Here is a 115343-nt window from a genome sequence, read left to right as displayed (position 1 = left end):
AAATATCGAATCAGCCACATTTGTTTATACAATTCAACTAATCTTTCATCCGTTATAAATGCTGGAAGTGCATGATTACTCATTTCTTCCACCTCTCCTTTACATTTGTTCTTTATAGTTACTTTTGTAATAAATATAGAGTTTTTTCCGAAAATAGTCAAGGAATATCTATATAAGCTTATTTATTGGAGTCTTTCAAAATAGTGGAAGTACTCAAGCTTCTTTCTTTTGTTTGGTAAACTAAAGATAATCGAGGGGCTGCAACCATGTTTTATGCAAAAAAAATGGCTGCCAATTTGTAGTTATGGCAGCTCAGCTCTTTTAGACAAAATAGAAAACATACGAAATCAAGCAGAGAAAAACGGTTTATTGTTTTTTACTTGATTTATTTTGGGACTTATCAAACACCATCTTACACATATGATTAATTTTTTTAGGTCAAAGCATTTCCGCTGTTTTTTCATCTGTAATTAACACATTTATTAACTTCCCTTTTAAAACGGCTTTGATCGCATCGACTTTTTCCAGTCCTGCTGCCACTCCAATCACAAACGGAATTTCTTTTAATTTTTCAATATTAAAAGAAATGATTTTATCATTCCAAATATTTGAAGGGGCGCTTCCGTTTTCATCGATAAACTTATAGCAAATATCGCCAACAGCATCGAGTTCATTAAAATATTGTCTATATTTTTTTCCCAGCTCTGATCTCGTAATGGTTGAGTGTTTAGGTGAACCGCCGATTCCTACAAGGATGATATCCGCTTTTTCGGCAAGGTTAAAAATGCTTTGTATAGATGTTTGGGTCATAAACAATTCCTTATCTTTTTTGCTGTCAGCCATCACAGGGGCATGGAGAAGCTTATAATTTGCCTTCAATTTTTCAGCAAACATCGAAACAAGAACATTGGCATGTATATCTACCCGTTCATCCCCCATTCCTCCTACAATCGGAACAAAGGTCGTGGAGGAATAATTAAGGTTAGCTGGCATCTGCTTCGCAACAGAAAGCAATGTCGTGCCAGAAGAAACCCCGACAATTTGTCCGTCTTTCAATATCCTTAATAAATATTTGCTCGCATATTCCCCGATATTTTCCAAATCCGGTCCGTTTCCTAGATTCGGAACGCAAATGACTTCCCGAAGTCCATATTTTTTTTCAATTCTTGCTTCTATATTCATGAGAGGATGATGGGAGCCGTCATGAATTTTAATTTCAACAATTCCCAATTCTCTTGCTTTTGATAAATATTTTGAGATCAGCGACCGGCTTACACCGAACACTTTTGCGATTTCTGATTGTGTAGCTCCTTCCGCATAATACATATGAGAAATTTTCACAAGCAGCCTTCTATCTTCCAATAATTCCCCACTTCTTTCTATAAAATCTAGGTTCGTATTAAATTATAATGGTAACAGAAAGAAAATTGTTATTTTTCAAAGCGAATTTCTTTTCCAACTTCGATATGTGGGAATGTAAAAGGCTCGACAAAAACAGCTCCTGGAAGCACATGTTCATTTGGTTTGGAAAAATAGATCGAAATATGGCCTAATTCCTTTAAATTTTTGTTTGCTGCCGAGCCGACTGCTGTGATGAAATATTCTTGATCGCCCCATATAATTTTTCCGCCCTCAACAAGCGGCTCATCCGACACATCGCCTTCAAATTCATGAATAACAGATACTTCTCTAAGCTCTTGAGGAGCATTAGGCCCAAAGAGAATTAAAACTTTTTCTTCTTCAAATGATGGGACTAGAGTACCGATTTCACGAATAATCGTTTTCGACATCTTATGATCCTCCTTGAAATCCTATTCATTATTGATACATGCCGATGCTTGCGGCATATGCGATTAAAACTGCAAGAACTCCTGTGATTAAACGGCTGTACAATACAGCTGGCACACCGTATTGAATCGTTTCTGGCTTCGCTTCTCCAAGAGACAAACCGACAGGGACAAAATCCGCACCCACTTGGCCATTAATGGCAAATAGAGCCGGCAAAGCAAATTGAGGCGGAATGTTGCCCGCTGCAATTTGGCTTCCAATTAATACCCCAATGACTTGCGCAATAACAGCTCCAGGACCTAACACCGGTGACAGAATCGGGATTGTACATACGATAACGATGACGATCAATCCCCATAAAGAACTGGCAAGAGGAGAAAGAGTATTAGCGATCAAATCACCGATTCCCGTATAATTAATTATACCTATTAACATACTAACAAAAGCCATAAATGGAATAATATTTTTAATCAGCATATCAACAGAATCGCGTCCCGCCTGATAAAAAGTACCAGTTACTTTTCCTATTCCTCTTGAAAACTTCATTAATATATTTTCATTGTTTTCACGGTGTTCCTTTTTTACTTGTTCGTATTGAGCTTTAAATGCTTCCTTATCATTCACATTGAATTTTGGACTGTCTTCTTTCTGCTCCGTTTCCGAAGCATCCGTCTGAATGTTTTGTTCTTCTGCTTCGTCCGCAAGATAAATATCCTTCACAGTAACACCCGATACAAAAATATCTTCAGTAATGTGTTTCGCCAATGGACCAGAAGGTGAAGAAGGAAGAATATCAACGGTCGGGATTCTTTTCATTGGATACAAACCAATTCTGGCTGTTCCGCCGCAGTCAATCACGACACACATCATTTCATCTTCCGGAACTGAATTTTTAAAACCATCTACAGCTTCAGTGCCTGTTAATTCTGCTATTCTCGCTGCTACAGGATGGATGCCGCCGCCTGTAATGGATACAACTTTTTGTTTCTTTCCTTTCGGTTCAATGCGCAAGCCTTTTCCCCAGCCGCCAGAACCTTTTGCAACAAAAACAGCTCGTTTTGACATATGTTCTCCTCCTCTTTAAAATTTGAACTCGCTTTCATCTTTGTCCAAAATTTAAGATTTCGCTTCCATTCTGCGCGCCAAAAATTTTGTTATATATTCCGTAATAATTCCCCGCATTAAAATAACTACGATCCCTACGAGAAAATAACGAACAGCAAGCTCTGACATAGAATAGCCCGCTTCTTTTATTCCGTTGGCAATTCCTAAATAGACAAATAATTCTCCTGCGTTTGCATACGGAAACAACGCCGTCACCGGATGAACAAACGATACAGCTGAATCATAAAACGCCGGCTTTTGTTTTTCTGGCAAAAAGCGTCCGAACGTATAACACATCGGGTTTGTTAACAGCAATACTGATAATATCGGCATGACAGTATATCGTAACAGCATATACTTCGAAGCAAATTGTATCGCTCTATTGACCCGCTCTTCACCAATAAATTTAATAACTGCATAAGTAAATGTAAGCAAAACAACCAAAGTCGGGATAATGCCTGTAAACATACCCATAAACGTTTCTCCGCCAGCCTGGAACATTCCGATAAAATGTTCACCAATCCATTTCAACCATTCCATCTTTCACTTCTCCTTTCAGCACATTTTATATTGAAAGCTTTTTCTTTGAAATGGAAACGATAGCATTTTCGGCCGCCATCGATAAAGCCGCCAAAAATGAAGGGATTTGCCTCTTTTTTCCTGCAGCATTTTCTGTGAATTCATGGTGATCATCCAAAATTTTGGCTACATGATGGCCAATGTATTTTTCATATTTTTTAAACTTTGAGAAAACTGAAATACCTTTTAGAATATAGCAATCTTCTATAACATAATCCTTGTTCACTACAATCATTGCCATAGCGCCGGAACTAAATTTTCGCCGATTCATGCCTGAGTACAAAAAATACCCTTCTTTACCCTTGTAATGGCTTACAATTTTGTCGACATATTTTTTATAATGTCTGACTTGTATAATTGTCGCCACATATTGAACTAGCAAAATCATGGTTAAAATGATAGCAAGCTTCAAAAAGAATCACCCCCTTTGCTCTGCACAAATGCATTTTTTAGTTAGAAAATAGATGATCTTGAAGAGATCTTAATTTCCAAACGGTTGTGGATGGATCTAGCTCAACATCATCTAATGTTAAAAATTGACCTTGTTTAATGGAACGTTTTGCAACAATGTTTCCACTGATTAAACCGATTGGGATGTGTGAATTTTTCTTCATCTCTTGATGAGTTTCAAGCACGCCTCTTACTGAGTAGCCGCCGATGCCATCAATGGCTTCTCCTGCTTGAATATCGCGCTTGGCAACAGCGACTGTTTCTGAAACTGGCGCCCCTAATGGATGAATCGATGTATCGTGTTGCAATACTGCTTTTGCAATCGTAATAGGAGTTTCTAAACTTGCTAGATGATAAGGCCGGTAAAGAACGTAATGAGGGCCTTTGCCAACTTTCAAATATCTTAATTCTGCATCTACAGGTTCTAATTCGCTTTTCACAATGACAAACACGCCCGGTGCTAATCCGTTTACATATTCAACTACTCCGAATTGACTTAAAACACCGCCGTTTTCTTGTAAATTCAACTTGTCGGCAACCGTTTCCAAATTTGCTTCCACGCCGTGCATACCAACTTTATCTGGAATGAGACCTGTAGCGTTGCTTAATAAATTCATTTCAGCCATTGTTTTTGTGCCGTCTTGGAACGCTGCAAGCATATGGGCGCTCATATGTTTTTGAGCAGCTTCTTCCTTGCATGTATCCGGATTGGCGTTTGGTATGAACGGGTTGTTTTTCCCTTTCCCAGCAACAAGCACTTCAAGACCCATTGTCTTCGCAAACTCATACAGTTCAAGCGTTGCTGCCGGTTCATCTCCCGCAGATCCTGTATAAACTAATCCGGCTGATGTAAACAAATTGTGCATAATTGATCCGATTGTAATATCTACTTCAACGTTAAGCAGCACTAAATGTTTTCTAGATCTTAATGCTTCCAGTGAAATGTTTGCACCAACTTCAGGAACCCCTGTAGCATCTACAATGACTTCTACTTCATCAGATTGAATCACTTTTCGGTAATCACTGCTGACAAGAACAGGATGTTTTTTCGTTAATTTCGATTGATAATAGCTGCTGGCTCTTTCTGCCGCTTCAATATTGACATCACAAATCCCTCTGACTTCCATGCCAGGTATGCGTGAGATTTGGGAAATCAGGCCGAATCCCATTTGCCCTGCACCAACAACACCTACTTTAATTGGCTGGCCGTCACGTTCCCGTGAAAGCAACTCTTGATAAATAGACATGTTTCCAGCTCCTTCTAGGCAATTTTTTGTCGTATGTGCATGTACCCTGTAACATTTGTTACGGCTTATAACATTTGTTAATCGTTTGTAATCCTTATTATATTCCAGATGTTTAAAAAGTCAATAAATTCTTGAAAGTATTTTTCAAACTTTTTATACTTTGAAATACATATTAAAATTTGGTTATAATGATTTAAATCGTTGAGATGTTTTATCAATTGTTGGCGTTAGAAACATTTTTATAGAAGGAAATGAATGCAGCTTTGAATAATATACTTAGTGTAGAGAAGGATTTTGGAGAATTCATCCTTCATAAAAAGAGGTGAAGAACGTGGAAATTAAAGAAATGGAAGCAACGTTATTTTGTATTCATTGCAATGAGGAACAAGATCACATCATTACTTACATTAACGATAAAATTTCAAGGATTGAATGTGCAAACTGCCATCACACAGTTGAAATAAAAATTGATTTATTAAACGAATTTTACCATGAGGTGTATGAAAAAATTGTTCATAAACCGGCTGAGATTACAGAGGAATACCGGAATGACCTCAGTAAATTTTTGCTTTCCCTTCCGATCCGGATCATAAAAAAGCCTTACAGCATTTATAAATATATGAAGCAGACACGAGATGTTTTCAAAACATTTAAAGAGAAGCAAAAACGGAAGAAATAGTTGAAGCTTCTGGAGATTTTGTTAATAATATCAAAATGAAAGCTGCGATTCTGACGGGTGAACATAAAATGAAAGTGATGAAACAAGTGTCATATAGCATTCGCAGCTTCCATCATCTCAGAAATAAAGTGTTATTGCTCACTGATCCAACTTTTATACATATAAAAAACAGGGGCACTTCGCATCAAGTGCACCCCAATTAAAAATAGGCCGAAATAAGAAAGTAATTTTTTTAATGTTTGTTGTGCCTTCATCATTCGTGTGATTGATTATGTTACCTTACTTTATTAAGGAATGATTATTAATGAAGCATATTTTTTATGTGAGACTAGTTTTTTTGTAACAGGAAGTTTTATGTTATTTATGCATCGATTAATGGCTGAAGCAGTGAGATTTAGTCTAGGTATTGAGGAAACTCTTCATTTTAATCTTACACTATATATTCCGTCTATAGTATTTATAATTTTTGGAATAGTCATGATGATTAGTGTTATGATAACAGATCTATATAAAGAAAGAAATATGACCCGTTAAACACCAATAAATGACATAGAGCCTTAAATAAAAGGGGGCCCCAGATATTTGGACACCCTTTGTTTGAGCTGCTTCCTCTCACTTCTATATGACCATAAATTCTATGGATGTGACACAATTGCTTCCAGCATTCCTTCGATCGTAAAATCTCCCGTTCCACTCGGCATAATCAAATGATCGCCTTTTTTGATTTTATATGTTTCTTCGCCTACTGTCAGCTTTCCATCCCCTTGTATAATACTAATCAATAAAAATTGTTTATCGTGTGTAAAGTCCGTTTTCTCTTTAATTTCCCATTTATAAACCGTAAAATATTTTCCTTTAACAAAGGTTGTGATCGTACCCCCTTCCCTCTTTTCAATTACTGGCTCACAAGAAGAGCTTTTATGGGGAACAGCTATGACGTCAATCGCTTTGTCTACATGCAATTCTCTTGTATTTCCGTTTTGATCTTTTCGATCATAATCGTATAGTCGATACGTTGTATCAGAGCTTTGCTGTGTTTCTAAAACAATCGTCCCTTCGCATAACGCATGAATTGTTCCGCTCGGCACATAAAAAAAGTCGCCGGGCTTTACAGGGATGCGCTTTAATAGACGGTTCCACTCTCCGTTTTCAATGAGTGAAACGAGCTCTTCTTTCGTTTTCGCATGATGACCGAAAACAATCTCTGCATTTTCTTTACAATCAAGGATATACCAGCATTCCGTTTTGCCGAGTTCCCCGTTTTCATATTGATTTGCGTATTCATCATCAGGATGGACTTGCACCGATAAATCGGCATTTGCATCGAGAATTTTGGTGAGAAGCGGAAAAACAGGGGAAGGATGATTTCCGAATAGTTCACGGTGTTGTTCCCATAGCTCCCCAACGTTTTTTCCTCGAAATGGACCGTTTTTCACAACACTCTGGCCGTTAGGATGGCCGGAAATCGCCCAGCATTCACCAGTATGTTTAGATGGAATATCATAGCCAAACAAATCTTTTAAAGCAGTCCCGCCCCAAATGCGTTCTTGAAAGACAGGCTGTAGAAATAACGGTTGGTTCATAAGGCCCCCCTTTACTAAACTTTATGTTTCTTTTTCCTAACGCTTTGCAGCAAATTAAGAGCTGGCATCAACGCGGCTGCCACAACCCTGAATTATTTATTCTTCCTGACGCTTTGCAGCAATTAAGACCTCTTCTAATATTCGCCTTCATCTGGGAAAGAACGAATTATCAGTTAGTTACAATAAATTTTTCTCGAGTTTACCAAAAGTCTCATCACTTGTTCAGCTGTTACTTCCAGCTGCTTCGTTGTGATCTCTTCAAGCATGGCTTCATCAAGTGTCCGGCACTGTGTTTGAATGGAAAAAACAGCATCGAGATGTTCATTTATCCTTTCTAACTCTGTGTCGATACGGCCAGCCAGACCAATAACAGCTTTCCGATGATGCTTAGCATATTTCGCGACTGTAACAGGAACCTTTCCTAATAATGATTGTTGGTCTATACTGCCTTCACCGGTTATCACAAGATCTGCCCATTGAATTTTGTCCTTTAATCCTGTTAACTCCATGATGATTTCAGCACCTGACGCCATTTTTGCGTTCAGACATGCTGCCATGGCACCGCCAAGTCCGCCTGCTGCTCCTGCACCTGGGATTTCTTGAACATCAATCCCCGTTTCTTTATATAAAATCCTGGCAAACCTCTCTAAACCTTTGTCCAGTTCAACAATCTCAGCATCACTTGCTCCCTTTTGCCTCGCAAATATATGTGCAGCACCAGACGGTCCATAAAAAGGATTTAATACATCATTCGCAATGGTAAATTTACATTCTGCAATTTCCGATAATACTTTTTGTGTTGACATAGCTGCAGTGTTTAAAAGAGGGTTGGCCTCTTTTCCGATTAAGTTGCCATTTTCGTCGAAAAACTGCCAACCCAGCGCCTGTAGCATTCCGATTCCGCCATCATTGGTCGCACTTCCTCCCAATGAAAGGATAAAATGACGATATCCACGTTTAATTGCATCTTTGATCTGCTCTCCTAAACCGAATGTATTCGTCTTCATTGGGGTCCGTCTCTCTTCTGGAATCAGTGTCAATCCGCAGCTTGAGGCGCTTTCGATAAACACATGATCTGTCCCATTGTAAGGGAAAATAACATATTCAGCTGATACAGAATCCATTAAAGGACCTTTCACATTTACATGTACTTTTTTTCCGCCTAGTGTATAAAGAATGGCTTCTGCTGATCCCTCCCCTCCGTCTGCCATTGGGGAGACCACGACCTCTCTATCCGGGCAAACTCGAAGAATGCCATTTTTGATTGCTTCTCCTGCCTGAAGTGAACTTACTGAACCTTTAAAGGAATCAACTGCTATGACGATTTTGATACGCGACACTCCAATCTTCTGATCCTTTTTCTTATCAGATAAACTCATACGGAAACTCTTTTTATCGTTCAATAGATTTCGAGTATTCCACTGTCATTTAAAAAGCACCGTTATTACTTGATTCGGCTTTATTTTTGTTTCAATCTTGCGGCTGTCTGCTACTTCTAATAATTCCAGCGGTTTTTCATTTAAATTCGCTTTATAAGCTTCTTTCAAAATGCCATTTATTTCAAATGAAGCCGTTTTTGGTTTGTCTGTCGGATTATAGAATCGCAAAACAAGCTGGTCATCTTTTTCAGCTTTTTTCAAAGTACTTAACACAACTTCTGGAGACGATTCTTTTAGCAAACTGAATTTTACAGGTGTTTTAATATCCGCTTTATTTAGTTTCATGGCGTCATACGGAATTTTGTTATACACATGAATCGGTGTTAAGTATTCCTTAGCCATACGTCCGACATTCACTTCTAAAGCAGATCCCTGATGGGTCGTAATAGCAAAATCTAAAGTAAGCTTTCCGATCATTTGAGAATCAGGGGTAGGCAGCTTGATTCCTGAAGGCCTGCCTGGTCTTCTAAGCAATTCTTCTTTACCAAGTAAGCCAACACTTCTAAATAAAGTAATCGCAATCGTGTCGTAGTTTTTGCCAACAATTTCATATTCTCTTGTACTGTTTGTTAAAACGCTCATTCCATATTCTTCATTTGATAATCCAACAAAGCTCAGCATCGGATAAATCGGGTCTGGACGCTCGTCCCAATTTTCCTTTTCCCAAACATCCATTGCCTGATCATATACAGCACGTTTAATAAATCCAAATTGATTGTCAGAAATTGAAAATAGAGATGCGATACCCGTTGGAATAAGAACTCTCAATCGATGATCTCTCGCATGGTTATCAATTTCAAACTTTACTTCAATTATTGGTTTATGATTAGGAATAGTTAACTCAATATGGATATCTACAAAACTATCTGCATTTTTTTCTTTTCTCTTCTCTAAATTTTCAGGAACAGCCAATCTATATTGAATGTCAATTTTACCTGCAAATTGGTTTTGAGTTATATTAATTGCTGCATCAACATGATCGCTATAGATCAGCTCTTCATTCGGCAATGGTGAATAATCGTATTCATCACCATCGTCTCCTCCGTTTTCAAGTAAAAGTACATTATGGAACGTTTTATTTAAATGCTTATCGTAAATATTTATCGTACCGTTTGGATTCACACTTATTTCGTAAAAGTCCGTACAAATACGATCTTGAGCGCGAAATGAATTACTTAATTCCTTATTATCTTCTACGACAAAATAAGTTTTATAACCTAACGAAGGTATTCGATCTCTTAATTGGACAGTATATTTTATAAATGGTTCGTAGTTTCCGTAATGGACAATTTGACGATCAATTAAACCAGGATCCATTATTTCACTATTTAAAACTTCAAACTCGATTTCTTTTGCATCTTCACTAATTAACTTAAAAGACTTATATTTAGTAATTACGCTTGCTGTAATCACTTCATCACGGTCATAAGGAAGTAAATTGAATGCAGTTAGTCGATCGAAATTCCAGTCAGTATCCATTGAATCAACAATTTTTCGTTTATAAAACTGGATCAATTGATCGATTTTTTCTTCCGCAATGAAGAAACGGCTGCAAATTTCTTGATGAACCTTATCAGAGCAGCAACAGCCAATACTGTCATGAGCGTGATTTTTCATGATTTCCTTCCATATGAGTTCAATTAACCCATGATGGTATTCAAAGCCTAAGCTGTAGGCAAGAGATGCGAGCGGTTCTAAAATGTTTGTTAATTTATTTTCAATTCTTGTATTAGCTGACTTAATATCCATGCGAGTAGAATAAATACTTCGGTGAACACGCATATACTTCCCGTCTAAAAATTCACCTTTTAAAGTCGGCAAATCACTGTTTTTTTCTAATTCTGCAAAAACATTCTCATATTTACTTAAGAAAAACTCACGATCTGGATATAACCTTCTAAGCTTTTCGATAATAGTAAAAATGTTTTTTTGAATCGGCATTTGATCATGTCCGTTCGGAAGAATAATATGCTCTGTCGTTGCTCCCTTATCCAACACGGCAAAATATTTATTGATCCGTTCTTGAAGCTTCTGTTCATCCTCAGGTAAATATTTACCGATCGCATACCCTAAAGGAAATAACTGGACAAGTACTTTAGAACCTTCATCAGATTCCCAATAAAACTCTGTCTTGTCTGTTCCATGCCGTTCAGAAGCACCGCGCCAGAAAATAGAATATTTAATATCAAATCCTCTTAAGATTTTCGGGATTTGCGAAGATTGTCCAAATGAATCTGGAAGATAACCAATTTTCATATAATCCCCAAATTCTTCACAATCCTTAATTCCATATAATAAATTCCGTACAATGGATTCTCCGCCAACAACCATTTCATCTGTTTGTGTATACCAAGGGCCTATAATCAGTTTCCCTTCTTGCACAAGCTTTTTGATTCTCTCTTTATTCTCCGGTTTAACTGCAAAATAGTCTTCCAAAACAGCTGTTTGCCCATCCAGAACATAGTAGGGGTACTCTGGATGATTCTCTAGCATATCTAAAATTTCTTCCATATTATTAACTAATAAGATTCTCGATTCTTCAGTTGAAAAGTACCATTCTCTGTCCCAATGCATATGTGGAACGATATGAACTTTTTTCATGATGTCCTCCGATCAATTAATATTTTGTAGTAGAACTCGTTGCTTCCACGCCTTAAGCGGCTTATGCAGCTTGCGGTGAATGTTGATTATGCTTTTCTTTTTTTAATTTGTTTTTACGCGTGACTATTAATAAACACATCGATACAAACGCACCAAGAAGTGCAGCTCCTAACCATATACCTGCTCCTATCAACAACGGTTTTCCTTGCAGCAACGCAAGCGAGAAGATTCCAGCATCAGGTACATTGAGTCCAATTTGATAAAAGGAAACAATCGCACCAGTAATAGCTGATCCAACCATAAGGGATGGAATCACGCGAAGCGGGTCTTTCATTGCAAACGGAATCGCTCCTTCAGTAATACCTGCAAGCACTAATAGCCATGTTTGCTTTCCGACTTCTTTTTCTTCTTTATCAAAATATTTTTTAGCAACAATCGTCGCAGCTGTTATTGAAAAACCAGAAACCATTTTCACAGATGCAAAGGCAGCATATGGAACAAAGTTGCCGCTGGCCATAGCTCCAATACAGAATGTATAGGCAGCTTTATTGACTGGGCCGCCGAGATCGAAAGATACCATTGCCCCCAGAATAGCTCCTAAAAGAATGGCGTTTGTACCCGACATACCCTCTAACCAGCTGATTAAGCCCTGATTTAAAAATGCTAGTGGTTTTCCAACAACAAACAGCATAATTGAACCGACAACAAGTGTTCCAACTACCGGATACAGCCAGAAGCTGATAAACCCGGCAAATGTTCCTCTAGGTTTAACAGTTTCTTTTAAATATTTAAGGAAATAACCGGCTAAAATACCTCCGAGCATACCGCCCAGAAAACCGCTGCCAATTAAATTTGCAGCTACGCCTGCCGCAAACCCCGGCCCCAATGCCGGCTTATCCGCAATCGAGTAGGCCATATATGCCGCAAGAATTGGAACCATTAAAGTCCCTAATAATGTTCCGCCCAACTGTCTTAACAGCCAAAGCCATGACCCTTCTGTATCATAAACTTCCTGAAGACCAAAAGCCTGGGAGATCAATACAGCAGCTGCCAGAGTCATACCTCCAGCGACAATAACCGGAATGATGTAAGAAATTCCTGTTAAGATGGAATCCTTTATTTCAGTTTTAAAGCTTTTTTTCTCGTTTTCTTCTGTCCCATGTGAAGAGTTAACCGAACCAGCATATTCCTTTTTCTCGACATTTTCAGATTTCTCTAATGCTTGCGTGATAATCGCTTTTGCATTTTTCAGCGGTGCGGCCACAGAGGTTTTCACTTTGGGAAGATGACTGTATCTTTCTTCATTTTTTACCGCCACATCAGCCGCAAAAATAACAGCATCGGCTTTTCTTAATAACTGTGTAGTATGGCGGTCTTCAATGCCGTTCGCTCCTTGCTTTTCAACGAAAATATCAACTCCAAGCTCTTTACCTGCATTTACTAACGCCTCTGCCGCCATATAAGTATGGGCAATGCCAGCCGGACAAGCGGTAACTGCTAAAATTGTTTTATTCATTTTATTGGCTGCTTCAGCATTTTCTTCTTGAAATTGATGATCTAAATGATAAAATAACTCATAATTGGTTTTCGATTTCAATAAACGGTTTTTGTACTCTTCATTTGATAACCTTTTCACAAGTTCTGATAATAACGACAGGTGTGTTGAACCGCTTTCATTTTCAGGAATAGCAAGCAATACAACCAAAGTCACTTCATTATTTGGATCAATGCTTTCCCAGTTAATGATCGGTTTTTTTAGAGTTGCAACGGCAAATGCTGCTTCTTTTACTGCTGCCGACTTACCATGCGGAATCGCCAGTCCGCCTTCAAAGCCTGTCGGGGATAAACTCTCTCTTTCCATGACAGCCTGGTAAAAATCTTTTTCCGAATACAGCTTCCCTGCTTCATATAATTTTTTAATTAAAAAATTGATAACTTCATCTTTCGAAGCAAAGGATTGATTCGTACTAATTAAATCAGGTGATGTCGCAGATACTAATTGCATAAAATCAATCTCCTTTACTTATCAATTGCTGTAACTTTAGCCTTATCGTAGCATAAAAAAAAAGAAGAAGAGATTTCTTCTTATTTTTACACAGTTATTCTTTAATAGAGCGCTTTCATGTGTATTTATACACATCCGCACGTTTCTTTCCAGAAGTATTCTGACAAAGTACGCAAAACAATCATTGGAGATGTTTTATCAGTGACATTGTAGCCGTTCAGCAATTTCTTAGGAGCATGACAATATAGATTGACATCTGCTAATTTCTGAAGAGAATTACGATAAAAATGAGTAAGCGATATGACACAAATTGATTTCATCTTGCCTAGCTCTGCCATTTCCAACACTTGAGGAGTTTCTCCTGATAAACTAATAAGGAAAAGAATATCTCCACTTTTAAGCCGGTTGATCCCATGCCTGATTTCGTGAGGATGAATAGAATAATCGGATTGTTTTCCGGCAACCTTCAAGTTTTTGACCATCATTTCACAAAAAATCACTGAATCTCCTACACCAAAAAATAAAATATTTTTTGCTTCACGTAACAACCTTGTTACAAGTTTAATCTTATCCATATCCATTAAATCAAACGTTTTTTGTACAGTTGTATATAAGCTGTTTTCTACCATATCCTGTCCTTTTAGCTCTGTATGCAATTCTTCCTTAAGACTGTTTTTAAGATGTGAATACCCATCATATCCTAGTTTTTTGCAGAGTCTTGTAATGGTATTTGGAACTGTATATAAAGACGCAGCAAGTGATTGAATAGACATCGTAACAACAAGCTTTTTATTATTCACAATATATTCGATGATTTGATCATCTGTATCATTCAACTTATATTCAAATTTTTGAGCACGCTCTTCTAAGAACATTCTGAAAATCACCTCTACAAATCTTTGCTGACACAGATCCGATTGCTCTAATTATATCAAATTTGAAGTCGATAAAAGCGTATACAATTGCTGCAAGCTATATGTTTTTTCCTAAATGAACACAAACTTTCTCATCTCTACAAAAAAATAGTAGCACAAACCATGGCCGTGGTCTGCACTACTATTGTTAGTATGTTTTTTCAACCCTTTTGTTTATGGACTGCCGTTATCCGTTGATTGCTTTTCAGATTGTGATTTTCCGTTCGGATTGGTTGTGCCGGCTCCTTTTCCTGGACCATTATTACTGCTTGATCCGCTGCCATTCCCGTTGCTATTCGAGCCGCCGTTTCCGTTATTATTTGATCCGTCAGTTCCGTTATTTCCTCCTGATGGTTTTTGGCCGTTTCCTTGGTCGCTGCCGTTGTTAGCTGGCGGTTGTGGCTGCGGCTGTTCATTGGCAGGAGGCTGATTTGGCTGCTCTATTTCTTTATTATCTTCAGGCTGCTCTTTGTTGTCCTCAGAATTTTCTTGCTGCTCTTTATCCATGTCATTTTGATTGTTCTCTTCTTTTGGCTCCTGATTTTCCTCTTCTTGTTTTTGCTCCTGTTCATTATCTTTTACTTGATCCTGTTTTTGATCCTCTTTTTTATCCTCTTTTTTATCCTTTTCTTTTTGTTTTGGAATTGCTGGGATTGGAGTTCCCCTTACAAATAATTCAGTTCGGCCGCCAACCACTCTTTCGACGACACTGTCCGGTTTTTCAAAATCAGGTGTTTCTATTTTTTCAGAAACGTGAGACATGATTTCTTTAAAAATAAGTCTTGAAATCTTCGCCTTCTCGTTTGTCACATACGTTTCCTGAGTCGTCTGGTCGTATCCCGTCCAAACCGCAGCCGCATAACGAGTCGTGTAGCCGACAAACCAGGCATCAGATGTTCCATCTCCTCGTATATTTTCCGGCAAGTTGGTTGTTCCTGTTTTTCCTGCTAGTGGAAGTCCTGGGATGTTCGCCAGTCGTCCTGTTCCTTCTTTCACGACGGTTTTCAACATATCGGTCATCATGTAGGCGGTATAGTCGCTCATCGCCTTCACCGGTTTGGAAGAAAGATCGATTTCTTTACCGTTTGGATAGACGACTTTCCTTACCGTAAAAGGCTTATGATAAACGCCCTCATTTCCAAAAGCGGCATACGCCCCAGCCAATTGAAGCGGGGACACACCTTTATTAAAGCCTCCGATCGCATATGAAGGATAGATCTGATCGAGCGGGATTCCGAGTTTTTCCGCAAATTCTTTTGCCCGGTCTTCCCCTACCTCCAAAAATGCTTTTACAGCCGGTATATTGTAAGACCATTGTAACGCTTTTCGCATCGATATACTGCCGCGATATTGACCGTCCCAGTTTTTGATTTCTTTGCCATGGATGGTGAGCGGCTCGTCAATGAACTGTTTATATGTAGACCATTTGAAATGTTCGATTCCCGGGCCGTAATCCAAGATCGGCTTAATCGTCGAACCTGGCTGTCTTTTCGTTTGTGTTGCGTAGTTAAAACCTCTTTGTACTTCTTGATCTGAGTTGCGGTTTCCGCCAATTGCCCTGACGGCGCCAGTCTGTGTATCAAGTAGCACGACTCCTGCCCGGAACTGATCGTCTGGATAATAAATGTATTGATCAGTTGTCAGCACTTTTTCTGTAAATTTTTGAGCATCCGGATCAAGGGTTGTATAAATTTTTAAACCGCCCGTATAGATATCCTTTTCCGATATTCCGGCATCAACTATATCTTTGATGACTTGATCGATAAACGCTTGATATTTCGGCCCTTCTTTTTTCTTCTTTAATAATTTCTCAACCGGGATCGCTTTCGCATCTTGCTCTTCTTTTTCGGTAATAAAGCCATACTTCCTCATTAACGACAATACTATATTTCTTCTTTTTTCAGCTAAATCCGGATTTTTAAATGGATCGTATTCGCTCGGTCTTTGCGGCAGCCCCGCCAACAGCGCAGCTTCACTAATCGTCAGCTTTTTCACGGATTTGTTAAAATATGTTTCTGCCGCTGTCGCAACCCCGTATGCTCCTTGACCGAAATACACTTTATTTAAATACATTTCAAGAATTTCTTCTTTTGAGTAGCGTCGTTCCAACTGAACAGCCAAGTAAGCTTCTTGTATTTTTCGCTTGAGCGTTTTTTCAGGCGTTAAGAATGAATTTTTGACTACCTGCTGGGTAATCGTACTTCCGCCTTCAGCGCCGAATCCTTCTTTTACATTCGCAACGGTTGCACCTGCGATTCGTTTAAAATCGATTCCATTATGCTCAAAAAACCGCACATCTTCTGTTGCGATAAACGCATTTTGTACATTTTTCGGTATATTTTCGATTTTGATGATTTTCCGATGTTCGCTTCCTGAAATATCTCGCACTTTTTCATTATACATATCATAAACGGTTGAGGATAACGGATCTTTCAGTAATTTCGGGTCTAGTGCAGGGGCGCTTATAATGTAAGACAATACCACGATACCGCCCGCAGTCATCATTACGATAATCGCAAGCATAAAGGCTGTCATGATTTTTATGAGCGGAGATTTTTTAGAAGCTGATTTCTTTTTTTGACGTTTCTCCATACGCGTCTGATATTGATCTCCCATTTCCGTCTCCTCCTAACCTGTATAGAAGGTAATCTATAAATAATACACGATTAAGATTATACGGATGACGAGAAGATTTTTGTGGTGGAATTTGTCGGCAACAGACAATTTTTTTTACAAAAAAATTATAACACTTATTTGAACTACTCTTAAAATAAAACACTTTTTAGAATAGTACCCCTGTTTTGAAAAAGATTTGCGAACCTTCATAACATTCCTCTTCATTTAGGAAGTGTTTTATCGAACAGATCGTAATAAGTTCCTACTAAATAGAGGAAGAATTGACCTTATCTTTGCTCCGTAAATATCTTCGAAGTTCAAGAGTATTGCTATTTACCATAAATTGTAACAGTTTTATAGCAATGAGTTTTTTCATTATTCTTTGATGAATCGAAAGAATATTATATACTAGAAACATATTTATTTTTTTACTTAAACGCAGAAAAGCGTAAAACCTGAAAAGCGATTAAGTAAAAAAGTATGCTGCCAGTTATTCTAGTATATTTTTCATAATGGACAGAAAGGCATGAACACCATGGAAAAAGATCAAACATTAAAAAAAGGGTTATTACCTCGACATGTTCAGTTTATTGCGCTAGCAGGCATGATTGGAACAGGAATTTTTAAAGGGAGCTCAGATACATTAAATATTGCCGGCCCAAGTGTTGTAATAGCTTACTTATTAGGAGGCCTTTTATTATTTATTGTCATGACGGCACTGGCTGAGATGGCGATTGTTTATCCGAACTTAAACGTTCAGCATCTTGTTTATAAAGCTTTTGGCTTCCATATATCCTTTATTGTAGGATGGCTTTATTGGATCAATTGGATTGTTGTCACCGTTGTTGAAATTTTAGCAGCAGGAAGCTTTCTGAAATATTGGTTTCCAACCGTACCGTTATGGCTTTTAAGTCTCCTTTGTATGGTTTTAATCATTGGAATGAATTTGTTTCAAGTAAAGTACTATGGTGAAATTGAGTTTTGGTTTGCAGGAATTAAAATTTTCGCATTAATCGCTTTCATTTTATTAGGCTTTGGCATTTTGTTTGGAATTATTCCGAGCAATATTGATGATCCTTTTTCTAACTATACGGCACACGGCGGGTTCTTTCCTTATGGAATTGGAGGAATGTTAAGCGCCTTTTTAGTCGTCATGTTTTCATACGGCGGGGCTGAGTTAATCGGTGTTGCGGTCACAGAAACAAAAGATGCAGAAAAGGTTTTGCCAAAAGTCATTAAAGGAACGATGTGGAGAGTTATTCTCTTTTATATGCTTCCTATTCTTATTATTTGTGGTTTAATGCCGTGGAATCAAGTGACAGGGGAAGACAGTCCATTTGTCCAAGTATTGAGCATCACAGGGCTTCCTGGAGCCGCTCATATTATGAATTTTGTCCTTATTACTGCTGTTTTATCAGCGGCGAACTCAGGGATTTACGCAACTTCCAGAACATTATATTCCATGGCTCAAAGCGGTGAAGCGCCAAAAAGATTTTTAAAGATTTCCAAACAAGGAATACCGATCAACTGTATTACCGTTACGGCTATCTGTATTTTATTTGGGGTATTTTTAGCTTATATGACTCCAGACCGAGTCATCAGCTATTTAATGACGATACCTGGTTTTACGATTATTTTATTATGGACAAGCATCTGTCTGGCTCAGCTAAAGCTTCGTTCTCAGTATAAGGAGAAACCATATTTCCAAGTAAAATGGTTCCCATACACAACGATAGTAGCCACCGTTTCATTATTGGTCATCTTTTTCTCTTTTATCTTTAATAAGAAAAATATGATCGGTTCTACTGTTTGCCTTGTCATCTTAGCACTGCTCACCATTTTTTCTTTTATGAATAAAAACAGAAAAGAAAAAAGCGATAAAAATAACAAGGATATGGTAGAAAGTCCGTAAAATAAGGACATTAAAAGACTCATTCGTAACTCTGTCAAAAAAATGCAGTGTCTTGAAAAATGCACATGATAACAAATTTTAGGGGGGAAACCTTCCCCTGTCAGACAGTCGATTATAAACGGCTTTAGCCCTTTAGAACACAGGGCTAAAGCCGTTTTTATGATAGTTTTCCCACCGGAAGACGGGAATTGGAAACATTATGATAGGTCAAGATAACAGATTATTTTTTCAACTTCTCGGAAACAAGATATGCTACGAGCACGTATCGTTCCGGCGCGGAGCCGATAAAATGAAACGGATAACATGTACTGACAGTTAACGTAGCCCTCGGTTTCGGAACGATCACGGTCCGGTCGTCTTTATCAACGATCCGAACCTTATAGATTTTATAAGTAAATTCTCCAGCTGAAGTTGTGACGATTAACTCGTCTCCTTTTCCTACTTCCCCTAGCCTACGAAACACGGTGTCGCGATGACCGGAAAGAACCGAATTGTCTGCCTCTCCTGGCAATACGCTTCCTGCAAAATGACCGACCCCTTTTTCAAGCTCTTCTTCGTTCGTTCCATGGTATATCGGAAGTACTGCATTTAGTTTTGGAATAAACAGCTCTCCTATTTGCTCCCCAATTTTAGGTCGTGTCGGATATAAAACCTTTTCTGCCTTCGTATTTTTTTCTGGGGCCGGCTGTGCAGCTTCCGCCTTCTGTTTCATTTCAGAATGGGTCTCAGGCAGTAGCATTCCTTTGAAAAGTTTATAGCTGTTTGCGGCTGAAAACCATAGGCCGGCTAATATAATCATTGATGCAAAGAAAAGAAGAAACAACCGCTTGTTTCGGCTGCTTCTTTTTGTAGTTTCCAGCATATTAAACCTTCCTTGCTTGCCTAAAAATTAAAAATCCCGCTAAAACAATGAACAATCCTACAATAGCATTCACGCCATAGCCGGAATCTGTTTTCGGCAATTTTGCACCTTTTACTGTTTTATGCTCATTGTCCTTTACAGCTTTTAGCTTTTTTTCTATTTTTTGCGAAACGTTTTTCTCTTGTTTCACACTTTTGGCTTCTTGAGCGCCGTGACGAATCGTTTGCCCAGTTCGATGTAACGTATCTGAATCAACGATTTCTCCGGTAATGAGGAGATCAGCCAAAAATTCTCCACTTTCACTGTATATGTTGATTTTCAATTTTGCATTGATCAATTCTTTCAAGTTAAATAGATCAAACAGCGAAAGCTCCTTTTCAGACCCATCTTTTACAAAGGAAAATGTAACTTTAATTTTAAAAATACGTTGAAAATCTTTAAAAATCGAAATTAACTCCTCGATTTGGCTCTTTGTAAGCTCTGTCGCTTCATCAAACCCTTCAAAAGCCATCATCCGATCCGCCAAGTCCAACAAAGCTATAATTGTCTCTTCTTTCATAAGATGCTCTTCAATTGATCGCAAATGGTTCTTTAACCGCTCGATTTCTTCTTTTGTCAATCCGTATTCCTGCTCAAAAACCGTTAATAAATCGTAAAGGAGCTCGTCTTCTACACCAGCATCCCATTCTTCACTTAAAAATGTTATAACATCCTCTTCCAAATCATCTAGAAAAACGTAATCCTCCAATTTTTTTCCGTGTTCTTGAAGCAGCTGGCGCAACTCCTTTTCATTTAAATCATATTCATCATAAATATAGGATAAATTGCTTAAATCCTTTTTAATAACTTCTCCTAAAAATCTTTCTAAACTTTTAACGGTTTTAAAGTCTTCCAGTTTTCTCTCATATAAAGTCAAAGATCTATTAATATGGTCAATCGTCACAGGAAATCCTCTAATACTACTAATTTTCGCCAAATAGTCTTGCAAATTTTTATCAAAATTTGGATCACGCTCTATGTAAAGCATGACGGCATCATACAAATTTTCTACAAACACATACTCATCTAGATCTTCACCGTGTTCTTGAAGCAGCTGGCGCAAACTGGCTTCATTTAAATTAAATTCGTCAAATATTTCGGTTAAATTGCTTAAATCTTTTTGAATAACCTCTCCTAAAAAATCACGAAGTTCTTCAACAGAATCAAAATTTTCGATCTTTTCTTCATATTGAGCTAACGAAAATTCGATATGTTCTCTTGTAACTTTGAAACCTCTTTGTTTACTTACTTCCGCTAAATATTGATTCAGTTCTTTCTCAAAAGATGCTTGTTGTGCAGCTGATGACGGCTTTGGCATCACTCCTATCCACAAAATAAAAGCTAGTAATATGAATCCCCATTTTTTCATCATAATCCTCTTTTCCTCTTTTTTTATATCTCTTGAGAAAATTATAAATAGGAATAACGAATCAATCAACAAAATTTTTACAATTTTTACAAAAATTTTTACATGCACAAAAAAAGCGACTTCTAAATTAGAAGTCGTTTAATGTTAGAAGTCGTTTTCTTCATTTTCTTCATTCAAATTTTGCAATTGCTGCAATTCTATGATTCGACTTTTATCTTTTTCAAAAAATTGAATCAGATCCCCTATTCGGTCAATAGCATCCCAGCTCAAATGGTGCTCAATTCCTTCCACGTCGCGATAGATGTTTTCTTCTTTGACGCCAATAATCCGCAAAAATTGCTCTAACAGATCATGTCGGTAGACGAGGCGTTTTCCGATTTTTTTTCCTTTCGGCGTTAAGACGAACCCTCTATATTTTTCGTAAACTAAGTAGTCATCCTTGTCGAGCTTCTGCACCATTTTTGTAACGGAAGAAGGGTGTACAGATAACGCTTCTGCTATATCCGACACTCTCGCATAGCCTTTATTTTCAATTAGCAAATATATTTGTTCAATATAGTCTTCCATACTCGGGGTTGGCATTGGTTATCCTCCATTAATATCTTCATCATACAAAGTTTACTATATAAAAGCACCATAAGACAAGCGTATGGAGGAGATCAACCGTTATGAAAGACAATTTAATAGCCGATTTTCATCCTGTCTTTTTTACAGTTTTATGCAATCGCAAATATCTCGCAATCCATCCATGTTTCGGAGAAAACAAAAAGCTTATGAAAAACACTAATCCTGTGGCAAATGCCATTGAGCCAGAAATAGAAGTGTCGACCCAAGCTGCTATATAATAGCCCGCTACAGCAGATATTACGCCAAATAATCCGCTTAATACTAGCATAATAGAAAGTCTATCTGTCCAAAGATAAGCCGAGGCAGCTGGAGTAATTAACATCGCAACGACCATAATTGCGCCGACCGCATCAAAAGAAGCAACTGTCGTGATCGATACTAAGCATAAGAATACATAATGCATGAGTAAAACAGGAATCCCTAAGCTGGCAGCAAGCGCAGGATCAAATGAAGTGATTTTCCATTCTTTATAAAAAGCGACAAGAACAAATAAAACAACAAACAAAACGAGAGCCAGCAATGCTGTAGCCTTCGGAACCTCGCCAATTAGAGGAAGTGAAATTTTATTCCAAGGTATAAAGGTGATTTCCCCCATTAAAGCATGTTGAACATCTAAATGTGCATTTCCTACAGAAGTCGCTATTAAAATAACGCCAATAGCAAACATCGTCGTAAACACAATTCCTATTGCTGCATCTTGCTGAACGTCTAAAGAATGAAGCCACTGCACTAAAAAAGCTGTCAATAGTCCTGCAAATATAGCACCAATGAGCATATGAGTTCCGCTTAATTCACGTGTAATAATAAAAGCGATGACAATTCCTAACAGAACCGTATGACTAATTGCATCAGCCATCATCGCCATTTTCCTGAGTATCAGAAATACACCTATTAAGCCGCAGGACAGCCCTACTAAAGAAGCAGTTACGATAATCCACATAGCATGATAAGTCATGGTTATTCTACCCCTTTTGTTCTTAAGGCCTTACTGGTATGAATATTCACTAATCTTTTTTGCATTTTCAATTGTAAATACTTGACCAGAATCCCTTTCTCTTTGCCAAAGAAAAGCGATAAGAAAAACAGCGCGGACGCCACAATGACGATAAAAGGTCCTGTAGGCCATCCTCTTCCCAATGCACTGATGAATGTTCCTAATGCTCCAGCCACTCCCCCAAACAGAGCTGATATGATAATCATCCGTTGAAAAGACTGTGTCCAATAGCGGGCACTTACTGACGGGATAATCAGCAGGGCGGCAATTAAAATAACTCCTACAGCTTGAATCCCGATGACAATCGTTGTGACAAGAATCGTTGTATATAATCCGTTCATCCATTTAAGTGACAGTCCTAATCCTTTTGCAAATTCCGGATCGAAAAGATATATTTTCCATTCTTTAAATGCAATGAATACAATCAAAATAACCGCCAAAGCTAGGATTAACATTGTAGTGACATCTGATCTGACCATCGAGGCGGCCTGACCGAAAATAAAACTGTCCAAACCGCTCTGATTTCCGCCTGACGTCCGATTCACAACTGTCAGGAGCATGATTCCTAAGCCAAAAAAAATAGACAGCACCATTCCCATCGCCGTATCTGCCGAAATTCTAGTTGATGAACGTATCCATTGGATAAATGATGCTCCAATCAAAGCGCTGATGGATGCTCCAATGATCATGACAAATAAGTTTTTTTCTCCAAGTAGAAGAAAGGCGATCACAACACCGGGCAATGCTGCATGAGCTAAGGCATCGCTCATTAAGCTTTGCCGCTTCCAATAGGCTAAACAGCCCATTGTTCCAGCAGCAATCCCAAAAATCATCGTGCTAAATAACACCCATTGTGTGTTGCTATTTAATAGGATTGTGAACATGAAGACTCTCCTCTCTCAACCAGCGCAAGTCTCCTCCATAAGTTCGCGAAATATTTTCTCTAGTAAAAATTTGCTTCGTTTTTCCGTACTGAATGACGGTGCGATTTAATAAAAGAACATGGTCAAAATAATCTTCTACTGTTTGCAAATCATGGTGCACGACCATGACCGTTTTTCCTAAAGCTTTTAATTCTTTCAGCAATGTCATAATAGCGCGTTCTGTTGCTGCATCAACACCAGCCAGCGGTTCGTCCATAAAATACAAGTCGGCATTTTGCACTAATGCGCGTGCTAAAAACACACGCTGCTGTTGACCGCCAGAAAGCTGGCTTATCTGACGGTCAGCGTAATCAGCCATCCCTAATTTTTCCAAGGCCTCGAATGCTTTTTGTTTATGCAATCGGGATGGCCGCTTCAGCCATCCGATTTGCCCATATAGTCCCATAGTGACAACATCCAATGCGTTTGTTGGAAAGTCCCAATCAACCGAACCTCGCTGTGGTACATAACCGATCCTTTTTTGGACCTTGTTGAATGGCAATCCGAAAAATTTCACTGATCCCGTTAAGGAAGGGTGAAGATTTAATATTGTTTTTAAAAGCGTCGACTTTCCAGCACCGTTCGGACCGACGATTCCCACTAGCGAACCAGCCTGCACTACAAAATTCACATCGAAGAGCACTGTATTTTTTCGATAGGAAGCGGACAGATTCTCTACTTGAAGCACTGCTTCAGCCATGCTATTTTCCTCCTTCGCTTAATGCTTCATAAATCGTATTGATATTATGGCGATACATTCCTATATAAGTTCCTTCTTCTGTTCCTTCCTCACCCATTGCATCAGAGTAAAGCTCCCCGCCTAATGTAACGTTAATTCCTTCACTTTTCGCTCCTTCTATGACAGCCTTGATCGATTTTTCATTAATACTTGATTCGATAAATACGGCAGGAACTTTATACTTTTTAATAATGTCAATCGTATCTTGAATATCTGTAATACCGATTTCGGAATCAGTGCTAAGTCCTTGAAGACCAACTACTTTAATGCCGTGCATTCGTCCGAAATATCCGAAAGCATCATGCGCTGTGACAAGAACTCTTTGACTTTCTGGAATGTCCGCAAGCTTTTCGGCTTCTTTTTTCAAATCAGCTAATCTAGCAAAATATTTCTTTTTATTTTCTTCAAAATAATCTGCGTCTTCCGGAGAGAATTCTTTTAATTGTTCAACCGCAGCATCCAATGCCTGCTGCCAAAGGTCCAGATCAAACCAAATATGAGGATCAACTACCCCTTTTTCATCCTTTAAAAGAGATTCTTCAGGAATGGTTTCACCGACTGCAAGAACAGGTTTTGATTCAGAGATCTTTTCAAATATTTCAACCATGTTCGCTTCCAAATGCAACCCGTTGTAAAAAATGATATCTGCTTCTTCAAGAGTTTCCATATCACTTTGAGTAGCCTTATACAAATGAGGGTCTACTGACGGCCCCATTAAACTTTTGACATTTAAACGATCGCCGCCGATTACAGACAACGGCTCGCCAATTTGTGCAATCGTTGTGACGACATTAATTTTTCCATCTTTTGATCGTTTGGATGCTTCTTGTCCAGAACTACATGCGCTTAACACCAGCAAGGCACTAATTAAGAATAAGCACCCCATTTTTTTCATAACATTTTTCATTTTTTCGCACTCTCCTTTTATTTTTATAAATTGATTTGATTTTTAAGTCAGCCCATCTCTCTAGTTTATTGGTGAACGATTTCTATTTAATATCGACAACCATTCTGGCAAATTGTGAATTCAGGAATCAAACATTGTCCGTTTTTTATAGAAAACTCCTATATGTAACCTCAATTTGTTTTTATTCCTGAGAAGAAACAAAACTGAAAAAACGCAATCAATGAATAAATGCCAAAACACTTACAGACATGAATTTCATTTCGCTAGTTGATTTGTTTCAGCTTCGCCATTCAGCTTACCGTTTGGCTTAATACTTTACAGAAAGTTGCCGGCTTCATGTTGCACAAATAGGAAATTTTTCCATTCCTTCACCTACTTTTTTACCATAGTTATAAATATTGCCTAAGGGCAAACTTTATGTTAAAAAAAATTCCTTCACACATATTTATTTTATTGAGTTTAAATTTTGTTGTTATTGCATATATTTTTCCTTAATGCAAATTTAATACCATTTTTGAGAAACTGTCAAGTATAAACTATCTGAATAAACGGGAGAAATTAAAACGAAATGGAAGAACCGCATTCGTACTCAGCGGTGCAAAGAGATGAGGAACACTCGCACAAGTATCCTAATGAATGATGATCAAGGAAGGATTTGCTTGTTATTTCTAATACCGGATAACTAAGATACAATTTTCTCAACAATCATAAAGAGCCTTATTAAGATACGAATTATATATAGATCCCATCAGGGCTGTTTGTTTATCGATTTCAATATGGGACTCCTGCAATAAATTTTCTAAAGTCTCGGTCAATCTTGTTGAACCGGGAAATTTTTGATTGAATAAAACCACGCACTTCTTCAAGTACAACGACCGTTACACAAATTTAAAAAGGGACAACAATGAATCTATTGTTATCCCTATTTTTGTTAAATATATTTTGGCGCAATCCTTTTTAGTTTGAGCAGATCCTCTGTGGTGTCAATATCAAATCCCCATTCTGAATTTTCAAACGGTACAGCCATTAAGCTGGAATAATGTTTTTGGACAATTGATTTTCCTCCCTCATCACCTTGAATTTGCTCAAATTCATCAAATAATTCAGCATCAAACAATACAGGGTGTCCAAGCACATTATTATACTTAGGGCGGAAAATGCGGACACCTTCTTTTCGATATTGATCATAAGATTCTAGTAATTTAGTTATAACTATTGGAGGTACAAAGGGCTGGTCTGCCAAAAATACGAAGACTGCATCCGTTCGTCCCTTTAAAGCCTGAATCCCTGCTTTAAGAGAGGAAGCCATGCCGGATTCATAATCCCGATTCTCAATGATTTCTATTTCGGTTAAATCAGATGTGTGTTTGCGCAGCTCTTCGATATGTTTGCCGCCGACCAATACAATTGGTTTTAAGCCAGCTGCGGTAGCGGTGTTCACAGAGTAGCGAAATAATGGCTTCCCACCTAGAGATAATAACAGCTTTGGTTTTCCCATCCGTTTTGACATTCCGGCTGCTAAAATAATTGCTCCAACCTTTTTCAAACCATCTCTCCCCCAGACTCATTGTCACTGTCTCAATTCCTCAACCGCACCCAGCAAATACACTTCCGCTTTCTCACCTGCATTAAATCCTTTTCCCCCAGGCACTTTAACGAGACAATTGCTTTCCAGAAAGCTGGACAGAACATTAGAAGCTTGTTTCTTTGATATTTTCACTCTTAGTTCACCGGTTGGGGAAACGTACGTTAATCCTCGTAAAAACCGGGTGTGAAGCATTTGCTTCCCTTCAATTGCCTCGTCACATACAACCGTTACCCGTTTCGGCAGCGGATCCTTAGAACCGCTCATATAGCGTATAGCAGGCAGCACATAAAGATGTGCATTGACGTAAGACGAAGCTGGATTTCCTGCCAAAGCAAAAATCGGCTTATCCTGCCATACTCCGCACAAAACTGGCATTCCAGGGCGAGCTAATGTTTTCCAGAATATCACTTTCGCATTAATTTTTTCAAATACCTTTCCAAGGAAGTCATATTCGCCCATGGACACGCCTCCGCTTGTTACTAAAATGTCCACCTGCTGTAGAATCTCTAGCATCTTTTTTTCTAGCTCTTCTACTTTGTCCGGGGCAATCCCGAAATAAACCGGTTCACCTCCTGCTTGACTCACTTGACCGGCCAGCATTACGCCGTTACTGTCACGAAGCTTTCCAGGGACGATCGGCTCGTCTACGTTCAATAATTCACTTCCCGTTGAAAGAATACCAACCTTAGGCTTCGCATAAACCGGAACAGATGCAATCCCGAATGTAGCGAGCAGACCCAGTTCAATTGGTCCTAAAAGCGTCCCTTGTGTGAGGACGTCCTTCCCTTCTTCAACATCTTGTCCCTTTTTGGCAATAGCATCGCCAATTTTAACCGATTGATAAACCAAAACGCTTTCGCTATCTTCCGCTGCATTCTCAGTTTTCTCTACCATAACGACTGCGTTTGCACCTTCGGGGATAGGTGCTCCCGTCATAATGCGGCTGGCCGTACCTTGGGTAATTTTTTGTTGAGGTAAATATCCAGCGGGAATCTCTTCCAAAACCTTCAGCTTTACCGGGTTAGAAGCGCTGGCATTGATCACATCCTCCGCACGCAGAGCGTAACCGTCTACAGTGGAACGGTCAAACATAGGAACATCGTGATCTGCCCTTACCGTTTCCGCTAAATAGTACCCAAGAGCTTCAGACAGAGGTATGGTAATAACCGGAAGGGGACGTATCGCAGAAAGAATAAGACGTTGTGCTTCTTCAAATGGAATAGGGGAAGAATTCGGGATATATAACATGCAATCACCACCTGTATATTTTGAAATGATCCTGCGCCTTTCATTAGTTGAAAATTACGTTCTTTTGTCCCTTCAGTCGACCGACAATTTCGTTGTTATCATAGCGATTAGCTGAAATATATGTTCTTTTCTCCACCGCTCTGTTTTATCCTCCAATATAATACATCTCTATCTTCTTTTTGTTCGGAATCGTTGTATTGTTAAATCTTTCTTCAGAGTAACGATCAGCTCGACGGTTCCAAACATCCTGAATGAGATTCCTAATTTCTTCATCCTTTGCCCCGCTGCGGAGCTGCGCCCGCAAATCTGTCCCTTGCGAGGCAAATAGACAGGTGTAAAGATTGCCGTCTGCTGAGAGGCGAGCTCTTGTGCACGTGGAACAAAAAGAGTCCGTTACGGAAGAAATAATGCCTATTTCCTCATTTGTGCCGCGATAGCGATAACGAGAGGCTACTTCTCCAAAATAATTGGACGGGATCGGTTCTAACGGCATTTCAGCGTTCACACGTTCGAAAATTTCTTGCTTGGAAACCACTTGTGTAAGATTCCAGCCGTTGCTATTTCCTACATCCATAAATTCAATAAAGCGTAAAACATGTCCGGTTCCGCGGAAGTAACGCGCCATGGGCACAATGTCCTGATCATTGATCCCCTTTTGTACAACCATATTCACTTTCACCTTCATACCTGCCTTTGCGGCCGCTTCAATCCCTTCAAGAACTGTTTTGACATCACAGCGGCCGCCGTTCATTTGGCGAAAAACTTTATCATCTAAGCTGTCCAAACTAACGTTGACACGGTGAAGACCAGCGTCTTTTAACGCTTTCGCATGTTTGGCAAGAAGAGAACCGTTCGTAGTCAAAGCAATGTCAGAAATACCCTCTATAGAACCGAGCATTTCAATTAACTTCGGCAGCTCTTTGCGCAGCAACGGCTCTCCCCCTGATAGGCGAATTTTCTCGACGCCAAGTGAGGCAAAAATGCGAGCCAGTCGAGTTATTTCCTCAAAACTGAGCAACTGATCATTTTTGAGAAATTGAAAATAAGGACCAAAAATCTCCGCTGGCATACAATAGCGGCAGCGAAAATTACACCGATCAGTAACTGAAATGCGCAAATCACGGAGAGGACGCTGAAGGGTATCGGTTATTTTGTTCATATTGCCCATTTTTACACTCTCCTATCATGCTAACATTATTTTGGAGAAAAAGCTTCTCATGAAAATTTCAAGTTGTTCCGAATTTTTGAAACTTTTTGATACAGGCGTTGATGAATCAGTTCTCACTTGTTTTTTAGTTACCGCCTAAAAATATAAATGGCGGAGGATGGAGAAGACTCCATCTAAAACTCCGTCATTTGTTTCAATTTTTCAAGCAAGCTTATTTTCAAAAACGAGTGATACTCTGGTACTGCCTCCGGTACTGCTTATAAAACCTGCTGACCTTGGTTTATAAAAAGGAGATGGTCGGAAATCCTATTATATGTTTCTATCAAGTTGAAAATTATGTCTAGTCATTCTAAATCTTCAGACAATATTTTCGATGTGCACCAGCTCCTGCTCCTCAGATCAGAGTCAAAGATAGCTTGATTAAAAGCTTTGCTTAATGTCCTTCTCAGAAAAATTGTTTTAATGTTCGAATGCTCATCATGGCAACTTCCTAATGATTTCATTATTTTACTGTTGAAAAGATATTCCATTGACCTGATTGCAACTGATCACATAATTGAGCGAGAAATCTTCCACCGTAGGCGCCATCAATTGTACGATGATCAAATGAAGCATTTAATGTGATCATCGGCTTTATCAAAGTTTCATGACGATTCGTTAAAACAGGCTGTTCTATTATATTTCCAACTGCTAAGATGCCGGTTTCAGGAGGATTTACGATTGCCACAAACTCGTCAACTCCAACTGAGCCAAGATTGGAGATTGTGAAAGTTCCTCCACGCATTTCTTCAGGCTTCAATAAGCCTTTTCTCGCTTTTTCAACCAATTCTGTTCTTTTTTCTGCAATCTCGATTAAGGACAATTGATCTGCCTGATGGATGACGGGAACAACTAGACCGTCATCAATAGCAACCGCTAGACCAATATTAATATCTTCATGCTCCAAAATATAAGGATCTCCTTCAGAATCTATGAATGAGGCATTTACCCTCGGGAATTTCTTCAATGTTAAAGCCACCGCCTGTATGAGAAAATCATTAAATGATAAACGAACGCCTGCCGAATGTTCAATGCTTGAAACTACTGCCTGCCGCAATTGTACAATGGATGATACATCGACTCTTTTCTTGATTTGGAATTGAGGAACATTCATAAAGCTTGCGGTCATTCGCTGCGCAATCGTTTTTCTCATACTTGTAAGGTTAACCCTTTTTCCTTTAGCATGTATCGATGCTATGACTTTATTTTCTATTTTAACACTTTGATTCACTACATTTGCAGCAGCTTCCGCCACATCTTTCAGAATCACTCTTCCCCTTGGTCCCGAACCTTTAATTTTGGTTAGATCTACTCCGCGTTGCTTTGCAAGTCTTCTAGCTGCTGGAGAAACTCGGATTCTTTCAGTCTTTCCTAGTGAGATGTTCTCTTCTTTTACAGGATTATGATCGGAACTGCCTTTTTGATCGGTGGAATGCTTACCACTCGATACATATGCAAGAACAGTTCCTACTGGTACAGTTTCACCCTCATCCACAACAATTTCTTCTAACGTTCCCTCTACTTCCGATTCAACCTCAAGACTGGATTTTTCAGTTTCTACAATTAAAATTGGGTCATCTATTTTAATGGTATCACCAATTTTGACCTCCCATGAAACTATACGAGCCTCTTCCATTGATGAATCCAATTTAGGAAGTACAATTTCCTGCCGCACCTTTTTTCCTCCTTCGTCATAACACATAGATAGCATCTTTTTGTGTTTATAAATTGCAATTATTTATCAAAATGCTTTCAAATAATTGTTGTACTGTGCCATTACACTGTTTCCAATTGTAAATACAAAGATTTTTTTACTCCTTGAATGATATCTTTCGTTTGCGGGAGCATTTCTTTTTCTAAATTTAAGTTATATGGAACAGGAACATCTTCCGCCCCCACTCGTTGTACCGGTGCATCCAGATCATCAAAAGCCTCCTCTTGAATTCTGGCAGCAATTTCAGCTCCCCAGCCGTAAGAACGAGTCGCTTCATGCACAACAACTACTCGGTTCGTCTTTTTTACTGACTCCTTAACTGTTTCTATATCTAGAGGAACAAGTGTACGCAAATCAATTACTTCAGCATCGATTCCTTCTTTTTCTAGTTCTTTTGCAGCTTCAAGCGAAAACTGTACCATTCTTGACAGCGTAACAATCGTAACATCCTTTCCAGACCTTTTAATATCTGCCTTTCCTAAAGGAATCGTGTATTCCTCTTCCGGAACTTCTCCTTTTTGAGAGTAAAGCATTTTATGTTCAATAAATATGACCGGACTTCCTTCCCGGATGGATGATTTCAATAATCCTTTCGCATCATAAGGGGTAGAAGGTGCAACGACTTTGAGCCCCGGAATATGTGCAAATAATGTTTCAAGGCTTTGCGAATGCTGGGCGCCATTTCCTCTTCCCCCGCCGCCTTGTGTACGTATCACCATCGGAACGCTCGTTTGTCCTCCAGACATATAGGCCATTTTCGCTGCCTGATTAATAATTTGATCCATCGCTACTAGCGAAAAATCAATCCACATAATCTCAATGACCGGCTTTAACCCCGTCATCGCTGCCCCAACTCCTGCTCCGATAAATCCGGTTTCAGAGATAGGTGTATCGATGACTCGTTCTTTTCCGAATTCATCAAACAAACCTTTTGTCACCTTAAAAACGCCGCCATATGAACCAATATCTTCCCCTAAAAGGATTACTCTATCATCTAATGCCATTTCTTCTTTAAGAGCTTCATTGATTGCTTGGGCATAACTGATGATTCTATTAGTAGACATCATTAAAGATCTCCTCCATTTCAGGTTCTTCAGATTTCATCGCACGTTCATATGCAATGTCAATTTCTTGTATGACTTGCTGTTGTATTTCATCTAATTCTTTTTCGTTCAATACATTTTGTTTTAAGCATACGTCCCGAAAATATCTGATCGGTTCTTTTTGTCTCCATTCCTCCACTTCTTCTTTTGTTCGGTACGTCTCCGCATCACCAATCATATGTCCTAACAATCTATAAGTTTTGGCTTCTATAAAGGTAGGCCCTTCACCTGAACGCGCCCGTTCCACAGCTTGTTTTGCAACCTCGTATACAGCTCGCACATCATTTCCATTCACGATGATCGACGGAATGCGATAGGCCAGTCCTCTTTCTGCTAAATGCTCATTTAATACAGCATTTTTAATTGGCGTCATTTCTGAATATAGATTGTTTTCGCAAACGAAAACGACCGGTAGTTTATAGATCGCAGCCAAATTTAGAGCTTCATGAAATGCTCCCTGGTTTGTCGCCCCATCTCCGAAAAACGCAACAGAAACTTGATTCTTTTTCAACGTTTTGATGGATAAACCTGCTCCGACAGCAATTGGAATACCTGCACCGACGATGCCATTCGCTACTAATATTCCAAGCTCTTGAGATGTAATATGCATGGGGCCCCCTTTTCCTTTGCAATAGCCTGTCTTCTTTCCTAAAATTTCGGAAAATAATTGAAAAGGATCGGCCCCTTTTGCTAATGCTTGACCACGCCCCCGATACGTAATGGAAATATAATCGTCTTTTTTCAAATTCATACAAACTCCAGCTGCTACAGCTTCTTGGCCAATAGATGAGTGAAGTGATCCACCCATGAGTCCTTTTTTGTAAATTTGAATGCTTTTTTCTTCAAATACACGTATCGTGTTCATAATCCGCCATGCTTGTATGAACCGGTTTTTATCCCAATTGAACTTGTTTTCATTTAAGTGGTATGTTTGAAGCAGCTCTTGCATTTCCATAAACCTCCTTTATTCCATCACCATACAGATATGCTTTTGCTAGAATCTTGATTTTATTATGGTTAAAGTCAATTACGAACATAGATAGTCTTTAAGAATGAGTCACAATCTCATCTAAAGCAGAAGCGATTTTCCTAGTCGTTTGAAAAACTACGGGGCTGTCTAAAAAGTCAGGGTTAACTGACTTTTTGGAGCCCCTTCATTTTAGGAACTTATCAGGCAGCCCCTGATTATTTATTTAACCAGCCAATTCCGATTGTTTTAATTTTTCTGCAGCTGCTTTTACCGATTTAATAATTCCTTGATATCCTGTACAACGGCACAAATTACCGGACAACGCTTCACGAATTTCTTCATCGGATGGATCTGGATTTTCTTTTAAAAATTCGTAAACAGATATCACAAATCCTGGAGTACAGAACCCGCACTGCAAACCATGATTTTCCCAAAAAGCCTCCTGAATCGGATGAAGGTGATCAGGCGTTCCTATTCCTTCAATGGTGGTAATAGAGCGATTATCTGCTTGAACTGCTAACAGCAAACAGGAACGGACTGCCTGACCGTCCACCAATATCGTACAAGCGCCGCACACCCCCTGTTCACAACCAACATGTGTTCCCGTTAAACCTAATTCTCTTCGGAGAAAGTCACTTAGTAATGTCCGAACATTCACTTCACGCTCATATACCGTTCCATTGACAGTGACCGTGATTTTTTTGCGAGTAGTTTTATCTATCATGTAAATTCCTCCCCCTACTTTTCATTATTTATTTGTTGTTTCCTCACATTTTCTTTAAAACTTTTCAAACCCCGCACAAATGCTATATATTGAAGAAATATGGGTAAAGGGATGTTTTCTTATCTATGAGGAAGTGAAACATCCCGTTATAACCCCCTTGAATTTACATTTGTCTCATGGTCGCTTCTATTGGGACCATTCGGTGTAACCGCGAGTGAAGGCGAACATGTTCTCCGTACACTTACAAAAATTCGTCTGTATTCCGAATTAAAGCCGCAGCGATCGGTGGTGACAGCATTCGTAAAAAGAAGACCGCCGGCTCTCGGTATGATCAAGCCTTTTATAGCGGTCATTTTGTCTGATTCAACACCTACAAATGACCTTTCTTCAATGGTTCAAAGTCAATGATTGAATTTTCGAAAATGAAACGAGCAGCGATCATCTCGAGCTCTTTTCGGAAAAGATGAATGCAGGTAATGACTGTTACTAGTGTCATTTGCTTAATTTTTTCATCGAGTTATAATACAAGTGAGTCCTCTTTGGTTTTTTCGTTAGGGAAACGGCCTCAAACCCTTATCAAAACCAAGGGGACTTTTTATTTTTCTTCATTACTGAAATGTTCCTTTAATTTGTTGGTATGCCTTTTGTAAAGCCCGAATACTCAATACGGATGACGCTTCTTTTCGATACTCAGCACTGGAAATTTCAGAAACACGGCGTCCCATGATTCTCGAAAGCTGCAATGTATAGCCAGCTTTTGCATCTGCTTCAGGATCTGGATTGACTTCATTCTTTATATCGTTTGCTAATTGATCAAGAATTTCCTGAGTAAATGGTTTCCCAATCAATTGTGAAACAGATTGCACTTTGTAAGGGACACCTTGAGGGCTGACATTCCCTAAAGCTACCTGAGCATCTTTCACCGTGTCATCTTCATTTAACTGAAGAGTCGCCGCTGCTGAAACAATGGGAATATGTCCATGTCTTCTTGTTACTTCCAAAAATCCATATCCCGTCTCTTTTGTTAATTTTGGGAATATGATTTCGACAATGATTTCATTTTGTTTCACTGCTGTTTTAAAGTGGCTGACGAAAAACTCTTCTCCGGAAAGTACGCGTTTGCCATCAGGACCGGCAATGACAAACTGAGCATTTAACACACGAGCAACGACTCCGTATTCAGCGCCTGGCGGATTTTGTCTCAGGCTTCCTCCTATCGTACCTCGATTGCGGATCTGGAAATGCGCAATATGAGTAACGGCTTCCTGAAGCAAAGGACAATTTCGTTTTACAATTTCAGACTTTTCAACGGTGCGGTGTCTTGTTAATGCCCCGATTTTAATGGCATCACCCGTTTCTTCAATATAATCAAGATCTGTGATCCCATTTATATCAACCAAACATGAAGGACGAGCCTGCCTTAAATTCATTTCCTGCATCAGACTTTGTCCTCCAGCGATGATGACTGTATTGTCTCCGTACTTTTCGAGTGCGGTTATCGCTTCATTTACACTTTTAACAGCCACATATTCAAATGGAACTGGTTTCATTCATTCTTCCCCCTAACCTATCATTTTCCGGAAGATAACGCTTTCAAAGAATCATTACCTTCGTAAGATACAAATACAATTCGAAAATCTCCAATTTTCGCAATCATATGTTCCATTTCTCCCACTGTAAAGTGCGCGAGAATCTCACCTCCAGCTTCCAAAACAGCAGGATGAACGTCTTGTATGTTCTCCACACGAAGGTGAAAGCTTCTCAATGATTCTTTCTCTAAATCTGTCTCTTCTAAAAGTTCAATTCCTAGCGGAGAAAAAGCCACTTTTATCACGGAATCGTTTATTTGCACATTTTGCCGCTGAAAAGTTGTTCCGAAGAGCCTCGAAAAAAATTTGATCGATTGATCGATGTCTTTTACCTGCAATGCCACTCGTTCAATTCCTTTAATTTTCATGAACTGACGTCCCTTCTTTTAGTCCGTTCCTATATTTTTTTACTACTTCATAATCATGACTAGGAAGAACAATATCAGCCTCATTCTTAATTCGAATCATCGCTCGATAGGTAGCCTCTAAATCGTAAATTAATCCAGGTGGAATTTCTTGATTAATATTTAATTCAACATTTCTGGCAATGTCTCCAAGAATAACTGCGGTGCCGAATTCAGTTTGGACATATACTGCTTGGCTGCCTGGCGTATGAGTGTTTTGGAATAAGACACATTTCACCCCAGGAGCTATTTCTGTATCCCCTTCGATCAAATGAACTTGAGGCCACAATGGGTCAATTAATTCTGCAATGTCTTTTCTGTCATAAAATAACGCCCCTCCCCCGATTTTCAGCTGCGAAGATACCATTGGTGCCGCAGCAGCCTGCAATTCAGTGCGTTGGACGATGAATTTTGCATTCGGAAATTCGGCGCATCCTCCTGCATGATCATAATGGAGGTGAGTTAGAATTACCTTTTTTATCTCTTCAGCTGTAAAGCCATGGTTCTTCAATTGGGTGCGAAGGCTCCATTCAGGTTTTGTCCGATGAGGACCTAAGCCATGAACGGTCTGGCAGCGTTCAGCATCTCGAAAACCGGTGTCCACTAAAATTGGCTCTTCATTAAATGTCGGAACTAAAAGCCAAGCTAAAATCGGCACCGTTACCATCGATTTGTCGCCGCTCAGCGACCAAAATGTATCTAATACCTTTGATACATCTGCTTCTCCAAGCACCAAAGGGTATATTTCCCAATTATGATTTGACATTTTGCATTTCCCCTTGCTTAATCCATTCTAAAACTCGTTCAGGAGTAATTGGTAAATCTTTTACAATTACACCAAAAGGTGATAAAGCGTCTTCTACCGCATTCGCTACTGCTGCTGGAGACGGAATCGTTCCGCCTTCTCCCATTCCTTTTGTACCAAGCGGTGTAAAAGGTGATGGGGATTGCATGTGAATGGTTTCGATGTCTGATACATCCATTGCAGTTGGACATAAGTAATGCTGAAAATCAGGGTTTGTCATTAATCCGTTGCTGTCATATGCAAGGTCTTCTAACAGCACGCCACCAATTCCATGTGCGATGCCGCCGGCAATTTGTCCATCTGCAATCATAGGATTGATAATTGTGCCGCAATCATGGGAAACAACGAATTTGTCTACTTTCACAAGCCCGGTTTTAATGTCAACCTCTACTAGAGCAACAAAGACTCCTGTCGGATGTGTCGTATAAAGATTGACTCGCCCGTGTTCATCAGGCTCCCACTTCACTACTTTACTCGTCCATGTATAGGTTGCTTCTAAATTGCAATCTATTCCTTCCGGCACTGTCGCATAAGGTCCCGGCCATAGATAAACTTTATTGCCGATTTCTTTTAAACTGATGGCTGCTTCCGGATTTGTCGTCCCTTTAACCCTTACTGTTCCATTTGCCATTTCAAGATTTTCCGGATCTTCCTTAAGCAGATAACCGGCAATTTTTAAAAGCTTCTCCTTTAACATCTTGGCAGCTTCATATACGGCAGAAACAGTATACGTTGCACCTCTGGAAGAAAATGGACCTAATCCGTACGGCGTAATATCCGTATCTCCATAAACAAATCGAATATCGTCTATATCTACATCCATAACTTGTGAAACAACTTGTGGAATCGTTGTTTCAACCCCTTGACCTATGTTCTGATGGCTGGTTAATACTTGGAAATGTCCCTCAGGCGTCATTCGTACAGTTGCTGCCTGATAACCATTAAATATGCCATTAAAGACAGCAGCGCCAGACGGCTCAAGCATAGCGGCGATTCCAAGTCCAATGTACTTGCCTTGTTTACGAAGCTCTAATTGTTTCTTTTTAAAGTTTTGATAATCGATTTTATCCATTACGAGATCCATAAGTTTATCAAAATCTCCGCTATCATAAAGCGGCCCAGAAATTTGTTGATAAGGAAATTCGTCTTTCTTTATAAAGTTGCGACGTCTTAATTCTTCTGGTGATATACCAAGTTTTCGAGCTGCTATATCCATCATCCGCTCAATAGGATAATTGGCAATATCCTTTCCATATCCGCGGTGCGCACCATAAGGCGCTTTATTTGAAACGACCCCAATGATTTCTACGTCATAAACAGGCACTTTATATGGACCTGGAAAATAAGCACCTGCTACCGATAAAGCAGGGGTTCCCGGTGCATGGCAAGTTCCATCAACCCCAATATTTCCAATCAGCTTCGCTTGAAGTCCTGTGATGCGAAAATCTTTGTCGAACCCAATTTTCACCGTGCAAGTATAGTCTCTAGAATGAACTCCAGTTAGAATATTCTCTACTCTGTCTTCCGTCCATTTAACCGGCTTGCCAAGCATGCGCGCCATGATACAAGCAATGATTTCTGCATTTGCCTGCAACTTTGTGCCATAACCGCCGCCAACATCCGGGGCAATAACTCGTATATTATGCTCAGGCATTTGCAATGTCTGGGCAATCAGCGTGCGTACTTGAGAAGGTGCCTGTGTCGAGCATGTAACTGTCATCTTTTTAGATCCAGGATTATATTCGGCAATACATACACGAGACTCCATCGGAGTTCCGGTGTAGCGGTTGTGTGTAATGGTTTCTTCAAAGACATATTCCGAATTGGCAAATGCATCGTCTATATCGCCGATAGTGGTTCTCGATTCTAATTGTTTATTATCTCCCCATTCTTCATAAAGAAGCGCCTTTGGCTCCAGTGCATCTTCAATCGTCACAACAGCTGGTAAAACCTCATATTCTACTTCAATAAGATCGACTGCATCTTCAGCAATATATCGGTCTTCGGCAGCAATAACGGCCACTGGCTCACCGACATAGCGAACCTTTTTATAGGCAATCGCATACACTTCTGGTACTTTGTTAAATATATTGATCGTCGGTGCAAGTGGTCCTGAATATTGAAGTGCCTCTTCTCCCGTTAGAACAGCTACTACTCCAGGCAGTTTTTTCGCTTTGCTTGCATCAATATTTACAATACGTGCATGAGCATGAGGACTCCGTACAATGGCCAAATGTAACATGCCTGGTTTTTCAATATCATCGGTAAATTGTCCATTACCAGTCAAAAGTCTTATGTCTTCTTTACGCTTCAAACTTACACCTAAACCTTTTTTTACAGTAACCATTTTTTCGCCTCCTCTGTTTTTTTATTTCTTAATTAATATAAAGTTTTTACTAAGTATTTTTTTATATTGTTGAAGATAATGAAATTTTGTGGATATTGTGCGTTTATGCCTTATAAGGTTAATTTTATTATTTGAATATTTAGGTTATTTTTAGTTAGTGCTTACTTTATTATTTGGCGATATCAAAAAGTGCTAATTCAAACGAGAAAATAAAGATTTAAAAAATTGGATAGATTAAGCGCTTGCAAATGATTACTATATGCATCAAGAAGACGTCTTCTATATTCAAAATAAAGAATGAGAAAGGGGATGTTGGATGAGCGAGGTGTTTATCACTTTATTTTTTCTAGTATTTGCTATTGTTATGTTTGTATGGGAAATAATCCCTTTATCTATCACGGCAATGATCGTTGCAGTTGGTCTTACGGTTTCCGGGGTTCTTGAGCCTGCTGATGCTTTTGCTGGGTTCGTTAATGAAAATGTTCTTCTTTTCATGGCGATGTTTATCGTTGGTGCTGCTTTTTTTGAAACGGGTATGGCACAAAAAGTCGGAGAGGTTGTTACTAAATTTGCTAAAACAGAAAAACAGTTAATCATAGCTGTGATGATAGTTACTGGATTAATGTCTGGATTTCTTTCTAATACTGGAACAGCAGCAGTTTTAATACCGTGTGTCATAGGTATTGCAGCGAAATCCGGTTTTTCGCGTTCCAGATTATTGTTACCTCTTGTGTTGGCTGCTGCAATGGGAGGGAACTTAAGTTTAATTGGTGCGCCTGGAAATATGATTGCTCAGTCAGCGCTTCAAGATATTGGATTAGAATTCGGCTTTTTTGAGTATGCCAAAGCAGGTTTACCAATTCTAATTGTAGGTATTTTGTACTTCAGTTTATTTGGTCATAAGCTTTTACCAAAGGGTGAAGATACTCTTTTAGATTCAGATTCCATTTACAATAAACAAATCGATTATTCAAGCATACCGAAATGGAAACAGCATATGTCCTTCATTGTGCTCGTATTAACTATTTTGGCGATGGTATTTGAAAAACAAATTGGAATAAAGCTTTATGTGTCAGCGTGGATAGGAGCATTAATATTAGTAGCGATGCGGATTATTTCTAAAAGTAATGCGATGAAGTCAATAGATATGGATACGATCATGTTATTTGTCGGTTCTCTCGCACTAGCTAAAGCTATAGATGTAACTGGAACAGGGGCGGTCATAGCCGATTCAATTATTGGTGCTGTAGGAAACACTCCATCTCCTTACGTTCTGTTGTTCGTTATTTTAATACTTTCGGCGATGATGACAAACTTTATGTCGAATACGTCGACAACTGCATTGCTCGTTCCTATAAGTCTTTCCATTGCTAGTGCTATGGGTGCAGATCCAAGGGCCGTTTTAATGGCGACAGTAATTGGTGGTTCCATGGCTTATGCGACACCTATTGGAATGCCGGCAAACACAATGGTCTATGGTATAGGAGGGTATAAGTTTAAAGATTATGTAAAAGCTGGCGCACCGTTAATTATTATTTCAATTATTGTATCGATGATTTTGTTACCGATTTTCTTTCCTTTCTATAGGTAAAATGGTGGTTAAGCGCTTTATTTTAGCTTATAAACAAAAGTACCATTGTTCAAACTCATACTTAAAAGTTGAATCGACTTAAAAATTATCTTATTAGAAAGTGAGGTTGAGATTTTGATGGATAAAAAACAGCAAAAAGAAAAAATGATTGAACTGATGTCGAATTTTATTTCACTCGTTAGCTATAAGCTTCCAGATGATGTGGAAAGTAAATTGAGAGAACTGAGTGAAGAGGAAAGCAACCAGCTTGCTAAAACCATATACAAAACGATGTTTGAAAATCAAAAGATAGCTTATAAGTTAAAGAGACCTTCCTGTCAAGATACGGGTGTACTACAGTTTTTTGTGAAATGCGGCGAAGACTTTCCTTTAATTGGACAGTTAGAAAGTATTTTAAGAGAGAGTACCTATAAAGCAACAAAAGAAACTCCATTACGTCATAATTCGGTTGAAACATTTGATGAATTTAATACTGGAAAGAATATCGGCAGCGGTACACCGAGCATTTTTTGGGAGGTAGTAGAAGGTAGTGACAAAGCAGAAATTTATACTTATATGGCAGGCGGGGGGTGTACACTTCCGGGAGTGGCAACGGTTCTATGATGCTAGTATAGTTTCATGGACACCCTTTAGTGAAATATAATATTAACGAAGGGATGTGTCCTGATATGGGTAACACAAGCGAAAAACGTAAAAGTTATCATGCTGAATTTAAGGAAATGGTGGTTGAGCTTTATCAAACTGGAACACCAGTAAAACAGATCTGCAGCGAATATGGCCTGTCTGAAACGACAATCTACAAATGGATCAGAAAACAAAAACCGGTTAAGCTGGATGACGGGGGCTCTTTTACCCCGGAAGAATTTCTGAACCTGCAAAAAGAATTGCACCGGCTGAAAGAGGAAAACGAAATCTTAAAAAAAGCTATGGCCATATTCGCAAAGAAGTAGATCAAACCACTGTTATATCCATGATTGACGAGATAAGAGCCAAACACCATTATGACCTTAAAACCATGTGTACGGTCCTTGGCGTGCCGAGAAGTACCTACTATCAATCCAAACAAAAAACAGAGTCAAAAACAAAACGGGAAAACCGGGAGCTGACAGACAGAATACGAAAAATCCATACGGAAAGCAAGCAGAGATACGGAGCACCGAAGATCCACCATATGCTTGAAAAAGAAGGGCTCAAAGTCAGCCTGAAACGGGTTCAGCGTTTGATGAAGGCTGCAGGCATTTATTCCATTATCAGAAAAAAGTACCGCCCCCATTCCAATAAGGGCAAGATGGAAGAACACGATAACCTGCTGAACCAGGACTTCTCAACGACAACCATCAACGAGAAATGGGTTACGGATATTACGTACATTCATACTTTGAGAGACGGTTGGTGCTACCTGGCTTCCGTAATGGATTTACATTCCAGAAAGATTGTCGGTTACGCTTTTGACCGCCACATGACGACTGAACTGGCTTTAAAGGCAGTAGAAAACGCTTATCAGGCACAACGTCCAGGTCCGGGATTGATCTTGCATTCTGATTTGGGATCCCAGTATACAAGCGAGAAATTTGCAGAATACATGGAAAAGAAGCAGTTCAAACACTCCTTCAGTAAAAAAGGTTGCCCATACGATAACGCCTGCATTGAGTCTTTCCATGCAATTCTGAAAAAGGAAGAGATCTACAGAGTCAACTATTTGAACTTTCAAGCTGCCAGAAGAGCCTTATTCGAATTTATAGAAGGCTGGTACAATCGGAAACGGATTCATAGCTGCCTGGGCTATATGACGCCACAAGAAACAGAAGACAGTATCAAAGGGGCAGCGTAGTGCTCTTCACAATTTTACAAGCATCCGCTTTACATGGAGTGGCGGGGCGTGGTAGGCTTGTTTGCCATGCGAAAGAAATCATTGCCCCTTTCGCCCTTCGCATAACACCACGCCCGCAGAGGCTCCATGTCAAGCGACCAGCGATGTCATGAAAAATATGGCATGAGATCAAAATTAAATTTCACTTATTGGTGTCCAAAATATTGACTTAAATCCACTAATGCCGAGTGAGGGATATGAAGGGGTTGTCAAGTTTGTGCTTGATCGTATGACAAGCTACGGAATTAATGCATGTCCTCCTCTTCTCGTCGGAGTAGGTATCGGTACATCAGTTGAAACAGCAGCTTTAAATTCAAAGCTGGCACTTATGAGGCCTGTCGGTAGTCGAAATGAAAATGAAAACGCTGCTAAATTAGAGAAACTTCTCGAAGATGGAATAAATGCGATCGGTCTTGGTCCTCAAGGATTAAAAGGTTCGAAGTCTGTCATGGGAGTTAACGTCGTGAACTCAGCAAGACATCCTTCTACTATCGGAGTAGCTGTTAATACAGGCTGTTGGTCGCATAGAAGAGGCAAAATCACTTTTGATAGAAATTTGAACTATGAAATTCACACACACAAGGGGGTAAAGTTGTGAATAAGAAAATATTAACTACTCCAATAACAGATGAAGATCTAAAGAATATAAGAATAGGAGATATTATTTACTTAAACGGAACGTTAGTTACTTGCAGAGATGTCGCTCATAGAAGAGTGGTTGAAGGAGGAATTCCGTTACCGATTGACCTTAAAGGAAAAGCGATTTTCCATGCGGGTCCCATCGTGAGAGAAACTGAAGATAAAAAGTATGAGATTGTTTCTATCGGCCCTACTACAAGTATGAGAATGGAAAAATTCGAAAAACAATTTATTGAAAAAACTGGCGTTAAACTGATTATCGGAAAAGGTGGAATGGGGAAAAGGACAGAAGAAGGGTGTAAAACTTATAAAGCTCTTCATCTCGTCTTTCCCGCTGGTAATGCAGTTTATGCTGCAACAAAAGTTGAACGGATTAAGGACGTTTATTGGACAGACTTAGGAATGCCGGAGTCACTTTGGGTATGTGAAGTGAAGGAATTTGGTCCTTTAATTGTTTCCATTGATGCAGAAGGTAACAATCTATTCGAACAAAATAAAGCGGAGTTTAATAGAAAAAAAGAAGAGCAATATGAGTACATTAGCAAGCAGGTAGGATTTATTAAGTAGTCGAGGGAGTTTTGTGAATCATGCGAATAATGACCAAGACCCAAACGATAATTCGGTATCAACGATATGAAGGCAATATTTTCTATGGCGTTTTAGAAGGAGATGAAATTTTACAACTGTCTAGTGATTTTAAGGACATTGTCCACAATGAATTAAAATACGATGGTGAAAAAGTAAAATATAGTGATGTGCAGATTTTAGAACCGATAGTACCATCAAAGATTATTAATTTCGGCTGGACATATGCTGAACATGCTGTTGAAACGGGAGGGAAGGTTGGTCTCCAAGAACCATTTTTGTTTTTAAAGCCGCCGTCTTGCTTGATTCCGGATCAAGGGGATATTATCATTCCGCCAAGTGATTTAACTAACCAGGTGGAGATGGAAGGAGAAGTAGCGCTTATTGTTGGAAAACAAGGAAAAAATATAAAAGAAGAACATGCATTAGATTATATTTTCGGCTGTACGATATTTAATGATGTGACCGCGAGGGATCTTACAAAAACGGATCCGCAATTTACTAGAGGTAAAGGATTTGATACTTTTGGTCCTATTGGTCCGTATATTGTAACGGGTATTGATCCAACTAATTTACGAATCGTTACGACTTTAAATGGGAAAGTTGTGCAAGAAGGTAATACGAATCAGATGTTATTTTCGATCCCTTATCTCATAAGTTGGGTTTCGAGAATTATGACGTTAGAGCCCGGCGATGTTTTAGCTACAGGATCTCCTTCCGGCAGTTGTGCGATGAAGCGAGGAGATACTGTAGTCGTCGAAGTAGAAGGTATGGGTAAGCTTTGTAATTATGTGAAGTAAAAGCAATTAGTCTTTACCCGTGGTGCTAGTTGAGCGTTAACACTTAACTAGCACCACGGGTATTTTGATTGTTTGTGCGGATTATTTCCAATCCCGGATACGGTTTGAGAAAATGTGGAAGAAGGGAGATTAGGACTCACTATCCTATAGAAGGACGTGAAAAAGTTCACTCTGAGAGAGGGGATGATAGGGCTTGTGTCGAAAAAAGTAAAAGAATGTTGTCGGGCTGTTTACAAATATAAAAAAAGTCGGGGGGATTTAATGAGTATCGTATACTATGAATGGAAGAATGATAAAAAAGATATAGATGTAAAGCAGTACGTGTATTATATCAAGCATTATCATTACAACTGGCATGAATCATTAGAGTTCATCATCGTTCTTCAAGGCGAGGTTGAAATGAGCGTAAACGGGAATATATATATTTTGCAAGAAGACGATATTATGCTCGTTAACTCTAATGTTGGGCATGCTACTCTTGCGAAAAAGATAAATTCAATAGCTATGGTTATTCATCTTAATCCGATATATTTTCGCTCTTATTACAAAGACTATCATTTACTTCAGTTTTCATGTAGATCTAACTTTAAAACTAGAAATAATGAGAGTTTTAGCCGATTAAGAAATATAGCGCTCGAAATGGTTAAATATATAAAAGGTGAACATCCTGAAGAAAAAATTTACTTCGAGAGCCTTCTTAATCAGCTAATAGCCAATTTGATCAGAGATTTTCCTCCGAAAATGATGTCCTCAAAAGAGTTAGTTAGAAATAAAAAGAGAAAAGAAGATGTAGACAATATTGTTGCGTATATTGAAAAAAACTATAAAAATAAAATTAGTCTTGAAGAACTTTCATCATTTTCAGGATATCATGAAAGTTATATTTCTCAAATTGTAAAGCAACAGCTCGGTATTAATTATTACGAATATCTCACAAGAATTAGACTTCGTGAAGCTACGTATGACTTAACGGATTTAAAAAGAAAAATTTCTGATATCGCTTTGTCACACGGTTTTTCTGATGTCAAGGCTTTTAATATTGCATTTAAGAAAAACTTTGGAAAAACGCCTTCAGAGTACAGGAAGCAGCTCCTCAAAGAAAAGATGCACGAGACTGAGTTGCGGGAAAAAAGATATTTAGAGGAGCATGAGTTTAATACGTTGCTTATGGGCAGGGAAGAAATGAAAAATAAAGTTGTTGCCGACCAAATCAGTAACAAGAAAATACCTAAAGGTTTGAGCGAAGAGGACTTTCTTGATATGAAGGAAATTATAGATAGTTTAGATGATTCTGTTGTTAAACTTATAAATCTATATGATAAATGGCGTAGAGAAGCAAATGATTAGTACTTGATCCTTCCTAATACCAAGCGTTGAAGACAAAAAGGCGAAAATCGCACCTACAAACAGGATGCGAGAAAAAGAAAACGTTTACAAAAAATCAAAATCACAGAAAATTAAAACAAAAAAGGAACCTTAAATTGGAAATAATAAATTTAACGATTTAAAAAAAAAAACCAAGACCCAACCGCTGTTTAAATAAACAGATCGAATGCTGGATGCTTCCTGAGATTATCGAGCAACTTTATATGGGTGGCGGGCATGATAGTCTAAATGGAGAGCCAGCTTACCTTATTGCTGGTTCCTAGCTGGCAAGTTATGCCCACAGAGGATCCATGTCAAGTTGCTGGACGGCATGCTTCGCTTTTGGCTAAGCCCAAAAGGGATAGATTTACACATCTGCTGTAATTGTTTTGAACACCTTGTGGAAAAGAGAACCATACCATTTTTGTAAGTCAGCGATGGTAGCGACTATAGCTTCACTGTTCTTTCCGTTTATCTTAACGATCATTTCTCGGCACATCTTTCGCCCGGTTACGGTCATCAGGGTTTTATCATTGCACTTTTCTGATGACCGTGTCCATCTCCCAATGGCCGAATTCCTTGCGTTCTTCCCATTCCTGCGGGCGTTCTTCGATACTCCGTCCGAGGGTGCGCGTGTTTTTGCGACACAGTTTTTTCACCCTTGGTGCTATATAAAATCAGACAAGCAAAAAAAAGCCCTTGCATGAGGATCTCCTTAACTCAAGTTTGACAGAGTACACTAAAGAAAAGCCCGAAAATACTGGTGTTTTGGACTTTACCCACAACACGTACCACTACACTTGTTAGTGGCACGTGTTTTTTTCTAATACTCTAGGAGGCGCTTGTGTGACAAGTGCTTCAAATGCTAGATTTGCTTGACCTTGTAATTCTGTACGAACGATTTGCTCTTCACCATTCACGCGTATTTTCGAGGCCTTCATCTGGCTTACATCATGCAAAATATCCTTTACACTTGTTTGGCATCCTATTTCTTTTAGCTTATAGGCCAAAAAGGATTCCATGACAAGCGCAAGGAAACAAACCATGATATGGCCTCGAATACGAGATTCCACTCGATGGTACATCGGGCGAAGTTCTAGATTCGACTTCAGGTTACGAAAGGCTTGTTCCACTCTCCACAACTCTTTATAGGCAAGTGCTGCCTCTTCATCCGTTAATGACGAGTTGGTCCGAATGGCGTACTTTCCGTCAAACTTTTCGTCATTGGATACCTTCTCTTCATCAATTTTGGCCGATGCTTTTTCTATCGTTAAAAACTTGGAATACGCACGGTTTTTGACGAGTCCAGATGGACCGAGTTCATCAAGCTTCGATTGAAGGTTTTCTAACACGACTTGACGACTCGCTCGATCACGTTCTTCAGCGTCCGGATTGTAACAGAGTACATACGTTTCGCCATCGATTTTCTTTGACTTCACTTTTAGATTCGGAAGAACCTTCTTATATGGCCCACGGATGGATAATAGCTCTTGGGCTTTCTTCGACTTTCGTAATTTGACACCCACAATATATTCCATGCCCAGTTCACGAATTTGATCTAAGTTGGCTTCACTAACCATTCCGCGGTCTCCCACTAGAATGACTTTCTGAATAGGATAGCGCTTCTTCAGGTCTCCAACCACCATGCCAAATGTCTTCGTATCATGCATGTTTCCAGGGAAGACTTGATGCCCAATCGGAATCCCTGTTTTGGTCATTAATAAGCCAATCACGACTTGTTTTCGATCTCCACGATGATCTTTGGAGTAACCATAGTGAGCCAGCAGTTCGTCTGCTTCCTCTCCTTCGAAATAGGTGCTTGTCGTGTCGTAAAACACGATATCTACTTCTAATGAGGTTAAATCGGTTAAATGTCCATAAAGTTGTTCCTCAATTTTTTCTTTTTGTTCACTTAAGAAGTCTAATGCACGATAGTAGTGATGGAGTTGAATGTCTGAAAGACCTTCTGCATAAATCGTGTCGATCCATTGTTTGAAGATATAATGCTTACTATTGGGATCCATGAGACGGTTTAACACCATGGCAAAAATGGCTTCGTCATACTGAGAAGCAGCCTCGGAATCATCCATGATTTTACGTAATAGCCGACCAAGCCCTAACTTTTCCCATACCTTTCGGAACAGATAAACCGGCCCAAACTCTTTTGTCCAAAGCACGGAGACAGAAGAGGAAGACCCTTGCCCGTGAATTCGGTCAAAGTAACGCTCTGAAAATTTGGCTAATCCCTCGATTATGTTATCGACAGAGCCATTCTCTAATAAATGTTCTAACCTCCCTAGATTACAAAGCGTTTGTTGCCGAACTTTATTGTCTACACGAAATGTACGACATATTTGTAGATATTGACGAACAGAACCATTTTTATTTTTTTGCTTATTAATTCGAATATACATAGCACTAATAGTATAACATATATTACATATTATTGGATATACAAAAGTTATCCACATAACACTACATAATGATTATATTTTCGATAAAAAAAGTGGATAACTATTGGTATAATCACCTTTAGTTATCCACATGTAGTGAAATGGTGTCAAACTTGAGCTTAAAATGAAAGGGCAACGAAACATCAATAGGAGAAGTTCTCGTGCAAGAGCACTTTCATTTTACTACAGTCAAAAGCAATATGCCGCCATTTTCTTTTTTGTCTCCGCTCAACTGTGCATCTTCAACGCCGCAACCGTCATTTGGTAAAACAAGAAGATGACGAGATCATTGCGATTCACATTTTGGGAAAGCTGTTTGACTTTACTTCCGAACGAGCTTGGCACCGATTGGTGATCGGAAACTTATTTTCGAAAGATTTATTTCCTGAACGCTCTCGATATAACCGTCGTTGTTGAAATCTTGGCTTTGCCGTCAAATGGATCCGATATCAACTAGCCAAACGCGGACAACATTACGCTTATGCAGTAGTGGACAGCTTACCCATTGAACTCTGCCACCACGCACGAATGTATCGTGTCAAACGGTTTCAAGGAATCGCCGATATTGGGTATTGTGCATCCAAAAAGATGGCTTACTATGAGTTGAAGCTTCATCTTCAGATCACCGACCAAGCGCTTCCGATGGGATATGTCGTCACCGAAGCATCCTGCCACGACCGGACAGCTGCAGAAACCGTGATGACCCAACTTCCTCATCCGTACGCACTTGGTGATAAAGGATATGTGAGCCAAGACTTGCAAAAGAAGCTGTATGATGAATACAAGATCGCTTTTGGGACGCCCGTTCGGAAAAACCAGAAGATCCACCAATCGAAAGCATGGAAACGGTGGATGAAACGAAAGCGCAAAGTCATTGAAACCGTGTTTTCAGTTCTCATTGATCAGTACCGGATCACAGAGATTCGAGCCAACTCTGTTTCTGGATTTGAATCAGCTTTGGATGGCATTTTACTAACTTATTCACTCGTAATTCTTGGGCTAGTTGAGCGTTAAAGTTCAACTAGCACCACGGGTTTCTTAATTATTTTTTGATTAGGATCATTTGTCCTTGTAATCCTTGTAATCACCTCCTTAAAGAGGGATAACTATTTTGAATATTGGGAATATTAGGAATATTAAAATGATCATGAGCTGCTCATGATACTAACTGACGGTCTTTTTTCTTACGCAAAAATCCGCCCGCACGCTTGTTTCGAAAAGCAATGATCTCAGCAAGAATACTTAACGCTATTTCCTGAGGAGACTCCGAACCAATATCTAATCCAACAGGATTAAATATGTGATCATATTGGTCAATGTCGTCTATTTGAAGAGCTTTAAATATTTTTTGGCATCTAGAACGCGGACCTAAAATCCCAATATACCTTGCATCCGTATGAAGTATATGTTTCAGAACATTTATATCTCGTTCCAAATGATGGTTCATAATGACCACATACGATTTGGAACTGACTTTTACCTTTTCGGGAATTGAGCTTGCATCTGCTAAAATTCTTTTCGCACCTGGAAAACGAGCTTCTGTTAGATAGGCTGATCTTGGATCGACTACGGTTGTATTAAATCCTAATCTAACACTAAACTCTGCTAAAGGAATGGCATCATGACCCGCACCAAAAATGATTAATTCAATCGGAGGAATATTTACATCAAAAAATACATCGACTTTTTCTCCGTTTGATAAGGTGAATGTTTTTGTTTCCGATTTTGGATTTGTACTTTGTAATAGATTTTTCGAAAAATCGCAGACGAATTGATGTAATTCATTATTGTCCAGCTTACCTACCGTTTGATAGTTTTCAGAAACAAAAATTTGCTTCTGTCCGGAATGTGAACGGAGTAAGTCTAAAGTGGTTGCTAAAACACCCATTTTTTCTTCTTTTACACAAGAAAGCCAAGCTGTCAATGGATTCTTTGAAAAATCTTCAATCGAGCGATCTAATGTTAATTCATCAAAATTGATTTTTTCAATATAGATATCAACAGTACCAGGACATCCTAGCCCCAGCCCCCAGACGAGATCTTCATCCATATCATAACGCCTTAGCACAGGTTTTCCATTCTCTATAACCTGCTTAGCAGCTTCGGCAACATCGGGTTCAAGGCAGCCGCCAGAAATTAAGCCGGTTGTGTTACCGCTTTCATCAATTAGCATTTTGGCCCCTTCTCGTTTATAGGCCGATCCTTTTACACGAACGACTGTCGCTATCGCCGCTTTATTCATTTTATTTCCATTCTCCAAAATTTGGTCTACAATACTTTTGTTATCGTTCAACTGTCTCTCCCCCTATTTTCGGAACGTATCCCAACATTCTGGAAACTTGAAATGCTGCTTCTTTTAATTGCGATGTAAAATCATTTTGATTTTCTCTCATTCTCGTTGTTGGACCGCCTAATCCGATTGAGCCGGCCATATTTCCAGTAAAATTAAAGATAGGTACGGCATAGCAAGTTAATCCTATTTCAATTTCTTCCCTGTCAATCGCATAACCGTTTCTTTTAATCTCAAGTAATTCTTTCCGAAGTTTATGAGCATCTGTAATGGTGTTCTCTGTATATTTTTTCATCCCTTTTTCCTCTAAAATTTTTTCGACTTCCTCCCATGTGAAAGTGGAAAGAATCGCTTTTCCGACCGCTGTGCAATGAACAGGTCTTCTCATCCCAAGCTGAGCTGTCGTTCGAATGGACTGCGTCCCCTCTTTTTTGTAAAGATAAACAATTTCTCCGTTGTAGTAGCCAGCCAAAAATGCAGTTTCTCCCGTTTTCTCCGCCAATTTTGTCAAATAGGGGGCAGCGATATCGACAACTTCAATATTATTCAATCCCGAAACACCGATTTGTACCGTTTTCCAGCCAACATAGTATCTTTCAGTATTTGCATCTAAATGAATATAATCACAATGCTTTAACGTTTCGATCAGCCGATAAATGGTAGTTTTCGGCATATCCAACTCTTTCACTAAATCAGCTAATGAAATACCGCCATTTGCAAAAGCAACCTTCTCAAGAACAGTGAGTGCTTTTATAACTGTTGAATTGATCTGTCTATCTGAGGGCTTAGGATTGACCATGAATATTTCTCCTCCTATGATACCGCTCACAAATCAAATTTGGAACGTTGTTTCAATTTTAATAATAAAAAAGACCTTTTTTTATGTCAATATAATTTTTATTATTTTCTATAAATTCTAAATGAAGTTACTATTATTAAATTTCTTGCTTAGTTCAGGCAACCAACCATTAGGAGAGATGAGTACGTCAAATTGTGCAGGATCAAATAGAATATGGTGATAAGACAAAATTCTTAGAGATGGAAAATATCATGCAGTTTGTTCTAGAAATTTTTTCCCATCCGCTTTTCAAGGACATAAAATAATAAGAGTATGATAAAGTTCCGTAAAAAATTAAAGTTGTTTTTCATTTTCCTTAACAATATAACTTTTACATTTTATTCGGATTTCTTCTGTGAATCTTTAAATTTATTAAATTTGTTGCTAATAACTGGGCTTTTACTTTATTATTTGAAATAGGTGTTGCTTATACCAATTTAATACAGTGGTCTCAACAATTGGGCTTTCAAATGTTTTGGGTATTTTTAGGAAGAATGGTATTTTATCCTTTTGTGTAAGAAGAATATGGACGGAACAGGCAAGGTGGCAGCCGATTTGAACTTTGCAACTATCTAAAAAAGAATTGGCGTGCTTTCATATTTCAGCTTTAACTTTACGTGATAAAGCATTGGGCATCTGCTCAATGCTCTATTGTTTGTTCATTTTACGCAGAGTGGTGAAAAGGTTATGGAATTTGTACTGATTGTATTGCCGGCTTTTATCATTTTTGCAGTCGGATATGTAGGGCAAAAAACAATTGGCTTTGACATTAAATCTATTTCGGTCATGACGACATACTTAATGTATCCGTTTCTTGTCTTCCGGACATTTTATACAAACAAAATTACACTTGATTATTTTTATATTCTTATATTTTGCTTGCTTTTATGTTTCATATTAATGGTTATCGTAAAAATTGTAAGTAAATTAAAAAAATTGCCACAATCGATAGAGTCTGCCATGATGTTATCAGCTGTTTTCATGAATAGCGGCAACTATGGGGCCCCAATTATATTGTTTGTTTTTGGTCAAACTGCTTTTGATTATGCAGTCATCATGATGGTTATCCAGTCCTTTTTAATGAATACGATCGGTCTTTACTACGCTGCCATTGGCAGCAAAGAAGACAGCAGCATAAAAAGCGCCCTTATGAAAATAGTGAAAATGCCCGTTTTATATGGTTCAGCTGCCGGCATTTTGCTTCAAATTCTGCATGTTCCGGTGCCTGATTTCATCATGCAGCCTGTCGGTTTGATTGCCGATGCAACGATTCCGACCATTATGGTCATTCTCGGAATGCAGCTCGCCAACATCCAGCTAAAAAGTGTAAAAGCTGGCGACGTCGCTTCCATCTTTATCATTCGCATGATCATATCGCCTATTATTTCAATTGGTATTATTCTTTGTCTTCCGCTTGAAGACTTGCTTGCAAAAATTTTAATCATTCTTGCATCTATGCCTACTGCAGCCAACACGACAATGTTTGCTGTTCAATTTCAAACAGAACCAGATTTAGTTTCATTCAGCACATTAACCACGACGCTGGCCAGCATTGCTACAGTGCCGCTCTTGCTTGCGCTGCTCTCTTAAAAAAGAAACGAGCGAGCAGCATTACATGAACGGCAGCTCAAATGCGTCAAATGTGTCACATCTCTTTTTTATAATTTGCCATCATATTTTGCAAAATGTCCACCAGCTTTTCGATACCGACTTGCAAATCATGCTCGCTCAAATAAGAATAGCTGATGCGAATATAATGTTGTTTCGGTTCATGAAGAAAACAGGCGCTTCCGGGCAAATAAGAAATCTTATTTTTCCGAGCTGCTTCTTGCAATTTTATTGGCTGAATCACGGATGGAAGTTTAATCCAGGCATTCAATCCGCCTTTTGGTTTATAAATCATTACTTCCTCTAAATTTTTGAATGCGTCAAGAACCGTATTTCTTCTTAATTCAAGTGCAATTTTTAGTTTTTCCATATGATTTTTCATCCGCTCCGTCCGCAAAATGGGAAGCAGCGCTTTTTGCGGTAAGAGCGGGCTTCCGATATCCATTGTCGCTTTCGTGCCGTACAGCCAATCGAATAAAACCCCATCCACAATGACAGCCGCAATGCGAATGCCTGGCGCAGTTGTTTTGCTAAATCCTTTAAGGTAAATGACGTGACCGTTTTTATCAAAGAATTTTATTGGCTTTGGCACCGTAATATTGTCAAATGAAACTTCGCTGAACGAATCGTCTTCTAAAATTAAAAAATGGTACATTTCTGCGAGTTCTACCAATTGCTTGCGGCTCTTTTCCGGCATGCATGTTCCAGTAGGATTTTGAAAGGTTGGGTTTACATATAATAGTTTTGGTTGATGCACCTGCAATTTATCCTCCAATTCATCCACTTTCAGTCCCTCTTCATTTACTCCAATCGATACGACTTGAAATCCTTTATTGACAAACACATCAATGGCCGCACCATAACAAGGGCTTTCAACCATCACAACATCCCCTGGACTTAACAAAGTTTGCGCCACTAAGTCAATTCCTTGCTGTGCACCGCTTGTAATGATCATTTTGTCGTGTTTAACAGATAAGTGATGGAAGTTAAATAAATAATTGGCAATTTCATACCTTAATTCTTCATCTCCTTCAATAGGACCATATGTCGACAACACAAGGGGATGCTGCTCCAATATTTTTTTCATTTCTTGAACAAGGAAGTGAGATGGAAGCAGCCTTGGATAAACGACTGCTTGGGAAAAGTCATAAATCTCTTTTTCACGATAGGCGAGATATTGTGATCTTGTTCCATTCATCTTCATCTGATGCTGCCAGTCGAAAGATTCAGAGTGCTTTTCATATGATTTTTTCTTTCCTGCTGCAACAAAAACACCTTTACCTTGCTGAATCTGTATATATCCTTTCAATTCCAGCAGTTTGTAGGCTTTTTGCACCGTCAGAAAGCTTACATTAAGTTCATTTGCTAACGATCTTAAAGAAGGAAGCCTTTCACCGTGAGGAAGCATGCCCGATTGAATCCGTTCTTCGATTTGCCTGCTGATTTGTTCATAATATGGGGTGCCTAATTTTTTATTAATCGATAATTGCATTGTCTCCCCTCCCATTACATAAAAGACAAAAGATAAAAGCGCATAACTGTTATACAGTGCATTGTACTGTTATATACCGTTGTCGTTATAATATCAAAAAACTTAACAAAAAGGAGTTATTCGTCGTGGTTATTTTGAATTACTGTTTTATATGCTTAATTTTTGGAACAACTTTTTTAGCTATCAAAATCGGAATTGAAGCAGGGGCACCGCCGTTTTTTTCAGCGGGAATGCGTTTTTTTGCCGCTGGGGTGATTATGATGGCCGTCTTTAAAATGCGGAACTATCGATTGAAAACCGTTTTATTTTCCTCTTCGCTCGTGTTTAACGGTTTTTGCTTAACTTTTATCACTTTTGCTTCATTATATTGGGCTGAGCAATTCATCCCGTCCGGACTAGCTGCTGTATTATCTGCAACAGGCCCGATGATGGTGCTGCTCCATCAGGCAAGAGAGAATAAACAACCGATCAAAAAAGAACAATTAGCAGGGATGGCAGCTGCTTTAATAGGCGTCTTTTTGATCTCTTCACCGGGGTTCTCTTTGTCTGTCTCCGGCATGTGGGTTTTGGCTTGCTTTATGATCATATTAAGCGAGTGGTTTTATGGACTTGGGACAGTTCGGGCAAAAATGTTTACAAGCAAACATCCGGATATCTCGCCGTTTCTTTCAAATGCCGTACAAATGTTTTACGGCGGCATTTTCTTATTGGCTGTATCCTTTTTAACGGGCGAACAAGGCAAATGGCTGCTGCTGGCAAGCTATGAAACGGTGTTATCACTGCTCTATTTAATCATCATCGGCTCCATCGTCGGCCACGGGCTGTATTATTGGCTTGTTTCAAAAACAAATCCGGTTTTTCCGTCAACTTGGCTTTACATTTCGCCTCTTGTCGCGCTAATCGCCGGCTACATAATATTAAATGAAATCATGAAACCCATTACGCTGATCGGCGCCTTCTTGATCTTATTTGGTGTATTTTTAACTAATCGATCAACTTTTTATGAGTATTGGAAAAAGGGAGCGCTATTTCACAGGACCGCTTCAAAAAATTTTGATTGAAAACTCTGGAATATTTTAAAAAAAGCCGTTAAATCCCTGCGACAAAAACTTTCAGTGTGCCATTTCATCCATAGCGATTTAAAAAAATGAGGCCAGCTTGCCTCTCTCATTCAGAGGACAAGCTGGCCGGATTCTTTTGCACAGCTCTCTTAATATGTTTTAAATTTACCCATTACTTGATTTTTTTCAGATCGGCCACGTTGCGGCAAATGAAAGAACGACGACTTATCTATGTGCAAAGTGGGCTATTTTCAACAATAAAAAAGCTTGCAGAGAAAAAATACTTCTTTCTCCGCAAGCTGATAGGAAAGGAGAGTTCTATTTAACCCTCTTCAATCCATTAATTTTTTCTAAAAAAGTCAGTAAACGCGTTGAAAATTTCCAATCCTTGATAAGACAATAAAGAGAGAGCTGTAATTGAAAAAAATGCTGTTAAAAACATACGTAACCATATCATGGTACTCATCCTCCTTTGAATGATTTGTTTATGATTCATTCAAGCAGGTGAGACCACATAATTCGATTCGTAAAAGACGGGATTTAGCAAAAACCGTCTTTTGACAGATTGCACAAAGCAATAGCAGAAATAAGTGGTGCTTAACGCTATAAAAATGTAACTGGCAATATCAACCCAAGAGTCTTTTCCTATATCTGGTCCATCAATCGGAGCAAAATTTTCTGCCAAATGATCGATGGTGCTAATTTCGTGTACAGCATTTATAGTATGACTGGAACGATCACTAGAAATGTATAAACAGGTAATACTTATAAAAATAAAAATTGTCAGGGCAACGATTTTTTTCATGTATTCACGCCCCTTTAACATCTTTTCTTCATTATATACTCGGTTTTAATATTTTAAAACAAAAATGTTTTTCTGTCTTCCCCTCTGTTTGATTATTTAACGAACAATTTCTTTTCCTCGATTCTGCCATCTGCTTTAGTTCTGTAAGATTTCACTGTTGAATCCGGGAGGCAATCCGCAGTGCCTTCAAAAAACTTCACCTGTTTCTGTACGAATTTCCGAAATGCTGTCTGTCGGCAGGTTTTATTTTTTGAGACTTATTAAACGAATCAGTGAGGAGACCAAAAAAGCAGCAGCAACAGCTAGAAGAATTTTTCCGACAAGCAATGCTGTTATTTTCAGCACGAATACTGCCAAAATCATGACTAAACTGATTGCGATCATAATGAGAGAATAAGTTTTCATATGAGGTTCATCTCCTTTAGCTGTCTGTTTTCAAGCAGAAAAAATCGGCTGCCTAATTCGGCATAAATATATCGCTGGTGACTTGTAAATAAAATGCATTGTTCCTTGAACGCTTCTTTCAGCATCATGATTGACTGCTTTTGTGAGGCCTCGTCTAATGAAGTAAAAGGTTCATCCAAAATAATCAACTCAGGTGATCTTGCTAACATACTAATAAGGAATAGTTTACATTTCATGCCTAGAGAGTAATGTTTGACCGGCTTTTGCAAAGCATGTGTCAGATCAAACTGTTCACAAAGCTCTTGGAATTTTTCTTCATATGCAGCTCTTTTTTCTTTTTTGATCCTCCAAAGTGAAAGAATAAGCTCCTTATTTTCAAATCCAGTTAATGCATCATAAACAAGTGGTTTATCAGGAATATAGGCCATTGCTTCTTTAAAACGATCTGTTCCAGGCTTATACTGTTCATTAAATAAAATGTTGCCTGAATCCGGTTGGATTAATCCCGCTATTAGCCTTAGCAAAGTTGATTTGCCGCTGCCATTTTTTCCGATGATACATGCTCGGTCTCCTGCATGTAATTGAAAAGAAACATTTTCCAGCAATGCTCCTTTTTCTGCAGTTTGTTCATACTGAAAAGCCAGTTGTGAAACTTGAAGCTTAACCATTAGAAATCCTCCAATAATCAACAAACAGTTTATAATCCAATAAAGCGAGACAATACGCCACAGCCCCTATTCTGCTTCCTTTTAGCGTAAGAAACTATTCCGTAATAAAGCAGAAATATCAAGATAAAGGGATAAGTACTTATGATTGAAAAAATTAATAGTTCCGGTATTTTCAAGCACTGTGTGAGAAAAAGGTAAGTCCTACATGACAGCGGTCATATAAGTCGTGATTTTCCCTATGAGAATTGTTGTAAAACAAAGTGACTGCGGTCATCTTCCATCAAGTCAACGAACCAATTCCAAACATTGATAGCTATCTAACATAAAAATAACTGCGAAAGAAAAATTGTTTCCTGGTTGTAAATTTGGAATGCGCTCATTGCGAGTATATGGCAGCGAGTTCAAACACAAGAAATAAATCAGTCCCAGCGAGGCAATCACTTATTCAGTAATAGAAAGGATTTTAACTTTTTCAACATGGTCAATTCCTTTCTTCATTGTATTCTTACAGACAATTAGGCAAATGGCTGAAACTATCATAAAATATAGAACAGATATGTAGTTGACAGCACCTGCCGCTTCCCTCAATCCACCAATAAATAGTGATGCGAGCAAGTAATAAATAAAAGGCATGACGAGAAAGTTCCTCATAAAAGCTTGGCCGTTATTTACTATGTTTTCCTCTTCTTCTGTTGTTCCAATCTCGTATTCATGAATAAAATGGAACTTGGTGATAAATGGAAACAAGTATAATTGAATAAATGGAAAAATGAAAAAAGAGATAGTTATTCCAATAAAAGGAATGATCATCCTGAGATCAGCTATTTGGAAATACATAAGAATCATTATATTCCCTATCGTCAAAAAGAAAGATGGAATTAAATATAGGCAATAAAACAATTTCAATTTTGCCCAAAAGAATTCAGTTAACGAAAAAAATGATAGTTGGTACATCCATATGTTTCTTTTTTCGGTGCTAAAAGAAAAGAAAGAAGGAGTCAACATTCTCATTTCCATTGCTTGGTTAGCTAAAACCATCAAGTTCAATGTAAATAATAGCTGTATTTGGAGAGCCGTGTTACCTGTCGCTGACATACATGCAGTAAAGAACCCTATATAAAAAAATGCTTCGTAAGATAAGACCATATAATTAAAAAATTCTTTTGAGAGCAGCCATCTTTTTTCACGTATGATTTGTAGATCTTTATAAATCAGTGCATTCTTCGGCAAAAAAATAGAACGTACCCAATGCAGCAGCTGTAGATAGAAGTGAAAAAAGTCACGAAATCTCTTAATCTCTCCATGATCTTCAGTTGGAATCATTTTAACAGGCAAGGAAAGTACGCCAACTAGAAGGAAAATCAGAGGCCCTAACATCCAGGGAGTCCCAATAAAATGTTCAATCTGCAAATATAAAGAGCCATCTGAAAATAAACTCTTTTGAAAGGAGTTTATTTTATTCCCATATAGATTGATCAGCTGCTGAGATAGATTGACCCAAGCTGTATCTTCAGCTGCAGCCAAAAAGGATGGAAAATTATCCTTAAATGTTTTGAAAATAGGGACTAGAAGACCTGACACAAGAACGCGCCCCAGCATAAAAAAAGCAGTTGAGACAGCGGCGAAAAATACAAAACGGACCCACCCTATTTTTTTTACTACAATGTTATGAATATAGGCACCTGCAAGTTTATTGCTCGTCATAAACAACAGAGCGCCCAGCAGCAAAATATTCAACTGCTTCATCCAGAATAAAGCATCTAATGATTCCGCAATTCGTGATTGAAATAAAATATAAACAAAAAATAGGCTGGAATTTGTAAAAATGCTCCATACCAGCTCTAAAGCAATAAATGTGATATGTATTGATTTGAACGAGACTGGAGCAGCCTGAATAAGATCCATAAACGGTGGAATATGAGTTCTTCGATAAGCTCCGGCTCCCTTAAAAATTGAATAAAGAAGAAAAAAGACAATGAAACCACTCTCCCATTGCTGGCGATATTGCTGGGAGTATAGCCATTTGTACAAAACGGATACGATGACGAAGGCAAGCAAAATATCAAGAATAAAAGAAAACATCATATACTGTTTTGAACTAAGTTTTCTTAAAAAGGGCGCTTTTTTAATAATGAATTCGATGACAGCAGAATATTGCTGTTCCATTCGAATCGATAGCATAAGTGATAATAGCTTTATTAACATTCTCTCACCTGTATTTCAAAGTATGAAAATTCTTCATCGAAAAATAGTTTGACTTTCAAGCGATAATCACTTTTCTTGATTTCCTTCTTTAGATATTAACGAATTGCTTCTTAACCTGCTGCAGCGCTCAATGAACGTCCGTCTGAACCAACTGCTGTTGGAATAGAAACGAGTGCAGTAATAGCTCCGCCAGCTTCAACAACGTTTAAGACAACCGCCGCTACACTTTCACGATCTGCAGCTGGAAACGCTGAAGAGAGTGAGCACAGTGCAAACGTTAAAAAGCCGACTGCTAAAGCACACTAAAAGAAAAGACAGCTTGTTTTATTTCTTTTAGCCATTAACAGTAAATTACTTACTAAAATACTTTTTATTACCACCTAAGTTTAAGATATATTCAGACCACTATCAATACATCTTTGTAAATTTTATTCACAAAACTTTCACTCAAGTTTTTAAATTTTTTTCAACACTCTAACCCACAGATCAGGCAAGTATGAACTTCTATCCTGCTTGGCTTGGTAGGGATCTTATTACTGATTTTGTAGTCATGGAAGGGTATCATTCCGCTTAGGAGGCAGCATTATATCTGATAGGAAATAATGAAGGACAAAAATCTTTTTTATTTATTATATGTCTTTGCATTATAGATCAAAAAATGCCTCTATATAACTTTATTAAGACAAAAGTAGAGCCGATTCTTTAATAGACAGACTCTAAAGTAAATTCATTCAAATTTCGTCTTAACAACTTATACAAAAACAAATTTTCCACAATTTAAGAGATATTCTTCAACTTCTTGATTTGATCAACCATCATAACAAAATTTTTATCTTCATAAGCATTTTCATCTTTCTTTAATGTTAACTATATATTCTTGGTATTCTTTTACAAAGGCTTTCATAAAGTCCATAAAATGGAAATCCAGTACTCTTTGTTTGCTTGAATATATTAACTAAAACAATCAATGAACAAGCGATTTTGGGATTTTTTAAATGTATATTTTAACGCATTCTCATGAGTTTCAATGGTACCTTGAACTATTTCTCCATTACTTAATTTTATTAAGTAATCTCCAATATCCAATAAAAGACCATCATGGAACGTTGAATTTAATAATTCACGTTTTTTACCATTTTCAACAATATACATATATAATCTTTTGCAAAAAGAATAGTTCAAAAGGCTCATCTTTTGTATCCTCATATTCTTCAACTTCGAATATTAGTTTCAACTACTAATCCATCTCACAAATTTATTTTACTTTTATTACATTTTTACCGGATAAAGGATAATCTGTTTTTATGACTCATCTTTATTCACAATTACTTTAACTTGGTTTATTCCGTACTTGTTAATAGAATAAACATAAGATTTATCCCCATTTCTTGCTGTTCCTTTATAAGTTCCTTTTTCTAGAGATTTCATATTCTGAAGGAACATCTTTGGATAAGATGTTATTTATTTCTCCGATCAAATCATTTCCTAGCTCCTGAAATTTTTCCCAATCGATATTTTGATACCGATCATGATTTGTTAGTTGGTTAAATACATCATGATAACGAGAAATAAAGAGAGATAATTCATCTTCATTGTTTTCAGCTGTTTCTTCATTTTGTTGTCCTGTATTCGTTGAAGAAAGATTCGATTCATTACTCTTCCCATTACTGGCTTCATTAGTTGACTCTTGATCTTTTTGTCTGACATTTTCTTCACTGTTTAAAAAATAAAAAGCAGATAGACTGACAAGCAGAAATAAACCGCACAACGATAACACTACTACTTACTTTTTTGACTTCATGTCTTCCACCCTATTCCATTTTTTGATCTATTCTAAATATATAAAATTTTAAATCTATAAAAAATGACAAAAAAGCACCCATCTCATTTGAGAGGGTACTTTCAAGCAGATTAGACCAAACTCAATCTCCATCAATACAATCAAGTTTACACAGAACCTTTGAACCATTTATGTTATACAAGAACTGCTTCTTTTTTTATTACAGTATTTTGAAGAACGAGATTGACCGGATCTCCAACTTGAAAGCGGGAAGTATGTTGAATCAATTCATGTACCGTCCATTCTTCTTCACCTACTTGTACGATGTAATACATTTCTTTTCCTTGATATTGAACAAATTTTACCACCCCATGCGAAGAACCTTCTTTTGCTTTAGACAGCGCCCATTGATCCGGACGGACAGGATATAGACCCTTTTTTTTCAAATTAATAGATACTCCTATATCCGGCCATTTTTCATTAGGAAATGGCTTCGGAATAAACATTTTTTCCTCCCATTTACCTTGAATTAAATTGCATTTGCCTACAAAAGTTGCAACAAATTCTGTCTCCGGCCTTGTAAAAATCATTTCCGGCCGGTCAATTTGTTCAATTTTCCCACGATTCATTACGACAATTCGATCTGCCATCGCAAATGCTTCGCTTTGATCATGGGTAACATATACAATGGAAGCATTTGTGTGACGATGAATGTGTTGAATCTCCTTTCTCATTTCCATTCGAAGTTCAGCATCTAAAGCACTGAGAGGCTCATCCATTAATAAAAGACCTGGTTCTGGCGCAATTGCACGTGCTAAAGACACCCGCTGTTTTTGTCCGCCGGAAAGTTCATGAGGATATCGTTGGGCTAGCGACTCTAACCCAACCATTCGTAAAACATTTTTCACTCTCTCCTCCCGCTGCTCCTTATCAGCCTTTGGAGCAAACGAATGATGCATTAAAGGAAATTGAACATGCTCATATACTGTCATATGCGGCCATAAGGCAAACGATTGAAAAACCATCCCTATGTTCCTTTTTTCCGGCGGGAGGACGGCTTCCGCTGAAGCAACAACAGTATCATTTATCGTAATGGTTCCGCTTGTCGGTTTCATAAAACCGGCCAGTAATTTTAATAATGTAGTCTTTCCACAACCAGAAGGTCCCAAAATGGCGATAAATTCTCCATCCTTGATTGTTAAATCAATGGAATGCAAAGCTGTGACATCCCCATATGATTTTGAAATCCCATCAAGCCGAATCATTTTGTTTTCAACACCTTTCGTCTCCAAACTTTTTCAAGGCTGATAAACAAAAAACTGCCGAACAAAATTCCTAAAACAATTAAACTTGAAAATGCTGTGGAATAAGTGGTATATCCAGCCTGTTCGTAGTTAAAAATAACAACTCCCACCGTTTCGGCTCCTGTAGACCATAGAAGGCTGGAAACTGTCAGTTCGGTCAAAGAGGTTAAAAAGACCAACAAGGCTCCGCCAATGATACCCGGCAAAAGAAGCGGCATGAGAATTCGCCGCCATTTGACCAAAGGTTTAGCCCCTGACGTACGAGCAGCTTCTTCAATGGAAGGCTCTACCTGTGTCAGCGCCGTGTAGCTTCCCCTAACCTGTAAAATGATAAATCTTGTAATGTAGGCAATAATTAAAATCCAAATGGAGCCGTAGATACCCGGGTTCCATCCTGGCAACGGCTGCATCCATGAAAAGATCATACTGAGAGCAAAGACAGTCCCCGGCAGTGCGTAAGGTATCGTTACAAACAGCTCCACTAACTTTGTCCATCTATTTGGTGATTTATAGCGAAGATACGCAATGGCCGTTCCGACAATCAATGAGACAATTGTCGTTAACATCGCAAGCTTCATGCTGTTGCTGATCGCTGACATTGTTTTTGGATCAGAGAATAGAATGTATCGATAGTTTTCCAGTGATAAATTTTCTAATTGAAAAGGGAGCCCGTAAGCTTTTATTAATGATGTCGTACCCATTGAAACGAACGGAACGAAACTCGTGAACAACAAAAGTGCCCAAACGGCTATTTCGATCAAACGCTTCCACGTCAACGACAAATGAATGCGAGGTTCTTTATCCCGTTTGACCGTTTCAATTACACGGCTTCGCCTTAAAAGAAGCCATTGAATAGACAGTCCGATTAAAGCAATTGCTCCCAACAAAATCGATAGAACGGCCGCTCTTGCAAAGGCAGCCGGTCCAAATCCGACGACTTCTTCGTAAATATACGTACTTAGCACACGAATGTTTGCCGGGATACCTAAAAAAGCAGGGATCCCAAAGTTATCAAGATTTGATAAAAAAGCGAGCATCCCGCCGCTACAAATCCCGGGCAATGCTAGCGGAAGGATGACCTTACGAATAATAGTTCCTCTTTTAGCACCGCATGTTTGTCCCGCTTGCTCAAGCTCCAGAGGAATTTTTCTAAACACTTCCACCGTTAGTAAATATACAAGCGGATAATGAGACAAACCTAAAATAAAAATGATTCCACCTATGCTATACAAGTTTGGCAGCTTCCAATCTCCTGGAAGCATATGAAGAACAGCTGCAATTGGTCCATTGCCGCTAAAAAACTGAACCCATGCAAGTGTTGTAATGTATGAAGGAATAATAAACGGAAGAAAGATAAACAGCTGCATCCATTTTTTCCCGCTAATGTTTAAATAGGCGATAACCCATGCCATCGCAATCCCTAAAATAAGTGAAACCAAAGTAGAACCGATGACGATATAAAGCGTATTTTTCACAGTGATCCATGTTTGTTCTTCTTTCAGCACTTCTGAGTAATTCGAAAGTGAGACGGCACCCTCTTCTGTTAAACTTAATAAGATAAGGCGAAAAACGGGAACTATAAAAAATAAAATAATCAGTAAAAACCCGAAACCCATCCACAAGTTTTTCAATGGGAAGAAACGAGAAAACGAGGACGTGCTCCTCGTCATCCCTTTTGTTTGCTCTTTACCAGGAAACATCGTCCTCTCTCCTTTAATTATTGTTGACCAAATATTTCACCAAATTTTGCTTTATCTTCTTCACGAGATTGATAAAGCTCAGATATGTCTGCATTCAGTACGTTCAACTCATCAATCGTTTTTAATCCCTCTGGAGCATTAACGTCTTGGCGAATCGGTGTATATCCAAGTTCAGCTGCTAATTTTTGTCCTTCTTCTGATAAAACGAAATCTACGAAAGCTTTAGCTGCTTCTTCATTTTTTGTATCCTTCATAATACCGATCGGTTCAGTAATGACAGGAACGCCTTCTTTCGGATAGATGAATTCTACAGGTGAACCTTCTTTTTTGGCTCGCGCAGCGAGATAATCAACAACGATTCCGTATGGCTTTTCCCCTGAAGCAACCGATTTTAACACACCGCCATTCCCTTTCGTAACAGCCATTCCGTTTTCTTTTAAACGTTTGAAGAAATCCCATCCTAAATCGTTTTGTCTTGTAAACACTCCAAGATTGTATGCAGCTGCTCCTGAATAAAACGGGCTTGGCATAATCGCTTTTCCTTTTGCGTCGCTTTCCGTCAATACATTCCAGCTATCAGGTATGTTTTGCACACTATTTGTGTTCACTGCAAGAACAGTTGCCATCACTTTTGTGCCTGTGTACATGCCGTCGCTGTCAATAAACTGACCCGGAATTTGTTCTGCTTCTTTTGATTTGTAAGAAAGTAAAAGATCGTCATTTTTTAAACTTTCAAACGTTACAGCGTCTGCAACAAGCAAAACATCTGCTTGAATGTTTCCAGCTTCTTTTTCAGCTTGTAATTTTGCAATCACTTCTTCCGTTCCTGACCGGAAAGTATTGACTTTTACATCAGGATATTTTTCATTAAAAGCTGTCACTAATCTTTGAGCATCTTCATCAGGCTGTGAAGTATAGAAATTAAGTTCCCCTGAGACTTCCTTCTTTTGTTCTGACTGCGTTTCTACATCATTGCTTGATGAGGCATTATTGCTGCTGCCACAGGCAGCTAATACAAAAAGTAATGTGAATATAGTGAAAGCGGACAACCATTTACGCATTGGAATGTTCCTCCTTACCCTCTTTTAAGAAATTTAAAGAGCATTTTCGAAACCAGCGTTCAATCTGTTCCATTTTCCGTTTGTGATGAACGGGAAACTCCACAGGTGAAACGGTGATATAACCTTCCTTTAGCTTTAAATAATCACTGTTTTCGTTAAGGTTTACTAATTGGTTTAATTCATCCTTTAACCAAAAATATACTTGACCGTGCGGATCGTTTAGCCCTACGTATCGATAACGGGAAACTGTCAAATCTAAAGGAACTACCTCAACACCTTTACAAAGATAAATCGGAATATTCGGTAAATTGATGTTTAAAAAAACTCCTTTAGGAATTCGGTTTTGTAAAATAATTTCAACCGCTTTATACAAAAGCTGTTTTGTTTTTAAATAATTTACCTTCGCTTCATCAAATTCGTTCAACGATACTGATACGGCTGGAACGTTGTAAAGAGAAGCCTCAACCGCACCTGCCAATGTACCAGAGTAATATAAATCCCTTCCTAAATTCGGACCAAGATTAATACCTGAAAACAATATATCAGGCGGAGTCTTTAACAGTACTTCCATCCCAAGCTTGACGCAATCGGCCGGAGTACCGTTTACGGCCCATGCCCCTTTCGTTCCAGAGAATATTTCTACAGGTTTCACTTTTAATGGTGTTCTGAGAGTAATGGAATGGCCGACTGCGCTTCGCTCTTGGTCAGGACAAACGACATAAACTTCACCAAAATGCTGAAGAACTTCTACAAGTGCTTCGACTCCTGGCGCAAAAATTCCGTCATCGTTTGTAACTAAAATTCTCAACGGACAACCTCCTTCAAGCGATTTCCGTTCCGTTTTATATACAGTACATTTTTCTTTAACACCATCAAATCTTTTGAAGCATCAAACCCTTCAATAATTACTGGAATATTCTCGATAGTTAAAAATTTGTTTAATATTTCTTCTCCGATATCACCGTCACCTAACGGTAAATGAAGAATTTCTTTTGTTGCATCACTAATATGAATTTTGTTTACCTCCGGCATTTCATTCCAGATAGAAAAAATGTCTGCATGTAATGGAATGTGGGCGACATCAAATGTCGTTTGAATTTGCGGGAAAAAGGGTACAATCACTTTTTTTACGGCGGCTGGTTTAATAATAAATTCTTTCGCCTCCCATTCCATCATTTCTAACGATAACGTGAGTCCTTCTTGTCTAGCTTTTCGATCAAGTTCTTCCATTGATTCGAACAAAAGCTCTTCATGGATAGAAACGTCTGAATCCGCAAGAGTCAGCTTTCCTGGATGAAATGTAATATTATCAGCCCCAATTTGTGAAGCCAGCTCAATAGATCGAATAATTTCATGAACGGACTGCTTGCGAATGCCATTATTTAGAGAGCTTAAGTTTAAATCCCAGCTTGCTGCGTGCATCGTCAGCTGCATGTTTGTTTCTTCTTTGACCTGTCGGATTCGTTTAGGCATGCTTTCATATTTCCACACATGCTCTGCCCAAACCTCAACACCGACAAATTTTAACTCTTTTGCCTGCCTAATCACTTCCTCAACCGGAAATGCCCATGCAAGTGTAGAAGCAAAGCGTATATTCATCGAACTGATTTCCTCCTTTCTTATTTTTTAATGAAATGGAGAGATTCATTTTTACATTGCCGATAAGAGAAAGATTTCGTGAGTTAAGTCCATGAAAATCACTTCCTCCTGAATCAACAATTGATTCTGACAAGCAATTGGAATATGTATGTCCACTTCCTTTTCATCTATCTTAAGTTTAGAAAAGATTTGTTAAGGAACACTTAAAGGCGGTTTGAACTTTTGTAAACATTCTGTAAATGAAAAAATAAAAATAAGAAATGAAAAAACGGCTTCAAATCGCAATTATGCATCATTCCCAACTTAGAATGTAAATTGTTTGTAAATTTTTTACGATTTATTCATATTCTTTGCTAAATACACTCTTTTTTGTTTAGATATCACATGTGTTGTCATATTATAAAAATCATTGCGGACGTGATATTTTCCGAGTTTACTAGCAGTTTCCCACACAGATGAAAAAATTCAGTTTGTTTTTCCAAATGAGATTGATCTCGGAAATAATCGCAAAATATTTTATATGCCCCCTTTTGAGGACGCTAAAGGACATTTCGTTCAATGCAAAATCCTTGCCGACAGTGGAATCTAAAAATTCTCTGCCTCTTTGGTTGTAGTACTTGAACTTAGCCTTCAATGCTGAATTCGCTGCTGATACAGCTTAAAAAAAGACAATGAAAAAACGCTCAACACAATAAAATTTGACAGGCTCTGTTTGAGCGTGATATAGTTTGTTTTGAAAATACAGAAAATTATTTAAATAATTAAAATTGTAAGCGCTTAAAGGGGGTAAAGATATGACAAGACAAGCAGTAAAGGATGCTCTCAAGGAAACTCTTGACAAGGTGTTGGATACCGCTATAGGCAGGGCTGGAGGAGCCCCTGGTGTAGTTGCAATGGTAACTGACCGGGACGGAAACATCTATGAGGGGGCAGCCGGTGTACGCGATCTTGGAAAGAAAACACCGATGACCACCGATACAGTGTTCGCTCTTTTTTCGACCACGAAGGCCATCACCGGTACGGCATTGATGAAATTGGTCGAGGAAGGAAAAGTCAGTCTCGACGATCCGGTCAAGAAGTATGTACCTGAGATTGCCGAGATTCCAGTTCTCGAAGGGTTTGACAAAGACGGGCAGCCAAAACTAAGGGAAGCAAAAACCGACGTTACGATCAACATGTTGATGCTACACACTGCCGGCTTCGGCTACGAGTTCTTCAGTCATGAAGATCGAAAATACCGTGAAGCAAAGGGAGTACCTTCCATCCTCACTAGTACATTTGACTCTGTAAAGAGCGTGCTTCTATTCGAGCCAGGTGAACGCTGGAACTATGGCGTCAACATCGACTGGGTTGGTAAAGTTGTTGAAGCCGTATCCGGTAAACGACTGGGCGAAGTGATGGCAGAGCGTATTTTTGCCCCACTCGGCATGTCCGACATCGGTTTCACGTTATCACCGTCGATGATGGAACGCCGCGCAACCATCCACAGCCGCAGTCAGGATGGTCAACTCACACCAAAACCTGAGCTTATTCTCCCGCAATCTCCAGAAATGGATATGGGAGGACATGGTTTGTATGCGAGCATTGGCGAATACACGAAGTTTATCCGAATGATTTTGAATGACGGTGCGGGTGTACTCAAACCAGAAACAGTCGCGCAAATGTCTCAAAACGGACTTGGGGAATTGAAGAGCGGCGGATGGATTTCGTCCGATCCAACGCTGGCTAATGACGGCGAGTTCTACCCCGGCGTACAAAAGTCGTGGTCTTATACATTCCAGGTAAACGATGAACCTACCCCTACAGGTCGTCCAGCAGGCCAATTGATGTGGTCGGGATTGGCTAACCTGTTTTACTGGATTGATCGCAAAAACGGGATTGGCGGATATTGGGCTACGCAAATATTTCCGTTCCAAGATGTGGGGTCATACTTGGGCTTCCTCGAATTCGAGTCAGCAGTCTATAGTACGTTGAAACGGTTCGGTCAGATTACTACTTGATCTAGGGAATGGAGACTATACAGATGACTCCCCCGCTTACTCCGTATAATGTCACAAAGTGCGGATGGATGATCATCTAAAGTATTTTCTTTCTAACATACACTTCAGCGGCGAAAGCCATAGCTTAAGAGTTTGTTAGAAATATATTCGATAGCGCTTTCTTTAAGAATCCTTTATTGTACTGCATTTATCAATATCAATCATTGAATATCGGAGATTTTCCGGACCAATCTTTTTGCCTATCCAGCAAACTGAAACAAATTTTTAAGGGGGGTATCTAATAAGTCGATTTTCCGGCTTATAGACGCCCCTTTAATGTTTTAGAAACGTTGATATATCAATGCTTATGATATTTCGGTTTCAGTGGATTTTGACTTTCTAGACAGCCCCTGTTTGTGCTTCGAGCAGCCTTTATTGTCTTTTACATTATGGCTGCGGCGAAATCTGTCAAAAATGAATATTTCTATCAAAATCGCGAATTAGACTTCAATATATTAGATGAAATGAAAATTCGTGAGCGTCAAAAGATACAATCTTTACAAACTTTCGTAAATTCAACCTTGGAACCACCATATCGTAACAATAGTTAGAAATAAAAGATATATGAATGATATAATTCGGAAGAGCCTTTTTTTATTTTTAAACGGCGGCTTCCACATTATGACGATAATGGCAGGAGCAAACAGAGTGATTAAAATGAGTTTTATCTCAATAAATGCTATACATAAAGCTAATAATATGGAAACGTAAAAAACGGGTATAAACCATGTGCTTTTTTCATTTTCTTCATCATCTGACCCATTATTCGAATCATTCAGCAATTTTTCTAAGTTTAGTTTTTCCCATAGCATATGCTTTACACCTCCTCATGAAAATTGGGCCATTAAATATGGAGTGATCTTAGCCTCTACAACGGCAGCGATAAATGTCAAAATGATCATTAGAAAAAAGAATGTAAAGATGTCCTTTAAAAAAACGGAATTTGATTCTCCCCTCATTTTGGCAATGACCGCATCAATCAGTTTAAACCCAATAGAACCCGCAATAATCATAGCAGGAATCTCAAATATACCATGTGGAACTAGGGCTGTTACAATATAAATTAGATCGTTCCCATGTTGAAGACTGTGCATGATAGATACACCAACTAAAAAATCATTGACTAGTAATAAAGCAGCAGTAAAAATTCCAAACGTAAATATAGTAAAGCTTATGAAAACATCCGCAAGTACGTTATGTATAAAATAATCAAATATAGTACGCCCAACATTTGGTTCCTGTCTTTCTACAGGTAAGATATTGCTAAAAAAAGTACCCATGATAATTCCAATCACGTATATTATAAACGCCACTGATAAAACCCGCTTATTTCGCAGTAGAACGTTTTTTATTTAACCAATCTCTTCCATATCATTAATAATCATATTTTCGAAATTTATTATGTTTTTCATGTTCGTGTATTCCTTTAATATTTCCCCATTGATTAAAACTCCTACACGATCGCATAGATTTTGAGCAACATGCACTAAATGAGTAGACATGAAAATAATTTTTCCACTATCTGCGTATTCCCTTAAAAACTTTTTCATAAACATTGTTGTCGGAGGATCAAATGAGCTTAGCGGCTCATCTAGTAAAAGCACATCCGGTTCATGAATGATAGCACCGGCAACAGACAGCTTATGCTTCATACCAAAGGAAAGAGTTGAAATCATTTCATTTTCCTTATCTTTTAGTGAAAAATTTTTTAACAACATTTGAATACGGTCAGTTTTTTGCGAATCGGGTACTTGCTGCAGGTCAGCTATAAAATCTAAATATTCCTTTGGAGTAAGATAATTATAAATAAAAGGTGTGTCCGGAACATAACCTATATATTGTAAAAATTCGGATCGATCATCATCAATTGTCTTACCGTCAATAAATATTTTTCCAGAGTCTGGAGTGACCAATCCGATTATACATTTAAGCAAAGTGGATTTCCCAGCACCGTTTGGCCCTAATAGTCCATATATTTCTCCTCTTTTTAATGTAATATTAATTGATTTTAATACATCATACTCCTTATACCTTTTCGAAACATCTTTTATAATCATCTGCTCATCTCCCAATGAGAAGTACCGACTCGTTTAATCCAAAAGTAAAAGAATATAAAAAAGCTTATGAATAGCAAGGAAGAACCTGAGATTGCCAACACATTAAAAAGAATGCTGCTGATGTAGTTTTTCCAGTAAAGAACCCCCAACAGCCCATATATTTCTAAATTTAATATTAAAACAATTCCAAGAATCGTGTGTTCAAAAACAGAAGCTTTAACGGAAGAGCCAACATCTTCAATATGTTCCCAATCCAGACGCGGATACAAAAACGTTCCAATAATTTGAGCACTGCTGATGATAATAGCGGTAGTATTTACAAGGACAAATATCATAATGACAGTACTTAGTTTCAGATGAAAAAATGAGACAACACATATAAATAAAACGTTCATGACGATCAAAATAGGAATAACATGTAAAATCGCCTTGCTTACGATTAACTGCTTCAAAGAAGAGCCTGACCCTTTATATAAAAACAAGTTCTCCCTTTCAGCATCAGCTGATGTAATCCCTAATAATCCGTCTCCTAAAAACGAGACATTTATTGATACTGCAAAGATGATCGGATATATTACGAAAAGAGCCGGGAATTCAAACCAATTTTGCATCATTCCTAACCCGAACAATATTCCGATTTCGGAAGCCAGCATATAGATAGATAAATAAAACCTCTTTTTTATTAAAAAGTTCGCTCGAGTGAAAGCGATGAAATCCTTTTTAATAACCGCCAAAACTTTTCTTGATAGAAGTTTTTTTAGTTTCCTATAAACAAAATTGGGAAAAGATCTGTTTTTTATTATGTTGACATTTGTTTCATTGGAAAGCTGCGAAATATCTTTTACGTCTAAATATTTATTTACAATAAGATACGAAATATAAATTAGAATGATTCCAATAATTAGCAACAACGGTTGATAATAGAGAAAGTATTCTACTTCCATTAGTGTATTAAATAACCAATTAGTAGGCAGCACATAACCAGTCAAAATCACATCAAGATTGAATCTAGAAATAGAATGAACGATCGATTCTATAAAGTTTTCCTCATAAAAGTAGCTAAAACCTAACCAGCCAAATACAATCGTAGACAGAAATGATAAAAGCATAACAAAAACGAAAGAAAGTACACTTTTCACAGCTGACTGAAAAACAACATGCAAAACCTTTGAATATATTATGTATAATCCTGAAGAATAAAAACTGATGACCCCAATTAAAAAAAGAACATAAAATGGAAACGATACAAATAACAATAGCCGAGAAGTTATTGATTCTTCTACAAAATTTAAAACGTAGAACAGGATTGGATATAAAAAGAAAAGAGTCGAAAACAGTGACTTGAAAATGATTTGCGTAAAAAATCTTACCAATAATATATCTTTTGGATCTGTTTTCACGGAGTATAGTAAGAGAAAATCTTCCGGATAGACAAACCTTTGCAAAATATCATGAGAAGAACGAAGATTGCTGATTAAATTCCATAATACTAGCAAATTGACTAACAAAACAGCTGCTTGAGAAAAATAAGGAATGATTAGTTCTACTAAATGATATAGGATAAAATTGTATACTCCAAAAATGAAAACAAATAAAACTAGTAATATTTTTTGATTCAATAAATTTTCCCCAAACGGAAAGAAAAAAAGAAATCTATTGACATAGCGTCTAAAATTTAACTTGAAATTCGAATAAAATAGATTAGACTTTAACATACTGCCTCCTGAGTTTACAATCTAGGGCGATGGCAAAAATTATTTCGCCATCACTCGATTTTTTTAATTTACCATTTCGAGCCCATTCTTTATCTAGATTGAATATATCATAAATAATAGAAAAAATTCCATATTCTGATAAATTTTATTTTAGGGGAAATGCTTGCGCTTTTTTAATAAGCGTCCATTTTACAGAGATGATTTGACGATTACATGAGAGAGTTACAAAAAGTGAACTTGAGCAGGTTGCCTTTTGCCGTTGAAGTAGCTTCAAGTGCTGAAAGATGAGAGGGAATAGATTGACAGAGCTTTTCTTTAACATGAGATTCTTTTACCAGCAATTTTGTTGAAGCCCTTACAGAAAATCATAATTGAAGGATGAGCGCAAAACGGAATTTTTAGTTGTCAGTTTCTGTATTCTATCTTCCAAACCGAAAAGCCGAAAGCCTAATGATAGGGAAAAGAGTAAAAATTGTCAAAAAAGCCGCAGTTATTGTTCTCATTGCTGAGGGATCTCTTGCACGCTGCAATTTGGCAGGAAAAATGAAAAGGGAGAAAAGAAATTGAATAAAGGACTTTTTTATATGTAAGTCCTTTATTCGTTCAAAACGATAATAATTGGAAGACAAAAGGCTGTAAATTGTTGTTAAAATAATCGCCGAAGTAAAGAATCAATTTAATATTCATCTGTTTCCCACTGTTAATGACGGAACATATTTTTTACACACTACAACTATTGAAAAGAGAAGCGTTTCTTGCCCGAATTATATTCCTAACTTGGCTCCAAAAAAATAAAAGTTGAGAGCTTCTTACATTTACGATAATGTTTTCTTGCTTTCACATAGCTTTTGATAGCGTTCGAGAAGTTTTTCATATCGAACCATTCCGGCATCTTTGCTGCCTAGTTCAAAATTTCCATAAAAGCCGTGAAAATCAGATCCTCCTGTTTCGATCAGCTCGAATTGGTCCGCATAATATTTGACAAGTTCTTCGTCCTTAGGTCCATGCAAAGGGTGAACTGCTTCGACGCCTTCTAAGCCAATCTCAACCCACTCGGGGATTGCATCAAAATTGTTAAATTGTTTTGGATGGGCAAGTACCGGCAGACCGCCCGCCTCGCGGATGGCAATAATCGCATCTTCCACATCGACATACTGTATAGGTATGTGCGCTAATCCTTGCGGCTTTCCTTCCCCGCCTTTTGAAAAAAGCTTATCATATAGATCGCCATAGATTTTGTCAGCGTATCCTTTGTTTATTAAAGCATGCATAATATGCTGTTTGTATACCCCTGTGCCGTCTTTGGCGAATTGTTCTACTTCTTCCCATGAAATGTTAAAACCTGCTTTCATAATTCTTTTCGTCATTTCATACGATGCCAGGTGTCTCATCTTTAACAGCGGGCTGCACAGGTTTTCAATCGCTTCGTGATGCGGTTCCACAAAAAAGCCTAAAATATGGGCTCTCCGTTGTCTTTTATAGTCATAAGCCGAAATCTCGATCCCTGGAATAATGGTTACTCCAAGCTGCTCTCCTATATATTTCGCTTCCTTTAATCCTTTTGTCGTATCATGGTCCGTAATTGCCAAATGGGTGATTCCTTTTTCTTTCGCAAGAGAAATTACTTCAAATAGACTCATTGAGCCATCTGATATATTTGAATGACAATGTAAATCAATCATTACGGTCAACACCTGCTTTCACTGTTTTTATAAAATAATTAATGAGTTTCACGCAAATTTACCTTCATTCTTGTCGAAACAAATTCGAAAATGATCGCTAAAACAAGAATGAAGTAAGTAATCATTCCGATTTCCCTTAAATCAAAATAAAATCCGCTCGCCATAAACAAATCAAATCCGATCCCGCCTGCTCCTGCGGCAGCCCCCATCGCAACAGCAACGGAAAAGTTAATCTCAAATCTCATAAACGTCCAAGAAATTAAATACGTCATTGATGAGGGGATTACCGTCTGAAACACAATTTGCCACCAATTGGCCCCGCAGCCCTTTAATGCTTCGATCACACCTTCATCCAACTCTTCGAACGATTCAGAATATGCTTTAATCAAATAGCCAATGGAGTGAAACGTCATGCCAATAACAGCTGCAACACTTCCTAGACCAGCAGCGACGGAAAAAATCAGCACCCACAAAACAGTAGGAACGGCGCGAATAAATGCAACAAAGGCTTTAATGGTATTGGAAACAACTTTATTTGATAAATTTTGCGCTGCCAACAGCCCTAGAAAAAGTGCAATAACAGCTCCGAACACTGTCGTCAAAAAAGCAAGCCCCAAGGTTATCAACACTTGATAGATTGATTCTGTTATAGTTAAACGCGAAAAGCTTGCTTCGAAAAACATTGTTTTAAAATTCGCAAATGTTTCTTTTAATCCAGACATGAAATTTGTATCGCCATAATCAAACATTGTAAAGCCATAAACAGTAATAACGAATAATGCTGTCAATGTCAGCCGGATGGCAATTGCCTGCTTCGTCAACGGTTTCACTTTTATTTTCGAAGAATGCGTTAATTTTCCGCTGTCTTTCAGAGTGCTTCCAGTTTTCATCAACCATTCATTATTCATATCATCACCCTTTCTTCCTTAAATTTTCATTCATCGTTATAAAATGACCCTTCTTATCAAATTCGAAAGATATTCAATGACAAATACCGTCAGTATGATAGTCATGACAACCAAACTCGCTGCACTATAATTGGAGCTTTTATAATACAAGTCAAAAGAAAAACCAATTCCAGTACCGGTTAAAATTCCAACTAAAGTCGCGCTGCGAATATTCGTTTCAATTTCAAATAATACCCAACTGATCATCTGGGGAAGGCTGGATGGAATGACCGACTGGAAGATGATCGAAAAAAATTGGGCGCCGGTTGCACGCAATGCTTCAACGGAACTATTGCTAACTTCATCGATCGTTTCTATAAATGCTCGCGTTAAAAAACCAAAGGAGGCGAAGAACAAAGCAAAAAATCCGGTAATGGAGCTTTGTCCAAAAGAAAAGAGCAGAATCAATGCCCATGCAGCTACCGGAATATTACGAGAAACAGTTGCAATTCCTCTGCTTATTGCACTTAATAAACCATTCACTTTCGTCGTCTTCGAACCGCATATTGCGAAAAAAGTTGCAAAAATAGCTGCTGTTGTCGTGGAAGCGACTGATATTAAAACTGTTTCTTGTAATTTACTTAAAATATCCGGAAGCTTTTCCATCGCTTTTGCATCAGGAAAAAAATTTGTCACTCCCCACTCTACTGCCTTTGCAACAGAGGCGAGTCCTTTCACAAGCTGAAAATCTGTTATAAACATAGAAAGATACGTTAACACAATCAACAATAAAAAAAATAAGGAGAAGCTTCTTCTTCTTTTTACAAAGATATCTGCTTGCATGATCTTCACCTACATTAAAGAATCAGATTCTTTACTTCAGACCCATAAATATTGCGAACAATATCTTCTGTTATTTGTTTCGGCGAGCCATCGTACACTTTCTTTCCATTATTAATACCGATAATTCGATCAGAGTACTTCAAAGCGACATCGACTTGGTGCAGGTTGACAATACAAGTAATTCCGAGTGTAGAAGAAATATTTTTTAAATGATCCATAATGATTTTGGCTGAGTTTGGATCTAAGGAGGCAATCGGCTCATCACACAATAGCATTCTCGGATTTTGAATTAAGGCTCTGGCAATTCCGACGCGCTGTTTTTGTCCGCCGCTTAGCTGATCACACCGTTTATACACTTGATCCTCCAGCCCCAACAATCCGAGAATATGAACCGCCTGCTTTTTCTCCTCCTCGCTGTATAAACCGAATGCTCCTGCCAAAGTTGACTTGTAGCCGAGCCTTCCGTGGAGCACGTTTTCAATTACGCTTAATCTAGTGACAAGATTGTAATGCTGAAAGACCATTCCAATGGTTGCTCTCACTTTTCTTAAGCTTTTTTTGCCAAGCTTTAAAATGTCGACACCATCAAATATGATTTCACCGCTAGACGCTTCGATCATGCGGTTAATACACCGGAGGAGGGTTGATTTCCCCGCCCCCGATGGACCAATGATCGAAACGAATTCCCCTTCTTTTACAGAAAAGTTCATGTCTTGAAGCGCCATTGTATTGGTTCCATAACGTTTTGACACGTTATTTAATGTTAAAATGGCTGTCATCGTTTATCCCTCACCAAATCCTTATTTAGACAATTCTCTGATCGGATCAAACCAAGAATCCTCTACTTCAACGAAACGCTCATTAGCTTTTTTCGTAAACAAACCGCTAAAATCAGAATCCTCCGGCACGAAAATCTTCGTATTGTTGGCTACTTCATCAGAAACAAAAGCTTCCACAAGCTTTTTGCGATCTTCTTCAGATACGGTTTCCGTATTGACAACAAACGGAGCATTCAATACCGGTGTGACTGAAATTAAGACAAATTCCTTTCCAGGCACAGTATGAAACGGCTCAGCAGCATCATTTTTGACTTTATATACCGCTCCCGGTTTATTTTGCTCACCGTCAACTAATTCAATATAGTTGTTCACACATGTGTCGCAAAATGCTGCTACATCTACTTTTCCAGACAGTAAGTTAACCGCAGACCCTTGATGAGAGCCTCCATATTGCACTTCGCTGAAAAACTTGCCCTCGCCGCCTTCTAATAAATCTTCAGCAGTTAAATCTTTGTACTCTTCTTTTTGGCTAAAGTACGAAACGATTTCGGTCGATGGAACTTTAAAGCCTGATGTGGAGCTGTTAGACACAAATGAAAATTTCTTTCCAGCTATATTATCAATGGAAAACCCGGAGCCGCTTTTGTACTCGTCTTCATCCCCTTTATTTACGGCAAGCCAGCTGTAGTACATGGCATCATCAAGTGTGCCGGATTCACCGCTCGGAACAACGAGAGGAAGCACTTTTTCATTTTTGTCATGAGCCTCTATGTATCCCTGTGCACCCATAAACGCTAAATCAGCATTTCCGTTTGCAATCGCCTCAATGGCAATAATGTAATCAGTTGTCGTCTTATGCTCGACTTTCTTTCCAGTTGCTTCTTCAATCAACTTAGCGATTTCGTCACGTGCCGCTTTCAAATCTTCACCGGATTCATTCGGGTACCATGCAATTGTAAGCGTATCGTCGCCGTTTTTTTGAGCGGAACCGCTTTCTGTTCCTGCAGATGATGAACATCCTGATAAAAAGATGACCAAGATGAAAGCGATGCTCATAAACCTTATCATTTTTTTCATATTCATTACCCCTTTTCTTGTCAAAATAGATTTTTTTCCATTTATAATTGAATATAAAGGATGAATGTAAAGGAACTGTTAATTCATACCGTTGAATTACTAAAGAATTTTTAATGTTTTGTAAAGGGATTTTTTTCAGAATACTTGATGATTTCCCCGTCCAGCATTCGGTATTCTACATCACATAAGTTTTGCATGAACAACATATCATGAAAAATTCCCAGCATTGTTGTCCCTTCGCGAACGAGCTGTTCCATCAATACTCTTACTTTTTCCTTCGATTCATCATCTAAACTTGCCGTCGGTTCATCCAATAAAAGTAGTCTCGGACGCTTTACCATTGCTCTAGCGATGTTCAACCGCAGTTTTTCACCCCCGGAAAAAGTAGCAACATAACTATCCCAAAGCTGAGGATCCAGTTCAAAATGCGTCAATATTTTTTCTGTCTCTTCCTCCGCATACTTATCGTTATGCCCCATTTCTAATATTGCTTGTTTGACTATTTCCCTGGCCGTTATACGAGGCAAAGCATTTAAAAACTGTGATACGTATCCGATCTCATGCTTTCGTAAATAAATCATTTCTCTTTCCGTCGCTTCTCGCAAATTGATTAGGCCAAACTTTTTTGAGTTGTACCAGATGTCTCCACTTTCAGGCAAATATGTGCGATAGATGCATTTTAAAATGGTTGATTTACCGCTGCCGCTTTTACCGGTAATACCGACAAATTCTCCTTCTTTTACAACAAAGCTAATCTTGTTAATTGCGCGGATTTCCTTGTTTACACTGTGCAATCGAAATGTTTTGGACAGGCTCTCAACCGTTAAAATGTTTTCCACTGAATTCCCTTCTTCCCTCATACTTATCTAGAAATGTTTCAATATGTTGAGACAAGTCGTCGATTCGTTCTTTCAACGTTTCATACGACCAGTCCCACCACTTGATTCGTTCCAATCGTTTAACCGTTTGCTCATCAAATCGGCGCCTTAGCGGTTTGGCTGGTATTCCAGCAACGATTGTATAAGGCTCTACATCCTTTGTCACAATAGCTCCGCTGCCGACTACTGCACCATTGCCGATTTTTACACCAGGCATGATTATTGCCCCATGGCCAATCCATGTGTCATGGCCGATATAGGTGATTTGTGCTTTACGCCATGATAAAAACGCTTCATCGTCATGAGTATCAACTCCATACATTTTTCTCCGATACGTAATATGGTGCAAAGTAGGGCGATTCATCGGGTGAGCGGTTGGACCGATTCGCACCATCGCAGCAATATTGGAAAATTTTCCAACTTCAACATTTTGCAGGATGCAAAACTGCCCTGTATAAGAAAAATCCCCCATTTTTACATTTTCTAAATAATTGTGAGCCCCTATTTCTGTGTATTCACCTAATTCTGTATGAAACAACTGGCAATGTTCATGGATATAAGGTTTTTTTGACAGCTTTTTCTCGATCATAGAAACTCCCTTTCCATCATCTTTAAATTCTATAATTTGTTTTCAAGATTAAACGGCCGTCCACAAAACAAGACGTGATAACCGGAAAATCTAAGTCTATTTTTTCGATGATGACTATATCCGCTTTTTTTCCTTCCTTAATTGATCCAATTTGATCATCCAGTTTGACAGCTTTGGCCGGGTTAATCGTCACAAGCTTAAACATTTCGACTAGGTCGATATCGCTTTTTTCGCTCATTTTAAAAACAGCATGAAGCAGCGATGGAGGATAATAGTCACTACATAAAATATCGATACACCCGTGTTGAATGGCTTCTTGTGCAGATAAATTTCCGCTGTGGGACCCTCCCAAAAGAACGTTCGGAGCCCCGGCTACCGTCAGCATTCCTTTCTTTTTCGCATTTTTAGCAATTTCCAAGGTGATTGGAAATTCACTGATCGAAGCCCCAAAGCTTTGCACAAGCTCAAGTTTTTCCAACGTGTCATCGTCATGAGAAGCGATAGCAATACCTTTTTGTTGTGCCAGCGTTGCAATTTCCTTTATTCCCTCAAGTGTTAATTTTTCCTTATGCTGATGTTTTGTAATGACTCTATCAATCTCTTCATCACTGAGCTCTTGGTAGCCTTTTATCGTTTTTCTGTAAATTTCTAAATCTCTATATTGTCCTTGACCAGGGGTATGATCCATAAACGAAATTAAGTGCACCTTGCTCTCAGCAATGTACGATTTTAAGTTTTCAACTTCTTCGATGCTGTCAATTTCAAACCGTGCATGGAACCGATGTCGTATTAAATGCTTTGTATGATGAGTTTGGTGGATCATTTCAATAAATTTCCGGACATTTTCCGGCTCACGGATCGGTTTATGTGAAAATTCCGAGCTTTTATAAATAGAAAGTGAATGAAACATTGTTGTAATCCCATGGGTGATTAATTCTTTTTCCGCTTCGCGAAGACTTAAATGAAAATTCATTAACGATGTCGGTCTTGGTGCTGCCATATGTTCAATATAGTCAGAATGAAGATCGATAAACCCAGGAGAGACATATCCGCCCGCCGCATCGATTACTTCCATTCCTTCCTTCCAAGCGATTTTCCCTTTGCCATCAATTTTGCTAATTTTATCTCCTTCAATAAGAAGATCGTAACCATCGAGAATGGTTTCTTCCGTTATAATTCTTCCGTTTGTTATGAGATACACGTTTTTTCCTCCATTCTCACAAGTCCAAAAAATTGATCATAATAATGAATGGACGAGCTGCTGTGTATAAGGATGCTGTGGATCTTCCAAAATTTGATCGGTCAACCCTTGCTCGATAATTTTTCCTTCCAGCATGACGAACGTTCTGTCTGCAAGCATTCTGATAACGCCTAAATCATGGGAAACAACGATCATGCTTATCTTCAGTTCCCTCTGTAAATTCCGTATCAAATCTAAAACATTTGCTTGAACGGACAAATCAAGACCGGTCGTTACTTCATCGAGAAGAAGAATCGGCGGATTATTCGACAATGCTTTGGCGATTTGAACTCTTTGCTGCATGCCCCCCGAAAATTTTTGGGGCTCCTCCTTCATCCTAAATAGCGGAATGTTTACCTCCTCAAGCAGCACTTGTCCTCTTAACACCATCTGTCCAACATTCCTGTTCCCTGCCGCAATTAATTTTTCAGCAATATTGCCGATGGAGGAAAAGTTCATGCGCAAGCCGAGAAGCGGATTTTGGTAAACTTTCCCCATCAGATGGTTGCGAATGTACCGTTTTTGTTGGGAGGACTCGTTTAATACGTTTTTTTTTCCATCATGATAAAATCGGATATACACTTCACCGCTTGTGGCCTCTTGATCAAAATATAGCTGTCTCATTAATGTTGATTTACCGCTGCCGCTTTCACCTACAATGCCTAATACTTCACCGGGATAGAGATCAAACGAAATATCACGGCAAGCATATACCGTACCGCAGACAGGGCAAAAGTTTTTCACCAAAACGGCGGAATCCGCCTTTCCGCATTGGCTGCATCCAGGTCCGAATTGTTTGTTTAACTTTTTGACCGATAATACTGGATTGCTTAAATCATCCATGTTGAACACCTCTTGATTCTGATTGCTCATTTAATCTTGATAAACAATAGCTTGTATCATTGCATTGGTAATAGGTTTCACCTGTTTCCTCATTAAACAATTCATCCAAATATACTCCCGTAGCGCCGCACAGTCTGCAATGTTTATCTTCAAAGCTCTCCACTTCAAACGGATAATCGTCAAACGCAAGTGAAACGACTTTCGTGTATGGTGGTACAGCGTATATCTTCTTTTCACGACCGGCTCCAAGCAAAATTAATGCCTTTGAATAGTGCATTTTCGGATTATCAAACCTTGGTATAGGACTCGGCGCCATGACATACCGATTTTCCACCATCACAGGATGATCAAAATCCGAAGCCATATGCCCGTATTTCATGATTTGTTCAAAAAGCATCAGCCATGCGCCGCTGTATTCTTTCTCCGCATGAAGCCTTTTCGTATTATATTCGCTCGGTTCATAATCGCGCAGCGGTTCAGGCAGTGGTACTTGTAATACAAGTATCTGGCCTTCTGTAAGAGGAATTTCTGGAATTCGATGTCTTGATTGAATGATCGTTGCTTCTTGCGTCTCCTCCGTCGTTTTAATGCCCGCCGTTTTCATCACCAATTTTTTAATGTTTACCGCATTAACGGATTCATCAGAGCCTTGGTCGATTACTTTTAAAACATCATCTTTGCCAATGAGAGAAAGGGTTAATTGCACTCCACCTGTTCCCCAGCCGCGTGCAATCGGCATTTCTCTTGATGCAAATGGAACTTGATAGCCCGGAATGGCAATTGCTTTTAATGTGGCTCTTCGAATTTCCCGTTTGGAACCTTCATCGAAAAAAGCAAAATTATAATGGATTTGCATGAATTCCTCTCCTTTTTACATTTCTTGCTTGCTTTTTGATTTGCGTACAATATCAAGCTTCGATTGGAAAGTGACATAGTGAGGCAGCTTCAAATGTGAAATAAACCCGGTGGATTCAACCGAATCAATATGATAAAGGACAAATTCCTCGTCTCCTGTCGGATAGTCCCTATTTCCCTTCTCCAAACTATTGTCTAAAATCCCCATTGCGATTGCTTTCGTTTCGTTTTGACCAAAGCAAAGACCATATCCGATTTCAAACTTAATTTCCTTTTTCCCGTCCCCGATCTCAACTGTTTCCGGAATTAACATTTCGACTTCGGTTGCTTTAATTTCCCCAATATAATAAGCATCGTCTTCTCCATTAAATGAATGAAAAGGGCTATCGATGTAAACCGGCAAATAGCCGACACGCAGTTCACCTACTGTTGGATGAAGACTTCCATATCCGCGAATGACGGCATAAGCTAATGAAGTCACCGCCCCTGTCTGGCCTCTCGTTAAAACTTGGAGACGTTGACTGCGGGTGGAAGGAAACGTCAAGCTTTTTCTCGTTACATCATCAGGCTCTGTATTATCCATTACACACTCCGAGAACAAACCTTCTTTTCTTAAGTAATCACTTACTTTTGGCAGTTTGCCAAAATGTTTTTCATCCACTTCGTCGAGCGTTTCCTTCTCATAGGCCGAAAGCCAATTTACTGCATCTTCATCTGTTTCCTCCATGAGGTCAAAGTCGAGCAAACGATGAGTGTAGTCAGTTGTAGCTCCTAAAATTTGGCCGCCTGGTATATCTTTAAAACTAGCTGAAATCCTTCTTTCGATACTCATGTCCTTTGTATTAACTATTTGCGAATAATGCTTGCGCGGTAAAGTGGATCGATATGCACGAAGCAGAAAAACCGCTTCTTCAAGATTGCCTTCAGCATGTTTGATCGCTAGCGCCGCAAGGGTTTCGTCATATAGACTGCTCTCTGACATCACCTGATCAATCAATCCCCGCAGGCCAGCTTCAATTCTTCCAATGTCAAGAACAACTCCTTTTTTTAACCGCTCATATTTCAACCGTTTAATCGACTCCTCAATGGCAATTGTTCCGCCTTTCACTGCCACATAACCCATCAAAGCTTCCTCCCTTCTGATAAAATTTGCGTCGTCCTTGGCAGACATAAGAGATGATGATTTTTGTCCACAAAAATTAAATCAACCCCCATTGGAAATTCAGCGTTTTGTTGCTGTCGAACTTCCATCCAATTCCCATTTACTGAAACATTTACATAATTTGCTTCTTCAATGCCCGGACCTGTTAATTTGAAATCGCATTCATCCGTAACAGCATCTGCCTCAACAATAATGGTTGCTGAATCATGGGGATCGATGAGACTGCCGGTTTTTACTCGCTGTAATATTTGCCCAAGTTCATCTTCAGCTTTGTCATAAAGTACAAAAACGAAATCAGCGCGTTCTGCTGCATCAGCTTTTGCATAGGTTAGTTGGTTTATCCAGCGAGTTGTCTCTTCTTCCTTCTCGGAAACTACCTTAAAGGTCACTTCAGTATCTAGAAGCATTGCAGCCAGAACAAGTGTCGAGGGAAAACAGCCAGCCTCAAGATCTACTTTGGCCGCCTCATCTTTTAAATTTGTTATCAATCCGGGCCTAGACATGGAATCAACAACTTTTCGATATGCACGTTGAATATCGTGAATAAAATCTAATTTCATTCAACCTCTGCTCCTTTTAAACATCCATCGTTTCAAAATTTACTTTTGTCTTCAAAATTTTCATAAAGGAGTTCTTTCTTTGCTCATGAATTGCTGCTTCCTCCTTCAACAAAACTTCATTCCATCGTTCCGTTTCTGGCAATTGTGCATTGTAAGCTGCATCGACCACAGCCAAATGGTATGCTAATTCCGGCTCATGTCCTTTTAATATGCCGAAGCCGATATACCCGCTAATTTCCACTTTACATTCTGTTACAAAAACTTCTCCTAAGTAGAACAAACTGTTCTTTGCCGTTTCCCGAACTTTTACCATTACTAAACCGTTGTTCGGCTTTTCAATCGTTTTTACCTCATACTTAGCTAAAATTTGTTGTGCCAATGTGGCGGCAACGTTCTTATTTCCGTTGATTAAAATTTCTGTTCTTCGCCTTCTTTCCATTTCCGCCCCTCCATCATGATTTTTTGCTTCCGTTGATTTAAGCATATCTTGTTGCCAAGTGGAAAAAATTTAAAAAAAAGTAAATTCTATTAATTTTTTGCAAACGCATTTTTAAGAAAATGTTAATGAGCACACAAAAAAAGAGAGATTCCTTGAATGAATCTCTCTGCTGCTTTCAATCCAAAATCGAAAGCATATAAAAACAAGAAGAGAAAAACGCATGTTTTCCTCTACTTGTTGGATTTTAGGGACTTATCGGACATACCCAAAAGCAAAAGTTTTTTATATAACAAAGTTAAAGCAATCACTCCGATAAAAAATTTCTGTATGTTCAAGCACCGTTCCGGTTTTTTTATCGATACATCCTGTCTCCAACACTAAAAGCGGAATTAAACTGGTGCATTCAAGAATTTCCCATAGGAATTTAGTCGGAAATAAAACCTTTAACACGCTTGACTTCGATTCAAATTCAGTGAAGCCTTTCTTTTGATAATAATCAAACATGGACGTGATTTCCTTGCCATACAAATCAATATCATCAAATACGGATTTCGCCACGTAGGAAATATGCAAGGCAATTGGTCGATTATTGACAATGCGCAGCCTGCCTATTTTAAATACTCGATCCGTTTCCTCAGCACCGAGAGAATGAAAGATTGCTTTATTATAGCCGATTTCTTCGCAAAAAATGTTTTTCGATCGGAAATGGTGCCCAAGTCTAATCATTTTCCTGCTGAAGCTTTCATCCCCGGAAAGAACAAGCGGAATCTGCATTTGCCGATCTTTTACATAGCTGCCCTTTCCTTGTCTTGAATAAATATATCCCATCTCCTGAAGCCTTTCGTATACTTTGCGGATTGTCATTCGCGGAACGTTAAAATAGTCAGCAAGCTCATTTTCGGATGGTAATTTATCATTGGCCCCATACCTGCCAGAATGAATATCTGATATGATTTTATCAATGATCTCCATTTCTTCTGCCATCTGCATTCTACCCCGCTTTGAAATTGACCTGCTATTTTTTCACACGGCAGTTCAAAAACTGCGCTTTGAAAAATATTTTTTGCTACACTTTCTATTGGTTACATTCAGTATAGTTTAAGTAACTGGAACTGTCCAAGCCCATTTTATAGTCTATAGAGGATCCAACTGCTAATTTGCTTTAGATGCTGATAAATAAAGTTTTGCTGCATTATATTAATCTAATTTGCGAAGATGCTTGCTAATCGACGGCTGACTTATGTCAAACACTTCAAGAAGCTTGCAAACGCAATGTGTAAAACCCTCCTGGAAAGCATTAAGAACGTTTCAATCGAGTTGAAATACGTTCCTTCCATCCATGTTCCATAAAATTCCTTTCTGTTTCTTGTGTAGAGCCGGATCAGTTTTGGAAAATATGAATCAAAAAATACTAAAATTTTCAAGCTCTTTACTAAACCCATTCTATTTAACCCTTATCGGTAAAGGTATTGATCAGTTTTCATCATTTTATTCCACAACTTATCACTATTCTTGAAACAACTTTACTTGATAGTTTTTTATTTCGTTCACCTCTTTGCATATTTTCATATCCAGTATGGTCAACGAATGATTCTATTAGCAAAGAAGCAAAAACTTGAAATAGTTTTTATAAAATATGGTGTTAAAATATTCTGAATTGTTGTATTATTATTTTAACAGCTAGCAAAAAAAGACAACAATGTTTCCAAAATGACGCACTTTTTTCTGTAAAAACCAAGAAGGAGGAATCGAAATGGGGGAGGCCGGGAAAGGAGCGGTTATGGAGACGTCCATTGATCACTTGTTGGTTGAAAAGCTTTCAGATCCGCGAACGATGGAGCAGCTAATCCACTTGCTTGATAAGCTGGAGAATGTAACGTTCCTTTTGGATATGCTGGAAAATTTCCTTCAACGCGGACCGGAATTTGCTGATTCGATCAATGAACTTGTCGTTCTTTTGCGACAAAGCATATCTAGACCAGAATATGTTACGCGTTTTGAGAATGCTTTAACCGCGTTGCATAAAATGCAAGAATTCCTCGATTCTCCGCAAGTTCAAGAGCTGATCAAGTCCGATGTTTTGGACGTGCGCTCGGTGCAAGTAATTGGAAAGGTGTCGCGTTCATTGTATCAAGCCTCTAAAGAAGCAGCGGAAACGGGAACAAAACGTGTGGGAATTATTGGTCTGATGCGGACATTAAGCGATCCGGAAGTACAGCCTGCACTTAATTTCGTCCTTAATTTTGCACGAAACTTATCGAAGGAGATCAGCGATGCATGAGTTGTCTATTGCCCAAAGCTTAGTTGAATTGGCGGCAGAAGCGGCGGAAAATTCGGGAATAAAGAAAGTTAAAGCGCTGTTTTTAAAGCTTGGAGTATTATCAGGTGTCGTAAAAGAAGCCTTAGAATTTTCTTTTGATGTGGTTGTTCAGGGAACTTCTTTGGAAGGGGCTAAACTTATTATTGAAGATGTCCCCGTGACCATTTTCTGTCCCAACTGCCAAGAAGAACGGATTTTGCCTGAACCGCTTCCTATGCGCTGTCCTACGTGCGGCACAAAAACTGGCCAAGTCCTTGCGGGACGAGAGATGGAATTGTACGCTTTGGAAGGTGGAGAAGAAAATGCATGATTTGACCTTGAATCCTCGAATTGTTGAAATTCGCCAGAATGTTTTGAAGAAAAATGATCTCCTTGCTAGAGAATTAAGAAAGCGGTTTCAAAACGTGGGCGTTTATGTCGTCAATCTCGTTTCCAGTCCTGGAGCGGGAAAAACGACGCTGCTTACAGAAGTGCTTACCCGCCTTGGCAAACGCTATCGAACAGCCGCTTTAGTTGGCGATTTAGCAACTGAAAACGACGCGGACCGCTTGCGGCAAAGTGGAGCAAAAGTGCGCCAAATTACTACTGGCACAGTTTGCCATCTGGAAGCGGAAATGATTGAGCGAACGTTGCAAGATTGGGAGTTGGAAACATTTGATTTCCTTTTTATCGAAAATGTTGGAAATCTCGTCTGTCCCGCAAGTTATGACTTGGGAGAAAACCAGCGTGTAGTTCTTTTTTCCGTGACAGAGGGCGAGGATAAACCGGTAAAATATCCGACTATTGTCAACAGTGCTGATACGGCGATTATCACAAAAATTGATTTAGCGGAAGCGGTAGATTTTCAGCGAAAACGATTTTATGAAGCATTGAATGAGGTGCGCCCAGGCATTCGCATTCACGAAGTTTCTGCTCGCACAGGAGAAGGAATTGACGAATGGATTTCACAGCTGGAAGCGGATAAATCAGCATTTATTCATTCGTCCGGCTCTCTATAAGCAAAATTTTAGATGAATAGAACGCTGCGAAAGACTATGATTTTGAGTCGTTTGGTTGAAATAGAAAACGATTTGAATCAAGCCGACAAGTCGCCAAACACCAGTGAGACATCTAAACAGGAGAGCGTCTATACGAAGATGTATTTTAAAATATCAGAACCTTCTGACTTTCGTTGCGCAAAGGTATTGAAATTGAAAAATCTTGCCCAAAACTTTTTGGAGGTGGAGAAAATGGTGAATCTCCTTTGGATGCACGGCGGTGCGTGCAATGGAAACACTCAATCATTTTTAAATGCGGAAGAGCCAACGGTCATTGATTTAGTAACCGATTTTGGCATTAACATTTTGTATCACCATTCTTTGTCGATGGAGTTCGGTGAGCAAGTTCGCCGCCTTTATGAGCAAATTCTCAATGACGAAATCCCACTGGATATCTTGGTGGTAGAAGGGACAATTATTCAGGGACCTGACGGAACAGGGCACTATGATATGCTTATGGACCGTCCGAAAAAAAACTGGATTTGGGATTTCGCCCATAAAGCGCAATACGTTGTCGCAATCGGTGATTGTGCGTGCTGGGGTGGAATTCCGGCGACAAAACCGAATCCGTCTGAATCGATTGGTCTTCAATATATGAAAGAAGAACGCGGGGGATTTCTTGGTACACAGTTCCGTTCGAAAGGTGGACTCCCAGTCATTAACATTCCTGGTTGTCCGGCTCATCCCGACTGGGTGACGCAAATTCTTGTAGCCATTGCTACTGGCCGTTTGGAAGATGTTGTTTTAGACGATCTTCAACGTCCGCAAACGTTCTTTAAAACGTTTACCCAAACGGGCTGTACGCGTGTGCAGTATTTCGAGTGGAAAGAGCCGGTGGAAGAGTTCGGACAAGGTACGCGAAAAGGATGTCTCTTTTATGAGCAAGGCTGTCGAGGTCCAATGACTCATTCGCCATGCAACCGCATTCTTTGGAACCGTCAATCTTCCAAAACTCGGGCAGGAATGCCTTGTATTGGCTGTACGGAGCCTCAGTTCCCGTTCTTTGACCTAGCACCTGGAACAGTATTTAAAACGCAAAAAGTTCTCGGCTCAATTCCAAAAGAAGTACCACAAGGCACCGATCCGCTCAGCTACTCTGTGAATGCGGCATTGGCACGTGCTGTGGCGCCGAAATGGGCGAAAGAAGATATGTTTGTTCCGTGATATTAACGAAATTCGGATTTTTGTCATCAAGATGAAGTGGAATCAGATATGAGTGAAGCACCAATAAACCGTTTGTGATGTTACTTAACGGAAAAAGTGACATCTCCACAAAGACGTGAAGCTTGTTCCATGATCATGATCATTAATGAAAATCACGACTTTTGTCATCAGCATCTAGTGGGAACCGAACATAGGTGAAGCACGAATAAGCCGTTTGTTGATGTTGCTTAACGAAAAAAGTGACCGCCTCGTCTACACATAGGCGTGAAGAAACTTATTTTGTACGTTTGAAATCGACGATTTCCATTTGCTGTGATTCGGATGTCTTTTAATGGAAACCATTTTAGAAACGAGGTGCCTAAAGAACATGAAAAAGCAAGAGGCTATTGTAAAAACAAACAAACTGGAAATTAAAGTACATTCCCTCGGTCGTGTAGAAGGAGATTTGGATGTAAAAGTAGCCATTGATGATGGCGTTGTTGTAGATGCTTGGACAGAAGCAACAATGTTCCGCGGTTTCGAGATGATTTTAAAAGGAAAAGATCCGCAGGCCGGTTTGATTGTTACTCCTCGGATCTGCGGCATTTGCGGCGGCAGCCATCTCACGAAAGCAGTTTATGCGCTCGATACGGCTTGGGGAACGGAAGTACCGCCGAATGCTACGCTCATCCGCAATATTGCTCAAGCGGCGGAAACGATTCAAAGCATTCCGCGTTGGTTTTATGCTTTGTTCGCAATTGGTTTAACACATCGACATTACGCTTCTTCTAAGCTGTACGATGAAGTGGTTCGCCGTTGGGCTCCTTTTGAGGGAGAGCATTATGAGATTGGCGTCACTGTTTCAGCTAAGCCGGTGGAAATTTACGCGATCTTTGGCGGACAATGGCCACATTCCAGCTTCATGGTTCCGGGAGGCGTTGTCAGCTCGCCGACATTGTCCGATATTACTCGCTCTATCTCGATTTTGGAATATTATCGGGAAAACTGGCTGGAGAAAGTTCTTCTTGGTTGTTCCGCTGAACGCTGGCTGGAAAACAAGACTTGGAACGATGTTCTTGCATGGCTGGATGAGAAGCCGGAGCATCGCAATTCTGATCTTGGCTTATTCATTCGCTATAGCATGGAAATCGGATTGGACAAATACGGAGCGGGGCCGGGGCGCTATTTAGCCACTGGAAGCTTTTTTAACCCGCAGCAATACCGCTATCCGACGATTGAAGGACGCAACGCAGCGCTGATTTCCCGTTCGGGAATATTTGATGGGGAAAACTTCCATGATTTTGATCAAGCACGGATACGCGAGGATCATACCCATTCTTTCTATCGCGGCAGCGGTTCTTACCACCCGTTTGAAGGAGTAACCGATCCGGTGGATCCGATCGAAGGGCAAAAAGAAGGAAAATATACGTTTGCTAAAGCACCGCGGTATGATATTCCAGGCATCGGAGAAACTCCTCTGGAGGTAGGTCCGTTGGCCCGCCAAGTAATTGCTGGCCGCTCTGGTGCTGAGGAGTGGCAAGATTATGATCCTCTCTTTTTGAACTTGATTAAAGAAATCGGGCCAAGTTCGATGGTGCGTGTGTTGGCTCGCCTTCACGAAGCCGCGAAATATTATTTGCGCATGAAGAAGTGGCTGAAGCAAATCGATTTAAACGAAAAATTTTATATCAAGCCGAAAGAATTGCCTGAAGGACGCGGATTCGGAGCTACGGAAGCAGCCCGCGGCGCTTTGGCTGACTGGATTCAAATTAAAGATGGAAAAATTGAAAATTATCAAGTCGTCACTCCGACAGCATGGAACATTGGACCGCGTGATCGTCACGGTCAGCGCGGACCTATCGAAACAGCGATGATCGGCGTACCTATTAAGAATCCTGAAGATCCGGTCGAATTGGCTCATATTGCTCAAAGCTATGATTCATGCCTTGTTTGCACCGTTCATGCTTATGATGCCAAGTCACATAAAGAGTTAGCCAAATATAAAGTGATAAATATATGCTGATATCTCTAATATGCAACTTTAAGTGACGTGTTTTTCTGCAGTGCAAGCATATCAGCAGACGTTTCATATACAACTGTAAAACTAATAGTCTAGTAAAACAGACAAAGAATGGTAATGGGAACGGTACGCCTGCAGAAGGAGGAATTTTGTATGAACGTTATGATTATTGGATGTGGCAATTTGCTGCGAAGTGATGATGGGGCGGGACCCATGTTGATCCGCAAATTGTGGGAACATGGGGTCCCACCGGGAGTCCGTTTGGCTGATGGCGGAACTGCTGGCATGGATGTAGCTTTTCAAATCGGGGATGCAGAGGAGCTGATTCTAGTAGATGCCTGTAAATCAGGAGATGAACCGGGCACGATTTTTGAAATTCCAGGTGAAGAGGTGGAAACTCCTCCGCTAAAAGATGTTAATCTTCACGATTTCCGCTGGGATCATGCGATTGCCTTAGGCCGATGGCTTTTAAAAAGCCGCTTCCCGAAGAAAGTGACCGTTTTCCTGATCGAAGCCGAAAACATATCGTACGGATTTGGATTGTCTCGAACGGTGGACAATGCCTTAGATCGTTTAGCGGATGAGCTGCTTCAGCGCTTAGGAGGGAAAAAAAGTGAAGCTTGAACTGACACCAACTGGCTATCTTCATATTCCCGCCGAAGAAACGGTGCGGTTTCCTACAGGAACAGCCATCGTTTTAATACGTGACGAAGAACTGTGGGTGATGCCGGTAAGTCATTTAGGAGCGGGCGGATTACTGTTAAAACTGCGCAATTCTCGTGGAGATCGAAGCATGTTTGTCCAAGAAATTTTGCCCGAAGGTGTGCAGCCGGGAATTCGTGACGCTGTATGGGATGAACGATATGGAGCGCTTCGCATACCACTTTTTTGTTCCTGTGCGATGTCGGAGAAGTAAAAGTATATAAGCCGCTTCATCCCTTGACTTGAATGGTCATAATGAAGAAAAAATTTTGGACCTGGCCGACAGGACGATAAGATGATATCCATACTAAATGAAACGAAAGTGAGTAATTGCACAATAATCGATAGTACGTTAGAACATGCCGATCTTAGTTATTTAGAGGTTTCGTTGTCTTTCCAATTACAGTTTTTAAAAGGGGGAATAACAGTGCTGCAGCCACAGCCAATCGGTGTTTTTCCTGGAGCGGCAGGTTTTTTTCTTCTACCACCTGTTCCAAATGCAGATCAATTCATATCCCTTCTTCTCCGCGGACATTTTCCTGATCGTTGGCCGGAGAACTGGCGTTTTTTCGCTGCGGCGATTGAGGGAAAAAGCGAAGACGAGGTGCTAACATTATTGCCGGAAGGACCAGAAGCTGCTTATAACCGTTTTATTTTGGATCCACAAACATATACATACACTTTAGCCAAAGAAGTGCTCCCAGACGATTTCTCCTTGCTTTTGGATGCAGCGGCGTGGCGCCTGAAACTGTTTGAAACTCCCCCACCGCTTGGCGATGCGTCAGGAGAAATACGGGCGTTTTTATTGGCGACTCAAGCGTACGACGCGTTTCAACAAAAGGATTGGCCGACTGGGCTTTCGCTTCTTTCCGAAGCCGCCGCTACAGTAGAAAACGTGTCACCAGTTTTTTCCGCTCGCCTTTACGCGGAATATGCGGCGACAAAACAAATGCTTGGTGATTGCGGGAAGGAAACAGTAGAAGGATACCGGAAAGCCCTCTCTCTTTTAGAAACGTCTTCCTTTCAGGAAGCCCGGGCTGAACTGTGGTTTCAATTAGGCACAGTACATCAAACTGGCGCCGATGGACGGAAAGGTTCTCTTCTAGAGGCAGTCAGATGTTATCATGAAGCACTAAAAGTATATCGGAAAGACACTTATCCAGAAGAGTATGCTACCGTTCATATGAATCTTGCTTTAGCGTATTTAGCCATTCCGTCTTTAGACCGCAGCGCCTATTTGCGCACAGCGACAGCGATCCAGTCATTAAGAGAGTCTTTACGCATTTTTAAAAAAGATAAACACCCTGAGCTTTGGGCAAGCGCCACGGTCAATCTAGCCAATGCGCTGCAACATGTAAAATCCTCTCATCTTGAAGATAACCTTTGGGAAGCAGTAGCTCTTTATGAAGATGTGCTCGAAGTACGCCGCTCTAAAGACGATCCAATAGCATATGCCCGCGTTTTAGCTAATCAAGGGAATGCGTTGGCACATCTAGGTGCGTTTTCCCGAGCGGTACCTCGGTTGGAAGAGGCCAGTCAATTGTTTCGTAAATATGGAGAGCATGAGGCAGCGAGTGCCATCGAAGACGTATTAGCGGAAATTGCCCTTAAGCGGAAGCAAGCAGCAGTCAATGAAAAAATGGAACAGTAAAATGTGCGAAAGAAAGGAAGGATTGCATGAATCCCCACGAACAGCAATACTTTAATCTTTTGTTGGGTATGGCGGTTGACCGTTTTTGTGAACGTATCATCCAGCGCAATGAAGGAGCTCAAAAAGCGCTGGAACGGCTTCGCGCAAATCCTCAAAGTGAGGGAATTTGGCTGAACGAATTTGTGGACGCTTTCTTTCGCGATGCCCTTCTTGATAATCCAGCGGGCTCTTGCCTCATTTTGCAGGCTTTAGCCAATCATCGCGTCAATGATTTTACTAACATTGTTGACCGTAATACGGTTGAAGAAATGCTGCAGGAGATGGCCAAACAAACATTTGCCGCTTTATTATATCGGAAAATCGAAGAAGCTCTGGAGCAAACATTGGCTTTTGGAGGTGAGTGATCATGAAAGTTCAGCAGGAAGAGGATTTTCAAGCTTTGGCTGGACGGGTGGATCGCGTGCTGGACTCGATAAAGGGTCTGCCAGAAGACGCTCGGATGAAAGCAATGGAATTGAAAAAAGCCATTGAAGCCTTTCACGAACATGCTCTTAGAAAACTCGTTCGCACGTTTCGTGAAACGGAGGCGGGAAAAGAATTGCTGCTGAAAGCTGCAGAAGACCCTTCTATTTATGCGATGTTTTTGATGCACGGAATCATTAAACAAGATTTATTTACCCGTACCGCCGCCGCGTTAGAAGAAGTGCGTCCTTATATGCGTTCCCACGGAGGTGGCGTGGAGCTAGTTAAAGTGGAAGGAAATACAGTTTATGTCCGCCTTCAAGGAGCTTGTTCCGGTTGCTCGCTATCCGCTATGACGTTGAAAAATGGGATTGAGGAAGCAATTAAAGCCCGCGTTCCAGAAATTGAATATGTTGTCATGGTCGAAGAGGAAGTGACCTCCGGCTACATGCCATTTCACGCTATGAATGATACTGGAAATTTAGAACAAAACGGATGGGTGCAAGGTCCATCCGCTTCGGAACTGGAAGAAGGGAGTCCTGTTCGCTTTTCGCATGAGGAGCTCGATGTTTTGCTGGTTCGCTCAGAAGGAAAAGTAATGGCATTTCGCAATCAATGCCCTCATATGGGGATGTCTCTTGACGGAGGACTGGTGGACAACTCTATTATTACTTGTCCATGGCACGGCTTCCGTTTTGATTTATCCACCGGGGAATGCATGACGGCACCTCACGTGCAGCTAGAACCCTTTCCAGTTCGGGTAGAGGATGAAAAAATATGGATACGATTAAGTTAACCGCATATCCCGAACGGTGGTTAGGGGGATCGGCCCCAGGCGGTCTTGTGCTGCCCCCTGCCCATCCAAACAGGATTCATCTTTATGCACCAAGGGGAGTATATGTAGACGATGATATTGTAGTAGCGGCCGACAGCGGCAACCATCGCGTACTCATTTGGTACAGTTGGCCGGAAAATGATCATGCGCCAGCTGACATCGTGTTAGGTCAGCCTGATTTTGAAACAGAAGGACCAAAACTGTTTCATCTCCCAACTGGCGTTGCGGTCATTGAAGGAAAGCTATTTGTCGCAGATGCTTGGCACCATCGTCTGCTCATTTGGGAAACATTGCCGAAAATAAATAACCAGCCTCCCGATTATGTCTTGGGACAAGAGGATCTGTCAGGGACATCCCCGAATCGAGGAGGAAAAGTTAGTCCGACTGGATTTTATTGGCCATATAATTTTGCATACATTGATGAATGGTTTTATGTAGCGGATACGGGGAATCGCCGAGTTTTAGGATGGAAAGGTTTACCGGAAGATGGGCGTGTTCCTGATGTCATTCTTGGTCAACCGAATGGTTATGTAAACAGTGAGAATAGGGGAAAAGGCGTAGGAACGGATACGTATCGCTGGCCTCACGCTCTTGCCGGCGACGGAAATACGTTATACGTTGCTGATGCGGGCAATCACCGCATTCTTGGTTATACGCCGCCTCCAGAGACGGACCGCCCAGCTGAGTTAGTTCTCGGTCAACAAGATTTTACTCAGTCATTTGAACTTCCCCATGTACCGCAAGGACCCCGGCGCTTCCGGTTTCCTTACGGGATCGCACAATACGACAATTTGCTAGCGGTGGCTGACACGGCAAACAACCGCATCCTTCTTTTTACTGAGTCGCCGCGAAAAGGAGCGTATCATCCTGCTTCGTATGTTATTGGCCAAGCAGATTTCGAAGGAATGGGAGAAAATCGCTGGAAAGCCGTAACAAGGGATTCACTTTGCTGGCCGTACGGGATTTGGTGTCATCAAAATCGTCTGGCAATTGCTGATTCAGGAAATAACCGCGTCATCATTTGGCGCCTTAAATTTACATGATTGTTCTAAAGAATCTCTAACAAAAGTTTCAGTGTTCGAATGAACTTCTAGTTTTCTTTACGGACAATAACATATCTAAATTTTCACATTTATTGCAAATCGGGGGGAGCGATTCATCCATGTGTTTAGCTATTCCAGGCCAAATTGTAGAAATGTTAGATGGTGACCGCCATTATGCTGTGGTGAATGTTTGCGGTGTGCGCCGCAAAATTAACATTGACTTATTAAAAAATGAACATCTCCTTCTTGGAGATTGGGTGCTTATTCATGTGGGATTTGCGATGAGCAAAATCAGTGAAGAACAAGCAAATGAACAATTGAATTTGCTAAGCATGTTAAATGAATCGGATGAAGCGATCGAGGAAGTACAAGGTTACCAATTTGATAACGAAAAAGTTTAAACATGTTAATACACAGCGCTGGAGACTTAAGGCAACAAAAGGCATATGATTGGTCAATCAAAACCCGTTCCGAAAAAGACGATATGCATGCAGGCAGTCGTTGTTGATCTAATTTTAGGAGGTGCAGTTTAATGACGACGATGAAATATGTTGACGAGTTTCGCAATCCGGAATTAATCCGCAAAATATCGGAAGAAATCCACCGTCTCGTCGATCCAGATTATCACTATCGTTTTATGGAGGTTTGCGGAGGACATACCTTTTCGATTTTTCGATTTGGATTGCAGAATCTGCTGCCTGAAAACATTGAGCTTGTCCATGGACCGGGATGCCCTGTCTGTATTCTTCCAATGGGACGTATGGACAATGGACTTTCGATTGCCAAGCAGCAGAACGTCATTTTTACCGCATTCGGTGATGTAATGCGCGTTCCTGGGAAACATGGAACGCCTCTCGAACTAAAAGCTAAAGGGGCTGATATACGTATGGTGTACTCCCCTTTAGATGCTTTAAACATAGCGATGAAGAATCCTGACCGGCAAGTTGTGCTGTTCGCGATTGGCTTTGAAACTACCGCCCCATCAACAGCATTGACGCTCATGCGCGCACGTGAATTGGATGTGCCCAATTTCTCTGTATTTTCCAATCACGTCCTAATTATACCGGCAATGCAGGCAATATTGGATTCTCCGGATATGCGCATTGATGGGTTTATCGGACCTGGTCATGTTTCATCTGTAATCGGCGCCCGTCCTTATGAAAGCATCGCAAAAAAATACCAAAAACCGATAATTATCTCCGGTTTTGAACCGCTCGATTTACTGCAATCGATCCTCATGCTTGTAAAACAAATGCGCGAGGGGCGGTTTGAAGTAGAAAATCAATATAGCCGCGTCGTTCCTTACGAAGGAAATATGTCTGCACTTGATGTAATGAAAGAAGTTTTTGAAGTCCGCTCTCTTTTTGAATGGAGGGGACTTGGGGCTATTCAGCAGTCTGCGCTCAAATTGCGGCCTGAATTCGCCAAGTGGGATGCGGAAGTTCGTTTCCAAGTCGAGGGATCTCGTGTGAGTGATCCGCAAATGGCGCCTTGCGGACAAGTATTAAAAGGTATATTGAAGCCGCATCAATGTCAGCTGTTTGGCAAAGAATGCACTCCGGAACATCCGGTGGGAGCTCTTATGGTGTCGTCAGAAGGGGCATGCGCCGCCTATTATCATTACGTTCATTTGCAAGAAGCAGTGGGTGAATAAAAAAAGAGGAAATTATATAGATTGTTTTCCCTGTTAGGTGAAATACAATGCGTTTCGATTTCGGGCAGTGGCAGGGTTCATCAGCTTACTTTCAGACGTTATATGATTTGGGAGACGCTCACTGAACTTCTTAATTAATCGTTGCATCAGGAAGAAAGGAAGGAACAAGCATGAAGACAGCCAAAGTGAATTTTACTGATTCTTATATCGAATTGGCTCATGGCGCTGGTGGGAAAGCCAGCAGAAGACTGATCGAAGGACTGTTGGTTCCCTATATGATGGGGGACAAGCCAGCAGAATTAAATGATGCGGCATATGTTGAGACAAATGGGAGCCGATTGGCGTTTACTGCAGACAGCTTTGTTGTCAATCCACTCGTCTTCCCAGGGGGATCTATCGGCGAACTTGCCGTCAATGGGACTATAAACGACTTGGCGATGGGAGGAGCAAAGCCGTTGGCTTTGGTGACAACACTTATTATCGAAGCGGGATTGACAACGTCGGAGTTGGAACGGGAGGTGGCGGCTATCGCCAAGGCAGCTCAACGTGTCGGAGTGCCTGTGGTCGGGGGAGATACGAAAGTAGTGGAGCACGGAAAAGCGGACGGTCTGTACATCACGACAGCCGGTATCGGCCTTACCGATCCGCGCGTTTCTCTTTCGTCCAGAAACGTTCAACCGGGTGATCATGTCATTTTGTCTGGTGCAATTGGTGATCATGGGATTACCGTTCTCTTGGCTAGAGGGGAGTTGGATTTAGAAGCTGACCTTACTTCCGATACTCGGGCGGTTTGGCCGTTCGTATCGGCACTTATTGAGGCGGCGGCGCCGGGGCTTAGATGGCTGCGCGATCCAACCCGAGGCGGTGTAGCTACGGCATTAAACGAATTGGCAAGAGACGCTCAAGTAGCTGTTATACTCGATGAAGAGGCAATTCCAGTTCGCCCGGCAGTGCGCGGTGCCTGCGAAATTTTAGGATTGGATCCCCTTCATATTGCCAATGAAGGGCAGTTTCTTGCCGTCATTTCGCCTGAATACGCCGATATCGCATTAAAAACACTTAGAAGCATGCCGGGCGGGGAGAATGCGAAGCGCATTGGTGAAATACAAGCAGAGCCAAAAAAAGCAGTTTTAGCACGTTCTCAATATGGAGGTACACGCTTGATCGATATGCTGATTGGCGATCCGTTGCCTCGCATCTGTTAATCAATCATGAAAATGCTTAATAATAAATCATCTCTTTGGAGGATGAGAAATAATGCTGGAGCTTTATGGTGCGAAAGGATGTCCTTACACGAAGGAATTGCGGGAAAGTTTATTATGGGACGGAAAAGAATTTGTCGAGTATGATGTCGAAGAAGACAAAGCGGCATTGAAGCAGCTTGTTGTTTTGACGGGAGGAGGTACTGTTCCAGTCTTAGTAGAAGACGGGCAGGTCATTCAAATAGGAGTTTCCGGCCGCGGATGCATGGTTGCATTACCGTCCGCAAAGGAGGAGAAGCCGTTTTCTTAAACGGGCGCCCCCTCTCTTCTCTTTAGGTAAGATACGTGCAAAATAAACGGATACATCTCTAGGAAAGTGGAATATGTCGGCATGAAAAGTTCTGTTATGTATACGCCTTCAGTTCAGAATGCGAGAACAAAGCTAAATGCCAGCGCATTAAGTTCAACGGACAATGTTTTCTTATTCAAAGTTCGGACGGTCCACTGAGCTCTATTTATCTGTTCGAAAGCTCCAAAATCTCTCGTTTTATAACGAAAGCAGGTGATTCATCATGAAAATAGCGCAGCGTATTTGCATATATGGTGTTGTGCAAGGGGTCGGTTTTCGTCCTTTTGTCTTTCGTAAAGCAAAGCGGTGGAAGCTCAGCGGATGGGTGCGCAATGGAGAAAGCGGCGTGGAGATTCATGTGGAAGGGGACGCAGATGCCATTCAACAATTTGTTCAAGAAATTACAGATCGATACCCTTCCTCAGCTAAAATAACCAATTTGGAAATTAAAGATGCGCCTTTACAAGAAGCAGCTGATTTCGAAATTTTGGCCAGCACGCTCCATAATCGGCCGACAGTGCAAATTCCTGCTGATCTTGCGGTTTGTCCGAAATGCTTGTCAGAATTGTTTGATCCAGCTAACCGCCGATTCCTTTATCCATACATCAATTGCACGGATTGCGGTCCACGATATACGGTCATTGAGCGGCTGCCGTATGACCGGCCTTATACGACAATGCATATGTGGTCTATGTGTCCGGCTTGTTCAGTGGAATATTATGATCCGGCGGATCGACGGTTTCATGCGCAGCCAACTGCTTGCCCCGATTGCGGTCCTCATTATCATGTGCAGGGACAGGATGGAGAAATACATGGTGATGAAAAAGCAATCAAAAAAACGGCCGAGCTCCTTCGTTCTGGGCGCATCGTTGCGATCAAGGGGCTTGGCGGCTATCTTTTGGCGTGTGATGCTGAAAACGAAGAAGCGGTATGGGAGCTTAGAAGGCGGAAGCGACGCGGGGAAAAGCCGTTTGCCTTAATGGTAAAAGATCTCGAGACAGCAAGGTCGTTTATCGATATATGTGCGGAAGAAGAAAATCTCCTTACATCTTCCGCCCGACCCATCGTGTTGGCACAGGCTCGCCGATTGCTGCCGGGAGTAGCTCCTGATAATTCCGATTTAGGAGTAATGCTTCCATACACCCCTCTCCATCATTTGCTGTTTCATTTCGACGCACCAGAAGTGCTTGTAATGACAAGTGCTAACCGTTCCAGTGAACCGATCATCTATGATGATGAAGAAGCGATCAAGGCACTTGAAGGCATCGCGGACGCATGGCTTATTGGGGAGCGCCCTATTGCCCGCCGCGTCGATGATTCCGTCGTTCGCGTCAGCCCATTTGGCCCTACTGTACTTCGGCGGGCGCGGGGGTATGCGCCGCTTCCTGCTGCCCAATTGCCCAGTGATCGGCCTGTTCTTGCGGTTGGAGCTGACCTAAAAAATACCATTACATTAGTGGTCAACGGACAGGCGATCATGAGCCAACATTTAGGAGATTTAATGAAATACGAAGCATATATGTCATTTGAGCAAACGGTCCATGATCTTTTGTCGATGTATGATGTTCGATTGCAAGAAACGATTGTGGCGTACGATCTTCATCCCGACTACCAATCTACCGCCTTTGCCCACAATCTAGAAGCTTATCAACATATTGGCATCCAGCACCACCGCGCTCATGTGGCGTCCGTGCTGGCGGAGCGAAATGCATTGGACAAACGGGTGATCGGAGTGACGTTTGATGGAACAGGTTTTGGCGACGATGGAGCGATCTGGGGCGGCGAGCTGTTTGTCGGAAGCGCTGCGGAAGGTCTAAAACGGCGCGGACATCTTCGTTACGCCATGCTTCCTGGCGGAGATGCGGCGGCACGCATGCCGCTTCAAGCGCTGGCTGGTTTCTTTGTGGATGATCCGAAATGGGCAATAAATGTCGGCAAGCAGCTTTCGTTTCCTGAACGATTTTTCACGGCAGTGAAGATGGTAGAGAAACAATTGCGCACCTTTCCAACAACGTCCGTCGGCCGTTTGTTTGATGCAGCAGCGGCCCTTTTAGGATTTACCGGTCCTATCTCTTTTGAAGGACAGGCAGCCATTTGGCTGGAGCATTTAGCACGTACAGCTCCATTAGAGAAGGTATATTCTTTCCCGTGGAATGGAAAAGAGCTAGACTACCGTCCTTTTTTAAAGGAAATGGCAGAAGACCGTCTAAAAGGAAAAGATGCAGCGGTGATTGCTCGCGCATTTCATCGAAGCGTCGCAGAAGGCATATTTAGAAGTGTTCGTTCTTTAGGAGCGGCCTATGAAATTGACACAGTTGTGTTGTCCGGCGGCGTATTTCAAAATTCGCTTTTGTTAGCTGATTTGAAAGAGTTATTTTTTGAAAGCGATATGCATATCTGGGTCGGTGAAGAAGTTCCGCCTAACGACGGCGGCATTAGTCTCGGGCAGGCAGCGCTTGCAGCTGCAGCGCATTCGAATTTATGAGTCGTTATTGCTTTAAAAGCTGTAAATATTGGTCTATCACTTGCTATGTTTTAATTGTTGTACATTCATTTTTTCCATTCAATGTATTGTAGACCGCTGACTCGAATTCGAGGAAGCCCAAGTATGACCCCACATCAATTTATGTTTCATTCTTCGCATCGTCTATTAAAAATTTTTTACAAGACATCTTTCGGCGGCTGCACTTAAAGAAGGAAAATTCCTTTTCCGTCCAATTTGTAAAAATGAATAATAAAAGCAGATTCATCAAGGGCTGCTATGCCAAAAATGTGCAGAAAAGCTGTTCAGGCTGCTGCCCTAAACGGATGAATCTGCTTCTTATCTATTTATCTTCCTTTTGCATTAGACCCGTTTAAACACCCATCGAAATATACTTAACTTCTAAATATTCGTCTATTCCATGGTGTCCCCCTTCTCGGCCTATTCCGCTCTCTTTCACGCCTCCAAATGGCGCTTGGGCGACAGCAGGAATCGAATCGTTCAAACCGACGATGCCAAATTCCAATGCTTCCGAAACTCTAACGGACCGAGAACAGACTCAATAGAAGGTCTTCCGTTATCCGGGCAATACAAATCCTTAACCTTTTCAGTGATATATGTATTGATCTATTTTTCGTAAAAGGTGATCTTCCGGTACAAGTTCCTCAATACAACAAATTTATATTCATTTTAACTCTCTTTATTTGTAGTTCATATGGTTATTATCCTAACTAATATTATAATAAATTAACACGGTAAACTGATAAAGATTATAAATAAAAATAATGGCTGTCGAAGTTTCTCGACAGCCTGAGGATAAGGAATTTTCTCCCTTGTCCTTTTCCTCTTCGAGCAGTGCCAGACATCACTTATACTGCTTGTTTTTGGATGTCAGCTCTAGGTTTTTCTCGTTTGACAAGTAACATAAAGAAAGCAAACACAAGTAAGCCGCTTAAGAAATACAACCCGGCACTTGTTCCTCCCGTCAAATCTTTCAATGCTCCTACTGCATATGGACCGATAAAACCGCCAAGATTGCCAATCGAATTTACTACAGCTATCCCAACAGCTGCTTTTGCTGGATTAAGCATTGTTGTAGGCAGCGCCCAAAAAGGACCTTTATAACAATACATGCCTGTAAGTGATAAAGTGATGAATAACATGCCCAATACAGGTTGGAGTGTTACTCCAGCGCCTATCAATGTTATTGCCCCTACCAAGAGCGGCAAGGCAGCATGAAGCCATCTTTCTCCTTTGCGGTCAGAGCGGGCTGACCACCAGTTCATGGCAATAGTAGCAACAATATAAGGAATGGTAGCAATTAGACCAATTTGTGTATTAGATAAAGACGCTGACATTCCATCAATAATCTGCGGCATCCAGTAACTGACACCAAGAGTACCGGCAATATAAACAAAATAAATAATGGCAAAGTACCACACTTTTGCATCACGAAGAGCTTCTATATGTCCGCTATGCTTTGCAGAACCCTTTTTGCCATCTGCTTCTTTTACTCTTTCCTTTTCCAATTCAGCAATTAGCCAATTCTTTTCTTCTTCGGTGAGCCATTTTGCATCCTCTGGTTTATCCGCTAAATAAAATAGGGTCACGATCCCAAAAATCACAGCCGGAGCACCTTCAATTAAAAACATCCAGCGCCAGCCTTCAACATTGAACCAATGAATGTTGTCCATAATCCATGTCGAAAGTGGAGCACCGATAATATATGATACAGGAATCGCACTCATTAACATGGCAATGGTTTTTGCGTGATCTTTTGCCCTAAACCAATATGTTAAGTACAAAACAATTCCCGGGAAAAAGCCAGCTTCTGCAACACCGAGCAAAAATCTAATAATGTAAAGATGACTTGCTTCCTGTACAAACCCAGTCGCCATCGATATAATTCCCCATGTAATGAGGATTCGCGCAATCCAGACACGGGCGCCAAACTTCTCCATCAAAATATTACTTGGTACTTCAAAAAGAAAATAGCCGATAAAGAATATACCAGTTGCCAGACCGAAAACCTGGCTGGTCAAACCAAGGGCATCATTCATCTCCAAAGCGGCATAACCAATGTTAGCCCGGTCCAAATACGAAATAATATAAAGGAAAAATACAAATGGAATAATCCTCCTTGTTACTTTTCGCACTGTTTGCTTTTCCAAAGATACTGCGTCATTCACCATACCCACTCCCCCTAAATTTAAAATGAATATAGAAAAAACTGTATAGATTGAATGAAGTAAATGTTCCGAAAATTATTGAAACGACGTTACTTCACTTTATTTACAATTAGGAATCAACACATCTTAAATTTCACAGGCTGAAGGCCAAAAATCTTATAAAAATGTAAGTGTTTACATTTTCAGGCTAATATAAAGGTTCCCCATCTTGTGTTGGATCCTAATGTAAATAACATGTTCTAATAATTTGTTATTTGTAATACAAATTAGTAATACAAATTTCGTTGTATGTCTTGTGTTTTTTATTTTTTTTGTTTATTATAATCATAAAATAACGTGTTGTAAATTAAAAATTCAAAAAAATCACTGAAAAATTATTATAAATTTGTTATATAAATCAACAAATTTGTTATACAAATATAGTTCATTCCCTATTTTTAGAACTACGAAAGGAGAGGGAGTCATGGCCAAAAAAGAAAAAGTTTCGCAAATGATATCTCGTGAATTATTGAAACAAATTGAAATCGGAAAATTTCCACCAGGCTCTAAGCTGCCGACAGAAATGGAGTTGGCTGCTCAATTCGGTGTAAGTAGAGTACCTATTCGCGAGGCTTTAAGTATGCTGCGTGCAGCAGGTGTCATTTCCTCGCGTCAAGGCGGCGGGAGTTATGTAGAAGAATCAACAAATTCATCATTATTACAGCGTATTCGAATTGAGAGCGATGATGTGGACAGCATTAAATATTTATTTGAAATGAGAAAAATTTTGGAGCCGGAAGCAGCATATTTAGCAGCACTCCGACGTACACCTGAACAGCTAGAGCAAATGAAACGAATTTTAAAAACAATGGAAAATGAATCTTTAGAAGAAGGAGACATTTCAACAGAGGCCGATATCGAATTCCATCGTTCGATTATTTTGGCTACACATAATCCAGTTTTAATTCAAACACTTGAAAATCTATCCTCTCTTTATGAAAAAACATTAAAGATTACGTTGCGACCTAACGTGGAGTTAAAACAAAAACGAAAAGCTGTATATCAAGAACATTACAATATTTTACAAGCAATCGAAGCAGAAGAACCGGACCTCGCCAAAATCCAATGTCTCATCCATTTAAAAAATGCTGAGAAAAAATTAAGTCTGCTTTTAAGAGATTATACGATATAGAAAATTGGAAAGTGAGAGATTCATATGAAGGTAGTTACACCGAGTCATATTGAAGAGATTAAATCAATAGTTAAAGCCGGTAAAGTACTCACTGATGAGAGCGACCGTTTCAGCTATTCATTCGACGGCTCTTTCGGAACATTTCTGCCGGATGTGGTCATTCAAACAAAGAGCGTGGAAGAATTAGCATCCCTTGTGAAGCTTGCCAATCGCGAGAAAATCCCAGTTTATCCTCGCGGTCAAGCCACATCATTAAGCGGTGGCCCGCTGCCTGTCAAAGGCGGTATGGTATTGGATTTATCGGTATTAGATGATGTACTTGAAATTCATGAAGAAGACTTAATCGCCGTTGTATCCCCGGGAGTATTAACAGCGGATATTCACAAAGCAGCCGAGAAAAAAGGATTAATGTATCCTCCAGATCCAAGCAGTTCACATGTGTCTACTATTGGCGGAAATTTAGCTGAGAACTCTGGAGGTCCAAGAGGATTAAAATACGGAGTAACGAAAGATTATGTGATTGGTTTGGAGGTTATCACTCCTGAGGGTGAAATCATTCATACTGGCGGACGCACTGTAAAAAATGTAACCGGTTATGATTTAACAAAACTCATTGTCGGATCAGAAGGAACCTTAGGCATCATTACAAAAGCAATTTTGCGCCTTCTTCCAAAGCCGCCCGCTTCCGAAACCATTATGGCGGTATTTGACAGCCTTGTTGATGCGGGAAGCGCCATTTCAAAAATTTTATCGTCAGGTATTTTGCCTGCCAAAATGGAGTTAATGGATCAAGCTTCGATTGTGGCGGTCGAAAATTACGAGCCTTTAGGGCTACCTGTAGATGCAGAAGCGATTATTCTCATTGAGCTCGACGGCCATCCTTTAGCTTTAAAGGATGAGATCAAACAAGCAGCGGAACTATGTTATCTTGTCGGAGCAAGAGCTGTTCGCATTCCAAAAAATGAAGCGGAAAAAGCGGAGATCTGGAAAGCTCGAAAGCTGGTATCTCCGGCTATCGTACGTATAAAACCGACCAAAATTTCAGAAGATGCCACCGTACCACGAAGCAAAATACCTCAAATGTGCGCAAGATTGCAGGAAATTCGAGATAAATATAATATTCACCTCGTCGTATTCGGTCACGCAGGTGATGGCAACCTGCATCCAAACATTATTTGCGACAAAAACGACAAAGAAGAAATGCGCCGCGTAGAACAAGCTGTCGCTGAAATTTTCACAGCAGCAGTTGAACTTGGCGGAACGCTTTCAGGCGAACACGGCATCGGAACTATGAAGGCTCCTTTTATGGAAATGGAATTAGGACCAGTCGGTCTGGATATGATGAAGCGGATTAAAAAAGTTTGGGATCCAAATAACATCATGAATCCAGGAAAAATTTTCCCCGAAAAGGGGCAGAAATTGGAGTTGAGTTAACATGAAAGAATCTCTTGAAGAACTAAGGGAAGAATTTCAATATAATAAAACGAACAGCTGTGTACAGTGCGGTTATTGTCTGCCCGTCTGCCCGACATATGTAACTACGCGAATAGAAACACATTCACCGCGCGGACGTATTAATTTAGTCAAAATGGTTGGCGAAGGAAAAATCACGGATCTATCAGTGCTTGAAGAGCCGTTGGATTTATGCCTTGGATGCCGGGCTTGTGAAACGGCTTGTCCGACTGGAGTGGAATATGGTTCCATCCTTGAATCAGCAAGGGCTGCACTTGTGAAACGCAAGAAATTTAAAGCTCCTGTTCGTCTGCTGAGAAAGACAATGTTTCAGAACGTATTCCCTAGTAAAACAGCCATGAATGTGATCGGCAATACGTTTTGGCTTTATGAGAAAAGCGGATTGCAAAAAGCGATGCGCAAAACTGGTATTATGAAAAAGCTGCCTTATCATTTAGGTGAATTCGAAGCGACAATGTCTCAGGCAGTTTCACCAGCAGAGCGTAAACAAGCTCCTTCCAAAGCGAAAGCAAAAGGTGAAAAAAAATATACAGTTGCATTTTTCACCGGATGTATCATGGATGCTATGTTCCATCGCATCAACCGGTTGTCTGTACAGCTGCTTGCAGAAGCGGGTTGTGATGTCATTGTCATTCCTAATCAGACATGCTGCGGCGCACTGCATGCGCACTCTGGTGAAATAGAGGAAGCCAAGCGTCTCGCAAAACAAAACATCGCCGCATTTGAACAAGAGAACGTTGATTTTATTGTGAATAATGCCGGAGGATGCGGAGCTATGCTGCATGAATATGACCACCTGCTCGCAGATGATCCAGAATGGGCTGATAGAGCGGCTGCGTTCACTGCAAAATCAAGAGATATCAGCCAAGTGCTAGTCGCTTGCGGCGGACTGCCTAATCTTCGGTCAAATCCGGAAGAACGAGTCACATATCAGCCTTCGTGTCATATGACCAATGTTCAAAAAGTGACTGAGGAGCCTTTAAACCTTCTAAAAAGTATTTCAGGAATTAATTTTGTTGAGATGGAGCAAGCAAACATGTGCTGCGGTTCAGCAGGAATCTATAATATTATTAACTATGATGCCTCAATGGACATCCTTGATGAGAAAATGAAGCATACGAAAGCGACCGGAGCATCAGTCGTGATTACGACCAACCCAGGATGTCTCATACAGATGAAGCTTGGTATCGAACGCGAAAAACTGTCTGATTCTGTGCGGGCATTGCATCTAGTCGAATATTTGGCCGAAGCTGCCGGAATTTCATAAATTTTGCTTACACTTATGATGGATACGTGTTTATTGTACATTTGATAGAAGCATTAAAAATGACATTCCGCACCTGAAAGGAAAACTTCCATCTTTTTTTCAGGTGCGTTTTTTAAAAGTTTTCACTTATCATTTAATTCCTTTTTAATCAACTTCTTCCACCTTCATTCTTTTTTCGATAATTTCCATCGATCATCTATTTTACCTGCTCCGACACACGGATGGAAAGGAAAGATTATAGCCAGTCTCAAGTTCAAATAACCCTTTTGATTGTTAGCCGGTGTAATCAAGTCAGCCGGAAAAGAATTCGATCCGCTAATACAATCGGATTTTCTTCACGCTGAAAATCTCCAAAATGTGTCCAGTTAAATTGAATTGGACGATGTTTCAGAGCAACGTTTTTCGTATTGGCATAGAGAATCTGTCTGTAAAAGTAAGAAAATGAAGCTTTATATGACGTTTTATTAATGTTTCTGTTTATTCATATAGGTTTGTAAATTCCGCATATCCGAGAACAGCCAAGTACGATTAATTCGAAGTCATAAACACCTTGATATTGCCATTCTCAGCCAAAGAATCCCTAGTTTGGTAACAAACTAAACCGGACCAATTTTTATTTCTCGAAATATTTAAAAAAGATCAAAAAAAAAAAAAACATTTATTGATTTTTAATAAATATATTGGGTCTAATCTCTTCTGTCATTTCTTCTTAACCCTAACAGTCCTGCAAGACCAACTAAACCAATCCATCCCCAATCTGTATCTTCATTATCATCGCTATTATCAACATCTGTATTTTGAGCCATTTGAGTAATTTTGTTTGTGTTGTTATTGACGTCTATGCTGTCATTTTCAGCGTAGGCAACTATCCCAAAAAGCATCAACGCAACTGATAGAGCGCAAAATGAATGGAGAATTTTTTTTAACATGGTTTTCACCTCCTTTTAATAATTGTTAACATTTAATATGTCCATCAAAAGAACAATTATTCTTTAGATATAGAAGCCGTTTAGGGCGTCATTTTTAAACCTATTCAATTCAATAAACGAGTGCTTTAAAGAAAAAATAGATGGTAAAAAAAGAGAAATGAATGCAATTACAAGGTATATATCTTCTATAAAAGAAGGGAAGCTATTATCAAATGTTTTAAGGCAGGGATTGGGGATTTACTGTTATTCCACAAACGTGATGAATGGTTGGCATACAAAAGACGATTTTTAAAAAGTAAAAGCTTGCGGCATCGCAAGCTTTTCCATATTTAGCAATCCGAACTTTTCACGTTGAGCGGCGGTGGAACTAGCCAGCCTTTTTCTTTGTTTATTCTAAGCAATTTAGCACCATATTGCGCTTTTTTTACGTGAAATTGACCAAACATTAAAGCAATATCTTCCCTGATGCACTCTCCTATAATTGTACTGCATGCCACTAAACCAGCAGAAATATCTTTGCTAAGCATTGCAGCTATTTCCGGGTCGGCAAATCTCGCACCAGCTGGAATATCTTCCAAACATGCTTTTGGCCGTTCTGGGGGTGATGGCGGAAGTGCTATTCCATTTTCTTTTAACAAGTTTTCTATTTCTTGTATTTCCGGTTTTAAAACGTTTTCGATGCTATCCTCTATAAAACGTTTTAAATCCTTATCGCCTGTGTGGTTGAGCAATGTTTGATATCCGGCAACAAATCCTTTAGCCGTTTGTAAATACGACCATACGCCAAATATTTCTCCGTAGTGCATTGGCTCTTCTTTTGGATTACCGCTTAAAATTCCCATAATAAACCTCCTAACAAAATTCATATATCACCATTCTTTAGATAATATGGATTGATTGAAATACAATTATGCAAAGGAAAGTGAAGTTTTAAAAAACTTATTATGTTATTGGATTTTTGTACGAAGGAATGAACAAAAAAGTTTGTGTAATGCATGGATTAGCTCATCAAAATTTAGTTAAATTTTCAATCCTTCTAACAGTACTTCTCGATAGGAAATTTGACTACAAAAAAGGACTACCTCCCTTTCTTCTTAGTAAGGAAGTAGTCCTCACTTATTCTATAGACCAGTTCTCAAAAAAGTGGTCAATTTTATTACATGCACCCTACATATCCTTTTATTGTAATAATTTTACAGTTCCCTTTCACTTTCGTGCATTTTGATTTTAGAGGGCAATGACGACAGTCTTCACATTCATAGATTTTGAAGCTTTATTCATAACCAGACGGGTCCTTTTTGTTTTGGTATTTTTTTAACGCAACTTTCCTTCCATTTGGGCAGATAAAACAATTATCTTGCTCACAATACGTCCAGTTTTTCGCATTTTTGTGTCCTTTTTGTATTTGTGTGTTGTTCTTGTACGTAGGTGCCATAAGAAATCAGAAAATCAAATCGAGGCTCTTTCTCAACACCAACTGCATATAGTTTTCTTCACTGCCATATCCTGTGACTGTTTTCAGCATGGGTAAAGAAAAAGCCGCCAGTTTCTCAATATTTTCTTGGATGAGCTTTTCGATTCCCCGGCAGGAATAAATCTTTTGGGAATAAGCGTACAGAAAACTATATTTTTTGCATCAATTTTTCTATTCGATTGGAGCTTCCGAAAATCTCAATATGGTATTTGACATTTTCATATGCGGCACGGATAACATCTTGATGAAACACAAAATAATCTGTATAGCAAGAAGATTGGACATTTTTATTTATATGATTGATAACATTGTTGAAGGTTGAAGTAGCAACATTAATTTTTCTAATTCCTAACTTAATGCATTCTTTAAAATCATTCTCTTCGATTCCCGATCCACCGTGCAATACAAGCGGTATTTCAACTCGCTCATCAATTTCCTTCAAACGGTCAAACCGCAAATTTGGTTCACCTTTATATACGCCGTGGGCGTTCCCGATTGCAATTGCTAATGCATCTACTTTTGTTTCTTCCGCAAATTTCTCAGCTTCTTCAACCCCTGTAATAGTTATTTCGATATCTTCTGACCCATCTTCGCTTCCTCCGACTCTTCCAATCTCAGCTTCAACGGTTGCACCGTAGAAGTTCGCCAGTTTAACAATTTCTTTTGTCTTTTCTATATTTTCTTTTAAAGGTAAATGTGATCCATCATACATGACAGATGTAAAGCCGATATCAAGTGCCTGCTTAATTTTTTCATAAGTTAAACCGTGATCAAAATGAACCGCTACTGGGACAACAGATTGTTTCGCAGCTTCAACCATTAATGGGCCGATTAAATGAAGCGGAGAATGCTTCAAACGAACTTCAGCAATTTGCAATATAATGGGCGATCGTAATTCCTCTGCCGCTTGGATCGCCCCCATAACCATTTCCATATTTGCAACACTAAATGCGCCGATTCCAAAATTGTCCTCTTCCGCACTTGCGAATATCTCTCGCATTGTCACTAAAGGCATTTATTCATCATCCTTTTCCTATACCGACTATTTTCTAGGGAAAATCTGTACTTGCTATTACGTTTTCTATACAAGATCTTCAATGAAAAACAACGAATTTTTTTCTTAAATGGTTTGTTAAAACTCGACTTTCACCGGTACTCCTTTTTCAAATGACTCTTGCGCAGCTTTGGCAATTCTTTGTGCTTGCAAGCCATCAAATCCACTGCACAAAACAGATTCATTATCCATGCAAGCATGAACAAATTGCTTAACTTCTTCAATATAGGCTTCAGAATAACGTTCAAGAAAGAAATAGAGCGGTTTATCCTTCACAACATGGTCAGATGTTGATAATTCAACTGTTGTCGGCCGGCAATTATCAGCAGTTGCCGCCCCTTTATCTCCAAAAATTTCTACTCTCTGATCATATCCATAAACGGCCTGTCTGCTATTATCAATGACACCTAATGCACCATTTTCAAATTTTAGTGTTACAACTGCCGTGTCGATATCACCGGCTTTGCCAATTTCTGAATCTATTAAAACGGCTCCTTGAGCAAAAACTTCAACTACTTCACTGTTTACAATATAACGAGCCATATCGAAATCGTGGATCATCATATCCATAAATAAACCGCCTGAAGTCCGCACGTAATCAATGGTTGGCGGTTTTGGATCCCTTGAAGTAATTTTTAAAATATGAGGTGTTCCAATTTGTCCTTGTTGAACAAGATCGTGTAGCCTTTTAAAATTCGGATCAAAGCGTCTGTTAAATCCTACTTGAAATTTGACGCCAGCCTTTTCAACTTCATTAATTACCTCTACTGTTTCTTCAACTGAAAAACTAACCGGTTTTTCACAAAAGATATGCTTACCGGCCGCCGCAGCCTTTTTAATAATTTCGGCATGCGTAGTAGTTGGAGAGCAAACAAAAATGGCATGGATTTCCGGATCACGTAAAAGATCCTCATAATTATCCGTAACTATTGAAATGTTCTTTTCTTTTGCCCAATCTTCCATTTGAGCAATCATTACATCCGATATTCCTTTAATCTTTACATTTGGTATATGCTGCATGTTTTCTGCATGCAGCCGCCCGATTCTCCCTGCTCCAATAATTCCAATGTTTATCATGTTCCGATCTCCTCCATTTTCACCAAGAAAATGACCATCATTTGGCATGATGAAATCTGCTTGCTCATCATTAAAAGTTTTTTATTTAAGTAAATAAAGGATCATTATATTAATGAGCTCGAGCTAAAGAAGCTCGAGCTATTTAATGCTTTTACGTGTCCGACAGACTTGTTGTTGCGAACAACCATCTTTTCATCAGTTAACAAAAATTTATTCTTTCGTAATGCTTTTCAAGAATTCTAATTTTTCTTGCGCATTTTCTTTTGTGATGACATCAATGCCGCTGTCAATTCTTTTTTCAACTTTTTCACCTTTTATAGCTTTAATTGCATTTTCAACTCCTAAATATCCCATGTCATAAGGGCTTTGAGCAATTGTTCCGGCTAATTTTCCGGCTATAATCGATTCAACAGCTTCAACTGTACCGTCTGTGCCAATGACCGGGATTTTCATTCCTTTAGCTTCAACTGCCCGGAGCACTCCAAGTGCCATATCATCGTTTGCAGCAAATACACCTTTAATATTTTTATTGTTCTGTAATATATTCTCCATTACTGACATCGCTTTTGATTTATCACTATCTGCCGGTTGTTCAGCTACTACTTTCATCCCAGCATCTTCTAAAGCTTTTTTGGCTCCTTTTATACGCTCATCTGTTGCAGTGTTCCCAAGAGCACCGCTAATAAGAGCTACTTCATCCCCTTTATTCAACATTGATGCAAGCAATTTTCCAGCTTCCTGACCAGCTGTGAAGTTTTCTGTTCCAATAAATGTTGTTTTATCTTTCAGTTCTGCGTCTGTATCAATGAGCAATACAGGAATGCCCTGTTGTGTAGCCTGTTCTAGTGAAGGAACAACAGTTGAAGGCTGAGTTGGCGAAACAACTAATGCCCTCGGCGATTGATTGATTTGGTCCTCAATCATATTTACTTGTTCGATCACTTGAGACTCTGAAGCTGGTCCTACAACATTTACTTCAACACCCAATTCTTTTCCAGCTGCTTTCGCACCAGCCTCTACATATTTCCAATATGGGCTGCTTAACGTTTTTAAAACGACTGATATTGTTTTTCCTTCTAAATCGTTGCCTTCTTTCTCACTACTTCCCCCTGAAGATTTTTCACCCCCACATCCGGATGCAATAATCATGCTAGCAGCCATTGCTACAACACCTAAAGATTTCACCCATTTTTTCATAAAATCATCCCCCTTGAATTTATAAATAAATTTTTAAATATTAACACTATTTTTGAAAAAGTTAGTCTTTCTTGCTTTTTCTCTGTCTAATCACATCTACATAAACAGCCGCTATAATAACAAATCCTATGACTGCCATTTGAAAATCGGCTGAAACATTCAATAAGTTAAGGCCATTTCTCAACACAGCAATAATTAAAGCTCCTATCAGAGTTCCCCAAACTGTTCCAACTCCACCAAAAAAGCTTGCTCCGCCAATAATTACCGCTGCAATAGCATCCAATTCATATGATAAACCTGCTAGCGGGAAGGCAGAATTTACTCTTCCTACCATAACTAATCCTGCCAGCGATGCCATAAAACCACTGATCGTATAAACAATGACAAGAACACGATCAACATTGATTCCGGATAAATGAGCTGCTTCTTTATTTCCTCCAATTGCATAAATATATCTTCCGGTTTTTGTTCTAGTTAAAAATATATGGAAAATGATATACATCACGATAACTAGCAAAAAACTCACAGGAATTGGACCGACAAATTCTCTCCCCAAAAATTGAATTAAATATGGGAAGCCGGCAATAGGTGCAGCTGCTGTTACAATCAACGCTAAACCACGTGCTATGTTCATTGTTCCAAGAGTAGAAATAAACGGATGAGGCAATTTAAGCTTTGTCAGCAATATTCCGTTTAGCCACCCAAAAAAACATCCTACTAATAAGCAAACAAGAATTCCTAAAATGGGATGCATGCCCATATTAACGGAAACAATCCCCATTAACATGATTGAAATAGCTAAAATGGATCCGACCGATAAGTCGATACCTGCAGTCAAAATCGGCAAGAGCATCCCTAAAGCCAACAATGCATTAATGGATGACTGTCTGGCGATATTCATGATGTTGTTGATGGTTAAAAACTTATCCGATAGAATCGTGAGAACTGTACATAAAATGATAAGCCCGATCAGAGCGCCAAACTTACTAAGGTAATGCTTGACAGATTTCTTTTCAACATTCGTTTCCGAGCTGTTCACCGCTAACTCTCTCATCAATTACTCCCTCCTGTAGCCGCTTTCATAATCTTCTCTTGCGAAGCTTCATTTATAGGAAAGTCTGCTGTTATTTTTCCTTCAGACATCACCAGTACGCGATCGCACATTCCTAAAATTTCTGGCAAATCAGATGAAATCATTAAAACGATGGCTCCATTTTCAACTAATTGATTCATCAACCGATATACTTCCACTTTAGCGCCAACGTCGATACCACGTGTCGGTTCATCAAATATAAAGACTTTCGCTTTTGTACAAAGCCATTTGGCTATAACGACTTTTTGCTGGTTCCCTCCGCTCAGCTTTCTTGCATTCAGTTCAATATTTCCCGGGCGGATTTTCAATTCTTTTACATAGTCCATGGCTCCCTGCTTGATTTTTTTCAAATCTATTAATTTGCTCTTTTTTCTAAAGTTATCCATATTAGCAAGGACAATGTTCATGTATAACGGTTGATCCAGCAGCAAACCTTCACTTTTTCTATCCTCTGTAATAAAGGCTATTCCGGCAGAGATGGCGTCCCTAGGTGATTTAATGTCGACTAATTTTCCGTCAACATAGATCTTCCCTTTTTCCTTTTTATCTGCACCAAAAATGGCTCTTGCCAGCTCCGTTCTGCCGGCACCAACAAGCCCGGAAATACCGACAATTTCGCCGCGGCGAATACTAAAGCTGACAGGTTCTTTAAAGCCGCTAACTTTTAAATCTTCGACTC

Annotated in this window: 103 protein-coding genes and 3 pseudogenes (2 of these 106 cut by a window edge); 32 read left to right on the top strand and 74 right to left on the bottom strand. The window is 39.6% G+C overall.

Annotation, left to right across the window (positions count from 1 at the left end):
* The 7 genes from pdhA to NSU02_RS03020 form a co-directional block, all read right to left on the bottom strand.
* Positions 1-83, bottom strand: partial view of a pyruvate dehydrogenase (acetyl-transferring) E1 component subunit alpha gene (pdhA, locus tag NSU02_RS03050; protein ID WP_066246927.1) — the start only. It extends 898 nt beyond the left edge of the window; only the first 83 of its 981 coding nucleotides appear in the window; it begins with the start codon at positions 81-83; its stop codon lies off the left edge, out of view.
* Between the two features lie 355 nt (positions 84-438).
* Positions 439-1341: a sugar-binding transcriptional regulator gene (locus NSU02_RS03045; RefSeq protein ID WP_339194163.1), complete on the bottom strand. Its 903-nt coding sequence runs from the start codon at positions 1339-1341 to the stop codon at positions 439-441.
* Between the two features lie 89 nt (positions 1342-1430).
* Positions 1431-1790: a PTS glucitol/sorbitol transporter subunit IIA gene (locus NSU02_RS03040; protein WP_063386335.1), complete on the bottom strand. Its 360-nt coding sequence runs from the start codon at positions 1788-1790 to the stop codon at positions 1431-1433.
* A 28-nt stretch (positions 1791-1818) separates the two neighbouring features.
* Complete coding sequence (locus tag NSU02_RS03035; RefSeq protein WP_327863272.1) at positions 1819-2853, bottom strand: PTS glucitol/sorbitol transporter subunit IIB; 1035 nt, start codon at positions 2851-2853, stop codon at positions 1819-1821.
* Between the two features lie 51 nt (positions 2854-2904).
* Positions 2905-3432 carry a PTS glucitol/sorbitol transporter subunit IIC gene (locus tag NSU02_RS03030; protein ID WP_130158525.1) on the bottom strand — a complete coding sequence of 176 codons (528 nt, stop codon included), beginning with the start codon at positions 3430-3432 and terminating at the stop codon, positions 2905-2907.
* A gap of 25 nt (positions 3433-3457) precedes the next feature.
* Entirely contained in the window at positions 3458-3883 is a 426-nt protein-coding gene (locus NSU02_RS03025) for a transcriptional regulator GutM (protein ID WP_327856935.1), read from the bottom strand.
* A 37-nt stretch (positions 3884-3920) separates the two neighbouring features.
* Positions 3921-5168: an SAF domain-containing protein gene (locus NSU02_RS03020; RefSeq protein WP_066246931.1), complete on the bottom strand. Its 1248-nt coding sequence runs from the start codon at positions 5166-5168 to the stop codon at positions 3921-3923.
* A gap of 331 nt (positions 5169-5499) precedes the next feature.
* Between NSU02_RS03020 and NSU02_RS03015 the strand changes: the two genes are divergently transcribed.
* Positions 5500-5847 carry a hypothetical protein gene (locus NSU02_RS03015; protein ID WP_063386339.1) on the top strand — a complete coding sequence of 116 codons (348 nt, stop codon included), beginning with the start codon at positions 5500-5502 and terminating at the stop codon, positions 5845-5847.
* A gap of 635 nt (positions 5848-6482) precedes the next feature.
* Here NSU02_RS03015 and manA read toward each other — a convergent pair.
* From manA to NSU02_RS02985, 6 genes are all read right to left on the bottom strand, one after another.
* On the bottom strand, positions 6483-7430 hold the full coding sequence (gene manA / locus NSU02_RS03010; protein WP_339194161.1) for a mannose-6-phosphate isomerase, class I: 948 nt from the start codon (positions 7428-7430) through the stop codon (positions 6483-6485).
* Between the two features lie 173 nt (positions 7431-7603).
* Positions 7604-8809: a glycerate kinase gene (locus tag NSU02_RS03005; RefSeq protein ID WP_130158521.1), complete on the bottom strand. Its 1206-nt coding sequence runs from the start codon at positions 8807-8809 to the stop codon at positions 7604-7606.
* Positions 8810-8854: 45 nt separating this feature from the next.
* Positions 8855-11470: a mannosylglycerate hydrolase gene (gene mngB / locus NSU02_RS03000; RefSeq protein WP_339194160.1), complete on the bottom strand. Its 2616-nt coding sequence runs from the start codon at positions 11468-11470 to the stop codon at positions 8855-8857.
* Between the two features lie 61 nt (positions 11471-11531).
* Positions 11532-13475, bottom strand: a complete 1944-nt coding sequence (gene mngA / locus NSU02_RS02995) for a PTS 2-O-a-mannosyl-D-glycerate transporter subunit IIABC (protein ID WP_339194159.1) — start codon at positions 13473-13475, stop codon at positions 11532-11534.
* A 125-nt stretch (positions 13476-13600) separates the two neighbouring features.
* On the bottom strand, positions 13601-14350 hold the full coding sequence (locus NSU02_RS02990; protein ID WP_066246933.1) for a MurR/RpiR family transcriptional regulator: 750 nt from the start codon (positions 14348-14350) through the stop codon (positions 13601-13603).
* 213 nt (positions 14351-14563) lie between these two features.
* Positions 14564-17005: a PBP1A family penicillin-binding protein gene (locus NSU02_RS02985; protein WP_339194158.1), complete on the bottom strand. Its 2442-nt coding sequence runs from the start codon at positions 17003-17005 to the stop codon at positions 14564-14566.
* Positions 17006-17540: 535 nt separating this feature from the next.
* Between NSU02_RS02985 and NSU02_RS02980 the strand changes: the two genes are divergently transcribed.
* Entirely contained in the window at positions 17541-18917 is a 1377-nt protein-coding gene (locus NSU02_RS02980; protein WP_066246937.1) for an amino acid permease, read from the top strand.
* Between the two features lie 220 nt (positions 18918-19137).
* On the opposite strand, the gene NSU02_RS02975 is transcribed toward NSU02_RS02980, so the two are convergent.
* The 18 genes from NSU02_RS02975 to NSU02_RS02890 form a co-directional block, all read right to left on the bottom strand.
* On the bottom strand, positions 19138-19779 hold the full coding sequence (locus NSU02_RS02975; protein ID WP_063386345.1) for a class D sortase: 642 nt from the start codon (positions 19777-19779) through the stop codon (positions 19138-19140).
* 1 nt (position 19780) lies between these two features.
* Positions 19781-21190, bottom strand: a complete 1410-nt coding sequence (locus tag NSU02_RS02970; RefSeq protein WP_327873647.1) for a processed acidic surface protein — start codon at positions 21188-21190, stop codon at positions 19781-19783.
* A 141-nt stretch (positions 21191-21331) separates the two neighbouring features.
* On the bottom strand, positions 21332-21769 hold the full coding sequence (mntR, locus tag NSU02_RS02965; RefSeq protein WP_063386346.1) for a transcriptional regulator MntR: 438 nt from the start codon (positions 21767-21769) through the stop codon (positions 21332-21334).
* Between the two features lie 112 nt (positions 21770-21881).
* Positions 21882-22769 (bottom strand): metal ABC transporter permease, encoded by an 888-nt coding sequence (locus tag NSU02_RS02960; protein ID WP_066246941.1) that lies wholly within the window; start codon positions 22767-22769, stop codon positions 21882-21884.
* Positions 22770-22771: 2 nt separating this feature from the next.
* Positions 22772-23692 carry an iron chelate uptake ABC transporter family permease subunit gene (locus NSU02_RS02955; RefSeq protein WP_117017041.1) on the bottom strand — a complete coding sequence of 307 codons (921 nt, stop codon included), beginning with the start codon at positions 23690-23692 and terminating at the stop codon, positions 22772-22774.
* Entirely contained in the window at positions 23670-24431 is a 762-nt protein-coding gene (locus NSU02_RS02950; protein ID WP_063386349.1) for a metal ABC transporter ATP-binding protein, read from the bottom strand. The genes NSU02_RS02955 and NSU02_RS02950 overlap by 23 nt, the downstream gene beginning before the upstream one ends.
* 1 nt (position 24432) lies before the next feature.
* Entirely contained in the window at positions 24433-25377 is a 945-nt protein-coding gene (locus tag NSU02_RS02945) for a zinc ABC transporter substrate-binding protein (protein WP_066246945.1), read from the bottom strand.
* Between the two features lie 931 nt (positions 25378-26308).
* On the bottom strand, positions 26309-26923 hold the full coding sequence (locus tag NSU02_RS02940; RefSeq protein WP_117017039.1) for a nucleotidyltransferase family protein: 615 nt from the start codon (positions 26921-26923) through the stop codon (positions 26309-26311).
* Between the two features lie 24 nt (positions 26924-26947).
* Positions 26948-28213, bottom strand: a complete 1266-nt coding sequence (gene glp / locus NSU02_RS02935) for a gephyrin-like molybdotransferase Glp (RefSeq protein WP_339194157.1) — start codon at positions 28211-28213, stop codon at positions 26948-26950.
* Positions 28214-28358: 145 nt separating this feature from the next.
* Positions 28359-29372 carry a GTP 3',8-cyclase MoaA gene (moaA, locus tag NSU02_RS02930; RefSeq protein ID WP_153028072.1) on the bottom strand — a complete coding sequence of 338 codons (1014 nt, stop codon included), beginning with the start codon at positions 29370-29372 and terminating at the stop codon, positions 28359-28361.
* Between the two features lie 511 nt (positions 29373-29883).
* Complete coding sequence (locus tag NSU02_RS02925) at positions 29884-31095, bottom strand: dihydrolipoamide acetyltransferase family protein (protein ID WP_063386353.1); 1212 nt, start codon at positions 31093-31095, stop codon at positions 29884-29886.
* A 101-nt stretch (positions 31096-31196) separates the two neighbouring features.
* Positions 31197-32201 (bottom strand): alpha-ketoacid dehydrogenase subunit beta, encoded by a 1005-nt coding sequence (locus NSU02_RS02920; RefSeq protein ID WP_339194156.1) that lies wholly within the window; start codon positions 32199-32201, stop codon positions 31197-31199.
* On the bottom strand, positions 32188-33186 hold the full coding sequence (locus tag NSU02_RS02915; protein WP_327848476.1) for a thiamine pyrophosphate-dependent dehydrogenase E1 component subunit alpha: 999 nt from the start codon (positions 33184-33186) through the stop codon (positions 32188-32190). Before NSU02_RS02915 ends, NSU02_RS02920 begins: the two co-directional genes overlap by 14 nt.
* A gap of 244 nt (positions 33187-33430) precedes the next feature.
* Positions 33431-33931, bottom strand: a complete 501-nt coding sequence (locus NSU02_RS02910) for a (2Fe-2S)-binding protein (protein WP_063386354.1) — start codon at positions 33929-33931, stop codon at positions 33431-33433.
* A gap of 608 nt (positions 33932-34539) precedes the next feature.
* On the bottom strand, positions 34540-35481 hold the full coding sequence (locus NSU02_RS02905; RefSeq protein ID WP_327873641.1) for a xanthine dehydrogenase family protein subunit M: 942 nt from the start codon (positions 35479-35481) through the stop codon (positions 34540-34542).
* A gap of 20 nt (positions 35482-35501) precedes the next feature.
* Complete coding sequence (locus NSU02_RS02900) at positions 35502-35888, bottom strand: VOC family protein (RefSeq protein WP_327873640.1); 387 nt, start codon at positions 35886-35888, stop codon at positions 35502-35504.
* A complete protein-coding gene (locus NSU02_RS02895; protein ID WP_144597178.1) occupies positions 35878-36690 on the bottom strand; it encodes an N-acyl homoserine lactonase family protein in 813 nt (270 codons plus the stop codon). The genes NSU02_RS02900 and NSU02_RS02895 overlap by 11 nt, the downstream gene beginning before the upstream one ends.
* Positions 36677-39076, bottom strand: a complete 2400-nt coding sequence (locus tag NSU02_RS02890; protein ID WP_117017035.1) for a xanthine dehydrogenase family protein molybdopterin-binding subunit — start codon at positions 39074-39076, stop codon at positions 36677-36679. Before NSU02_RS02890 ends, NSU02_RS02895 begins: the two co-directional genes overlap by 14 nt.
* A 316-nt stretch (positions 39077-39392) precedes the next feature.
* On the opposite strand from NSU02_RS02890, the gene NSU02_RS02885 reads away from it, so the two are divergent.
* The 7 genes from NSU02_RS02885 to NSU02_RS02855 all read left to right on the top strand — a co-directional run bounded on the left by NSU02_RS02885 (position 39393) and on the right by NSU02_RS02855 (position 45908).
* A complete protein-coding gene (locus NSU02_RS02885; protein ID WP_339194154.1) occupies positions 39393-40667 on the top strand; it encodes an SLC13 family permease in 1275 nt (424 codons plus the stop codon).
* A gap of 117 nt (positions 40668-40784) precedes the next feature.
* Positions 40785-41270: a fumarate hydratase gene (locus NSU02_RS02880; protein ID WP_339194153.1), complete on the top strand. Its 486-nt coding sequence runs from the start codon at positions 40785-40787 to the stop codon at positions 41268-41270.
* Between the two features lie 65 nt (positions 41271-41335).
* Positions 41336-42498 (top strand): IS3 family transposase gene (locus NSU02_RS02875; RefSeq protein ID WP_339192833.1). Its coding sequence is split into 2 segments (ribosomal slippage): positions 41336-41591 and positions 41591-42498, totalling 1164 coding nucleotides; the frame shifts between segments, so codons are not numbered across the junction.
* Positions 42499-42754: 256 nt separating this feature from the next.
* Positions 42755-43135 (top strand): fumarate hydratase, encoded by a 381-nt coding sequence (locus tag NSU02_RS02870; RefSeq protein WP_339194151.1) that lies wholly within the window; start codon positions 42755-42757, stop codon positions 43133-43135.
* Positions 43132-43743 (top strand): L(+)-tartrate dehydratase subunit beta, encoded by a 612-nt coding sequence (gene ttdB, locus NSU02_RS02865; protein WP_044748619.1) that lies wholly within the window; start codon positions 43132-43134, stop codon positions 43741-43743. Before NSU02_RS02870 ends, ttdB begins: the two co-directional genes overlap by 4 nt.
* 20 nt (positions 43744-43763) lie before the next feature.
* On the top strand, positions 43764-44561 hold the full coding sequence (locus tag NSU02_RS02860) for a fumarylacetoacetate hydrolase family protein (protein ID WP_044748620.1): 798 nt from the start codon (positions 43764-43766) through the stop codon (positions 44559-44561).
* Between the two features lie 261 nt (positions 44562-44822).
* The gene (locus NSU02_RS02855) at positions 44823-45908 is read left to right on the top strand and encodes an AraC family transcriptional regulator (protein ID WP_044748621.1); all 1086 of its coding nucleotides are present in this window, start codon (positions 44823-44825) and stop codon (positions 45906-45908) included.
* Between the two features lie 821 nt (positions 45909-46729).
* Here the strand turns inward: NSU02_RS02855 and NSU02_RS02850 are convergent.
* The gene (locus NSU02_RS02850) at positions 46730-48340 is read right to left on the bottom strand and encodes an IS1634 family transposase (RefSeq protein WP_339192846.1); all 1611 of its coding nucleotides are present in this window, start codon (positions 48338-48340) and stop codon (positions 46730-46732) included.
* Between the two features lie 200 nt (positions 48341-48540).
* On the opposite strand from NSU02_RS02850, the pseudogene NSU02_RS02845 reads away from it, so the two are divergent.
* Positions 48541-49393: pseudogene (locus NSU02_RS02845) on the top strand (IS982 family transposase).
* Between the two features lie 142 nt (positions 49394-49535).
* Here the strand turns inward: NSU02_RS02845 and NSU02_RS02840 are convergent.
* Together NSU02_RS02840 and NSU02_RS02835 are read right to left on the bottom strand one after the other, a co-directional pair.
* Entirely contained in the window at positions 49536-50621 is a 1086-nt protein-coding gene (locus NSU02_RS02840; RefSeq protein WP_339195648.1) for an XdhC/CoxI family protein, read from the bottom strand.
* A 40-nt stretch (positions 50622-50661) separates the two neighbouring features.
* Positions 50662-51468: an IclR family transcriptional regulator gene (locus tag NSU02_RS02835; RefSeq protein ID WP_063386360.1), complete on the bottom strand. Its 807-nt coding sequence runs from the start codon at positions 51466-51468 to the stop codon at positions 50662-50664.
* A 726-nt stretch (positions 51469-52194) separates the two neighbouring features.
* On the opposite strand from NSU02_RS02835, the gene NSU02_RS02830 reads away from it, so the two are divergent.
* Complete coding sequence (locus tag NSU02_RS02830; RefSeq protein WP_063387889.1) at positions 52195-53097, top strand: AEC family transporter; 903 nt, start codon at positions 52195-52197, stop codon at positions 53095-53097.
* 55 nt (positions 53098-53152) lie between these two features.
* On the opposite strand, the gene NSU02_RS02825 is transcribed toward NSU02_RS02830, so the two are convergent.
* Positions 53153-54607, bottom strand: coding sequence for a PLP-dependent aminotransferase family protein (locus NSU02_RS02825; RefSeq protein WP_339194148.1), 1455 nt, complete (start codon positions 54605-54607; stop codon positions 53153-53155).
* A gap of 125 nt (positions 54608-54732) precedes the next feature.
* Here NSU02_RS02825 and NSU02_RS02820 point away from each other — a divergent pair, with 125 nt between their 5' ends.
* Complete coding sequence (locus NSU02_RS02820; protein ID WP_066246979.1) at positions 54733-55668, top strand: EamA family transporter; 936 nt, start codon at positions 54733-54735, stop codon at positions 55666-55668.
* A 496-nt stretch (positions 55669-56164) separates the two neighbouring features.
* On the opposite strand, the gene NSU02_RS02815 is transcribed toward NSU02_RS02820, so the two are convergent.
* The 11 genes from NSU02_RS02815 to NSU02_RS02765 form a co-directional block, all read right to left on the bottom strand.
* Positions 56165-56473 carry a hypothetical protein gene (locus tag NSU02_RS02815; RefSeq protein ID WP_066246982.1) on the bottom strand — a complete coding sequence of 103 codons (309 nt, stop codon included), beginning with the start codon at positions 56471-56473 and terminating at the stop codon, positions 56165-56167.
* A 243-nt stretch (positions 56474-56716) separates the two neighbouring features.
* Complete coding sequence (locus tag NSU02_RS02810; RefSeq protein WP_162877049.1) at positions 56717-56878, bottom strand: hypothetical protein; 162 nt, start codon at positions 56876-56878, stop codon at positions 56717-56719.
* A complete protein-coding gene (locus NSU02_RS02805; protein ID WP_066246985.1) occupies positions 56875-57546 on the bottom strand; it encodes an ABC transporter ATP-binding protein in 672 nt (223 codons plus the stop codon). Before NSU02_RS02805 ends, NSU02_RS02810 begins: the two co-directional genes overlap by 4 nt.
* Before the next feature lie 441 nt (positions 57547-57987).
* Positions 57988-59751: a hypothetical protein gene (locus NSU02_RS02800; RefSeq protein ID WP_066246989.1), complete on the bottom strand. Its 1764-nt coding sequence runs from the start codon at positions 59749-59751 to the stop codon at positions 57988-57990.
* Positions 59752-60702: 951 nt separating this feature from the next.
* Positions 60703-60942: a hypothetical protein gene (locus NSU02_RS02795; protein ID WP_339194145.1), complete on the bottom strand. Its 240-nt coding sequence runs from the start codon at positions 60940-60942 to the stop codon at positions 60703-60705.
* Positions 60943-61150: 208 nt separating this feature from the next.
* Positions 61151-61519 carry a hypothetical protein gene (locus NSU02_RS02790; RefSeq protein WP_339194143.1) on the bottom strand — a complete coding sequence of 123 codons (369 nt, stop codon included), beginning with the start codon at positions 61517-61519 and terminating at the stop codon, positions 61151-61153.
* Positions 61520-61725: 206 nt separating this feature from the next.
* On the bottom strand, positions 61726-62796 hold the full coding sequence (locus NSU02_RS02785) for an ABC transporter ATP-binding protein (protein ID WP_066248188.1): 1071 nt from the start codon (positions 62794-62796) through the stop codon (positions 61726-61728).
* Positions 62793-64535, bottom strand: a complete 1743-nt coding sequence (locus NSU02_RS02780) for an iron ABC transporter permease (RefSeq protein WP_066248186.1) — start codon at positions 64533-64535, stop codon at positions 62793-62795. Before NSU02_RS02780 ends, NSU02_RS02785 begins: the two co-directional genes overlap by 4 nt.
* Positions 64536-64552: 17 nt before the next feature.
* On the bottom strand, positions 64553-65596 hold the full coding sequence (locus NSU02_RS02775) for an ABC transporter substrate-binding protein (protein ID WP_063387898.1): 1044 nt from the start codon (positions 65594-65596) through the stop codon (positions 64553-64555).
* Positions 65589-66404, bottom strand: coding sequence for a 5'/3'-nucleotidase SurE (gene surE / locus NSU02_RS02770; protein ID WP_066248180.1), 816 nt, complete (start codon positions 66402-66404; stop codon positions 65589-65591). The genes NSU02_RS02775 and surE overlap by 8 nt, the downstream gene beginning before the upstream one ends.
* Entirely contained in the window at positions 66401-67195 is a 795-nt protein-coding gene (locus NSU02_RS02765; RefSeq protein WP_339194140.1) for a sugar phosphate isomerase/epimerase family protein, read from the bottom strand. The genes surE and NSU02_RS02765 overlap by 4 nt, the downstream gene beginning before the upstream one ends.
* A 794-nt stretch (positions 67196-67989) precedes the next feature.
* Between NSU02_RS02765 and NSU02_RS02760 the strand changes: the two genes are divergently transcribed.
* Positions 67990-69195, top strand: a complete 1206-nt coding sequence (locus NSU02_RS02760) for a serine hydrolase domain-containing protein (RefSeq protein WP_339194138.1) — start codon at positions 67990-67992, stop codon at positions 69193-69195.
* A 554-nt stretch (positions 69196-69749) separates the two neighbouring features.
* Here the strand turns inward: NSU02_RS02760 and NSU02_RS02755 are convergent.
* The 19 genes and pseudogenes from NSU02_RS02755 to NSU02_RS02665 form a co-directional block, all read right to left on the bottom strand.
* Entirely contained in the window at positions 69750-70046 is a 297-nt protein-coding gene (locus tag NSU02_RS02755; RefSeq protein WP_063387903.1) for a hypothetical protein, read from the bottom strand.
* A 15-nt stretch (positions 70047-70061) separates the two neighbouring features.
* Positions 70062-70547, bottom strand: a complete 486-nt coding sequence (locus NSU02_RS02750; protein ID WP_339194136.1) for a stage II sporulation protein M — start codon at positions 70545-70547, stop codon at positions 70062-70064.
* Positions 70548-70586: 39 nt separating this feature from the next.
* Entirely contained in the window at positions 70587-71291 is a 705-nt protein-coding gene (locus NSU02_RS02745; RefSeq protein ID WP_063387905.1) for an ABC transporter ATP-binding protein, read from the bottom strand.
* Positions 71288-72910: a hypothetical protein gene (locus tag NSU02_RS02740; protein WP_339194134.1), complete on the bottom strand. Its 1623-nt coding sequence runs from the start codon at positions 72908-72910 to the stop codon at positions 71288-71290. The genes NSU02_RS02745 and NSU02_RS02740 overlap by 4 nt, the downstream gene beginning before the upstream one ends.
* Positions 72911-73821: 911 nt before the next feature.
* Entirely contained in the window at positions 73822-74688 is an 867-nt protein-coding gene (locus NSU02_RS02735) for a PHP domain-containing protein (protein ID WP_144597141.1), read from the bottom strand.
* A 38-nt stretch (positions 74689-74726) separates the two neighbouring features.
* A complete protein-coding gene (locus NSU02_RS02730) occupies positions 74727-75578 on the bottom strand; it encodes an ABC transporter permease subunit (protein ID WP_144597269.1) in 852 nt (283 codons plus the stop codon).
* Positions 75579-75632: 54 nt separating this feature from the next.
* Positions 75633-76418, bottom strand: coding sequence for a phosphate/phosphonate ABC transporter permease (locus tag NSU02_RS02725; RefSeq protein ID WP_327847868.1), 786 nt, complete (start codon positions 76416-76418; stop codon positions 75633-75635).
* A gap of 14 nt (positions 76419-76432) precedes the next feature.
* On the bottom strand, positions 76433-77197 hold the full coding sequence (gene phnC, locus NSU02_RS02720; protein ID WP_144598237.1) for a phosphonate ABC transporter ATP-binding protein: 765 nt from the start codon (positions 77195-77197) through the stop codon (positions 76433-76435).
* A 21-nt stretch (positions 77198-77218) separates the two neighbouring features.
* Positions 77219-78274 (bottom strand): phosphate/phosphite/phosphonate ABC transporter substrate-binding protein, encoded by a 1056-nt coding sequence (phnD, locus tag NSU02_RS02715; RefSeq protein WP_144598236.1) that lies wholly within the window; start codon positions 78272-78274, stop codon positions 77219-77221.
* 110 nt (positions 78275-78384) lie between these two features.
* Positions 78385-79113: an ATP-binding cassette domain-containing protein gene (locus NSU02_RS02710; protein ID WP_063387911.1), complete on the bottom strand. Its 729-nt coding sequence runs from the start codon at positions 79111-79113 to the stop codon at positions 78385-78387.
* Positions 79091-79741 carry a DapH/DapD/GlmU-related protein gene (locus tag NSU02_RS02705; protein WP_162877053.1) on the bottom strand — a complete coding sequence of 217 codons (651 nt, stop codon included), beginning with the start codon at positions 79739-79741 and terminating at the stop codon, positions 79091-79093. The genes NSU02_RS02710 and NSU02_RS02705 overlap by 23 nt, the downstream gene beginning before the upstream one ends.
* 22 nt (positions 79742-79763) lie before the next feature.
* Complete coding sequence (phnM, locus tag NSU02_RS02700; protein WP_066248156.1) at positions 79764-80942, bottom strand: phosphonate metabolism protein PhnM; 1179 nt, start codon at positions 80940-80942, stop codon at positions 79764-79766.
* A 36-nt stretch (positions 80943-80978) separates the two neighbouring features.
* On the bottom strand, positions 80979-81824 hold the full coding sequence (locus tag NSU02_RS02695) for an ATP-binding cassette domain-containing protein (protein ID WP_063387914.1): 846 nt from the start codon (positions 81822-81824) through the stop codon (positions 80979-80981).
* The gene (locus tag NSU02_RS02690) at positions 81817-82680 is read right to left on the bottom strand and encodes an alpha-D-ribose 1-methylphosphonate 5-phosphate C-P-lyase PhnJ (protein WP_339194130.1); all 864 of its coding nucleotides are present in this window, start codon (positions 82678-82680) and stop codon (positions 81817-81819) included. Before NSU02_RS02690 ends, NSU02_RS02695 begins: the two co-directional genes overlap by 8 nt.
* A 15-nt stretch (positions 82681-82695) precedes the next feature.
* On the bottom strand, positions 82696-83802 hold the full coding sequence (locus tag NSU02_RS02685; protein ID WP_339194128.1) for a carbon-phosphorus lyase complex subunit PhnI: 1107 nt from the start codon (positions 83800-83802) through the stop codon (positions 82696-82698).
* Entirely contained in the window at positions 83802-84401 is a 600-nt protein-coding gene (gene phnH / locus NSU02_RS02680) for a phosphonate C-P lyase system protein PhnH (protein WP_327847871.1), read from the bottom strand. The genes NSU02_RS02685 and phnH overlap by 1 nt, the downstream gene beginning before the upstream one ends.
* Before the next feature lie 16 nt (positions 84402-84417).
* Complete coding sequence (phnG, locus tag NSU02_RS02675; RefSeq protein ID WP_144598232.1) at positions 84418-84840, bottom strand: phosphonate C-P lyase system protein PhnG; 423 nt, start codon at positions 84838-84840, stop codon at positions 84418-84420.
* Between the two features lie 282 nt (positions 84841-85122).
* Positions 85123-85824 carry a GntR family transcriptional regulator gene (locus NSU02_RS02670; RefSeq protein ID WP_117017256.1) on the bottom strand — a complete coding sequence of 234 codons (702 nt, stop codon included), beginning with the start codon at positions 85822-85824 and terminating at the stop codon, positions 85123-85125.
* Between the two features lie 213 nt (positions 85825-86037).
* Positions 86038-86098, bottom strand: a pseudogene (locus NSU02_RS02665) (ArsR family transcriptional regulator); the annotation flags it as partial.
* Between the two features lie 495 nt (positions 86099-86593).
* Here NSU02_RS02665 and NSU02_RS02660 point away from each other — a divergent pair.
* The 16 genes from NSU02_RS02660 to hypF all read left to right on the top strand — a co-directional run bounded on the left by NSU02_RS02660 (position 86594) and on the right by hypF (position 101743).
* A complete protein-coding gene (locus NSU02_RS02660) occupies positions 86594-87121 on the top strand; it encodes a DUF1641 domain-containing protein (protein WP_063387608.1) in 528 nt (175 codons plus the stop codon).
* Positions 87114-87470 carry a hydrogenase maturation nickel metallochaperone HypA gene (hypA, locus tag NSU02_RS02655; RefSeq protein WP_063387609.1) on the top strand — a complete coding sequence of 119 codons (357 nt, stop codon included), beginning with the start codon at positions 87114-87116 and terminating at the stop codon, positions 87468-87470. Before NSU02_RS02660 ends, hypA begins: the two co-directional genes overlap by 8 nt.
* Complete coding sequence (gene hypB, locus NSU02_RS02650; RefSeq protein ID WP_063387610.1) at positions 87463-88158, top strand: hydrogenase nickel incorporation protein HypB; 696 nt, start codon at positions 87463-87465, stop codon at positions 88156-88158. Before hypA ends, hypB begins: the two co-directional genes overlap by 8 nt.
* A 42-nt stretch (positions 88159-88200) precedes the next feature.
* Complete coding sequence (locus NSU02_RS02645; RefSeq protein WP_339194123.1) at positions 88201-89361, top strand: hydrogenase; 1161 nt, start codon at positions 88201-88203, stop codon at positions 89359-89361.
* A gap of 367 nt (positions 89362-89728) precedes the next feature.
* Complete coding sequence (locus NSU02_RS02640) at positions 89729-91363, top strand: nickel-dependent hydrogenase large subunit (protein WP_339194122.1); 1635 nt, start codon at positions 89729-89731, stop codon at positions 91361-91363.
* 150 nt (positions 91364-91513) lie between these two features.
* The gene (locus NSU02_RS02635) at positions 91514-91984 is read left to right on the top strand and encodes a hydrogenase maturation protease (protein WP_063387612.1); all 471 of its coding nucleotides are present in this window, start codon (positions 91514-91516) and stop codon (positions 91982-91984) included.
* Entirely contained in the window at positions 91974-92276 is a 303-nt protein-coding gene (locus NSU02_RS02630; protein ID WP_130156516.1) for a hydrogenase maturation protease, read from the top strand. Before NSU02_RS02635 ends, NSU02_RS02630 begins: the two co-directional genes overlap by 11 nt.
* A gap of 81 nt (positions 92277-92357) precedes the next feature.
* A complete protein-coding gene (locus NSU02_RS02625) occupies positions 92358-93713 on the top strand; it encodes a tetratricopeptide repeat protein (RefSeq protein ID WP_339194119.1) in 1356 nt (451 codons plus the stop codon).
* Between the two features lie 26 nt (positions 93714-93739).
* The gene (locus NSU02_RS02620) at positions 93740-94117 is read left to right on the top strand and encodes a hypothetical protein (protein WP_327873438.1); all 378 of its coding nucleotides are present in this window, start codon (positions 93740-93742) and stop codon (positions 94115-94117) included.
* A 2-nt stretch (positions 94118-94119) separates the two neighbouring features.
* Entirely contained in the window at positions 94120-94971 is an 852-nt protein-coding gene (locus tag NSU02_RS02615) for a NifU family protein (RefSeq protein WP_339194117.1), read from the top strand.
* Positions 94953-96053, top strand: a complete 1101-nt coding sequence (locus tag NSU02_RS02610) for an NHL repeat-containing protein (RefSeq protein ID WP_339194115.1) — start codon at positions 94953-94955, stop codon at positions 96051-96053. Before NSU02_RS02615 ends, NSU02_RS02610 begins: the two co-directional genes overlap by 19 nt.
* Before the next feature lie 119 nt (positions 96054-96172).
* On the top strand, positions 96173-96454 hold the full coding sequence (locus NSU02_RS02605; protein WP_063387617.1) for a HypC/HybG/HupF family hydrogenase formation chaperone: 282 nt from the start codon (positions 96173-96175) through the stop codon (positions 96452-96454).
* 131 nt (positions 96455-96585) lie between these two features.
* The gene (gene hypD / locus NSU02_RS02600; RefSeq protein ID WP_327873440.1) at positions 96586-97707 is read left to right on the top strand and encodes a hydrogenase formation protein HypD; all 1122 of its coding nucleotides are present in this window, start codon (positions 96586-96588) and stop codon (positions 97705-97707) included.
* Positions 97708-97877: 170 nt separating this feature from the next.
* Entirely contained in the window at positions 97878-98912 is a 1035-nt protein-coding gene (hypE, locus tag NSU02_RS02595) for a hydrogenase expression/formation protein HypE (RefSeq protein WP_327873441.1), read from the top strand.
* 52 nt (positions 98913-98964) lie between these two features.
* Positions 98965-99219, top strand: coding sequence for a Uxx-star family glutaredoxin-like (seleno)protein (locus tag NSU02_RS02590; RefSeq protein ID WP_117017262.1), 255 nt, complete (start codon positions 98965-98967; stop codon positions 99217-99219).
* A gap of 262 nt (positions 99220-99481) precedes the next feature.
* The gene (hypF, locus tag NSU02_RS02585; RefSeq protein ID WP_339194112.1) at positions 99482-101743 is read left to right on the top strand and encodes a carbamoyltransferase HypF; all 2262 of its coding nucleotides are present in this window, start codon (positions 99482-99484) and stop codon (positions 101741-101743) included.
* A 370-nt stretch (positions 101744-102113) separates the two neighbouring features.
* Here the strand turns inward: hypF and NSU02_RS02580 are convergent.
* Both NSU02_RS02580 and NSU02_RS02575 read right to left on the bottom strand, forming a co-directional pair.
* Positions 102114-102293 (bottom strand): annotated as a pseudogene (locus NSU02_RS02580) (aldehyde dehydrogenase family protein); the annotation flags it as partial.
* 316 nt (positions 102294-102609) lie between these two features.
* Positions 102610-103932 (bottom strand): MFS transporter, encoded by a 1323-nt coding sequence (locus NSU02_RS02575; protein WP_339195645.1) that lies wholly within the window; start codon positions 103930-103932, stop codon positions 102610-102612.
* A gap of 460 nt (positions 103933-104392) precedes the next feature.
* On the opposite strand from NSU02_RS02575, the gene NSU02_RS02570 reads away from it, so the two are divergent.
* Genes NSU02_RS02570 through NSU02_RS02560 form a run of 3 tightly spaced genes read left to right on the top strand, consistent with a single transcriptional unit; the run spans position 104393 to position 107840 of the window.
* Positions 104393-105100 (top strand): FadR/GntR family transcriptional regulator, encoded by a 708-nt coding sequence (locus NSU02_RS02570; protein WP_063387623.1) that lies wholly within the window; start codon positions 104393-104395, stop codon positions 105098-105100.
* A 24-nt stretch (positions 105101-105124) separates the two neighbouring features.
* Positions 105125-106534 carry an FAD-linked oxidase C-terminal domain-containing protein gene (locus NSU02_RS02565; RefSeq protein ID WP_339194110.1) on the top strand — a complete coding sequence of 470 codons (1410 nt, stop codon included), beginning with the start codon at positions 105125-105127 and terminating at the stop codon, positions 106532-106534.
* A 1-nt stretch (position 106535) separates the two neighbouring features.
* Complete coding sequence (locus tag NSU02_RS02560; protein ID WP_066248135.1) at positions 106536-107840, top strand: (Fe-S)-binding protein; 1305 nt, start codon at positions 106536-106538, stop codon at positions 107838-107840.
* 686 nt (positions 107841-108526) lie between these two features.
* On the opposite strand, the gene NSU02_RS02555 is transcribed toward NSU02_RS02560, so the two are convergent.
* The 7 genes from NSU02_RS02555 to NSU02_RS02525 all read right to left on the bottom strand — a co-directional run.
* Complete coding sequence (locus NSU02_RS02555) at positions 108527-108769, bottom strand: WGxxGxxG family protein (RefSeq protein WP_130158037.1); 243 nt, start codon at positions 108767-108769, stop codon at positions 108527-108529.
* A 329-nt stretch (positions 108770-109098) separates the two neighbouring features.
* Entirely contained in the window at positions 109099-109611 is a 513-nt protein-coding gene (locus NSU02_RS02550) for a DUF3231 family protein (RefSeq protein WP_066248132.1), read from the bottom strand.
* Between the two features lie 780 nt (positions 109612-110391).
* Entirely contained in the window at positions 110392-111258 is an 867-nt protein-coding gene (locus tag NSU02_RS02545) for a class II fructose-bisphosphate aldolase (protein ID WP_063387626.1), read from the bottom strand.
* 117 nt (positions 111259-111375) lie between these two features.
* Positions 111376-112374: an inositol 2-dehydrogenase gene (gene iolG, locus NSU02_RS02540; RefSeq protein ID WP_063387650.1), complete on the bottom strand. Its 999-nt coding sequence runs from the start codon at positions 112372-112374 to the stop codon at positions 111376-111378.
* A gap of 210 nt (positions 112375-112584) precedes the next feature.
* Positions 112585-113571, bottom strand: coding sequence for a sugar ABC transporter substrate-binding protein (locus NSU02_RS02535; protein WP_339194107.1), 987 nt, complete (start codon positions 113569-113571; stop codon positions 112585-112587).
* A 61-nt stretch (positions 113572-113632) separates the two neighbouring features.
* On the bottom strand, positions 113633-114625 hold the full coding sequence (locus tag NSU02_RS02530) for an ABC transporter permease (protein ID WP_063387628.1): 993 nt from the start codon (positions 114623-114625) through the stop codon (positions 113633-113635).
* On the bottom strand, positions 114625-115343 hold the end of the coding sequence (locus NSU02_RS02525; RefSeq protein WP_063387651.1) for a sugar ABC transporter ATP-binding protein. 766 nt of this gene lie beyond the right edge of the window; 719 of the gene's 1485 nt are visible here — the last part of the coding sequence; its start codon lies beyond the right edge, outside the window; its stop codon occupies positions 114625-114627. Before NSU02_RS02525 ends, NSU02_RS02530 begins: the two co-directional genes overlap by 1 nt.

Source organism: Aeribacillus sp. FSL W8-0870 (assembly GCF_037963755.1).
Classification (GTDB): domain Bacteria; phylum Bacillota; class Bacilli; order Bacillales; family Aeribacillaceae; genus Aeribacillus; species Aeribacillus composti.
The sequence above is the reverse complement of the archived record's forward strand: the minus strand, read 5'-3'. Positions and strand labels throughout refer to the sequence as shown.

Bases quoted from the DNA above. Each gene is read 5' to 3' on its own strand.
- NSU02_RS03040 (WP_063386335.1), bottom strand. From the start codon at position 1,790: ATGTCGAAAACGATTATTCGTGAAATCGGTACTCTAGTCCCATCATTT.
- NSU02_RS03035 (WP_327863272.1), bottom strand. From the start codon at position 2,853: ATGTCAAAACGAGCTGTTTTTGTTGCAAAAGGTTCTGGCGGCTGGGGA.
- NSU02_RS03030 (WP_130158525.1), bottom strand. From the start codon at position 3,432: ATGGAATGGTTGAAATGGATTGGTGAACATTTTATCGGAATGTTCCAG.
- NSU02_RS03020 (WP_066246931.1), bottom strand. From the start codon at position 5,168: ATGTCTATTTATCAAGAGTTGCTTTCACGGGAACGTGACGGCCAGCCA.
- manA (WP_339194161.1), bottom strand. From the start codon at position 7,430: ATGAACCAACCGTTATTTCTACAGCCTGTCTTTCAAGAACGCATTTGG.
- NSU02_RS03005 (WP_130158521.1), bottom strand. From the start codon at position 8,809: ATGAGTTTATCTGATAAGAAAAAGGATCAGAAGATTGGAGTGTCGCGT.
- mngB (WP_339194160.1), bottom strand. From the start codon at position 11,470: ATGAAAAAAGTTCATATCGTTCCACATATGCATTGGGACAGAGAATGG.
- mngA (WP_339194159.1), bottom strand. From the start codon at position 13,475: ATGCAATTAGTATCTGCGACATCACCTGATTTAATTAGTACGAATCAA.
- NSU02_RS02990 (WP_066246933.1), bottom strand. From the start codon at position 14,350: ATGTTCTTAGAAGAGCGTGCTCAAAAATTTGAATATAAGTTGAATGAT.
- NSU02_RS02985 (WP_339194158.1), bottom strand. From the start codon at position 17,005: ATGGGAGATCAATATCAGACGCGTATGGAGAAACGTCAAAAAAAGAAA.
- NSU02_RS02980 (WP_066246937.1), top strand. From the start codon at position 17,541: ATGGAAAAAGATCAAACATTAAAAAAAGGGTTATTACCTCGACATGTT.
- NSU02_RS02975 (WP_063386345.1), bottom strand. From the start codon at position 19,779: ATGCTGGAAACTACAAAAAGAAGCAGCCGAAACAAGCGGTTGTTTCTT.
- NSU02_RS02970 (WP_327873647.1), bottom strand. From the start codon at position 21,190: ATGATGAAAAAATGGGGATTCATATTACTAGCTTTTATTTTGTGGATA.
- mntR (WP_063386346.1), bottom strand. From the start codon at position 21,769: ATGCCAACCCCGAGTATGGAAGACTATATTGAACAAATATATTTGCTA.
- NSU02_RS02960 (WP_066246941.1), bottom strand. From the start codon at position 22,769: ATGACTTATCATGCTATGTGGATTATCGTAACTGCTTCTTTAGTAGGG.
- NSU02_RS02955 (WP_117017041.1), bottom strand. From the start codon at position 23,692: ATGTTCACAATCCTATTAAATAGCAACACACAATGGGTGTTATTTAGC.
- NSU02_RS02950 (WP_063386349.1), bottom strand. From the start codon at position 24,431: ATGGCTGAAGCAGTGCTTCAAGTAGAGAATCTGTCCGCTTCCTATCGA.
- NSU02_RS02945 (WP_066246945.1), bottom strand. From the start codon at position 25,377: ATGAAAAATGTTATGAAAAAAATGGGGTGCTTATTCTTAATTAGTGCC.
- glp (WP_339194157.1), bottom strand. From the start codon at position 28,213: ATGTTATATATCCCGAATTCTTCCCCTATTCCATTTGAAGAAGCACAA.
- moaA (WP_153028072.1), bottom strand. From the start codon at position 29,372: ATGAACAAAATAACCGATACCCTTCAGCGTCCTCTCCGTGATTTGCGC.
- NSU02_RS02920 (WP_339194156.1), bottom strand. From the start codon at position 32,201: ATGATGTCTACTAATAGAATCATCAGTTATGCCCAAGCAATCAATGAA.
- NSU02_RS02915 (WP_327848476.1), bottom strand. From the start codon at position 33,186: ATGCAAGAGCTGCTTCAAACATACCACTTAAATGAAAACAAGTTCAAT.
- NSU02_RS02910 (WP_063386354.1), bottom strand. From the start codon at position 33,931: ATGATAGATAAAACTACTCGCAAAAAAATCACGGTCACTGTCAATGGA.
- NSU02_RS02905 (WP_327873641.1), bottom strand. From the start codon at position 35,481: ATGAAACCAGTTCCATTTGAATATGTGGCTGTTAAAAGTGTAAATGAA.
- NSU02_RS02900 (WP_327873640.1), bottom strand. From the start codon at position 35,888: ATGAAAATTAAAGGAATTGAACGAGTGGCATTGCAGGTAAAAGACATC.
- NSU02_RS02895 (WP_144597178.1), bottom strand. From the start codon at position 36,690: ATGTCAAATCATAATTGGGAAATATACCCTTTGGTGCTTGGAGAAGCA.
- NSU02_RS02890 (WP_117017035.1), bottom strand. From the start codon at position 39,076: ATGGTTACTGTAAAAAAAGGTTTAGGTGTAAGTTTGAAGCGTAAAGAA.
- NSU02_RS02885 (WP_339194154.1), top strand. From the start codon at position 39,393: ATGAGCGAGGTGTTTATCACTTTATTTTTTCTAGTATTTGCTATTGTT.
- NSU02_RS02880 (WP_339194153.1), top strand. From the start codon at position 40,785: ATGGATAAAAAACAGCAAAAAGAAAAAATGATTGAACTGATGTCGAAT.
- NSU02_RS02860 (WP_044748620.1), top strand. From the start codon at position 43,764: ATGCGAATAATGACCAAGACCCAAACGATAATTCGGTATCAACGATAT.
- NSU02_RS02855 (WP_044748621.1), top strand. From the start codon at position 44,823: ATGAGTATCGTATACTATGAATGGAAGAATGATAAAAAAGATATAGAT.
- NSU02_RS02850 (WP_339192846.1), bottom strand. From the start codon at position 48,340: ATGTATATTCGAATTAATAAGCAAAAAAATAAAAATGGTTCTGTTCGT.
- NSU02_RS02840 (WP_339195648.1), bottom strand. From the start codon at position 50,621: ATGAATAAAGCGGCGATAGCGACAGTCGTTCGTGTAAAAGGATCGGCC.
- NSU02_RS02835 (WP_063386360.1), bottom strand. From the start codon at position 51,468: ATGGTCAATCCTAAGCCCTCAGATAGACAGATCAATTCAACAGTTATA.
- NSU02_RS02830 (WP_063387889.1), top strand. From the start codon at position 52,195: ATGGAATTTGTACTGATTGTATTGCCGGCTTTTATCATTTTTGCAGTC.
- NSU02_RS02825 (WP_339194148.1), bottom strand. From the start codon at position 54,607: ATGCAATTATCGATTAATAAAAAATTAGGCACCCCATATTATGAACAA.
- NSU02_RS02815 (WP_066246982.1), bottom strand. From the start codon at position 56,473: ATGAAAAAAATCGTTGCCCTGACAATTTTTATTTTTATAAGTATTACC.
- NSU02_RS02810 (WP_162877049.1), bottom strand. From the start codon at position 56,878: ATGAAAACTTATTCTCTCATTATGATCGCAATCAGTTTAGTCATGATT.
- NSU02_RS02805 (WP_066246985.1), bottom strand. From the start codon at position 57,546: ATGGTTAAGCTTCAAGTTTCACAACTGGCTTTTCAGTATGAACAAACT.
- NSU02_RS02800 (WP_066246989.1), bottom strand. From the start codon at position 59,751: ATGTTAATAAAGCTATTATCACTTATGCTATCGATTCGAATGGAACAG.
- NSU02_RS02795 (WP_339194145.1), bottom strand. From the start codon at position 60,942: ATGAGCCTTTTGAACTATTCTTTTTGCAAAAGATTATATATGTATATT.
- NSU02_RS02785 (WP_066248188.1), bottom strand. From the start codon at position 62,796: ATGATTCGGCTTGATGGGATTTCAAAATCATATGGGGATGTCACAGCT.
- NSU02_RS02780 (WP_066248186.1), bottom strand. From the start codon at position 64,535: ATGTTTCCTGGTAAAGAGCAAACAAAAGGGATGACGAGGAGCACGTCC.
- NSU02_RS02775 (WP_063387898.1), bottom strand. From the start codon at position 65,596: ATGCGTAAATGGTTGTCCGCTTTCACTATATTCACATTACTTTTTGTA.
- NSU02_RS02765 (WP_339194140.1), bottom strand. From the start codon at position 67,195: ATGAATATACGCTTTGCTTCTACACTTGCATGGGCATTTCCGGTTGAG.
- NSU02_RS02760 (WP_339194138.1), top strand. From the start codon at position 67,990: ATGACAAGACAAGCAGTAAAGGATGCTCTCAAGGAAACTCTTGACAAG.
- NSU02_RS02755 (WP_063387903.1), bottom strand. From the start codon at position 70,046: ATGCTATGGGAAAAACTAAACTTAGAAAAATTGCTGAATGATTCGAAT.
- NSU02_RS02745 (WP_063387905.1), bottom strand. From the start codon at position 71,291: ATGATTATAAAAGATGTTTCGAAAAGGTATAAGGAGTATGATGTATTA.
- NSU02_RS02735 (WP_144597141.1), bottom strand. From the start codon at position 74,688: ATGATTGATTTACATTGTCATTCAAATATATCAGATGGCTCAATGAGT.
- NSU02_RS02730 (WP_144597269.1), bottom strand. From the start codon at position 75,578: ATGAAAACTGGAAGCACTCTGAAAGACAGCGGAAAATTAACGCATTCT.
- NSU02_RS02725 (WP_327847868.1), bottom strand. From the start codon at position 76,418: ATGCAAGCAGATATCTTTGTAAAAAGAAGAAGAAGCTTCTCCTTATTT.
- phnC (WP_144598237.1), bottom strand. From the start codon at position 77,197: ATGACAGCCATTTTAACATTAAATAACGTGTCAAAACGTTATGGAACC.
- phnD (WP_144598236.1), bottom strand. From the start codon at position 78,274: ATGAAAAAAATGATAAGGTTTATGAGCATCGCTTTCATCTTGGTCATC.
- NSU02_RS02705 (WP_162877053.1), bottom strand. From the start codon at position 79,741: ATGATCGAGAAAAAGCTGTCAAAAAAACCTTATATCCATGAACATTGC.
- NSU02_RS02695 (WP_063387914.1), bottom strand. From the start codon at position 81,824: ATGGATGATTTAAGCAATCCAGTATTATCGGTCAAAAAGTTAAACAAA.
- NSU02_RS02690 (WP_339194130.1), bottom strand. From the start codon at position 82,680: ATGCAAATCCATTATAATTTTGCTTTTTTCGATGAAGGTTCCAAACGG.
- NSU02_RS02685 (WP_339194128.1), bottom strand. From the start codon at position 83,802: ATGGGTTATGTGGCAGTGAAAGGCGGAACAATTGCCATTGAGGAGTCG.
- phnH (WP_327847871.1), bottom strand. From the start codon at position 84,401: ATGAAATTAGATTTTATTCACGATATTCAACGTGCATATCGAAAAGTT.
- phnG (WP_144598232.1), bottom strand. From the start codon at position 84,840: ATGGAAAGAAGGCGAAGAACAGAAATTTTAATCAACGGAAATAAGAAC.
- NSU02_RS02670 (WP_117017256.1), bottom strand. From the start codon at position 85,824: ATGGCAGAAGAAATGGAGATCATTGATAAAATCATATCAGATATTCAT.
- NSU02_RS02660 (WP_063387608.1), top strand. From the start codon at position 86,594: ATGGGGGAGGCCGGGAAAGGAGCGGTTATGGAGACGTCCATTGATCAC.
- hypA (WP_063387609.1), top strand. From the start codon at position 87,114: ATGCATGAGTTGTCTATTGCCCAAAGCTTAGTTGAATTGGCGGCAGAA.
- hypB (WP_063387610.1), top strand. From the start codon at position 87,463: ATGCATGATTTGACCTTGAATCCTCGAATTGTTGAAATTCGCCAGAAT.
- NSU02_RS02640 (WP_339194122.1), top strand. From the start codon at position 89,729: ATGAAAAAGCAAGAGGCTATTGTAAAAACAAACAAACTGGAAATTAAA.
- NSU02_RS02635 (WP_063387612.1), top strand. From the start codon at position 91,514: ATGAACGTTATGATTATTGGATGTGGCAATTTGCTGCGAAGTGATGAT.
- NSU02_RS02625 (WP_339194119.1), top strand. From the start codon at position 92,358: ATGATATCCATACTAAATGAAACGAAAGTGAGTAATTGCACAATAATC.
- NSU02_RS02620 (WP_327873438.1), top strand. From the start codon at position 93,740: ATGAATCCCCACGAACAGCAATACTTTAATCTTTTGTTGGGTATGGCG.
- NSU02_RS02615 (WP_339194117.1), top strand. From the start codon at position 94,120: ATGAAAGTTCAGCAGGAAGAGGATTTTCAAGCTTTGGCTGGACGGGTG.
- NSU02_RS02610 (WP_339194115.1), top strand. From the start codon at position 94,953: ATGGATACGATTAAGTTAACCGCATATCCCGAACGGTGGTTAGGGGGA.
- NSU02_RS02605 (WP_063387617.1), top strand. From the start codon at position 96,173: ATGTGTTTAGCTATTCCAGGCCAAATTGTAGAAATGTTAGATGGTGAC.
- hypD (WP_327873440.1), top strand. From the start codon at position 96,586: ATGACGACGATGAAATATGTTGACGAGTTTCGCAATCCGGAATTAATC.
- hypE (WP_327873441.1), top strand. From the start codon at position 97,878: ATGAAGACAGCCAAAGTGAATTTTACTGATTCTTATATCGAATTGGCT.
- NSU02_RS02590 (WP_117017262.1), top strand. From the start codon at position 98,965: ATGCTGGAGCTTTATGGTGCGAAAGGATGTCCTTACACGAAGGAATTG.
- hypF (WP_339194112.1), top strand. From the start codon at position 99,482: ATGAAAATAGCGCAGCGTATTTGCATATATGGTGTTGTGCAAGGGGTC.
- NSU02_RS02575 (WP_339195645.1), bottom strand. From the start codon at position 103,932: ATGGTGAATGACGCAGTATCTTTGGAAAAGCAAACAGTGCGAAAAGTA.
- NSU02_RS02570 (WP_063387623.1), top strand. From the start codon at position 104,393: ATGGCCAAAAAAGAAAAAGTTTCGCAAATGATATCTCGTGAATTATTG.
- NSU02_RS02565 (WP_339194110.1), top strand. From the start codon at position 105,125: ATGAAGGTAGTTACACCGAGTCATATTGAAGAGATTAAATCAATAGTT.
- NSU02_RS02560 (WP_066248135.1), top strand. From the start codon at position 106,536: ATGAAAGAATCTCTTGAAGAACTAAGGGAAGAATTTCAATATAATAAA.
- NSU02_RS02555 (WP_130158037.1), bottom strand. From the start codon at position 108,769: ATGTTAAAAAAAATTCTCCATTCATTTTGCGCTCTATCAGTTGCGTTG.
- NSU02_RS02550 (WP_066248132.1), bottom strand. From the start codon at position 109,611: ATGGGAATTTTAAGCGGTAATCCAAAAGAAGAGCCAATGCACTACGGA.
- NSU02_RS02545 (WP_063387626.1), bottom strand. From the start codon at position 111,258: ATGCCTTTAGTGACAATGCGAGAGATATTCGCAAGTGCGGAAGAGGAC.
- iolG (WP_063387650.1), bottom strand. From the start codon at position 112,374: ATGATAAACATTGGAATTATTGGAGCAGGGAGAATCGGGCGGCTGCAT.
- NSU02_RS02535 (WP_339194107.1), bottom strand. From the start codon at position 113,571: ATGAAAAAATGGGTGAAATCTTTAGGTGTTGTAGCAATGGCTGCTAGC.
- NSU02_RS02530 (WP_063387628.1), bottom strand. From the start codon at position 114,625: ATGAGAGAGTTAGCGGTGAACAGCTCGGAAACGAATGTTGAAAAGAAA.